Annotated in this window: 99 protein-coding genes and 1 riboswitch (2 of these 100 cut by a window edge); of the genes, 77 read left to right on the top strand and 22 right to left on the bottom strand. The window is 60.5% G+C overall.

What is annotated here, in order from left to right:
* The 4 genes from ACP26L_RS29530 to mmsB form a co-directional block, all read left to right on the top strand.
* On the top strand, positions 1–962 hold the 3' portion of the coding sequence (locus tag ACP26L_RS29530; RefSeq protein WP_426448868.1) for a response regulator transcription factor. Its footprint begins 262 nt before the window's first position; only the last 962 of its 1,224 coding nucleotides appear in the window; its start codon lies beyond the left edge, outside the window; its stop codon occupies positions 960–962.
* A gap of 147 nt (positions 963–1,109) precedes the next feature.
* Complete coding sequence (chvE, locus tag ACP26L_RS29525) at positions 1,110–2,237, top strand: multiple monosaccharide ABC transporter substrate-binding protein (protein WP_426448866.1); 1,128 nt, start codon at positions 1,110–1,112, stop codon at positions 2,235–2,237.
* 101 nt (positions 2,238–2,338) lie between these two features.
* Positions 2,339–3,868, top strand: a complete 1,530-nt coding sequence (gene mmsA, locus ACP26L_RS29520; protein ID WP_426455142.1) for a multiple monosaccharide ABC transporter ATP-binding protein — start codon at positions 2,339–2,341, stop codon at positions 3,866–3,868.
* Positions 3,869–3,871: 3 nt separating this feature from the next.
* Positions 3,872–5,035: a multiple monosaccharide ABC transporter permease gene (gene mmsB / locus ACP26L_RS29515; protein WP_013920245.1), complete on the top strand. Its 1,164-nt coding sequence runs from the start codon at positions 3,872–3,874 to the stop codon at positions 5,033–5,035.
* Positions 5,036–5,495: 460 nt separating this feature from the next.
* Here the strand turns inward: mmsB and ACP26L_RS29510 are convergent, their stop codons facing one another.
* Together ACP26L_RS29510 and glsA are read right to left on the bottom strand one after the other, a co-directional pair.
* Complete coding sequence (locus ACP26L_RS29510; RefSeq protein WP_426448864.1) at positions 5,496–6,629, bottom strand: amidohydrolase family protein; 1,134 nt, start codon at positions 6,627–6,629, stop codon at positions 5,496–5,498.
* Positions 6,630–6,831: 202 nt separating this feature from the next.
* Entirely contained in the window at positions 6,832–7,776 is a 945-nt protein-coding gene (gene glsA, locus ACP26L_RS29505; protein WP_426448862.1) for a glutaminase A, read from the bottom strand.
* 273 nt (positions 7,777–8,049) lie between these two features.
* On the opposite strand from glsA, the gene ACP26L_RS29500 reads away from it, so the two are divergent.
* The gene (locus ACP26L_RS29500) at positions 8,050–8,928 is read left to right on the top strand and encodes an AraC family transcriptional regulator (protein WP_426448860.1); all 879 of its coding nucleotides are present in this window, start codon (positions 8,050–8,052) and stop codon (positions 8,926–8,928) included.
* A 202-nt stretch (positions 8,929–9,130) separates the two neighbouring features.
* Here the strand turns inward: ACP26L_RS29500 and ACP26L_RS29495 are convergent, their stop codons facing one another.
* Together ACP26L_RS29495 and ACP26L_RS29490 are read right to left on the bottom strand one after the other, a co-directional pair.
* Entirely contained in the window at positions 9,131–9,745 is a 615-nt protein-coding gene (locus ACP26L_RS29495) for a pyridoxamine 5'-phosphate oxidase family protein (protein ID WP_426448858.1), read from the bottom strand.
* Positions 9,746–10,002: 257 nt separating this feature from the next.
* Entirely contained in the window at positions 10,003–10,458 is a 456-nt protein-coding gene (locus ACP26L_RS29490; RefSeq protein ID WP_426455140.1) for a GNAT family N-acetyltransferase, read from the bottom strand.
* 209 nt (positions 10,459–10,667) lie between these two features.
* On the opposite strand from ACP26L_RS29490, the gene ACP26L_RS29485 reads away from it, so the two are divergent.
* Both ACP26L_RS29485 and ACP26L_RS29480 read left to right on the top strand, forming a co-directional pair.
* Complete coding sequence (locus ACP26L_RS29485; protein ID WP_426448856.1) at positions 10,668–12,161, top strand: PLP-dependent aminotransferase family protein; 1,494 nt, start codon at positions 10,668–10,670, stop codon at positions 12,159–12,161.
* A gap of 174 nt (positions 12,162–12,335) precedes the next feature.
* A complete protein-coding gene (locus ACP26L_RS29480; protein WP_426448854.1) occupies positions 12,336–13,727 on the top strand; it encodes an HD-GYP domain-containing protein in 1,392 nt (463 codons plus the stop codon).
* 174 nt (positions 13,728–13,901) lie between these two features.
* Here the strand turns inward: ACP26L_RS29480 and ACP26L_RS29475 are convergent, their stop codons facing one another.
* The 3 genes from ACP26L_RS29475 to ACP26L_RS29465 form a co-directional block, all read right to left on the bottom strand.
* Entirely contained in the window at positions 13,902–15,164 is a 1,263-nt protein-coding gene (locus tag ACP26L_RS29475) for an MFS transporter (RefSeq protein WP_426448853.1), read from the bottom strand.
* Positions 15,165–15,316: 152 nt separating this feature from the next.
* On the bottom strand, positions 15,317–16,108 hold the full coding sequence (asd, locus tag ACP26L_RS29470) for an archaetidylserine decarboxylase (RefSeq protein ID WP_426448851.1): 792 nt from the start codon (positions 16,106–16,108) through the stop codon (positions 15,317–15,319).
* Between the two features lie 218 nt (positions 16,109–16,326).
* A complete protein-coding gene (locus tag ACP26L_RS29465) occupies positions 16,327–16,581 on the bottom strand; it encodes a hypothetical protein (RefSeq protein ID WP_426448849.1) in 255 nt (84 codons plus the stop codon).
* A 220-nt stretch (positions 16,582–16,801) separates the two neighbouring features.
* A riboswitch (TPP riboswitch) is annotated at positions 16,802–16,907 on the top strand.
* 142 nt (positions 16,908–17,049) lie between these two features.
* Here ACP26L_RS29465 and ACP26L_RS29460 point away from each other — a divergent pair.
* The 9 genes from ACP26L_RS29460 (at position 17,050) to ACP26L_RS29420 (ending at position 25,574) form a co-directional block, all read left to right on the top strand.
* Positions 17,050–17,643 (top strand): ECF transporter S component, encoded by a 594-nt coding sequence (locus ACP26L_RS29460; RefSeq protein WP_426448847.1) that lies wholly within the window; start codon positions 17,050–17,052, stop codon positions 17,641–17,643.
* Positions 17,643–19,211: an ABC transporter ATP-binding protein gene (locus ACP26L_RS29455; protein WP_426448845.1), complete on the top strand. Its 1,569-nt coding sequence runs from the start codon at positions 17,643–17,645 to the stop codon at positions 19,209–19,211. Before ACP26L_RS29460 ends, ACP26L_RS29455 begins: the two co-directional genes overlap by 1 nt.
* A complete protein-coding gene (locus ACP26L_RS29450; protein ID WP_426448844.1) occupies positions 19,202–19,996 on the top strand; it encodes an energy-coupling factor transporter transmembrane component T family protein in 795 nt (264 codons plus the stop codon). The genes ACP26L_RS29455 and ACP26L_RS29450 overlap by 10 nt, the downstream gene beginning before the upstream one ends.
* Before the next feature lie 153 nt (positions 19,997–20,149).
* Positions 20,150–20,812, top strand: a complete 663-nt coding sequence (tenA, locus tag ACP26L_RS29445) for a thiaminase II (RefSeq protein WP_426448843.1) — start codon at positions 20,150–20,152, stop codon at positions 20,810–20,812.
* A 173-nt stretch (positions 20,813–20,985) separates the two neighbouring features.
* Positions 20,986–21,288, top strand: coding sequence for a DUF485 domain-containing protein (locus tag ACP26L_RS29440; protein ID WP_426448841.1), 303 nt, complete (start codon positions 20,986–20,988; stop codon positions 21,286–21,288).
* A gap of 65 nt (positions 21,289–21,353) precedes the next feature.
* Entirely contained in the window at positions 21,354–22,991 is a 1,638-nt protein-coding gene (locus tag ACP26L_RS29435) for a solute symporter family protein (RefSeq protein WP_426448839.1), read from the top strand.
* 251 nt (positions 22,992–23,242) lie between these two features.
* Positions 23,243–23,398, top strand: a complete 156-nt coding sequence (locus ACP26L_RS29430) for a cytochrome c oxidase subunit 2A (protein ID WP_426448838.1) — start codon at positions 23,243–23,245, stop codon at positions 23,396–23,398.
* A 22-nt stretch (positions 23,399–23,420) separates the two neighbouring features.
* A complete protein-coding gene (locus tag ACP26L_RS29425; protein ID WP_426448836.1) occupies positions 23,421–23,891 on the top strand; it encodes a cytochrome c oxidase subunit II in 471 nt (156 codons plus the stop codon).
* 33 nt (positions 23,892–23,924) lie between these two features.
* Positions 23,925–25,574 carry a b(o/a)3-type cytochrome-c oxidase subunit 1 gene (locus ACP26L_RS29420; RefSeq protein ID WP_426448834.1) on the top strand — a complete coding sequence of 550 codons (1,650 nt, stop codon included), beginning with the start codon at positions 23,925–23,927 and terminating at the stop codon, positions 25,572–25,574.
* Between the two features lie 148 nt (positions 25,575–25,722).
* On the opposite strand, the gene ACP26L_RS29415 is transcribed toward ACP26L_RS29420, so the two are convergent.
* On the bottom strand, positions 25,723–26,196 hold the full coding sequence (locus ACP26L_RS29415) for a MarR family winged helix-turn-helix transcriptional regulator (protein ID WP_426448832.1): 474 nt from the start codon (positions 26,194–26,196) through the stop codon (positions 25,723–25,725).
* 350 nt (positions 26,197–26,546) lie between these two features.
* On the opposite strand from ACP26L_RS29415, the gene ACP26L_RS29410 reads away from it, so the two are divergent.
* Both ACP26L_RS29410 and ACP26L_RS29405 read left to right on the top strand, forming a co-directional pair.
* Positions 26,547–28,196 carry a stalk domain-containing protein gene (locus ACP26L_RS29410; protein ID WP_426448830.1) on the top strand — a complete coding sequence of 550 codons (1,650 nt, stop codon included), beginning with the start codon at positions 26,547–26,549 and terminating at the stop codon, positions 28,194–28,196.
* Between the two features lie 165 nt (positions 28,197–28,361).
* Positions 28,362–30,860 (top strand): O-antigen ligase family protein, encoded by a 2,499-nt coding sequence (locus ACP26L_RS29405; RefSeq protein WP_426448828.1) that lies wholly within the window; start codon positions 28,362–28,364, stop codon positions 30,858–30,860.
* A gap of 219 nt (positions 30,861–31,079) precedes the next feature.
* Here ACP26L_RS29405 and ACP26L_RS29400 read toward each other — a convergent pair whose 3' ends face one another.
* Positions 31,080–31,418, bottom strand: a complete 339-nt coding sequence (locus ACP26L_RS29400; RefSeq protein WP_426448826.1) for a cupin domain-containing protein — start codon at positions 31,416–31,418, stop codon at positions 31,080–31,082.
* Positions 31,399–32,298, bottom strand: a complete 900-nt coding sequence (locus tag ACP26L_RS29395; protein ID WP_426448824.1) for an EcsC family protein — start codon at positions 32,296–32,298, stop codon at positions 31,399–31,401. Before ACP26L_RS29395 ends, ACP26L_RS29400 begins: the two co-directional genes overlap by 20 nt.
* 222 nt (positions 32,299–32,520) lie before the next feature.
* Here ACP26L_RS29395 and ACP26L_RS29390 point away from each other — a divergent pair, with 222 nt between their 5' ends.
* The 8 genes from ACP26L_RS29390 (at position 32,521) to ACP26L_RS29355 (ending at position 45,827) form a co-directional block, all read left to right on the top strand.
* Complete coding sequence (locus ACP26L_RS29390) at positions 32,521–33,093, top strand: DNA-3-methyladenine glycosylase I (protein ID WP_426448822.1); 573 nt, start codon at positions 32,521–32,523, stop codon at positions 33,091–33,093.
* A gap of 213 nt (positions 33,094–33,306) precedes the next feature.
* Entirely contained in the window at positions 33,307–34,509 is a 1,203-nt protein-coding gene (locus ACP26L_RS29385) for a glycosyltransferase family 4 protein (protein WP_426448820.1), read from the top strand.
* A 392-nt stretch (positions 34,510–34,901) separates the two neighbouring features.
* A complete protein-coding gene (locus ACP26L_RS29380) occupies positions 34,902–40,436 on the top strand; it encodes a WIAG-tail domain (RefSeq protein WP_426448818.1) in 5,535 nt (1,844 codons plus the stop codon).
* 376 nt (positions 40,437–40,812) lie between these two features.
* Entirely contained in the window at positions 40,813–41,532 is a 720-nt protein-coding gene (locus tag ACP26L_RS29375) for a sugar phosphate nucleotidyltransferase (protein WP_426448816.1), read from the top strand.
* Positions 41,533–42,513 carry a dTDP-glucose 4,6-dehydratase gene (rfbB, locus tag ACP26L_RS29370; RefSeq protein ID WP_426448814.1) on the top strand — a complete coding sequence of 327 codons (981 nt, stop codon included), beginning with the start codon at positions 41,533–41,535 and terminating at the stop codon, positions 42,511–42,513. It begins immediately after the preceding gene.
* 19 nt (positions 42,514–42,532) lie between these two features.
* Positions 42,533–43,447: a dTDP-4-dehydrorhamnose reductase gene (gene rfbD / locus ACP26L_RS29365; protein WP_426448812.1), complete on the top strand. Its 915-nt coding sequence runs from the start codon at positions 42,533–42,535 to the stop codon at positions 43,445–43,447.
* Positions 43,407–43,862 carry a dTDP-4-dehydrorhamnose 3,5-epimerase family protein gene (locus ACP26L_RS29360; protein ID WP_426448810.1) on the top strand — a complete coding sequence of 152 codons (456 nt, stop codon included), beginning with the start codon at positions 43,407–43,409 and terminating at the stop codon, positions 43,860–43,862. The genes rfbD and ACP26L_RS29360 overlap by 41 nt, the downstream gene beginning before the upstream one ends.
* A gap of 489 nt (positions 43,863–44,351) precedes the next feature.
* Entirely contained in the window at positions 44,352–45,827 is a 1,476-nt protein-coding gene (locus ACP26L_RS29355) for a glycosyltransferase (RefSeq protein WP_426448808.1), read from the top strand.
* Between the two features lie 243 nt (positions 45,828–46,070).
* Here ACP26L_RS29355 and ACP26L_RS29350 read toward each other — a convergent pair whose 3' ends face one another.
* On the bottom strand, positions 46,071–47,237 hold the full coding sequence (locus ACP26L_RS29350) for a glycosyltransferase family 4 protein (protein ID WP_426448806.1): 1,167 nt from the start codon (positions 47,235–47,237) through the stop codon (positions 46,071–46,073).
* Between the two features lie 556 nt (positions 47,238–47,793).
* Between ACP26L_RS29350 and ACP26L_RS29345 the strand changes: the two genes are divergently transcribed.
* The 12 genes from ACP26L_RS29345 (at position 47,794) to ACP26L_RS29290 (ending at position 57,570) form a co-directional block, all read left to right on the top strand.
* Positions 47,794–48,573: a glycosyltransferase family 2 protein gene (locus tag ACP26L_RS29345; protein ID WP_426448804.1), complete on the top strand. Its 780-nt coding sequence runs from the start codon at positions 47,794–47,796 to the stop codon at positions 48,571–48,573.
* A 165-nt stretch (positions 48,574–48,738) separates the two neighbouring features.
* Complete coding sequence (locus tag ACP26L_RS29340; RefSeq protein WP_426448803.1) at positions 48,739–49,941, top strand: glycosyltransferase family 2 protein; 1,203 nt, start codon at positions 48,739–48,741, stop codon at positions 49,939–49,941.
* A 25-nt stretch (positions 49,942–49,966) separates the two neighbouring features.
* Positions 49,967–50,695, top strand: coding sequence for a glycosyltransferase family 2 protein (locus ACP26L_RS29335; RefSeq protein WP_426448801.1), 729 nt, complete (start codon positions 49,967–49,969; stop codon positions 50,693–50,695).
* Between the two features lie 40 nt (positions 50,696–50,735).
* Complete coding sequence (locus ACP26L_RS29330) at positions 50,736–51,872, top strand: CgeB family protein (protein ID WP_426448799.1); 1,137 nt, start codon at positions 50,736–50,738, stop codon at positions 51,870–51,872.
* Between the two features lie 47 nt (positions 51,873–51,919).
* Positions 51,920–53,053, top strand: a complete 1,134-nt coding sequence (locus ACP26L_RS29325) for a CgeB family protein (RefSeq protein WP_426448797.1) — start codon at positions 51,920–51,922, stop codon at positions 53,051–53,053.
* Positions 53,054–53,096: 43 nt separating this feature from the next.
* Entirely contained in the window at positions 53,097–54,152 is a 1,056-nt protein-coding gene (locus ACP26L_RS29320) for a GT-D fold domain-containing glycosyltransferase (protein ID WP_426448795.1), read from the top strand.
* Positions 54,149–55,546: a glycosyltransferase family 2 protein gene (locus tag ACP26L_RS29315; protein ID WP_426448794.1), complete on the top strand. Its 1,398-nt coding sequence runs from the start codon at positions 54,149–54,151 to the stop codon at positions 55,544–55,546. Before ACP26L_RS29320 ends, ACP26L_RS29315 begins: the two co-directional genes overlap by 4 nt.
* 111 nt (positions 55,547–55,657) lie before the next feature.
* Positions 55,658–55,948: a hypothetical protein gene (locus ACP26L_RS29310; protein WP_426448792.1), complete on the top strand. Its 291-nt coding sequence runs from the start codon at positions 55,658–55,660 to the stop codon at positions 55,946–55,948.
* Between the two features lie 60 nt (positions 55,949–56,008).
* The gene (locus tag ACP26L_RS29305; protein WP_426448790.1) at positions 56,009–56,356 is read left to right on the top strand and encodes a restriction endonuclease subunit S; all 348 of its coding nucleotides are present in this window, start codon (positions 56,009–56,011) and stop codon (positions 56,354–56,356) included.
* A 1-nt stretch (position 56,357) separates the two neighbouring features.
* Complete coding sequence (locus ACP26L_RS29300) at positions 56,358–56,720, top strand: hypothetical protein (protein ID WP_426448789.1); 363 nt, start codon at positions 56,358–56,360, stop codon at positions 56,718–56,720.
* Positions 56,721–56,797: 77 nt separating this feature from the next.
* Entirely contained in the window at positions 56,798–57,007 is a 210-nt protein-coding gene (locus ACP26L_RS29295; protein WP_426448788.1) for a hypothetical protein, read from the top strand.
* Positions 57,008–57,108: 101 nt separating this feature from the next.
* The gene (locus ACP26L_RS29290) at positions 57,109–57,570 is read left to right on the top strand and encodes a hypothetical protein (RefSeq protein ID WP_426448787.1); all 462 of its coding nucleotides are present in this window, start codon (positions 57,109–57,111) and stop codon (positions 57,568–57,570) included.
* A 200-nt stretch (positions 57,571–57,770) separates the two neighbouring features.
* Here ACP26L_RS29290 and ACP26L_RS29285 read toward each other — a convergent pair whose 3' ends face one another.
* The gene (locus ACP26L_RS29285) at positions 57,771–58,808 is read right to left on the bottom strand and encodes a ketoacyl-ACP synthase III (RefSeq protein ID WP_426448785.1); all 1,038 of its coding nucleotides are present in this window, start codon (positions 58,806–58,808) and stop codon (positions 57,771–57,773) included.
* A gap of 133 nt (positions 58,809–58,941) precedes the next feature.
* Complete coding sequence (locus tag ACP26L_RS29280) at positions 58,942–59,631, bottom strand: hypothetical protein (RefSeq protein ID WP_426448784.1); 690 nt, start codon at positions 59,629–59,631, stop codon at positions 58,942–58,944.
* 215 nt (positions 59,632–59,846) lie between these two features.
* Here ACP26L_RS29280 and ACP26L_RS29275 point away from each other — a divergent pair, with 215 nt between their 5' ends.
* From ACP26L_RS29275 to ACP26L_RS29230, 10 genes are all read left to right on the top strand, one after another.
* Positions 59,847–60,677 carry a sensor histidine kinase gene (locus ACP26L_RS29275; protein ID WP_426448782.1) on the top strand — a complete coding sequence of 277 codons (831 nt, stop codon included), beginning with the start codon at positions 59,847–59,849 and terminating at the stop codon, positions 60,675–60,677.
* The gene (locus ACP26L_RS29270) at positions 60,674–61,345 is read left to right on the top strand and encodes a response regulator (protein WP_426448780.1); all 672 of its coding nucleotides are present in this window, start codon (positions 60,674–60,676) and stop codon (positions 61,343–61,345) included. Before ACP26L_RS29275 ends, ACP26L_RS29270 begins: the two co-directional genes overlap by 4 nt.
* An 86-nt stretch (positions 61,346–61,431) precedes the next feature.
* On the top strand, positions 61,432–62,067 hold the full coding sequence (locus ACP26L_RS29265) for a YcnI family protein (protein ID WP_426448778.1): 636 nt from the start codon (positions 61,432–61,434) through the stop codon (positions 62,065–62,067).
* Between the two features lie 183 nt (positions 62,068–62,250).
* The gene (locus ACP26L_RS29260; protein ID WP_426448776.1) at positions 62,251–63,021 is read left to right on the top strand and encodes a CAP domain-containing protein; all 771 of its coding nucleotides are present in this window, start codon (positions 62,251–62,253) and stop codon (positions 63,019–63,021) included.
* 157 nt (positions 63,022–63,178) lie between these two features.
* Complete coding sequence (gene mscL / locus ACP26L_RS29255; protein ID WP_426448774.1) at positions 63,179–63,652, top strand: large-conductance mechanosensitive channel protein MscL; 474 nt, start codon at positions 63,179–63,181, stop codon at positions 63,650–63,652.
* Between the two features lie 193 nt (positions 63,653–63,845).
* Positions 63,846–64,421, top strand: a complete 576-nt coding sequence (locus tag ACP26L_RS29250; RefSeq protein ID WP_426448772.1) for a class I SAM-dependent methyltransferase — start codon at positions 63,846–63,848, stop codon at positions 64,419–64,421.
* Between the two features lie 185 nt (positions 64,422–64,606).
* Positions 64,607–65,761 (top strand): cation:proton antiporter, encoded by a 1,155-nt coding sequence (locus ACP26L_RS29245; protein ID WP_426448770.1) that lies wholly within the window; start codon positions 64,607–64,609, stop codon positions 65,759–65,761.
* A gap of 126 nt (positions 65,762–65,887) precedes the next feature.
* Positions 65,888–67,069, top strand: coding sequence for a cation:proton antiporter (locus ACP26L_RS29240; RefSeq protein ID WP_426448768.1), 1,182 nt, complete (start codon positions 65,888–65,890; stop codon positions 67,067–67,069).
* Between the two features lie 155 nt (positions 67,070–67,224).
* On the top strand, positions 67,225–68,505 hold the full coding sequence (locus ACP26L_RS29235; protein ID WP_426448766.1) for an ArsB/NhaD family transporter: 1,281 nt from the start codon (positions 67,225–67,227) through the stop codon (positions 68,503–68,505).
* A 308-nt stretch (positions 68,506–68,813) separates the two neighbouring features.
* The gene (locus ACP26L_RS29230; RefSeq protein ID WP_013920180.1) at positions 68,814–69,035 is read left to right on the top strand and encodes a helix-turn-helix domain-containing protein; all 222 of its coding nucleotides are present in this window, start codon (positions 68,814–68,816) and stop codon (positions 69,033–69,035) included.
* Positions 69,036–69,228: 193 nt separating this feature from the next.
* Here the strand turns inward: ACP26L_RS29230 and ACP26L_RS29225 are convergent, their stop codons facing one another.
* On the bottom strand, positions 69,229–69,441 hold the full coding sequence (locus ACP26L_RS29225; RefSeq protein ID WP_426448764.1) for a cold-inducible protein YdjO-related protein: 213 nt from the start codon (positions 69,439–69,441) through the stop codon (positions 69,229–69,231).
* 380 nt (positions 69,442–69,821) lie between these two features.
* Between ACP26L_RS29225 and ACP26L_RS29220 the strand changes: the two genes are divergently transcribed.
* Entirely contained in the window at positions 69,822–70,919 is a 1,098-nt protein-coding gene (locus tag ACP26L_RS29220) for a hypothetical protein (RefSeq protein ID WP_426448762.1), read from the top strand.
* A gap of 239 nt (positions 70,920–71,158) precedes the next feature.
* Here ACP26L_RS29220 and ACP26L_RS29215 read toward each other — a convergent pair whose 3' ends face one another.
* From ACP26L_RS29215 to ACP26L_RS29205, 3 genes are all read right to left on the bottom strand, one after another.
* Positions 71,159–72,418 carry a saccharopine dehydrogenase NADP-binding domain-containing protein gene (locus ACP26L_RS29215; RefSeq protein ID WP_426448760.1) on the bottom strand — a complete coding sequence of 420 codons (1,260 nt, stop codon included), beginning with the start codon at positions 72,416–72,418 and terminating at the stop codon, positions 71,159–71,161.
* A gap of 671 nt (positions 72,419–73,089) precedes the next feature.
* Positions 73,090–74,418, bottom strand: a complete 1,329-nt coding sequence (locus tag ACP26L_RS29210) for an MFS transporter (RefSeq protein WP_426448758.1) — start codon at positions 74,416–74,418, stop codon at positions 73,090–73,092.
* A 217-nt stretch (positions 74,419–74,635) separates the two neighbouring features.
* Positions 74,636–75,238: an SRPBCC domain-containing protein gene (locus ACP26L_RS29205; RefSeq protein ID WP_426448756.1), complete on the bottom strand. Its 603-nt coding sequence runs from the start codon at positions 75,236–75,238 to the stop codon at positions 74,636–74,638.
* An 812-nt stretch (positions 75,239–76,050) separates the two neighbouring features.
* Between ACP26L_RS29205 and ACP26L_RS29200 the strand changes: the two genes are divergently transcribed.
* The 4 genes from ACP26L_RS29200 (at position 76,051) to ACP26L_RS29185 (ending at position 81,067) form a co-directional block, all read left to right on the top strand.
* Complete coding sequence (locus tag ACP26L_RS29200) at positions 76,051–77,916, top strand: sensor histidine kinase (RefSeq protein WP_426448754.1); 1,866 nt, start codon at positions 76,051–76,053, stop codon at positions 77,914–77,916.
* Positions 77,913–78,551, top strand: a complete 639-nt coding sequence (locus ACP26L_RS29195; protein ID WP_426448752.1) for a response regulator — start codon at positions 77,913–77,915, stop codon at positions 78,549–78,551. The genes ACP26L_RS29200 and ACP26L_RS29195 overlap by 4 nt, the downstream gene beginning before the upstream one ends.
* Positions 78,552–78,722: 171 nt before the next feature.
* Complete coding sequence (locus ACP26L_RS29190) at positions 78,723–79,886, top strand: DGQHR domain-containing protein (protein ID WP_426448750.1); 1,164 nt, start codon at positions 78,723–78,725, stop codon at positions 79,884–79,886.
* On the top strand, positions 79,886–81,067 hold the full coding sequence (locus ACP26L_RS29185) for a DNA sulfur modification protein DndB (RefSeq protein ID WP_426448748.1): 1,182 nt from the start codon (positions 79,886–79,888) through the stop codon (positions 81,065–81,067). The genes ACP26L_RS29190 and ACP26L_RS29185 overlap by 1 nt, the downstream gene beginning before the upstream one ends.
* Before the next feature lie 108 nt (positions 81,068–81,175).
* Here the strand turns inward: ACP26L_RS29185 and ACP26L_RS29180 are convergent, their stop codons facing one another.
* A complete protein-coding gene (locus ACP26L_RS29180) occupies positions 81,176–82,396 on the bottom strand; it encodes an ROK family protein (protein WP_426448746.1) in 1,221 nt (406 codons plus the stop codon).
* A 210-nt stretch (positions 82,397–82,606) separates the two neighbouring features.
* Between ACP26L_RS29180 and ACP26L_RS29175 the strand changes: the two genes are divergently transcribed.
* From ACP26L_RS29175 to ACP26L_RS29160, 4 genes are all read left to right on the top strand, one after another.
* Positions 82,607–83,365, top strand: a complete 759-nt coding sequence (locus tag ACP26L_RS29175; RefSeq protein ID WP_426448744.1) for a class I SAM-dependent methyltransferase — start codon at positions 82,607–82,609, stop codon at positions 83,363–83,365.
* A 1-nt stretch (position 83,366) separates the two neighbouring features.
* Complete coding sequence (locus ACP26L_RS29170) at positions 83,367–84,371, top strand: MBL fold metallo-hydrolase (protein ID WP_426448742.1); 1,005 nt, start codon at positions 83,367–83,369, stop codon at positions 84,369–84,371.
* 346 nt (positions 84,372–84,717) lie between these two features.
* Positions 84,718–85,329, top strand: coding sequence for a hypothetical protein (locus tag ACP26L_RS29165; RefSeq protein ID WP_426448740.1), 612 nt, complete (start codon positions 84,718–84,720; stop codon positions 85,327–85,329).
* 215 nt (positions 85,330–85,544) lie between these two features.
* Positions 85,545–86,618: a copper amine oxidase N-terminal domain-containing protein gene (locus ACP26L_RS29160; protein ID WP_426448738.1), complete on the top strand. Its 1,074-nt coding sequence runs from the start codon at positions 85,545–85,547 to the stop codon at positions 86,616–86,618.
* Positions 86,619–86,716: 98 nt separating this feature from the next.
* On the opposite strand, the gene ACP26L_RS29155 is transcribed toward ACP26L_RS29160, so the two are convergent.
* Positions 86,717–87,244: a phosphatidylglycerophosphatase A family protein gene (locus ACP26L_RS29155; RefSeq protein WP_426448736.1), complete on the bottom strand. Its 528-nt coding sequence runs from the start codon at positions 87,242–87,244 to the stop codon at positions 86,717–86,719.
* A 15-nt stretch (positions 87,245–87,259) separates the two neighbouring features.
* On the bottom strand, positions 87,260–88,123 hold the full coding sequence (locus ACP26L_RS29150; protein WP_426448735.1) for a diguanylate cyclase domain-containing protein: 864 nt from the start codon (positions 88,121–88,123) through the stop codon (positions 87,260–87,262).
* A 193-nt stretch (positions 88,124–88,316) separates the two neighbouring features.
* Here ACP26L_RS29150 and ACP26L_RS29145 point away from each other — a divergent pair, with 193 nt between their 5' ends.
* The 3 genes from ACP26L_RS29145 to ACP26L_RS29135 all read left to right on the top strand — a co-directional run bounded on the left by ACP26L_RS29145 (position 88,317) and on the right by ACP26L_RS29135 (position 90,927).
* Entirely contained in the window at positions 88,317–89,360 is a 1,044-nt protein-coding gene (locus ACP26L_RS29145) for a GerMN domain-containing protein (protein WP_426448733.1), read from the top strand.
* Positions 89,361–89,537: 177 nt separating this feature from the next.
* A complete protein-coding gene (gene rph / locus ACP26L_RS29140) occupies positions 89,538–90,299 on the top strand; it encodes a ribonuclease PH (RefSeq protein ID WP_426448731.1) in 762 nt (253 codons plus the stop codon).
* Positions 90,280–90,927: an XTP/dITP diphosphatase gene (locus tag ACP26L_RS29135; protein ID WP_426448730.1), complete on the top strand. Its 648-nt coding sequence runs from the start codon at positions 90,280–90,282 to the stop codon at positions 90,925–90,927. Before rph ends, ACP26L_RS29135 begins: the two co-directional genes overlap by 20 nt.
* 208 nt (positions 90,928–91,135) lie before the next feature.
* Here the strand turns inward: ACP26L_RS29135 and asnB are convergent, their stop codons facing one another.
* The gene (gene asnB, locus ACP26L_RS29130; RefSeq protein WP_426455138.1) at positions 91,136–92,980 is read right to left on the bottom strand and encodes an asparagine synthase (glutamine-hydrolyzing); all 1,845 of its coding nucleotides are present in this window, start codon (positions 92,978–92,980) and stop codon (positions 91,136–91,138) included.
* Positions 92,981–93,194: 214 nt separating this feature from the next.
* Here asnB and ACP26L_RS29125 point away from each other — a divergent pair, with 214 nt between their 5' ends.
* The 10 genes from ACP26L_RS29125 (at position 93,195) to ACP26L_RS29080 (ending at position 105,091) form a co-directional block, all read left to right on the top strand.
* The gene (locus ACP26L_RS29125; RefSeq protein ID WP_013920157.1) at positions 93,195–93,536 is read left to right on the top strand and encodes a hypothetical protein; all 342 of its coding nucleotides are present in this window, start codon (positions 93,195–93,197) and stop codon (positions 93,534–93,536) included.
* Positions 93,537–93,771: 235 nt separating this feature from the next.
* On the top strand, positions 93,772–94,875 hold the full coding sequence (locus ACP26L_RS29120; protein ID WP_426448728.1) for an endospore germination permease: 1,104 nt from the start codon (positions 93,772–93,774) through the stop codon (positions 94,873–94,875).
* A complete protein-coding gene (locus tag ACP26L_RS29115; protein ID WP_426448726.1) occupies positions 94,853–96,286 on the top strand; it encodes a spore germination protein in 1,434 nt (477 codons plus the stop codon). The genes ACP26L_RS29120 and ACP26L_RS29115 overlap by 23 nt, the downstream gene beginning before the upstream one ends.
* The gene (locus ACP26L_RS29110; protein ID WP_426448724.1) at positions 96,283–97,470 is read left to right on the top strand and encodes a Ger(x)C family spore germination protein; all 1,188 of its coding nucleotides are present in this window, start codon (positions 96,283–96,285) and stop codon (positions 97,468–97,470) included. The genes ACP26L_RS29115 and ACP26L_RS29110 overlap by 4 nt, the downstream gene beginning before the upstream one ends.
* A gap of 343 nt (positions 97,471–97,813) precedes the next feature.
* Entirely contained in the window at positions 97,814–98,734 is a 921-nt protein-coding gene (locus tag ACP26L_RS29105) for a hypothetical protein (RefSeq protein ID WP_426448722.1), read from the top strand.
* 166 nt (positions 98,735–98,900) lie between these two features.
* Positions 98,901–100,190, top strand: coding sequence for a trigger factor (tig, locus tag ACP26L_RS29100; RefSeq protein WP_426448720.1), 1,290 nt, complete (start codon positions 98,901–98,903; stop codon positions 100,188–100,190).
* Positions 100,191–101,023: 833 nt separating this feature from the next.
* Positions 101,024–101,614, top strand: coding sequence for an ATP-dependent Clp endopeptidase proteolytic subunit ClpP (gene clpP / locus ACP26L_RS29095; RefSeq protein WP_013920148.1), 591 nt, complete (start codon positions 101,024–101,026; stop codon positions 101,612–101,614).
* Between the two features lie 15 nt (positions 101,615–101,629).
* A complete protein-coding gene (gene clpX, locus ACP26L_RS29090; protein ID WP_013920147.1) occupies positions 101,630–102,895 on the top strand; it encodes an ATP-dependent protease ATP-binding subunit ClpX in 1,266 nt (421 codons plus the stop codon).
* Between the two features lie 136 nt (positions 102,896–103,031).
* Positions 103,032–104,141, top strand: a complete 1,110-nt coding sequence (gene ispG, locus ACP26L_RS29085; protein WP_426448717.1) for a flavodoxin-dependent (E)-4-hydroxy-3-methylbut-2-enyl-diphosphate synthase — start codon at positions 103,032–103,034, stop codon at positions 104,139–104,141.
* A 185-nt stretch (positions 104,142–104,326) separates the two neighbouring features.
* Positions 104,327–105,091, top strand: coding sequence for a divergent polysaccharide deacetylase family protein (locus ACP26L_RS29080; protein WP_426448716.1), 765 nt, complete (start codon positions 104,327–104,329; stop codon positions 105,089–105,091).
* A 66-nt stretch (positions 105,092–105,157) separates the two neighbouring features.
* On the opposite strand, the gene ACP26L_RS29075 is transcribed toward ACP26L_RS29080, so the two are convergent.
* The gene (locus ACP26L_RS29075; RefSeq protein WP_426448714.1) at positions 105,158–105,919 is read right to left on the bottom strand and encodes an N-acetylmuramoyl-L-alanine amidase family protein; all 762 of its coding nucleotides are present in this window, start codon (positions 105,917–105,919) and stop codon (positions 105,158–105,160) included.
* Positions 105,920–106,108: 189 nt separating this feature from the next.
* Between ACP26L_RS29075 and lonB the strand changes: the two genes are divergently transcribed.
* From lonB to hemA, 7 genes are all read left to right on the top strand, one after another.
* A complete protein-coding gene (gene lonB, locus ACP26L_RS29070; RefSeq protein ID WP_426448712.1) occupies positions 106,109–107,815 on the top strand; it encodes an ATP-dependent protease LonB in 1,707 nt (568 codons plus the stop codon).
* Between the two features lie 124 nt (positions 107,816–107,939).
* On the top strand, positions 107,940–110,270 hold the full coding sequence (gene lon / locus ACP26L_RS29065) for an endopeptidase La (protein WP_426448710.1): 2,331 nt from the start codon (positions 107,940–107,942) through the stop codon (positions 110,268–110,270).
* A gap of 66 nt (positions 110,271–110,336) precedes the next feature.
* The gene (gene yihA / locus ACP26L_RS29060) at positions 110,337–111,020 is read left to right on the top strand and encodes a ribosome biogenesis GTP-binding protein YihA/YsxC (protein WP_426448708.1); all 684 of its coding nucleotides are present in this window, start codon (positions 110,337–110,339) and stop codon (positions 111,018–111,020) included.
* Positions 111,021–111,377: 357 nt separating this feature from the next.
* The gene (locus ACP26L_RS29055) at positions 111,378–111,965 is read left to right on the top strand and encodes a non-ribosomal peptide synthetase module (protein ID WP_426448706.1); all 588 of its coding nucleotides are present in this window, start codon (positions 111,378–111,380) and stop codon (positions 111,963–111,965) included.
* A gap of 411 nt (positions 111,966–112,376) precedes the next feature.
* Complete coding sequence (speD, locus tag ACP26L_RS29050) at positions 112,377–112,778, top strand: adenosylmethionine decarboxylase (RefSeq protein WP_426448705.1); 402 nt, start codon at positions 112,377–112,379, stop codon at positions 112,776–112,778.
* 106 nt (positions 112,779–112,884) lie between these two features.
* A complete protein-coding gene (locus tag ACP26L_RS29045) occupies positions 112,885–113,412 on the top strand; it encodes an S-adenosylmethionine decarboxylase (RefSeq protein ID WP_426448703.1) in 528 nt (175 codons plus the stop codon).
* A gap of 821 nt (positions 113,413–114,233) precedes the next feature.
* On the top strand, positions 114,234–115,343 hold the 5' portion of the coding sequence (gene hemA, locus ACP26L_RS29040) for a glutamyl-tRNA reductase (protein ID WP_426455136.1). The gene runs 288 nt beyond the window's last position; 1,110 of the gene's 1,398 nt are visible here — the first part of the coding sequence; it begins with the start codon at positions 114,234–114,236; its stop codon lies beyond the right edge, outside the window.

The raw sequence follows: 115,343 nt of genomic DNA, 5'->3' as shown, positions 1-115,343 counted from the left end.
ATGATGAATTTGTGTTTGCCCAGGAAGCGATCCGCCTGGAGGTGGACGATTACATCCTGAAGCCGGCCGACCCGAAGCAGCTGCACACGGTGCTTGGGAACGTGCGGCGCAAGCTGGAGCTGGCCGAGAAGCAGAACGGCTATCTCGCTATGGCTTCGAAGCAGATCTCGAAGAATTTTCCGCTGCTGCGAGAGCGCTTCTGTCTGGAGTGGGTGGAGGGCACGATGACCGAGGAGGAGATCCTGGAGCAGCTGCACTTCCTCGAGCTGCCGGCCTCAGCGCCGCTGCGCCTGGGCATCATCCGCTGGCCGGAGTCGTCCGCCCCCCAGCGGCTCATGAAGGAGAGCGACCGGCAGCTGCTGCTGTTTGCCATCGAGAATATAACCGCGGAGCTGCTTGAGCCTTACCGGCATGCGATGTTCCGCGACGCCATGGGGCTTCTGGTCGTATGTCTGTGGGAGGCGGTGCCGGAGAGCGTCTACGCGGAGATCGAGCGGGCGGTGCAGACGTACCTCAAGCTGACCGTGCACCTCTGCTTCGAGCAGGTGGAGGGCTCCGTGACCGAGGTCGCGTCCGTGTACCGTCACTGCCGGACGAAGGTGTACGAGGAGCTGCAGATCTCTCCGATCGTAAGACGGGCGAGGCAGTACATCCGCGACCGTTTCACGGACAGCAGCCTTACGCTGGAGTCGGCGGCGGCGGAGCTGCAGATGTCGCCGGTGTACCTGAGCCGGGTGCTGAAGCAGGAGCTTGGCATGCCGTTCGTCTCGCTGGTGACACAGATGCGCATCCAGCTGGCGGTTCAGCTGCTCGGAGGCACGGACCTGCCGGTCGGCGAGATCGCGGAGCGGGCGGGCTACGAGTCGCAGCATTATTTCAGCACCGCGTTCAAGAAGGTGATGGGCGTCTCGCCCAATCAGTATCGGCGCGGCGTGGTGTATACGGAGGGGCGGATCGAATGATCCGTCCTTTTTTTGCGTTGGGGCCAAAAGTAGGATTTGTGTAAAAAGTGTGCGGTTCTGTCAAAAGACCGCCGGCGGGGCCGGGTGGTAGAGTGAAGACATAGCAAATCACCACACAATGTAACGATAGAGAGGGGATTCGAAACGATGAAGAAAGCGGTCACAATGATGATGCTTCTCGTGCTGCTGTTCAGCCTGGCGGCGTGCGGAGGCGGGGGCGGCGCGGCGGAAACGACAGGCGGCGCAGCCAAGACAGAGGGCGGAAGCAGCGGCGGCGACGGCAAGGCGGGCAAGGTGGGCATCTCGATGCCGACGAAGTCGTCCGAGCGCTGGGTGAGCGACGGCGCCAACATGGTGAAGGAGTTCGAGAAGCTCGGCTACCAGACGGACCTGCAGTATGCGGAGGACGTGGTGGAGAACCAGGTATCCCAGATTGAGAACATGATCACCAAGGGCGTGAAGGTGCTCGTGATCGCCGCCGTAGACGGCGAAGCATTGACGGATGCGCTCGACAAAGCGAACGCGGCCGGCATCAAGGTCATCGCGTATGACCGCCTGATCAAGAAGAGCGAGCATGTCGCCTACTATGCGACCTTCGATAACTTCAAGGTCGGCGTGCAGCAGGCATCCTATATCGAGAAGAAGCTGGGCCTGAAGGAAGGCAAAGGGCCGTTCAACATCGAGCTGTTCGCAGGCTCGCCGGATGATAACAACGCGTACTTCTTCTTCGACGGCGCGATGTCCATCCTGAAGCCTTACATTGACTCCGGCAAGCTCGTGGTGCGCAGCAAGCAGACGGACATGAAGCAGGTGGCGACTCTCCGCTGGGACGGCGCAGCCGCACAAGCCCGTATGGATAACCTGCTGAGCGCGAACTATGCGACGGAGAAAGTGGACGCGGTCCTCTCCCCGTATGACGGCATCTCCATCGGCATCCTGTCCTCGCTGAAGGGCGTGGGCTACGGCTCCGGCAGCAAGCCGCTTCCGGTCATTACCGGCCAGGACGCGGAGCTCGCTTCCGTGAAGTCGATTATCGCCGGAGAGCAGACGCAGACGGTTTTCAAGGACACGAGAGAGCTGGCGAAGAAAGCCGTGGCCATGGCGGACGCGGTGCTGAAGGGCAAGGAAGCGGAAGTCAACGACACGAAGACGTATAACAACGGCGTGAAGGTCGTGCCTTCCTTCCTGCTCGAGCCGGTATCCGTAGACGCGGCGAACTACGAGCAGGTGCTCGTCGGCAGCGGCTACTACACGAAGGACCAGCTGGCCAAGTAAGGCAGCGAAGAGCAAGGGATGGAGTGACGGCGGCCTGTCCCTGTCGCCCATCCCTTTTTGACAGGTATTCAGAGAACTGACAAGAAGGCGTGGTGAGACGATTGACGGACATCATCCTGGAGATGAAGAACATAACGAAGGAATTCCCCGGCGTGAAGGCGCTCGAGCGGGTGAACCTGCAGGTGAAGGAAGGCGAGATCCACGCCCTGATGGGCGAGAACGGGGCCGGCAAGTCCACCCTGATGAAGGTGCTGAGCGGGGTCTATCCGCATGGCTCCTATACGGGCGACATCCTGTTCAAGGGCCAGGTATGCCAGTTCAAGGACATCAAGATGAGCGAGAGCCTCGGCATCGTCATCATTCACCAGGAGCTGGCGCTGATCCCGTACCTGTCGATTGCGGAGAATATTTTTCTGGGCAATGAACGGGCCAAAGGGGGCGTCGTCGACTGGAACGAGACGTTTGTGCGCACGAAGGAGCTGCTGGGCAAGGTGGGGCTGCACGAGTCCCCGAACACGCAGATCGGCCAGCTCGGCGTCGGTAAGCAGCAGCTCGTGGAGATCGCCAAGGCGCTGGCCAAGCGTGTGCAGCTGCTCATTCTTGACGAGCCGACGGCGGCTCTCAACGAGGACGACAGCGAGAATCTGCTGCAGCTGCTACTCGAGCTGAAGCGGCAGGGCATCTCGTCGATTCTCATCTCGCACAAGCTGAACGAAATCTCGAAGGTGGCCGACTCCATCACGATCCTGCGGGACGGCCGGACGATCGAGACGCTCGATATGCGCCGGGACAACATTACCGAGGACCGGATTATCAAAGGCATGGTCGGCCGCGACCTGACCCAGCGCTATCCGGAGCGCGAGCCGAAGATCGGGGAGACGATCTTCGAGATCAAGAACTGGAACGTGTTCCATCCGCAGCAGGCGGACCGGCAGGTGCTTCATGATATCAACCTCCAGATCCGGCGGGGCGAGATCGTAGGCATAGCGGGACTGATGGGGGCGGGCCGCACGGAGCTGGCGATGAGCATCTTCGGCCGGTCGTACGGGCAGAAGATCAGCGGCACCATGATCAAGGACGGCAGGCAGCTCGAGCTGCGCAGCATTCCAGAGGCGATCGGAAGCGGCATCGCTTACGTGACGGAGGACCGCAAGCACTACGGGCTCGTGCTCATGGACAATATCAAGCAGAACATCACGCTGGCCAATCTCGGCAAGATCTCGAAGCGCGGCGTCGTGGACGAGAACCGGGAAGTGGTCGAGGCGGAGAGCTACCGCAAGAAGATGAATATCAAGTCGCCGAGCATCTTGCAAAAGACGGGCAATCTCAGCGGGGGCAACCAGCAGAAGGTGGTGCTCAGCAAGTGGATGTTCGCGGAGCCGGATCTGCTGATCCTCGACGAGCCGACCCGCGGCATCGACGTCGGGGCCAAGTACGAGATCTATACGATCATTCACCAGTTAGCGGCTGAGGGCAAAGGCGTGCTCATCATCTCGTCGGAGCTGCCGGAGGTACTCGGCATGTGCGACCGGATCTATGTCATGAGCGAGGGCCGGATCACCGGCGAATTCCCGCGGGCTGAGGCGTCGCAGGAGAAGCTCATGAAATACATGACGAAGACCAGGGGGTAGGGCATGAATACGGTTAAGGAGCTTTTCCGGGGCAATATCCGGCAGTACGGCATGGTGATCGCGCTGCTGTTCATCATGGTGTTTTTTCAGATTCTAACGGACGGCATTCTGCTCAAGCCGCTTAACATTACGAATCTCATTCTTCAGAACTCATACATTCTCGTGCTGGCGATCGGCATGCTGCTTGTCATCATCACGGGGCACATCGATCTGTCGGTCGGCTCGGTGGCGGCTTTCGTGGGCGCAATCTCCGCCATTCTCATGGTGGATATGCAGATGCACTTCGTGCCTGCGATGCTGATCTCGCTGCTCATTGGCGCCCTCGTCGGCGCATGGCAGGGCTTCTGGGTCGCGTATGTGCGGATTCCGTCGTTCATCGTCACGCTGGCCGGCATGCTCCTGTTCCGCGGCCTGACGATGATCGTGCTCGACGGCAAATCCATTGCGCCGTTCCCGAAGACGTTCCAGAAGATCTCCTCGGGCTTCCTGCCCGATGCGTTCGGCGGCAAAATCCACATGCTGACGATCATCATCGGTATCGTCCTCTCACTGATCCTTGTATTCTCCGAGTGGAGAAAGCGCAGTACGCAGCAGAAATATGGCTTCGAAGTTGGTTCCGGGGCGCTGTTCGCATTGAAGCTGGCGGCGATGGTCGCCGTGCTCAACATCTTCACTTATGTGCTGGCGACCTACGAAGGGATTCCAAACATCCTCATTCTGCTGTTCGTACTCATCGTGATCTATACGTTCGTGATGAACCGTACGATTGTCGGGCGTCACATCTATGCGCTCGGCGGCAACGAGAAAGCGGCGAAGCTGTCCGGGGTCAAAACGCAGCGCATCACGTTCTGGGTATTCGTGAACATGGGCGTGCTCTCTGCTCTGTCGGGTCTGATCTTCGCAGCGCGTCTGAACTCGGCCACACCGAAGGCCGGTGTGAACTTCGAACTCGATGCGATCGCAGCGTGCTTCATCGGCGGCGCATCCGCCTCGGGCGGGATTGGGACGGTCATCGGCGCGATCGTCGGCGGCCTGGTCATGGGCGTCATGAACAACGGGATGTCGCTCGTCGGCCTCGGCATCGACTGGCAGCAGGGCATCAAGGGCCTGGTGCTGCTTCTCGCGGTAGGGTTCGACATCTATAATAAGAACAAAGGCGTAAGCTGATGGATTCATAAGGGTTGGAGGGTGAAAAAGGAAGGGAAGGCCAAAAAGGCTCCGGGGCGAGATGGCTCCGGAGCCTTTTTTGCATCGTGCGGCTGCGATGGCTGCGCGCCGCAGGGTGTTGTATGCGCAGCGGACGGTCCTGTTAGCCGGGCAGGGGGCTCGGCCGGCTGGCGTTTTTGCGCGCGAGCCGTACCGTCGGGCCGTCAGCTATTCCGACGCTGGAAGAGCGGCTGCGCTTCCGTTATAAATAAGGCAGGTTGCTCACGGACATAGCCTCCGGACCAGCGGGCGTGGATTGCCGCTTCGTGGGGCAAGGAGGCGAAGGGGAACGCCCCCCATCCGGCTGGAGGGTTGAACGCTGAAGCGATCTTCTTTTCACTTGGCGTCCGGGTTCCGGAAGAGGAGCCCTGTGGATCTGTACGCCGCTTTGTGGCGGTTGCAGGAACGGACGGTCTGCGCTTTATTCCTTCCCGGCCAAGATCAGGCCGGCTTCGGCCTTGGTCAATACGGCTGCATCATGACGATGCCCTGTGGACGCGTTGTGCTTCGCGATAGCTTCCCGCTGGGTCGCCGTTGCCGGCTGCCGGTGGATGAGCGTCTCCAGATTCCGATGGGCGATCTTCTCCTGCAGCCCGGGGTCGTCCAGCGCATCGAGCAGCCTGTACATGCTCTCGATTGCCGCTTCTTCCCCGCCCGGCAGGCCGAAGCCCGAGTCGGTGCTGAGCATGAAGCGGTCGGGGTACTCCCGCATGACCGGCACGAAGTCCGCCAAAGTATGGGAGCTCTCCGGATTCAGTGCCGTAAAGCCGGCGAAGAAATCCATATACAGGTTCGGGTGCCGCTCAAGCAGCTTCCGGAGGTTCTCGGGGGAGTTAAACGCATTGGCATGGGCAAATATGAACGTGGTTTTGGGGTAAGCTTCCAGCGCTTCTTCCAGCTTCTGACCGGCAGGGCCGTTCGGAGGATCGATGTGCAGGAGCAGCGGAGCCTGGTATTCGGCGCAAAGCTCATAGAGACGGGGCAGGATGCCGTCCATCGGATCTTTGGTCTTCCAGGCGACCTTGGCCAGCACGGGAGAGCGGGTGGAGGCGGCCGCCAGCTCGCCGAGGCCGAAGAAGCCTTTCTCCAGATTGGCGCGCGCCATCTTGAGACCGGATTCCTCCAGGAGATGGATTCCGGAGGAAAAAGGGATAACGGTCTGCGGAGCTTGCTGGTAGGCGTTCCAGGCCATCTCGTCCGTCCGGACCGCCGAAGGCTCCGATACGTCGCCGAAGAGCACGATGCGGTCCACGCCAAGGCGGGACCACGTATCGAGCTTGGAGGTATAGCTTTCGGCATCGTGATTATGGGCGTCGATCAGCGGGATCCCGCCGTACTGTCTCAGCAGCTCGGTCGTGCTTTTGGCCGTCACCCTCGCAGGCGCTTCGGCTGCGGCCGGATGGCTTGTATTGGCGGGAATCTGCTGAGGAGGTGAGATGCCTGCGGGGACGGGACCCGTGCCCGGGAAGAGACTGCGGTACAGCAGAGTGCCGCCGGCGAGCAGAACGAGCAGGCCGGCGGTGATCACAGGCGTGGTTTTCCATATGGGGGACAAGGGGCGCACCTCCTTTCGATTTGAAAGCGATTACCGATCTAGTTGCATCGTATCCGTTTTGGTAAAAAGATACAATATCCCCCCGGCAAAAAAAGATCTTTCAGCCCATCGGGAAGTCTGGAAAAAAGAGCATGCCAAAAAGGCGGTGCTCCCCGGCCTGCGGCCGGAAGGTCATCCGCCTGATCGCTGTAATCCGAGTGCTCTAGAATATACTCCACTCCATTGCCTCCGACATCGTCTGGAGCAGATGCACGCCTGCCGTGCTGTTGCCCTTATGGTTCAGCGCAGGGCCAATGACGCCGACGCCGTAGCGTCCGGGCACAAGGGCCAGGATGCCGCCGGCCACACCGCTCTTCGCCGGCATGCCGACCTTAATTGCGAACTCGCCGGAGGCGTTGTACATGCCGCAGGTGATCATGAACGTCTTCGCTATGGCGACATAGCGCCTTGGAATCAACTCGCGGCCGCTTACCGGGTCCTTGCCGTTCAGGGCGAGAACAAGGGCCATGCGGGCCAGATGCCGGCAGGTGACCTCGATGGAACAGTGCTTGAAGTACAGGTCGAGCACCTCCTCGACATCGCCGTCCAGCACGTGGTTGTCCTTCAGGAAGTAGGCCAGCGACCGGTTGCGGTGTGCGTGGGCCGACTCGGAGGCGTATACCGCTTCATTATAAGTGAGGTCGGGATCGCCCGACACCTCGCGGAAGAAGGCAAGAATCCGGCTGAGCTTGTCCGCTGGGGACACGCCGTGGATCAGTGAAGAGATGGCGATGGCTCCGGCGTTGATCAGCGGATTGAACGGGATGCCGGGCGGCACGAGCTCCAGCTTCAGCATCGAGTTGAAATCGTCACCGGTCGGCTCCATGCCCACCTTCTGGAAGACGCCGTCCTCGCCGTGGTCCATCAGGGCCAGCAGCAGGGTGAACACTTTGGAGATACTCTGCATGGTGAACGTCAGTCCGCAGTCCCCCGCGGTGATTTCCGTGCCATCGGCTGCCATCACCGTGACCCCCAAGGCATCCGCCGGAGCATACGCCAGCTCGGGAATATAGGAGGCGGGCCGGCCGAGGACGGTATATTTGCGGCTTTCTTCCAGCCATTCCGGCAGTTGTTCGGCAATGAGTTCCATATCGGTCTTCGGGCTCATCGGTCACCCTCCTCAGCAGATGGTTCGTTATATGTACTAGCATAGCCTTTTTTGGGGAGGAAGAAAAGCATAAGGCCGAGGCCGGCAGGCGGGCAGGCGGAAGATTGGAGAGCGGGCATGCACGGGTTACGAGAGAGAAGCGGTTGACCCGGTACCGCGCCGTGAACCTCGAATGAGGCCTCACGGCTGCTCCAGTTGACAAGCGGCTCCTTCCCGCGCATCATGGGATTATATTCCTTGTAAGGACGAAACGGAGCGTCTGTGGAGGGGCCAATGGAGCATGCCAGCCTGTATCATCCGAGATATCTGGAGGAAGAATGCCATCTCCGGACGGTAGCGTACTATTCCAAGCAGTGGAACGGGTTTCAGATGCCGTTTCATACCCACCGTGCCGCCGAGATTATGTATGTGATCTCCGGGGAGTGTGCGGTCGAGTTCGCGGAGGGCCGGGAGCAGCTCGGGAAAGGGGATCTCATCCTGATCGACGCGCTGGTGCCGCACCGGCTGATCGTGCAGGAGGATACCGTGTGCCGGATGCTGAACGTCGAGTTCGTGCCGGGGCCGAAGCAGGGGGTGTTTCCGTCGCTGCGGCAGCTGGCCGAGGAGAATGAAGTTCTGCGCGCGATGCTGGGCCGCGTGCGGCCTTATCTTGTGCTGAGCGACACGGGCGACGTCTATCATACCCTGAAGAGTCTGGTACTGGAGCTCAGCGACCAAAGCCGGGGCGGCTTCATGGTCCAGCTGCTGCTGTCCCAGCTGCTGCTCCGCGTGGCCCGGCTGGCGGCGGAGGCGGAGGAGCGGCAGGCGAATCCCGGAGATCTCTACGTCAAAAAGGTGATCTCCTACCTGCATCATCACTACGACTGTGATCTCCGGGTGAAGGAGCTGGCGGAGGCCGTGAATCTGCATCCGAGCTACCTGCACCGGATCTTCCGGATGCATACGGGAAGCTCGATAGTCGAATACCTCACGGCGCTGCGCATCGAGAAGGCCAAGATGCTCCTGGCCAAGACGGATATTCCCGTCATCGAGATTCCGGGCTATATCGGAATGAATTCCAGGCAGTACTTCAGCGCCGTGTTCAAAAAGCAGACCGGTCTCACGCCGCTGCAGTACCGCCTGGGGGTTGAGGCTTGGCAGCGGGACGAATAACCGGGGAGGAGGGCCGGCGGTCGCGTGGCCATGCAATCCGTGCGCGGACAGTGTCAAGCGGGCAGCTTGAAGGAACGGCTGCCTGGGCAACCGCCGTGCGGTTGGTAAGACCGGCTCACGTGATCCGCTGCAAGCCATCTGTCAGACTCAAAGAAGGCTGTTCCTGCGCAGAACCTCCTCTGCGCTGGAACAGCCTTCTTGATTACTGGTGATGGGGGCAGAAGCGGCGCATGAGCTCAGCGGTCTCCGCATCGTCCGGACGGCCGCGCTCCTTCAGGCTATCGGCGATATGGGTGCGGCGCTCCTCGTTCAGGTTCTGGCCGAATTTGAACTTCGCGGTCAGCTCGCTGACCGTGATCCGGACGACCGAGACGCCGCGAAGCTCTCCGCGGTATTCGGGGTCTTCGGCCGTGATGGGCGCATAGCCGCCTTCCGGCTGCAGCTTCTCCATCAGGGAGGAGAGAGCGCCGGCCTTCTCGTCCAGATCCTCCACGGGCTCGGCGACTCCGCGGATATGCACGGATTTGAAGAACGCCGTAGCGGGACAGGCCTGACGCGGGTCCGTGAAGTAAGATGGAACGATTGCGTACTCCTTCGAGACGGCGAAGCTCACCTTGTCCGATTGGGCGATCTCCTTCATTTTGCTGCCGGCGCGGGACCCGTGAAAGTAGATATTCCCGTTCCAGTAGGCGTAGTTCAGCGGCGTGAGATGCGGCCAGCCGTCCGCTCCCTCCGTCGCCAGGTAACCGTAAGACATCCCGCTTAGGAAGGCGTCGATTTCGTTTTGTTCCTCTACGGAAAATTCTTTTCTTCTCATGGGCTGTTCCTCCGTCGATGATTTTTATTCATCATAAGGGAACAAGTGGATGTTCAAAAGATCCAATTATGCGCTTTTCTATTGTACCAATCGCCCGGCAAGAGAGGCTGGTATCATCAGGCGGTGACCGCATGGCGCACCTTGTCCTTTACTGGCCGCCCTTGTTCCCGTTATACGGAAAGCGGCTCTCCAGTCCCCGAGCATGTCAAAAACGCCTATCCCGGTGATAGGCGTTCTCTTCACTAACTTTTCAATGCTTAATCCCCTATCGTGCTGCGGAAATAGTGGCAGTAGGCCTCGTCTCTTACATAGCCCATCCGCTCGTACAAGCGCTGTGCCGTAAGGTTGTCCGGCGCCGTTTCGAGCTGGAGCCCCTTGGCGCCGCTCTCACGGGCGAGCCGCTCGGCCGCCTCCAGCAGCAGGGCTGCGGCCCCGCGGCCCCGTGCTTCGGGCCGCACGTACAGGTCATTGAGCGTCCAGAGCCGCTTCATCGAGACGGAAGAGTAGCCGGGGTAGAGCTGGGTGAAACCCAGCGCTTCCGGCGGATCCTCCTGGCAGGCGAGGAGGATGACGGATTCTCCGCGGGCCATCAGGCCTTCGAGGAAGCGTGCCGCCCCTTCCGGGTCGGAAGGCTGCCCATAGAACCGGCGGTAAGCGTCGAAGAGCGGGACAACGGCCTCAAGTTCGGCGGGTCCGGCAGTGATGATGCGGATCGGTGAGGAAGGGATGGTCATATCCTGATGCTCCTTTGCATGGGTTCATACCGGAGTGATCTTATCTTGGGTATCATACCCTGCTTCATTGACAATCGAATAGATCCAATTATCATTAAAAAGATTAGTCCACTTGTCCGTCCGGGCCTGCCGCTTCAGCGGTCCGACCGCAGCAGCGGACTTACGCAGCATGGAGGAGAACGTCAGCTATGCATTTTCATATCCCATACCATTCGAATCTGGAACGCTACCCGACGAAGCTGCTGGCCCTGTACCACGCGCTGAGGGACAGCATGATCGGCGGCGTGCTCGAGCGCGGGACGCGCCTGCCCTCCACAAGGGAGCTGGCCGCCGCCTACGGGTTATCCCGGGGGACCGTGAACCAGGTCTACGAGATGCTGGCGGCCGAAGGCTACGTCGACTGCCGGACAGGCAGCGGCACGTACGTCGCTTTCCGGCGCAGCATGCTTACCGGGACCGGCGCTTTCCCTTCCCGGCCGGCGGATGAACCGGCTTACCCTCTCTCCCCGTGGAGCCGGCGGCTCGGTCCGCCGCCGGGGGAGCATGTGCACGGCGGCGGGGAGGCCCCCTCAAGCCGTCCCGTTTCCGGCGGCTTCATCGACTTCCACTACTTCTCGCCGGATCTCAGCGGGTTCCCGCGCGAAGAGTGGAACCGCTGCCTGCACGCGGCGGTGCGGGGAGAGCCGGCGGCCCGGCTGCAGGACGAGCCGGCCCAGGGCTGGGAGCCGCTGCGCGAGGCGATCGCACAGTACCTGCGCCGGGCCCGCGGCATGGCGGCCGAGCCTGGACAGATCGCCATCACCGGCGGCTCCGTCCAGGCGATCGCGCTGCTCGCGCAGCTGCTGATCGGCCCCGGAGAGACGGCCGTGGTGGAGACGCCGTCGTACGGCGGATTCCGCCGGGCGGTCTGCGCCGCAGGGGGGCGCTGCATCGACGCGCCGATCGACGGCGAGGGCATCATTCCCTCGCCGTGGGACGCGCGCGTGCTCTTCGTCACGCCGACGCGGCAGTTCCCGACCGGCGTGGTGCTCTCGCTGGAGCGGCGCCAGCGGCTGCTCGAGTGGGCCGAAGCGAGAGGCGCTGTCATCATTGAGGACGATTACGACAGCGAGTTCCGCCACCGCGGCAAGAGCCTCGAGCCGCTGCGCGTGCTGGGCGGCGAGGAGCGGGTCGTCTACGTCGGCTCGTTCACGAAGTCGCTGCTGCCCCCTACGCGGCTCGGGTACGCGGTGCTGCCGCCCCCGCTGGTCGAACCGTTCACACGCGCGCAGGCGCTCTTCGAGCCGTTCCCGGTCAACCTGCTCGAGCAGAAGGCGCTGGCCGCCTTCATGGCCGGCGGGGCGTACGAGCGGCATCTGCGCCGGATGAAGCGGACCTACGGGCGCAAGTTCCAGCTGCTCTCGGATGCGGTCAAGCGGGAGTTAGGCCCGCTCATCGAGTGGACCGAGAGCGATGCGGGGCTTCATCTGTTCGGCTGGTGGCGGGGTGGCGAAGCGTCGTACGCGGCCTTCCGGAGCGCCGGAGAGGCGGAAGGGGTCCGCTGGTCGGAAGCGGAGGCGGAGCTCGAAGGAGGGCGCCGCTTCGGGGTGTACTTGAACTTCCCGCATCTGACGGAGGAGCAGATCCGGGAAGGGGTGCGGCGGATGGCCCGGGCAGGGGAGTTGACCCTCCAAAGAAGTTAGGCTGCCGGCAGGAGATTCGGCCTGCGGGTCGAATAGTTTTATGTTGGACCCTGATTTCACCGGCCTATCCATCGTTCTCCACTTTGGCGGGTTTATGCGGTGTATTTTCAGTGTCATGACCATTAGGTTTGTGCCGGCGGCGCCGGCTTCAGATAACGGAACGGAGGAAAGGAAATGGGCAGCAGCACCTCCATCGCACTCTCGCCTTACCGGAGGTTTACGTTGACGCTGGGCTTGTCGGTCGGCTTCATTGGGGTTCTCCTCTCGGCCGTCACCTTATGGGCCTGCGGTACGTTTGTCGCCCGCGATACCGTGGAGCTGACAAGAGCAGCGGTAGTGAAACATTTTGCCAAGCTTCCGCAGCTGGCCTCGATATTCCCGGAGATATCCGGCGAGGCAGGCTCCGGCAGCCCCGGCGAGGCACCGGCGAATGCGGAGAAGATGACCCGGCCCACGCCGGCGGATCTGCTTCAGAGCTATGACCGGATGCTGCCGATGGTGCGGATGCATTTTGACCTCTATTCGATCCTCGACGCCAACTTCTATGACACGGACGGCCGCATCGTGTTCTCCTACGACAAGGAGGCGATCGGGCAGGTGGTGGATGCTTCCCTGCTCGGGTCCCTGGAGAAAGCGGCCACGAACGCCCAGGTGGTGTACCAGCGTCTTGGCGGCCATATTCTGCATCTCTGGCTGCCGGTGCAGCGGGAGGACGGGCAGGTGGCCGGCGTAGTCGAGGTGAAGCGGGATATCAGCGAGCAGGATCGGCAGATCGGCTGGCTGGAAGGCGTTCTGATGACGATCATCGTGCTCGGGATGCTTGGCCTGTTCCTTGCGCTTCATCACGTCTTCCGGAACTCGGCGGGTACCATCGACCGTCAGAACCGGGAGCTTGAGGCCATGGTCTCGCGGATCGAGCGGACCTACGACGAGTCGCTTCAAGCGCTCTCCTCCGCCCTCGATTCCCGGGACAATGAGACCCACGGCCATTCCTTCCGCGTCACCTCCTACGCGCTGCGTCTTGGGATGGAGATGAACCTGCCGGACAAGGAGCTCGGGTATCTGGCCCGCGGAGCGCTGCTGCACGACGTGGGGAAGATCGGGGTGCCGGATGCAATCCTGCTGAAGCCGGCGGAGCTGACGGAGGAAGAGTGGGTCGTGATGAAGAGCCACGTAGAGATCGGCTACCGGATGCTGAAGCATATCACCCTCCTCAGCCCCTCGCTCGATGTCGTCCGCTATCATCACGAACGGTGGGACGGAGGAGGCTATCCGTATGGGCTGCGTGGGGAGGAAATTCCGCTCTTCGCCCGCATCTTCGCCCTCTGCGACAGCTACGATGCCATGACCTCGGACAGGCCTTACCGCAAAGGCTGGGGCTATACCGAGGCAAGGGCGGAGATTGAGCGCTGTACCGGCACCCAGTTCTGCCCGGAGGTGGTGCAGGCGTTCCTGCGCATCCCGAAGGAGCGCTGGCTGGAGATCGAAGAGGCGAGCCGGGAGGGCGAGCCGCAGGAGCTTCTCGGCCGGATGCTGGAGGAGACGATGGGGGTGCGCGAGCCTTGAGCAGGACGCGGCTTTCCAGGGCTTGTACGCTTGTACGGCGGAGAAGATGATCCCGCAGCAAAAAGCCGCGAAAGGGCAGGCACTGAATGTGCCTAACGTTTCGCGGCTTTTTGGAGTTGACGCGTTGACGCTGCAGCGGGTCCTATCGCCGCGGCCATGATTCCATCCTGGCGGTTACACGCTGCCGGATTCGGAAGACCACTCCTTCAGCGTACGGTCCCGCGGCAGGAAGAAGGTCAGCAGCCCGATCAGCGGCAGGTAGCTGACCAGCTCCATGACAGGCCGCAGCTTGATCACGTCGATCAACCCGCCGAGGGCTACCGCGCCCAGCGCGCCGAGACCGAAGGCCAGGCCGGTGATCAAGCCGGATACCGTGCCCACCTTGCCGGGGATGAGTTCTTGGGCATAGACGACGGTCACCGAGAAGCTCGAGAGAATGATGAAGCCATTGATCAGCAGAATAACGTAGGTCCAGAACGCGTCCGCGTAAGGAAGCACCAGAGCCAGAGGCGCCGAGCCGAGCATCGAGAAGAAGATGACGTTGCGCCGGCCGATCTTGTCGGAGATCGGACCGCCGAGGAAGGTGCTCAGTACGCCTGCGGCCGTGAACAGGAAGATGTAAAGCTGGGCGCGCTCCAGCGTGATCCCGAACTTCTCCATGAGATAAAACGGATAATAGATCGTTATCCCCGCATGGTACCAGGATCTCGCGAAGACCAGGAAGATCAGCATCCCGACCGCAAAGGAGATCTGCCTGCGCCGCAGGGGATCGATCTGACGGGCGGCGGCCGGCTTGGCGGCTCTCGGATGAGCCTTGAGATACCCGGCATACCAGCGGGAGATGTACATCTGGACTACAATGGCCAGGCCCGCAACGGCCGTGAACCAGATCGCCCCGAACTGCCCTAGAGGCACGAAGACCAGGGCGGTCATAATGGAAGCGAGCGATTGGCCGGTATTGCCGCCGACCTGGAAGATCGACTGCGCAAGGCCACGCCGCGGACCTCCGGCCATGTAAGCCACGCGGGAGCCTTCCGGGTGGAAGACGGCCGAGCCGAGGCCGATGAGCAGGACGGATATGAGCACCAGCGGGTAGTTAGGGGCAAGGGCCAGCCCCAGCACGCCGAGGAACGTAAGGCCCATGCCCAGCGGCAGCATGTACGGCATGGGCTTGCGGTCCGAGTACAGACCGACGACCGGCTGCATTACCGAAGCGGTCATGTTGAGCGCGAAGACGATGATGCCCGACTGCATATAGGAGAGCTTCATGCTGTCCTTGATGATTGGCAGAATCGCGGGAATGACCGACTGGATCGTATCATTGAACAAATGAACCAGCGAGATCGCGAACAGGATACGGAATAAGGTCGGCCGCACATCCGGCTGTGGCGCCGGCTTCGCGGCAGGGCCCGCGGCGGCCCCAGGTTGAATCTGCATGGTCAGGGCTCCTCTCGGTCATGTGTGTACAGGAACACGGGCGGCGTCCGGTGGTTCTCAGGGCTTCTACCGGCGGCGGGGAGCCCGCAATAAATCACCGCAGGCGCAGCTCCTCAGCATGCGCCTGCGTGTATGGATATCGGGCGGACCGGTTAGCCGCGCCGTTGGAAAGTGCCGAGCTTCTCGCCCATCCGGACCTTGCTGCCCACCTGCAGATCGCTGCGGCTCTCGAATGTGCCCGTCTCCGTGAGCAGCACCACGGTAGAGCCGAATTCGAAATAGGCAAGCTCACCGCCGCGCTCGAGCAGATCCGGCAGCGGAGCGGCGTATTGAATCGAAGAGACGTTAAGCGCGCCGACCTTCACGACAGCCACCTCTCCGCCTTCGTGCTCCACATAGGTGATCAGCCGCTCGTTGCGGCTCAGCACGCGGCGCATATGCTTCAGCCCGAAGTCATTGACCGGGTATACCTTGCCCGGCACATGCTCCTTCTCAATAATCGTCCCGTCCACCGGCGAATGAATCCGGTGGTAATCGGTCGGGCTGAGATAGAGTACATAATAGAAGCCATTCTTATAATTGACCATCCGCGGACTGTGGTTGAGCAGCTCCTCGACCGTATAGTCCTGTCCCTTCACGTTCAGAATCAAGCCTTCCTTGATCGGGCCCATTCCAGTGATCAGTGCGTCCACAGGGGAGACCATGGTCTCCGGCGATGTATCGACGGGCCGCAGGCCGCTCTTCAGGCGCCGGGTGAAGAAGTCGTTGAGCGAAACGTATTCATGGACGGCCTTCTCCGCATCCTCCAGCGGAATGCCGTAGGTCTTGGCAAAGCGCGGGATCAGGGAGCGGGAGGCCCTGGACTTGGCAAAGGCGCCGGTGAGCTGCGACACCAATTTGCGGGACGATAGCTCGGTCAGCAGCCGAAAAAACGATATCTTCATGCTTCTGGGTTCACCTGTTTCTTTGGATGTAAGTATTCGGAATCTAACGCTTATCTTGACATAAGAGAGGCCACAAATCAACAAAGAAACACGGCCGGACAGCACGAAAAGCCTCCACCCGGAGGCTTTTCGTGCCGAAGCAGCCTATATGCAAGTGTCGTGAAAGACAAGCGTCAGTCCATATCGGATTCGTTGCTGCGGGTCCGTCCGCCGCTACCTCAGTAAGGGTCTGTTCCTCCAGAGGAGGCCTCATCCGCTTCGCACGCATTCTTATACTCGCCGCAGGTCAGGCAGGTAGCCAGATTGACCAGGATGGGGCAGCAGGAGCCCGACAGCTTGGTGCAGGAGACAGGGGTACGGTATCCGGGCTCGGAGGAGATCATTGTGCAGTAAGAGCAGTTTGCCACCATCTCGGCCGTGAGCCCAACCAGAAAAGGAGTAGATTCGATCGGTACGGTTACGGTTTCATTCATTCGACGCGTTCCTTCTTTCTCTTTAAAGATAGCGCTTCCAATGGAAGATGCCGCAGCACAAGATGAATACTCACTCTGACTCAAGCAGAATACGTAAATTGCGAGCAAGGACTAGTGTACCAGAAACCGGTAGAGAAGGCTAGGGGTTCCATCTAATTTTATTTACATATGCAGAAAGAGGAAATGGCATTGACAAACGGGCCTATCGTGATAAGATGGGAAATGTCACTAGGGGAGCCGCACAGGCTGAGATTGGACCAATAGGTCCTAAACCCTCTGAACCTGATCTGGATGATACCAGCGTAGGGAAGTGGAGAGCGTAGCACGCCGTTCATTTTTCATGTGCTTACAATGCCGCTTCCGAGCTACGGGGGCGGCTTTTTGGCGTATCTGCCGCTTCCTGCGCGTCTTGTCCGCTTCGGCATCGCCCCGGTTTCTTCCATATATTCTTTTAAGGAGTGGATTCAATTGTCCAAAGGTTTGAAACTGACGGATATTCTCGTTACCGTCGTGATCGCCGTCGTCTTCGCCGTGATCTACCGGTTGTGGAATGAGGTGTACAATGTCCTTAAGATTCCGGGCTTTCAGCTCGAACAGCTCGGTTACGGCATGTGGTTCATTGCCGGCACCGCGGCATTCCTGATTCTGAGAAAGCCCGGCGTAGCCTTCCTGGCGGAGGCTGCGGCCGCTTCGGGGGAAATGATCATGGGTTCCGCCTACGGCGTAGAGGCTTTCACGTACGGACTTGTGCAGGGCTTGCTGGCGGAGCTCGTATTCGCAGCCGCAGGCTACAAGCGGCATACGGCGCTGATTGCAGGACTCGCGGGTGCGGCATCCGGCGTCGGCTCGATTGTGTATGATTATTTCAAGCTGTATCTCTCGGAGCTCCAAAGCTGGAACCTGATGCTCTATATCGTCTTCCGGATCGTCGGGGCGTTCCTGATTACCGGCCCGCTGGCTTATGTCATCGTGAAGGCGCTGGAGAAAACGGGCGTGACCCAGCTCGTGCGTCCGGCCAGCCGCAGCGATTACCAAGCGCTTGACAGGAAGAATACGTTCTAATGAGCTCAGCGGATACGCAAGTGCTGCATGGCAGCGGTGCCCCCTCCGCCCGGCAGCAGGAGCTTGCCGTCTCGGTAACGGGACTGCGGCTGAAGTTCCCGGGCAGCGCCCCGCTGCTTTTCGACGATTTGACGCTGGCGGTGCCCCGCGGGCAAAAGGTGCTGCTGCTGGGTCCGAGCGGCTGCGGCAAGTCGACCCTGCTCCAGGTGTTCTCCGGCCTTATACCGGGGTCCATTGAGGTCCCGATGAAAGCGGACGCCCTCCAGCTTCCCGGGGCTTGGGGCTATCTGTTCCAGGATCCGGACACGCAGTTCTGCATGCCTTATGTGGATGAAGAGCTGGCCTTCGTGCTGGAGAATCTCCGGGTGCCCCGGGAGGAGATGGCGGAGAGAATCCGCTTGTGCCTGGAGCGGGTCGGCCTTCACCTGCAGGACATTCACGTGCCGATCGCCTCTCTCTCCGGGGGCATGAAGCAGCGGCTTGCGATCGCTTCGCTGCTCGCGCTGGACCCGGACGTGTGGTTCCTCGACGAACCGACTTCTCTGCTCGATCCCGAAGGAACGGGCGAGGTGTGGGAGACTGTTAAGGCGGTAACGGAGGGCCGGACAGTGCTGATCGTGGAGCACAAGATCGAAGAGATCGCCGGCTTCGTGGACCGGGTCGTGCTCTTCGGGCATGACGCCCGTATTCTGGCGGACGGGCCGCCCCAGCGCGTGTTCCGGGAGCACCGGCAGGAGCTGCAGGAATACGGCATCTGGTATCCGGGCGTGTGGGAGGACTACGACCGCCGTCCGGACCTGAGGCCGGAGCGCGGACAGTCAGCCGCCCGCAGCGCACAGGTGGCCCAGCCCCTGCTGCGGCTGGAGGCGTTCTGCGGCTTCCACGGCCGGGAGAAGAAGATCGAGGTGCCCTCGGCCGAGATCTTCGGCGATGACTGGATCACCGTCGTCGGTCCGAACGGGGCGGGGAAGAGCACCCTGCTGCAGGCGCTGATGCAGCTCATTCCGACGCAGGGCCGCTATATGCTGGGCACGCGCGCCGTGAAGGGCTTCGACGATGTGATCGGGGAAGCCTCGTACGTGTTCCAGAACCCCGAGCTGCAGTTCGTAACCCACTCTGTCTTCGAGGAGGTCGCCTGGGACTACCGCCAGGAGGGCCTCCCGGAGGAGGAGGTGCGCCTCCGCTCCGAGGAAGTGCTGGAGTGGTACGGGCTCGCCGGCCACCGGGAGCTGCACCCGTATCAGCTGTCCCTCGGGCAGAAGCGGCGGCTCAGCGTGGCCTCGGCCACCGGCAAAGCCCGGCGTCTGCTGCTCCTTGACGAGCCGACCTTCGGGCAGGATGCGGCCAATACCTTTGCCCTTCTCGAGAAGCTCGAGGAGTGGCGAAGAGGAGGCAGCGCGATCGTCATGGTCACCCATGACCCCGAGATCGTGGCGCGGTTCGCCACCCGGGTGTGGGAGGTACGCGGGGGCCGGCTGGCGGCGGATCTGCCGCCGGAGGCTTACCGGGAGCTCCGAGGTCCTGCGGAAGCCGCCCCAGGAAAGGAGTCTGAAGCGCCGTGCCGCTGACCTGGACGTACCGCGAGACCTGGCTGCACCGGGCGAACCCGGCCTTCAAGATCGGGCTGTCCGTGCTGATGTTCCTCGCGGTGCTTTTTACTCATAACATCAATGTGCTTCTTCACTTCACCTGGCTGCACCTGCTGCTGTTCTACACGGCGACGGGGCTGCCGGCACGCCGCCTGCTGCTGCTGTCCCTGCCGTTCGCACTCATGCTCGTCTCCTCCTCGACCTCCATGCTGTTCTTCGGCAAAGGGGAGACGACCTGGCTGCAGTGGGGGCTGATCCACATTACCGAGGAGAGCTTCTACCGCTCCCTTCATATCGGGCTCAAGACCGTCAACATGGCGGTGCTCGGCCTGCTCTTCGGTCTGACGACAAGCCCGGTGCGCCTGTTCTATTCGCTGATGCAGCAGACGCGCCTTCCGGCACGGTATGCCTACAGCTTCATGGCGGCGCTCCGGCTGATGCCGATGATCGTCACCGAATACCAGGCGCTGCAGATGGCGCTGAAGGTCAGGGGCGTGAAGCGGGCCCGGGGCATCCGGGGCTGGATCGAAACGGTCCAGCGGCATGCGATCCCGCTGCTCGCCCAGAGCATCCGGCGCGCGCAGCGGATTGCCGTCGCCATGGAGGCCAAGCGCTTCACCTCGGACGCAGGGCGAACGTACTACTATGCCGTCGGCTGGTCTTCCAGCGATATCGTGCTCGCTGCGGCAGCCCTTCTGATCTGGGCGGCGGGCCTGCTGCTCGGCGGACATCTGCCGCTGCTGTCCGTCACGGACGTCCGCTGACCGGGGCATTGGCACAGGAGGGCACAACGCACGAATGGCGCCTGACGCGTTGAGACGGCCCAGCGCCGCTCCCACGGATCCTGCCCAAGCTCCGTCCATGCCGGGGGGCCGGAACAACATATTCCTACATTCCCCTATAGGAGGGCTCCAATCATGAGATTCTCGCAAGAACTCCGGGAGGCCGCCGATGCCAGCTGGCAGGCGAGCTTCGACCACCCGTTCGTGAGGGGCATCGGCGACGGCACGCTGCCGCTTGACGCCTTTCGCCACTATGTGCTCAATGACGCGTATTATCTCTCCCAGTTTGCCCGCGTCCAGGCCCTTGGGGCCGCCAAGGCGAACGATCTCTTCACGGTGAACCGGATGGCGGTGCACGCCCAGGGCACGTACGGCGCGGAGCTCTCGCTTCACGAGAAGTTCGCCGGCCTGCTCGGCATTACCGAGGAAGAGCGGGCGGCCTTCGAGCCGGCGCCGACCTCGTACGCCTACACCTCGCATATGCTGCGGGCAGCCTATTCGGGAGGGCTCGGCGACATCGTCGCCGCCATCCTGCCGTGCTACTGGCTGTATTATGAGATCGGAGAGAGACTGGCCGGCTGCACGCCTGAAGAGCCGATCTACCGGGAGTGGATCGCCGCCTACGGGGGCGACTGGTTCCGGGAGCTCGTGGAGGAGCAGATCGTCCGTCTCGACGAGCTGGCGGAGACGGCTTCCGCCGGGGACCGCGAGCGGATGAAGCGCCACTTCGTGACGAGCAGCCGCTACGAGTACATGTTCTGGGACATGGCTTACCGGAAGGAAGCCTGGCCGGTATAAGAGCCGCCCGGCACTTCTGTCATGCGGCCGAGCCTATAGTCAGCGCACAGCCCGAGCGGGCTGTGCGCTTTTTTTACCCCTAGACGGGCAATGAGAAGAAGCGCTATAATGGGAACGATGATATTGGAAGCGCTTACTACCAATATTGCCCATTCGGAAACGGAGGAGATGTCATGAAAGCCCAAGCCAAGCGTTATGCCGACATAGCACACACCCCCAAGTTTCAGGCCCTGATGGCACGGAAGAAAAAGTTCCTGCTTCCGCTCAGCCTCTTTTTCCTGGCCTACTACTTCATGCTGCCGATCCTGACGTCATATTCGAAGGTGCTCAACCAGCCTGCGGTGGGTCCGGTTTCGTGGGCTTGGATATTCGCCTTCTCGCAGTTCATCATGACCTGGGCGCTCTGCATCCTGTACTCCCGCAAGTCGGCCGAGTACGACCGGATGATCGAAGAGATCCGCGAAGAGCACGCTTGAGCAGCGGGGGGCATGCCTGAGAAGACCACACGGATTAATATTTTCCTAGCTGACGGAGGGATTTCATGAACGCGACCGCATTCCTGCTGTTTCTCGGCATTGTAGGCTTGACCCTGATCATTACATACTTTGCATCCAAGAAAACCAAAACGGCCAGTGAATTCTATACCGGCGGCGGCAGTCTCACCGGCTGGCAGAACGGTCTCGCGATTGCAGGCGACTATATGTCGGCGGCTTCGTTTCTCGGGATTGCGGGGACGATCGCGCTGGCCGGCTTCGACGGCTTCTTCTACAGCATCGGCTTCCTCGTAGCCTATCTTGTCGTGCTGTACCTGGTGGCCGAGCCGCTGCGGAATCTCGGCAAGTACACAATGGCGGACATGATCGCCGCCCGATTCAATAACTCCCGGGTACGCGGGATTGCCGCGCTCAATACGATTGCCATCTCCATCTTCTATATGATCGCCCAGCTTGTCGGGGCCGGCTCGCTGATCAAGCTGCTGCTTAATCTCGACTATACGGTATCGGTCCTCATCGTAGGCGTGCTCATGACGGTCTATGTGGTGTTCGGCGGCATGACTGCGACTTCCTGGGTGCAGATCACGAAGGCGATCCTGCTCATGGCCGGCACCTTCGTCGTATCCCTGATCGTGTTCGCGAAGTTCGACTTCTCGATCTTCACGATGTTCGAAGCGATGAAGAATGCGACGCCCCTGAAGGAGAGCTTCCTGAATCCCGGCAACAAATACAAGGTGCCGCTCGACACGCTGTCCCTGAATCTGGCGCTGGTTCTCGGGACGGCGGGTCTGCCGCACATTCTGATCCGCTTCTTCACCGTGAAGGATGCCCCTACGGCGCGCAGCTCGGTCGTCTATGCCACCTGGCTGATCGGCGCCTTCTACATCATGACAATCTTCCTCGGCTTCGGCGCGGCCGCCTTCGTAGGATATGACGCGATCGTGGCCCAGGACAAGGGGGGCAACATGGCGGCTCCGCTGCTGGCCCGGGCTCTTGGCGGCGATTTCTTCTTCGCCTTCATCTCGGCGGTGGCCTTCGCCACCATCCTGGCGGTCGTGACGGGCCTTGTGCTCTCCGCGGCGTCGGCGTTCTCCCATGACTTCTACAGCAATATTCTCCGCAAGGGCAAGGTGACGGAGAAGGAGCAGGTGAAGGTAGCGCGCTATGCCTCCGTCGGGGTGGCCGTCCTGTCGATCCTCCTCTCCTTGTTCGCGCAGAAGCTCAACGTGGCGTTCCTGGTCAGCGTGGCCTTCGCCGTAGCGGCGAGCGCCAACCTGCCGGTCATCCTGTTCACGATCTTCTGGCGCCGATTCAACACGGCTGGAGCGGTGACGGGCATGCTGACCGGCCTCATCTCCGCGCTGCTGCTCGTGTTCTTCTCGCCGAGCGTCTGGTCGCCGGAGGCCGGCAAGGCGATTCTCGTCGGCACGCCGCTCTTCCCTTACGCCAACCCGGGCATCATCTCGATCCCGCTCGGCTTCCTCGGGGCGATCATCGGCACGCTGGTGACAACGAGCAGCAAGGTGCCGCAGGAGCACAGCGACAAGTTCGATGAGATTCTCGTGCAGGCCAACACCGGGATCAAGCCCGAGGAGACGGCGCTTCCGGCAGGAAGCGTGAAGTCCAAGGTCCGCAGGGACAAGGGCGTGAAGCCGGGCTCCGGCTCCCAAACGTTCGATCAGTAACTATGACGGGGCGGGCTCCGAGCTCTCTCCCTATGCAGCACCGCCGGCAGGTATATCTGCCGGCCAATGGCTGGGCCGACATCTGTTCCTACAGATGTCGGCCTTTTTGTGCTGCTGGCGCGGCTCCCCCGAGACCGCACGCTGTTCACGAATCGCACGGACCGCGTGTGATGCAGTTCACAGAGATGCGGTCCGCTTCCCCGCTACAATAAGTCATATTTAAGGAAGACAGAGAATAGGAGGAACGCACGATGAAGAAGGAACAGAGCCGTCCGGCAGCGGGGCCGTGGGAGGGAGAGCATCAAGAGCCGTCCCTGAAGGGGACCTTCGCGGCGGTCATGCTGCTCGGGTTGTTTTTGATCCTCACCTGGGCCGGGGTTTTTACACTGTTTATGGGCAGGAACTAGGAGAAGAGAGGGGGGAAGCATCATGCATATTCACCGTTTAGAGAAAATGTGGCTGGTCTTCGGGATTACGATGCTGGCCGTCTTCCTGACGATTGTGGGGGTTGGGGCGTTCGCCATGGGCATGGAGCCTCCGGGAGGGCATAGGCATACCGTGGACCCCGAGAAGCTCAGCACGACGGCGCCGTTCGATAAACCGGGGCTGCGCAGCATCGGCGAGGGGGAGTATGAAGCGAACCTCATCGCCTTCGCGTTCGGGTATAAGCCGGATGTGCTGGAGCTTCCGCTGGGCGCTAAAGTGAACTTCAATATTACAAGTTCCGATGTGGTGCACGGCTTTCAGGTCGTGGGAACCACCATCAATATGATGGTCGTGCCGGGTGAGGTCAACCACCTTACCTACACGTTTACGCAGCCGGGCGAGTATCTCGTGATCTGCAACGAATACTGCGGCGCAGCGCATGAAGTGATGATGATGAAGCTGATCGTGAAATAAAAAGTAAAGTCTGCAGGCAAAGGAGATGACAGCATGGATACCGTACAGAAACCGTTCGACCGCCGGGATAGCGCACTCATCCTGGCCCATATTCTCTTCGCCTTTTTCGCCCTGTTCCTGGGCGGTGTGGCGGGCCTCCTTCAAGGGCTCGTCCGCGGGGGAGCGCATGTCCTGCCTTTTGGCATCGGCTACTATCAGCTGCTTACCGCACACGGGGTTCTGATGGCCTTGGTGTTTACCACGTATTTTATCATCGGCTTCCTCTATGCGGGTGTGGCCCGTACGCTCGGCACCCTGCTCGGGCTGCCGCGCAGGCTCGGCTGGCTCGGCTTCGGCCTGATGACAGCGGGGACCCTCTGGGCTACAGTCCTCATCCTGCTGAACAAAGCGACGGTGCTCTATACGTTCTATGCGCCGCTCAAAGCTTCGCCCTGGTTCTACGTAGCGCTGGTCTTCGTCGTGGTCGGAAGCTGGATGAGCGGCTTCGGGATCTTCATGCAGTACCGCTATTGGAAGGTGCTTCACCCGGGCCGGACCACCCCGCTCTTCACCTTCATGGCCGTGGTGACGATGGCGATGTGGCTGGTCGCAACGCTGGGCGTCGCCGTGGAAGTGCTGTTCCAGCTCATTCCGTGGTCATTCGGCTGGGTGGAGACGGTCAACGTGGTCCTGAGCCGCACGCTCTTCTGGTATTTCGGCCACCCGCTCGTCTACTTCTGGCTGCTGCCGGCCTATATGTGCTGGTACGTGGTCATCCCGAAGGTGATCGGGGGCCGATTGTTCAGCGATGCGCTCGCCCGCCTCTCGTTCTTGATGTTCCTGCTGTTCTCCATCCCGGTCGGCTTCCACCACCAGCTGATGGAGCCGGGAATCCCGAACGTATGGAAGTACGTCCAGGTCGTGCTGACGTTCATGGTGGTCATTCCGTCTCTGATGACGGCCTTCTCGCTCTTCGCCACCTTCGAGATGCACGGCCGCTCCCTGGGAGCCAAGGGGCTGTTCGGCTGGCTGCGCAAGCTGCCCTGGAAGGATGTCCGCTTCTTTGCCCCGTTCATGGGCATGCTGGTCTTCATTCCGGCCGGTGCCGGCGGGCTGATCAATGCCAGTCATGAGCTCAATGCGGTCGTGCACAACACGCTGTGGGTAACGGGACACTTCCACCTGACGGTGGCCACCTCCGTCGCGCTGACCTTCTTCGGCATCACGTACTGGCTGATTCCGGCGCTTACGGGCCGGCAGCTGACGGCCCGCATGCACCGCCTGGGGATCACCCAGACGCTGATCTGGCTCGTCGGCATGCTGTTCATGTCCGGCTCCATGCATACGGTCGGGCTGCTCGGTTCACCTCGCCGCACGTCCTTCACGACCTACCAGGATCACCCGGATGCCGTGCTGTGGATGCCTTACCACGTGGCTATGGCCGTCGGCGGCACGATTCTGTTCGCAGGCATCCTGCTCATGCTCTTCAACATCGTGATGCTGCTCCAGTCACCGAAGGGCCGGCCGGAGGAGTTCCCAATCGCCGAAGTGAGCGACGCGGCGGAGAAAGCTCCGGCCCTCTTCGAGCGCTGGGGCGTATGGATCGGGGTCCTGGTCGTGCTGATTCTCACAGCATACACGATTCCAGTGATGGATATGCTGAACCATCCGGGGGTGGGGGCCAAGGGCTTCAAGACCTGGTAACGGGGAGCAAGACGTCAAAAAAAGAAAAGCGGTGCGGTCTTTGGGACTGCGCTGCTTTTCTTTTTGGATCATCTTAAAATTAAGATATGAATGCGGACGGGAGTCCGGGCTGATTCAAGAACTAAGCCTCAGCCAGATGGGGAAGGCCCTAAGGCTGCTTGGCGCCCGTCGCGGGAGCGCATTTGAAGTTATCCTTCGCGGCCAGTCCGAGCTTGCGCAGGAGCGAGATCGCCTGCTGCTTCTCCTCGGGGGAGAGGCCGGACACCGCGTGGGCAATGGCTTCTCTGTGCGCAGGGAATGCCTCGTCCAGAAATTGGCATCCTTCCTCGGTAATCTCCGCGTAGGAGACGCGCCGGTCTTCTTCGGAAGGGCGGCGTCGGACGAGCCCTTTGTCTTCGAGCTTGTCGACCACATACGTAATGTTGCCGCTGGTCATCAGAATCCTGCTTCCGATCTGCTGCAGCGGCTGAGGTCCCTTGTGATACAGCAGTTCCAGCACGCCGTATTCGGTAGGGTTGAGTCCGTGCCGGCGGATATCCCGGTGGGCATGGGCCATCACCCACTCGCTGGCGCGGGACAGTACGACGAACAAGTGCAGCGATTCGTCCAGATCTTCTTTCATTGAAGTGAGGCCTCCTGGCGTCCAGTACGGTAGAGCTGTAATCTATAAGTTCTGCATATCTTGAGTTAAAAGTAGTGGAGATCGGCCCATTTGTCAACCCTGCCGAAGGGACTTGATTATGGCTCCCGTCGGTGGTGTTCCATACAGGCTGAACGAGGCGGGCATCCATATATTACTGGCCTTGAGCCCTACTCATCCGGCAGGGAATTTTGTGTCCGTGCAGAACTTTTTGAGGGTGGGATTCGTACATGTATGTAGACAAGCCGCTGCGGCCTCCGCCGCTCCCTTGTCTGCTGTCCTTGCCTGCTTTCTATTCTCTAGATTCTTACCCTATGGAGGTACTGATTCATATGAAACGAATAAAGGACCACCGGCTGTGGAAGCTGCTGCTGACCATCACTTTGGCCACGACACTGCTGGTGCTGCCGGCCCCGCCTGCAGATGCGGCTTCCTTCTCCTATGCGGCCTACCCCAAGGGCACGGTGGGAGTGAAAAAGCCGACGATCGGCTTCGATATCGCCGAAACGGATGCTCCCCAGCGCTTCAGCTCGTTTCATATGAAGGTGGACGGCCAGGCCGTCTCCGGAACGCTCGACACAGCTGAGATGAGCTATATCTACACCCCGGCGGCAGAGCTGTCGCCCGGGACCCATACGGTCCTCGTCACCCTGCAGTTCGACGGCTACGAGGCCATCGAGAACACTTGGACCTTCGAGGTCGCCGAGAACGCGGTGGGTGAAGTCAAAGCGGACTACTCGAAGAATCAGCAGGACGGACTGAAGGCCATCAACGACTACCGTACGCTCTACGGCCTGCAGCCGCTGAAGCTCAATCCCAACCTGACGCTGGCCGCCAAGCTCCACGCTTCTTATCTGTCGGTCAATCAAGCCGCCAAGAGTGGGCTCTCGCTGCATAAGGAGCAGTCCGGCCTCCCCGGCTTCGTCGGTGAGGGCCCTGGTGACCGTGCTGTTTTTGCCGGATATTACAGAGGGCTCGGGGAGGACGTTTCGTTCTATACGGGGTCCCTGGTCGAATCGATTGATACCCTGTTCGATGCGCCGTATCACCGTTCGCCGTTCCTCAATCCGGAAGCAAACGAGCTCGGGATCGAGATGGTCGGCGATTATGTAGTCATTGAATTCGGATTCGCGGGTGAGTCCGATGAGCTGGGTCTGGTCGTGTCGCCGGCTCCCGGGGACCCGTATGTGCCTCTGCAATTCGAAGGCCACGAAGATCCGGACCCGATCCGGATGCATACCGGAGCGGACTACCCGGTAGGCTACCCGCTCATGGCTGTGGCCGAAGGAGCGAATATTACGGCAGTGGAGCTGGCCGATGCGAAGCTGACCGACAGCTCGGGGAACAAGGTGGAGCTGCTCAAGAATTCGCCGGCCAATGATGACCATCTGAAGAACGCGGCGATCCTGATTCCCGCAGCCCCGCTGCAGCCCGACACGGAGTACAAGGCCTATGTAAAGCTGAATGTCTCCCGCAACGGCGTGCCCGCGGTCCTGGAGAAGTCCTGGAGCTTCCGGACGGAGCCGGCGGACGGCATGGGCAAGACCAAGCTGCACACCGATGCTTCGGCGTATCTCAAGCTGGCGGCGGCGGCCCAGACTGCGCCTCTGAAGCATGTCGTCACGTTCAAGCTGGACAACGACCAGTACAGCCTCGACGGGCTGAGGTATCCGATGAAGCGGGCTCCGTTCCTGCTGGACGGTTCGTCCTACCTGTGGGTACGGGATCTCTCGGCCGCCCTGGGCGCATCGGTAACCTGGGATGACAGCCGGAAGGCCGCCGTCTATACGAAGAACGGCAGAACGATCACGTTCTTCACCGGCCGCGGTGCGTACGAGATCAACGGCAAGGAATACGCGACCGGCTCGCCTGCGCGCCTCGAGAACGAGCTTACGCTCATTCCGGTCCGCCTGTTGTCCGAGGTGCTGGGAGCGGAAGTCCAGTATAACGATGCCACGAGGATCGTTACAATCACTTATTAAGCTGTTCCAAGCAATGCAGGCTTGTTATGAAGGCAAGCTTTCAGAAACGTCCGTCTCCCGGGCGTTTCTTTTTTTGTTTTTATAAGGAAAAATTTAGAAACTTCTCTCTCCGGGAGGGCGTCTGGGAAAGGTAGGACCCTAGAGAGAAGGAGATGAAAATAGACCATGAACCCCAGGTACGTCCCGAATCATACGAACCGTTTGCCCCTTCAGGACAAGAAGGAGGACGGACATTCTTTGCTCTATCTGTTCCTGATGGGCTGCGTCCTTGTGTTTTTGGCGGCGGCTCCTTTTGGACGCGCTTTGTTCCTGCACGCCCGTTCCGAACACAAGCCGGAGGACAGTCTGGCCTTTAACAGCCCGCTGTTCAGCAGCTATATTCTTGTGTATCTTGCCCTTGGGGCCGCGGCCCTGCTGCTGTTCTTCAGAGGAGGACGTACAGGAGCACGTCAGAATGCGCCCCTTCTGCTGATATGGTGCACACCGCTCGCGTATTTGATTCCCGGTCTGCTTCGGGCCGGGGGGCCCGTATCCGACTATATGTTCTATCACACGTGGTACGCCCAGATGATGTTTGCGGCCTTCTTTGTTTTTGGCCTGCTTCTGTCGAGGAACGGCACGGGAAGCCGGATCCTGCAGCACGTCATTCTGCTCGGCGGCTATGCGGTGGTGCTGTACGGCCTGCTCGGCTGGTACGGTCTGGTGCAGGAGTACGGCCTGATCATCTCGGATGCGAACGGCATCAGGCTCACCTCCTCGTTCACGTATGCGAACTCCTACGCCGCTTATCTGATGGCTGTCATTCTCGGGAGCCTCTTCCTGTCCGTCATGGCATCTTCCGCTGCGGCGGCGGCCCTGCATTCCTTTTTCCTGGTGCCGGCGCTGTTGTCGCTCGCCATGACGCTCTCCCGTGGAGGCTTCGTTCTGCTGCCGCTGGTGCTGCTCCTCCTGCTGCCGCTGATCACCTTCTCCCGGCAGGTGGTGCTGCTGGCCCAGCTGGGGGCAGCCGTACTGCTGGCTGCGCTGCTGACCTCATCGAGTATGCGGACGGCTGCCGCGATACTGGCGGGTGCGGCCCCGGCGTCCGCTCTCTGGGACTGGCTGCTGCTGCTTGCGGCTTCGCTGGCCTGCACAGGCGCAGCCCTGCTCCTGAAGCGGGGGCTGGAGCCCCGGCTGGCCCGATTGGCGGAGCGCCGCGGCTGGAAGCATGCCCGGCTACAGTTCCCCGTGCTGCTGCTTCTGCTGGGCTGCGGAGCCGTGCTGCTGCTCACCTCGGCTCCCGTCCTGTTCGCCTTCCTGCCGGACGCGATCCGGGTGCGGGTGGAGAATATCAACTTCGCCCAGCACAGCGTACAGGAGAGGGGATATTTCTATGCGGACGCCCTGCGGATCTTCAAGGAGCATTGGCTCGCGGGCACGGGCGGAGGAGGCTGGGCCTCCCTGTATCCTGCTTATCAGAGCTACGGGTATTCCAGCAAGCAGGCGCATAATTTCATCCTGCAGACCCTGATCGATGCGGGCCTGATCGGCACCTTCATGATCTTCGGCTTCATCGCGTGGATCTTTGCCGCCTACGTGCGCCATTACATCCGAAGAGCACGGGCTTCCGGCGCAGACACAGGACAGGCTGACCCGCAAAGCGGGCTGCCCTTGGCGGTCATGGCGGCAGCGCTGCTCCTGCACAGCTTCATGGATTTCGATATGAGCTATGCTTTTCTGTCGGCGCTGTTCTATCTGTGTCTCGGCGGCATGGCCGGGGTGCTGCCCCAGCGTGCGGACTCCGGACGGTATCCGCGGCTCGGCTCTTTCCTCCGGTGGGGGTATCCTGCGGCCTTGGCGGTACTGTCGCTGAGTATGCTGTTCGTATCCTTCTCGCTCAAACGGGGCAATAACGAAGCCGCGCAGGCCATCCAGCTCTTATCGCAGCCTTCTCCAGAGCTTGCGCCAGTGATGGAAGCCATCGACTCGGCCATCGCCCTGCAGCCTTCCAATGCGGATTATGTGCTGATCAAGATTAAGATTCTTGACGCGCTCTACAGCCAGACGCAGCAGATGAGCTTCCTGAATGAAGCGGCCTCGCTTCTGGCCGCCCTGAAGGAACGGGAGCCTTACGCTGCTGAGATCTCTGAGTACGGTTACACCTGGGCCCGGTGGAAAGGGGAGGACGAGGAGGCGCTCTCCCTCGCCAGGGAAGCGATCGGCAGCCGTCCTTGGGCTATTCACTGGTACGAGCGCGCCGAAGAGCTGCATTATCTCCTTGGAGAGAAGGCCGGAGCGCAGGGGGACCTCCGGGAGCAGGACCGGCACTGGGACCAGGTGCAGCTGCTCGCCGGCACGATCGATGCGAAGCACAAGGAGCTTGACCTTATACCGAAAAGCATTGCGGTGCCGCCGTTCGAGCCAACGCCAGGGACAAGGCTGCAGCTGGCCCGTGTGGAGTACCGGCGGGGGGATTACGCGGGTGCGGCAGACCTTCTGAGGCCGGTGCTGCCTGAAGATTTGAAGACGCCCGGCAACCGGCTGCTTGTCCGGTGGTATACGGCTGCGGTACAGAAGCTCGGGAAGGAAGACGCGGCATGGAGAGACAGACTGCTTGCCGCCGACGGGAACGAGCAGGCGGAGCTCCAGCGGCTGCTGTCGATGGGGACACAGGCAGCGCAGTAGCACGGATGCAGGTAATTACAGGAAGCGTGTGGCAGGGGAAGGGGAAGCGGAAGGCCGGCGAAGAGCGCGAGGTACAGCGGAGATCAGGCGGCCGGAGCCATAGATATATCCAGGGAAGCGGGGAGAGTGCAGAGCCGGCAGGCCGTCTTTATTGCCGGCCCAGGCCCCTTCGGGGAGGAGCTCCCGTACTGGCCCTCTCCGCTGGCAGCGGCCGAGACCTCAGGCCTCGAACCGGTCGCCGCGTGTCTGCGGGTGGGAGATCACGAGGAACTCCACCGGGTTCCCCGAGGTGTTCTTCATCTGGTGGGGCACCAGCGGCGCGACTTCACAGCCTTCCTGCGGGTGCAGGCGGTGCACCGTGCCGTCCACCTCCAGCTCCGCCCAGCCGGAGAGCACGAAGAAGAACTGGCGCGCCTGTCCATGGTAATGCCGCACCTCCTCCGTGCCGGGGGGCATCCGCTCATGGATCACGCTGAGCTCGGGCTGCTTGACAAGATGCCAGCCGTCGCAGGTGCCGCCCCACAGGTAATGTTCCGCGTTAGTCTTGCTGATCTTCAAGAGATTCGCCTTCTTTCACGATGTTTTTCCCGGAGGAGGAAGCGTCTTGGAGGGGAGGAAGGGTGAAGGTGTTCCCGCCTCCGCGTTCCTTGTCCCCAAGCCATCCGCGGGAGCGGGGGAGCGGGCCGCGCTCCCGGGCTTCCGCCAGCCAGCGCAGCCGGTAGCAGTTCATGCCCGTCTCGCCCAGCTCCTCGAGCAGGCCGTAATTGGCCCAGGCTCCGACCACCGCGCCGATGCCCGGGACCAGCTGGAGCATTTTGCGAAAATCGATCGTATCCCGGTACTCCTGCTGGAACTTCCGCCAGTCGATATGCTCTGCGTAAGTGTTCGTCAGGGGCAGGGACTGCATGGTCTGAGGCCATGCGGCGATCGCTTCATAGAGCGGCGGCCGTGCCGTCTGCCCCGAGAAGGCGAGCTGGAAGATATGGAGGATGAACAGCCGCTCCCGGTAATCGTACGTGGAATGCCCGTAGACATGAGCCAGCTCAAACAGGAACTTCATCTTGATGCCGATGAGGATCGGAAAGTCGGCCATGCCGAGGAGGAACCCGCCCGCCCCGGCTCCGGCGCCTTCGGCGGCCGCCAGCTTTTTGTAGAAGGCCAGCTTGTCTTCGGCTTCCTTGTCGCGCAGGGCCAGGGACAACCCGGCCGCCGGCTCGCTCTTCGGGATATAATCCATCGAGAACAAGGCGGTCTGGACGATCCCTTTGACCGCGGAGGTGATCGCCGCATGCACCTTCTCCGGAATCGCCTGGTTGATGCGCGACTGCACCGCCTTCGAGGTCCGCTCGATCATGCCCGGGGGCTTCAGCAGGCCGGCGCGCCAATGGTCCAGCTTCCGCTGCACCTGCTGTTCATATACGCTTAATTCTTCGTTCATGGTCTTCGGCTCCTTTGTAAGAATGACCGCCGAGGAGGTTCTTGGTAGTATTATACGATATACGGGAAGAGACCCCCAAATGATTCGAAGCTGTGGCGGGGGCGGCAGGACTATGACAGAAACCGTCATAGATGAAGTGTATCCTGGAGACGGAGTAAGCAGAGCCGGTCAGGGAACGGATTCGGAATTCCGATCCAATCATAGAGGAGGCGTAAGAAAAACATGACATGCCGCTGCGCATGGGTTAATGATGACCCGCTGTATCAGGAATATCATGACAAGGAGTGGGGCGTTCCGGTGCATGACGACCGGAAGCTCTTCGAAATGCTGGTGCTCGAGGGGGCCCAGGCAGGTCTCAGCTGGTACACCGTGCTGAAGAAAAGGGAGCGGTACCGCGAGGTCTTCGACGGCTTCGATCCGGAGAAGGTGGCCGCTTTCGGCGAAGCGAAGATCAGGGAGCTTCTGGCGGACCCGGGCATTATCCGCAACCGGCTGAAGATCCGGGGCGCCGTGTCTTCCGCGGAGGCCTTCCTGCGGGTGCAGGAGGAGTTCGGCAGCTTTGACCGCTACATCTGGCGGTTCACGGACGGACAGCCCATCCGCAGCGCCTGGCGTTCGCTGAGCGAAGTGCCGGCGCAGACCGCGCAGTCCGATGCCATGAGCAAGGATCTCAAGAAGCGGGGCTTCACCTTCGTCGGCTCGACGATCTGCTATGCGTTCATGCAGGCGACCGGCATGGTTATGGACCACACAGTGGACTGCTTCCGCTTCAAGGAGCTCGGCGGAGAGGCGTGAAGGAGAGAGGCCGATAACTTGGACGGCCTGAGAGAGATGAAGGCCTGAGAGATTTGAACGCCTAGGGCGAGGCATCGAAAAAACGTGGCTCGTCTCGGGCAGACCGAGCCTCCCGAATAATTGGGCCTGCCGGGGATGGACGAACAGCCCATCCACCTTCGTCCTTCTCTGAATATAATGCAGAAGTGAATGCATCAGGAGGAGGGGCTGCGCATGAAACCGCGAATCGTTGTGGCTGTCGTAACACCGGGTTCCTTCGTCATCCCGTCCGGCAAGAGCAGCTCGGTCGAGCTCGTTGTGGAGGAGGTTGCCGCCAGAGTGGGCCGCAGGGTCAAGGTGGCGGTGCTCGGCCGCCGCAGCCGTGTTCTTCCGCCGGAGGAGTTCCGGGGCGGTGTGAAGTATGCGCGCGTTCCGGCGCCCACTCCCGGCAGCTATATCCGGAACGTCTCCCGACGGCTCGAGAAGCTGAAGCCGGACATCATCCAGGTCGAGAACCGCCCCCGATTCGTAAGCTATCTGCGCCGCCGCCATCCCCGTGCGAAGATTGTTCTCTCGCTCCACTCGGTCACCTTCGTCTCCCGCCCGCATATCCGAAAGTCGGAGCTGAGGCGCTGCCTGGCCGCGGCCGACCGGATCGTGGTGAACTCCGAGTTCATCCGGGAAGAGATGGAGCGCAGGGACCCGCGATCCCGGGGCAAGCTGGTCGTCAACCATCTCGGTGTGGACCCGGCCGGCTTTGCCAGCCGCTGGCACGGGGAGGGCGCCCTGCGCAGGGAAGCGATGATCGCCCGGCTGGGACTTCAGGGCAGGCGGATTCTGCTCTACGTCGGCAGGCTGATTCCGATCAAGGGCGTGCATCACGTATTGGAGGCGATGCCCCGGATTGTACAGGAGGTGCCGAATGCGGTACTGCTTGTCGTCGGCAGCGCCTTTTACGGCTCGAAGCGGACAACGCCGTATGTCAGACGGCTGCACAGCATGGCGCGGAGGATGAAGGAGCACGTGCGCTTCATCCCCTACGTTCCCCACGGCGAGGTCGCGGACTGGTTCCGTCTTGCTGACGTGCTTGTAGTGCCTTCCGGGCGCCGGGAAGCGTTCGGGCTGGTGAACGTCGAGGCGATGGCGGCCGGTGTGCCGGTAGTGGCCACCCATGCGGGCGGCATCCCCGAGATCATCGAGGAAGGGATAACGGGCTTGACGGTCCCGCTGCCCACGATCGGTGAGGAGCTTCCGGAGCGGCTGGCCTGGCTGCTCCGCGACGAAGCTGCCGCCTGCCGCATGGGGATGCGCAGCGTGGAGCGGGTGCTCGAGCATTTTACGTGGGAGCGGACTTCGGAACGCTGGCTTGCGTTATATACGGATCTCCGGCCCGCGAGGCTGGGGCTGGAGCCTCCACCGGCTCCGCATCCCGGCTGAGGACGGCCGGCTTGAATGGAACTTCAAAGCCGGAAGCCAGTTTTGCAGGATTACACCGGCATGCCGGTTAAAGGAGCCCCTGTTCTTCTTTTGGGAGAACGGGGGTTTTTCTTATGCATCCCTGATCCTGCTGCCGCGCGGGGCGTAATGGACCAGATGATCTTCCAGTGACAGGCAGGGGGGCGAAACTGCGGGGACCGGGCGCGGTCGATTGTACAGGGTGTCATGAAAGGAACAGGCAGTCCGGGCGGGATGGCAGCCTATTTTTTACCCGGGCGGATGACCACCTTCTGGGTATCTGCATATGTTATCAGTGACTGCATGATTTTGAGACATCGATGCCTTCACATTCATTCGTTAGGCAGCCATGATTTTACATTAGGAGGATCCTCATGAAAAAGGACAGCCGCCGCCCTGCCGGTAAGTCAAAACCCCGGAAGCAGCGTATCGCTTCTTATATCAACGAACTGAGCTGGCTGGATGAGAAGCCAGGCAAACATGCGATCCGGGAAGAAGCTTCTGTCTCCCAGATTCGCGCCCCCGAGGAGCCCCTGACGGATTCGGATCCTCTTCTTGAAGAGGAGGAGTGGGAAGCACTTCCGAAGGCCGCCCCTTCCTTGAAGCGGTACACGGTATCAAGGCCGCTTGCGGCGGAGCCAAAGCCCCATACCCCCGCACCCCCGGCCTATACGCCGGCACCTCAGACTTATACACCGGCTCCCCAGCCGGACATCCAAAGGAGCTTTCAAGGTGCGACGGTGTATACCGATGACCTCGGTGAAGAGTCCGTCACTACCGAGAAAATCGCACGCTATGCCGTGGACAGCACGCGGATCCGGCGAGGTGGGGTAGGCCGGGAGAACCTGGCGGATTATGCGGTGGACAGCGCCAAGCTGGCCGACCGTTCCGTTACCGTCCAGAAGCTCGCCCCGCGTTCGGTAACGGAGGATATCCTGGCGCCCGGCGCCGTCACCTCGGAGAAGGTACGCGACCGCTCGATCTCGGGGGATAAGCTGCTAGATAACAGTATCACCGCGGAGAAGCTGGCGGATAAGTCGATCGACGCGATGAAGATCGCCGACGGCTCGATCCACGCCAAGCATCTTGCAGACGAGGCGATTTCGGGCGAGATGATCCAGCACCAGTCGATCACTTCGGACAAAATCCGAAGCGGCGCCATCCAGGCCTCGCAGCTCGCTAACGGAAGTGTGAACACGGCGAAGCTGGCGGACGGGGCGGTCGGTACCGAGAAGCTGCGCGACGGGGCGGTGACGGCATCGAAGATCGTCGACGGAGAGATCACGACCGAGAAGCTGGCGGACGGGTCGGTGACCGAGGAGAAGCTGGGGCACTGGAGCGTCGCATCGGGTCACCTCAAGCCGAACTCCATCAGTCATGATCATCTGGTTCCCGGGAGTGTCCGCGCCGCGAATATCGGATCGAAGCAGATCGAATCCATCCATCTGGCAGAGGAAGCCGTGCAGTCGCTTCATCTCAGGGATGGTTCGGTGACCTCCGGCAAGCTGGCCAAAAACGTAGTTCAAAGTACGCACTTAAGTGAATCCATTATCGAAGGCAAGCACGTGCAGGCCGGAGGAATCGACAGCCGTCACCTTACCCCCCATGCCGTGACCGGTGAGAAGATCGCACCCGCCAGTGTCGGCACTTCCCAGCTCGCGGACGGCGCGGTCTCATCGGAGAAGCTCGGTCATGGGGTGGTAACCGAAGAGAAGCTGGCGCCATGGAGCATCGCTTCCGAGCATCTCAAGCTGAATTCGATTGTCCATGATCACCTCGCCCCCGGCAGTGTCCGCGGTACCAATATTGCATCGAAGCAGATCGAATCTGCTCACCTGGCGGATGAAGCGGTGCAGTCGGAGCAGATCAAGGATGGCTCGGTCACCTCAAGCAAACTGGCCAAGAATGTGATTCAGAGCATTCACCTGTCTGAATCCAGCGTTGAGGGCAGGCATGTGCAGGCTGGGGGCATCGAGGGAAGCCACCTGGCGCCTCACTCCGTGTCCGCGGAGAAAATTGTATCCGGCAGCATCGGCGCATCCCAGCTGTCGGACGGCTCAGTGACGATGGAGAAGCTGGCGAATGGGGCCGTGACTTCACTGAAGCTCGCTCCCAAGTCCGTGCATGCGGGGCATCTGGCGCCGGGAGCGGTGCTCTCCGTTCACTTGGAACCGAAGGCCGTGCAGGCCGTCCATCTGGGGCCGATGGCCGTAGGCACCGAACATCTTCAGGACCGCAGTGTCACCGTCGATAAGCTGCAGGAGCGTTCGGTCACGGCGAGCCATCTGGCGCCCGGAGCCGTACAGTCCCAGCATCTGATGGAGAATATCGTGCAATCAATGCATCTTGGCAATCAAAGTGTAACGACATCGAAGCTCTCCGTCGAATCTGTGTCGACCGACAAACTGACGAACCTGGCGGTGACTTCCGCCAAGCTGGCCCATGTCAGCGTCACTTCGGAGAAGCTGGCCCGGGAAGCGGTGCAGTCCGAGCACTTGTCCCCTGGAGCGGTCGGCAGCAGTCATCTGGCCAAATCGGCCGTGAAATCCCAGCAGCTGGCCACAGGGGCAGTCACCCGCGACAAGCTTGAGAACGCGTCGGTATCGGGGGAGAAACTTGCCGAAGGGGCGGTCACCTCGCTGCATCTGACAACCGGTGCCGTGCGGACCCAGCACCTGGCTGAGGGCGCTGTGGAAGGCAGCCGCATTGCGTCCAGTACGATCACGGGGACTCATATGGCGTCTGGAGCTGTTAGCGGCGAACAGCTGGCGATCGCAGCAGTTACCGTAGAGAAGCTTGCAGCGAACGCCGTCACGGCGGAGAAGCTCGGAGCGGAGTCGGTCACGGCCGAGAAGCTGGCGGCAGAATCGGTGACGGCGGAGAAGCTGGCGGCGCGGTCGGTGACGGCGGAGAAGCTGGGAGCGGAATCGGTGACGGCCGAGAAGCTGGGTGCGGAGTCGGTCACGACGCAGAAGCTGGCGGCGGAAGCGGTGACGGCGAGGAAGCTGGCGGCGGAGTCGGTGACGGCGGAGAAGCTGGCGGCGGAGTCAGTCACGGCGGAGAAGCTGGGAGCGGAGTCGGTGACGACGGAGAAGCTGGCGGCAGCGTCGGTGACGGCGGAGAAGCTGGCGGCAGCGTCGGTGACGGCGGAGAAGCTGACGGCAGTGTCGGTGACGACAGAGAAGCTGGCGGTGGAGTCCGTGACGGCACAGAAGCTGGCAGCGGAGTCGGTGACGGCGGAGAAGCTGGCGGCGGAGTCGGTGACGGCGGAGAAACTGGCGGCGGAATCGGTGACGGTGGAGAAGCTGGCGGCAGAGTCGGTGACGGCGGAGAAGCTGGCGCCGGAGTCGGTGACGGCAGCGAAGCTGGCGGCGGAGTCGGTGACGGCGGAGAAGCTGGCGGCAGAGTCGGTAACCGCGGAGAAGCTGGCGGCAGAGTCGGTGACGGCGGAGAAGCTGGCGTCGGAGTCGGTGACGGAAGGGAAGCTGGCGGCGGAGTCGGTGACGGCGTCGAAGCTGGCAGCGGAGTCGGTGACGGCGTCAAAGCTGGCGGCGGAGTCGGTGACGGCGGAGAAGCTGGCGTCGGAGTCGGTGACGGCAGGGAAGCTGGCGGCGGAATCGGTGACGGCGGAGAAGCTGGCGGTGGAGTCGGTGACGGCGGAGAAGCTGGCGGCGGAATCGGTGACGGCGGAGAAGCTGGCGGCGGAATCGGTGACGGCAGGGAAGCTGGCGGTGGAGTCGGTGACGGCGGAGAAGCTGGCGGCCGAGTCGGTGACGGCGGAGAAGCTGGGACCGGAGTCGGTGACGGCGGAGAAGCTGGGACCGGAGTCGGTGACGGCGGAGAAGCTGGCGTCGGAATCGGTGACGGCGGAGAAGCTGGCGGCAGAGTCGGTGGTGACGGAGAAGCTGGCCGTGGAGTCGGTAACCGCTGAGAAGCTGGCATCGGAGGCTGTAACGGCGGAGAAGCTGGCGCCGGGGGCGGTGGCGACGGAGAAGCTGGCGGCGAACGCGGTAACGGTGGAGAAGCTGGCACCGGAATCGGTGACGGCGGAGAAGCTGACGGCGGAGTCAGTGACGGCAGCGAAGCTGGCGTCGGAATCGGTGACGGCGGAGAAGCTGGCGTCGGGGTCGGTGGTGACGGAGAAGCTGTCGGAGGAGTCGGTGACGGCGGAGAAGCTGGCGTCGGCGTCGGTGGTGACAGAGAAGCTGGCATCGGAATCGGTGACGGCGGAGAAGCTGGCTGCGGAGTCGGTGGTGACGGAGAAGCTGGCGGCGGAGTCGGTGACGACAGCGAAGCTCGCTGCGGAGTCGGTGACGGCCGAGAAGCTGGCATCGGAATCGGTGGTGACGGAGAAGCTGTCGGCGGAGTCGGTGACGGCGGAGAAGCTGGCGGCGGAGTCGGTGACGGAGGAGAAGCTGTCGGCGGAGTCCGTGACGGCGGAGAAGCTGGCGGCCGAATCGGTGACGGCGGAGAAGCTGGCTGCGGAGTCGGTGGTGACGGAGAAGCTGTCGGCGGAGTCGGTGACGACAGCGAAGCTCGCTGCGGAGTCGGTGACGGCGGAGAAGCTCGCCGCGGAATCGGTGACGGCCGAGAAGCTGGGAGCGGAATCGGTGACGGCGGAGAAGCTGGCGTCGGAGTCGGTGACAGCGGAGAAGCTGGCGGCGGAGACGGTGACGGCGGAGAAGCTCGCTCCAGGGTCGGTGACCACAGAGAGGCTCGCGCCGGAGTCTGTGACGACGGAGAAGCTGGCGTCCAAATCGGTGACGGCCGAGAAGCTGGGGGTCCGGTCGGTGACAGCGGAGAAGCTGGCGTCCGGCGCCGTCACCGGCGATAAGATCGCTTCGAAGTCCATTACGGCCGAGAAGCTGTCGACGGAGTCGGTAACCACGGAGAAGCTGGGTGCCGATTCGGTTACAGGGGAGAAGCTAGCTCCCGCCTCGGTTGACAGCAGGCACATTGCCGACGATTCCATCGATGGCCTGCACATCAAGATGGAGTCCGTATCGGGCTACCACCTGCTGCCGGGGAGCATCTCCCTGCTGCATCTGGAACCCTCGCTGCAGGCTCTCCTCAATGCCGCTGCGGCCGTGTCTCCGGCGTCGCAGCCGGCCAGCAAAGCCTATGCACTGCTGCAGGAGCCGGAAGCCGTAGAGAACGGCGGGGCCGAAGCAACTGCCCAGGAAGCTTCAGTGGAACCGGTTGTCCTGACGGCAGGGATCAGCGGAGGAGAGCAGGAAGTCCCCGTGACGGTGGAGGGTGAGTTTGCTGCAGCCGCGGATGCGGTTGTAACGGAAGGGCTCATCACGGACCTCGCAGCGGAAGAGTCCCTTGCGGAAGCTGATTTCGGCGCGGATTCGGCCGCAACGGAGGGGGACATCACGGAGCCTGCCGCAGCGGAGGATTTCCTTGCGGAAGCCGATTTCGGCGCGGTCGCTCCCGGGACGGATACGGAGCCGGAAGCTGTGGTCAACGTGGAGCCGGCTTCCGAAGCGGTGACGGAAGAGGAGACGCCTTCAGCAGCCATCGGGCAGCAGGAGCAGACGGACCTCGAAGGTGAACCGGTGTCGCTGCCCGTGTCGGATGCGCCGGATGAGCGGGCGGCAGTTAAGCTCCGGGTAACGGAGGCCGCTCCGTCGCCGGCGACGGTCACAGCCCCCCTGCAGCAGTTCGGACTCAGCCTGTTCGAGCTGCCGGTAGAGGTGGTCACGATCGAAGTCGGTGTGACGTTCGACCGGCCGTTTGCCGACGAGAATTACGCGCTTGTCGCTACAACAGGCCACCAGGACTGCTACGCGGTCATCAAGTCGAAGGGACGCGAGAGCGCCGTCCTGGAGATCGTCCGCAGCCGGTTCTCGCCGGAGTGCCAGAGCTTCGTGAACTGGATCGCGATGGGCCGTTCCGCAGAATAATACAGCCGGACCGAGGAAGATGCCGCCGTACGCCATGCGGGAGAACGGCGGCATCTCTCTTCTATGGTCCTCCAGCCAGGCCGCCGGGCTCAGTCCGGCGGCCTGTTTCTGCTGTTCCGGTGACTTCGGTGCATTCGGGGCGGGCGGCGCATGTTGTTTTCGTCCGGGCTTTTGCCTTATGCTTGACCCATTGGCAAGCTCGGCTTCTTATGCGATGCGGGGCGCGGGACCATAGACATCCGCCAAATTGCTGAGCCTCATGGTATTCGTCCATGTACTTGCAGCCCTGCGGGCATATCCTTTAATGATGTTGCAGCAGAACGACTCTGTACAGAAGGCCCATTCGCGGCCCCTCGTCAGAGAAAGGAGCAAGCCGATGAAAGGAGTCATTGTGGCCGGCGGAAGCGGGACGCGGCTGCGGCCGCTGACGGATCTGGTGAATAAGCACCTTCTGCCGGTCGGAGGCTACCCCATGATCCACTATGCCATCGCCAAGATGGCTGAAGCCGGTATTCGGGAAGTGCTGTTGATCACCGGCAAGGCGTCGGCCGGCCTGTTCACGCAGTATATCGGCAGCGGGGAGGCGTGGAAGATCCAGGTCACATACCGGATCCAGGAGCGGCCCGGCGGGATTGCCGAAGCGGTCTCCCTGGCCGAAGGGTTTATTCGTCCCGGAGACAAGTTCGTGGTTCTTCTCGGGGATAATCTGTTCGAGGACTCGCTCGCGGAGGCGGTAGACGAATTCAGGGAGCTGCCCGCAGGAGCCCGGGTGTTCCTGAAGGAAGTGCAGGACCCCCGCCGCTACGGTGTCGCGGTCATTCGGGACGGGAGGATCGTTTCCATTGAAGAAAAGCCGGAGGATCCCCCTTCGTCTTACTGCGTAACGGGCATTTATATGTATGATGCCGGCGTGTTCGGGGAGATCCGTCAGGTGACGCGCTCCGCACGGGGAGAGCTTGAGATTACGGACGTCAACAACCGCTATGCCGCCGCCGGCCTGCTGCAGTACGGCATGCTCGAAGGCTGGTGGACGGATGCGGGCACCCCGCGTTCCCTGCTGGAGGCGGGACTCAGGTTAATGAAAGGTGAATCGTAAATGAGACGAATGATGGTAACCGGAGGTATGGGCTTTATCGGCAGCAACTTCATCCGGTACTGGCTGCAGCGCCATCCGCAGGATACGCTGCTCAATCTGGACCTGCTGACGTATGCGGGACGCGAGGAGAACTTGGCTGACGTCTCCCGTGATCCCCGGTATGCCCTGAGTGTCGGGGACATTGCGGATCCGATGGTGATCCGCCTGCTCGAAGAAGAGAAGATCGATACCATCGTTCATTTTGCGGCGGAATCGCATGTGGATCAGAGCATCCTCGATCCGCAGCGGTTCGTGCGTACGAATGTGCTTGGCACCCAGAACCTGCTGGAGGCTGCCCGCCGGAGCGGCGTCAGGAAATTCGTTCACATCTCGACAGACGAGGTCTACGGCACGCTCGGAAGCACAGGCAAATTCACTGAAGATACGCCCCTGGCCCCGAACAGCCCTTACTCGGCGAGCAAGGCGGGCTCGGACCTTCTGGTGCGGGCGTACTGCGAGACCTACGGGTTTCCTGCCGTCATTACGCGCTGCTCGAATAACTACGGACCTTACCAGTTCCCGGAGAAGCTGATCCCGACGATTATTACCCGGGCGCTTCGGGGGGAGGACATTCCTGTTTACGGAGACGGGCTCTATGTCCGTGACTGGCTTCATGTCGAGGATCACTGCTCCGGTATCGAGCGGGTTCTATTGCAGGGAAGGCAGGGGGAGGTTTACAACATCGGCGGAGGGAACGAACGGACGAATATGAGCATGGTTCGTTTCATCCTGGAAGAGCTGGGGCGGCCCCTGTCGCTGATCCGCCATGTCGAGGACCGGCTCGGACACGACCGCCGCTATGCCATTGATTCCTCCAAGATCCGCAGGGAGCTTGGATGGGCGCCGGTAAGGAGCCTTGAGGAAGGGCTGAAAACGACAGTGCAGTGGTATGTGGAGCATCGGGATTGGTGGGAGCCTCTCCTGGCCGGAGGGGGACGATAAGAATAGGGAGGCGGGGCAGGTGAAGATTGGCATTACCGGTGCAGGAGGACAGCTCGGTCGGGATCTCATCCGGGTGCTGCAGTCCCGGCACGAGCTTGTGGCCTGGACGCATCAGGACCTGAGCATCACCGATGAGAAGGCGGTGGAACAGGCCTTTGCTCTTCACCGGCCGGACGCAGTGATTCATGCGGCCGCCTACACGGGAGTCGATGCGGCGGAGAAGGACCTAGATACGGCCTATATGGTGAATGCCTTCGGCACGCGCCATGTGGCTTGGGCCGCACATGGCATCGGCGCCAAGATGGTCTATATCAGCACGGACTATGTCTTCGACGGACGGAAGGGCGTGCCTTATACGGAAGGGGACCGGACGGCTCCGCTCGGCATCTACGGCAATTCCAAGCTGCTCGGGGAGAAGTTCACGGAGTTTCTTTGCGACCGCCATTTTATCGTACGCACTTCTTGGCTGTACGGCCTCTCGGGCTCCAACTTCGTCACGAAAGTGCTGCAGCAGGCGAAGGAAGTGGGAACCCTCCGCATGGTGTCCGACCAATACGGCTCTCCGACCTACACGCTGGATCTCGCCTCCCAGATTGCGGAGCTGATCGAAACCGAGGAGTACGGGGTCTACCACGTGTCCAACCGCGGGTTCTGCAGCCGGTTCCGGTTCGCGGAAGCGATCCTGGAGATCGCAGGCCTTGACGGCGTAAAGCTCGAAGCGGTGGAGGCGGGGGAGCTGTCTCTTCCGGCGGAACGGCCGGCGCATTCCGGCCTGTCCGATCAAGCCCTGCGCCGGCGGGGATTCGGCCGGATGCGCCACTGGAAAAGCGCGCTGGAGGCTTTCATCCGGGAAGATCTGCAGCGCAGTGACAAAGGGGAGGGAGGACCCGAGGATGATTCGGAACGTGCTTACCAAGACACTGATCCGGCATAGCGACGACCGGGGCTTTTTCATGGAGCTGCTGCGGGCGGACGATGAGATCTTCGGCGGCTTCGGGCAGGCTTCTCTGTCCCTCAGCTATCCGGGCGTAATCAAGGCTTTTCATTACCACGCGCAGCAGGATGATATCTGGTACTTCCCGTCGGGGCAGGCTCAGGTGGTGCTGCATGATCTGAGGCCAGATTCCCCGACTTACAAGCAGACGGATGTGTATTACATGGGGGAACTCAGTCCGTACCTGCTCTTCATTCCACGGGGCGTGGCCCACGGCTACCGGGTGCTGGGGCATCTGCCTGCGACGATCGTCTACTTCACGAACAAGGCTTATGATCCGGCCGATCCGGATGAATTCCGCCTGGCTTACGACGATCCGGATATCGGGTTTAACTGGCAGACCCAATTTCGCTGAGGGGCAGGGGCGACGGCGGGTATCGTGAAAAAGGTGATGTTGGCGGGAGCCAGGGGGACTTTGTTCCGGCCGCGCACGTGGAGGCGAAGCCGAAGCAGCTTCAGGGGCTGACCTCCGAGAAGACGATGCCGCAGATCACCTGCGAGCGGCTGCTCCGCCTGCTGCCGTGGGGCTGTGCACGTCTGCCATGCGCTGGGGCGAAAAGCGCGCGGGCTGTCAGGGTCCGTTATAGCATGGAGAAAAGAGGAGGGGGCTTTCGGCTGCCCAGCCTCTTTTTTTGCGTGCGCGGGTGGGGCATGCGCCCGTAGACGGGAGCCAATTTTTGGGAGGGCGAGGTAGGTGTCCATATGCTCTATTGTCCCGGCGCATACCCTTTTAGCAGGGCATAGACCATTGCGGCATAGGGGGAATGCGCACCGTGAAAACGTTGATTACCGGGACTTTCCGTTTTGTCGACAGCCATGGGCTGCGGCAGGGGGAGAACGGAGGATGGTGCTGATCACTGCCGTCAAGAACGCGAAGAAGAGAAATCGGCCGGAGAAGGCAGCGTCGTGGAAGCTGAAGCGGGGGAAGGGGAGCACGGCCCGGCGGAAAAAGAAAAAGCGCCCCGGCCTTCCCGCTGAAGCGAAGAAGCGCCGCAGGAAGCGCGGCCTGCATGCCGGGGGCCGGGAGGGTGCAGGCAAGCGGGCAAGCAAGCGTTTGAAGAAGCGTTTGAAGAAGCGTGTGAAAAAGCGCCGGGCAAAACGGGTAGAGCAGCGAATAGAGCACGGAATAGAGTCTGCTCCGGTGCAGGCTGCCGTTCAGGAGGAGCACCCGCCTGCAGAGGCACAGACGGAGGAAAAGGCGCAGACGGCGGAAGAAGCACCGGAGCTGCTGCCGGGAGTTTCACTTATCGGATACGCGCGAGGAGAATTCGGACTCGGCGAATCGCTGAGGCTGGCGGCAGGTGCGCTGGAGACGGCGGGGGTCCCTTTCGGCATCATCAACTATCCTCACTCGGGCCCCGGCGGGGATACTTCCTGGGTCCATAAGGAAAGCACCGCGATGTACCGGACCCATATCTTTCACGTCAATGCCGATTCCATGGGTCCCGTAAGGCAGTTCGTATCCGGCCGGACAAAAGGGAGGTACAATATCGGTTACTGGCACTGGGAGCTGCCGGATCTGAGGGAAGCGGACCTCAAGGCCTTCGATTATGTGGATGAGGTATGGACCCCGACGGCGTTCGTGCAGGAGAGCGTGAAGAAGCGGTCGCCGGTTCCGGTCCTGCGGATCCCGCATGGCATTCATGTTCCCGTGCGGCCGGAGTGGGGCCGGGCTGCCTTCGCGCTGCCGGCGGACCGGTTCCTGTTCATGTCGATGTTCGACGTGCACAGCAGCACCCGGAGGAAGAATCCGCATGCGGTGATCTCCGCCTTCAAGGAGGCCTTCGGTCCGAACGACCGGACTGTCGGCCTGGTGCTCAAGGTGAAGGGGAAGGCTTCGGGAATCGACGACCTGCACACCCTTTATCCGCTGCTGGAGGGCTACCGCAATATTTATTTGATCGAACGGGTCCTCTCCCGTCTCCAAGTGAACTCCCTGCTGAACAGCGTGGACTGTTTTGTTTCTCTTCACCGCTCGGAAGGCTTCGGGCTCGGTCTCGCGGAGGCCATGTACCTCGGCAAGCCGGTCATCGGGACGAATTGGTCGGGGAACACCGATTTCATGCGGCCGGACAATGCTTGTCCCGTCGATTACCGGCTGGTCCCGGTGGGGGAGAGCTGGGGGCCATATGATGCGGAACAAATCTGGGCGGAGCCGGATATCCGGCATGCGGCGGCGTATATGCGCGATCTCGTGAACCATCCCGACTACCGCGCGAGAATTGCAGCGGGCGGGCAGATGACCATACGCAGCGAGTATTCGCCCCGGAGCGTCGGCGAGCAGATCCGGGCGAGACTGAGCGAGCTGGGCCTGCTATAGGGGGAAAAGAGGCCGGACGTACCAACAGCCGGCCCCCCGCACATGCAGTGTGCGAATTTCCGTGCGAGGGGAGCCATCCCGAATCGATCCGTCTCCGCGGAAGCGAAAGCATCTTACATAAAGGGGAAGCCGGCTCCCGGTAAGGGGAAGACGGCTGGGAAATATCCGGTACAGTCCGGCCGGTCATCCAAACGGACATGCCCGGGCTGGGGGACAGGCGAGGCCTGTGTGCTCCTTCACTGTTCAGAGTAGACGGAGCTCCTGAAGCCGCTGCCGGACCGCCAGCCCGGACGCTTCCGGCGAGAAGCGTGTGCGAATGGTCATCTGTCCCCGGAGGGCGAGCGCCGTGCTCCAGGCCCTATCGGCTGCCGCCCTGCGCATGCAATCGGCGGCGTGCTCCAGGTCCGGGTCCGCCCAGACCTGAGCGGAAGTATAGGGTCCTGCGTCTTGGCCGACCGGCCGCAGCTCGCAGCGCACGGGGAGGCTGTTTTCCCCGTTCATGAAGTCGGTATTGCCCGACCAGTCCGTCGCGATCACCGGTTTGCCCAGGTACATCGCCTCCGTCAGGACGAGGCCGAAGCCCTCCGAACGATGAAGGGAGACGAAGCTGTCGCACGCGGCAAGAAGCCCGTATACCTCCTGACGCGTAAGCCGCTCAGGCAGGAGGAAGATATTCGTGCAGCCTTCGACGGCGGCCCGGAGCTTCTCAAGCTCTTCGGGCTTCGCCTGCGCGTTGTTGATCTTGACGACAAGGGCGGCTTCGGAGCTTCCGGATGGGAAGGCGCGCCGGAACGCTTCGATGGCTCCCGACGGATTCTTGCGCAGCGACGTGCTGAAGACATCGAACATGCACAGGAACAGGAAAGCTTGAGACGGCAGTCCGAACCGTGCGCGCAGCGCGGAGCCGTCGAAGGCGCCGGGGATCCGGATGCCGTAAGGCACCGCGTGGACCGGAAGAGCCGTATGGCGGGCAAGCACATCGCGCACGAAGGTGGTCGGCGTCCAGATTTCCTGCAGGCCCGTGAAGCCGTCCCGCCAGGAGCCAGGCAGTTCGGAGAGCTCCCATGCCCAGTAGCCGATGTTATAGCGGTCTTTCATGAATGCGTCTCCGAACTCTTCCCTTACATATCTCATGTTGTCCCCGTTGACATGAACCAGGTTCACGCGGTACGGATAGCCCTCCTGCTCGCGGTGGGCCCAGCTGAGATCGCCCATCCGCGAAGGATTGCCCCGCTCGAAGTTGTTGATGCCGTACGGCATGCCGCAGCTTTCCAGGGCCTGTGCGAGCAGGCGGCAGCCCTCGCCGAGTCCCATTTCGGCACGGTTATAGCCAATGAGATTGACACCGGGAACTCCGGTATACGGCATGCGTTCGGCTGCGGCTGCGGCTGCGGATGTGGTGGTACGCACCGCTGAACGCACAGCCGGCCGCCGAAGGAGCCTGGGTTTTGCCGGGGAGCGGCCGCTTTCCGGCTTTTTGGCGCGTCGTTTTTTGGACGCTGCCCGCCGTATGCGGCTGTTCTTCCTGACGGTTAGGCGGCGGGATGTGGATGACGCCGGGAGCCTGCGAAGCCGGCGCTTGCGGCGTCGGGTGCGTTTCGGACGCTTGACGGCTTGGTGGAGGAGGGGCCTCCGGAGTGTTTTCACGCTGCTGCCTCCTTTCCTGCTTATGAGCCTGTAGGGCTTCATCTTCCTTTCAGCCTATGCAGCTCCTGCGGCCGGCTCATGGACGGCTGTCCCGAAACGGAACAGAAATGGGTGAGGGCGGAGGGGGCAGGATTGGGGCGGCTGCGGCGCCCTTTTTGCCGGGATGGCACGAATGCCCTGTCTCCACGGGCAGAACTACATAAGATGAAGAAGTGACACTTACCCCTTGGCGTCTGCCGGGGAGCGGTACAGAGGCTGATGTCTGCCGGCATGACCGCAGACGGATGCCCTGATTTCTTGGGACAGGAGTTGAGCGTGGATGAAGAAGCGGCAGCGGCAGCGAAGGCACGCGGCGCATCGAAATCCCGTAAGCCCGCAAGTGTCCGTTATCATTCCTGTGTTGAACGAACGCCGAACGTTAGCCCGTGTGATCCGGCAGGCCTACAGGGTGCATCCCCGGACGGAAGTGATTGTGGTGAGCAACGGTACTCTGGACGGATCGGACCGGATGGCCGCCCGCCTCGGAGCCCGGGTGATCTCCTATAAGCAGGCGCTCGGCCACGATGTCGGCCGGAGCATCGGCGCCAAGGCGGCCCAGGGAAGCGTGATGCTCTTCCTTGACGGCGACATGGTCATTCCGGCAGCGAAGCTGCGGCCTTTCGTTCAAGCGGTTCAGCAGGGGGTGGATGTGGCGCTTAACCGGTATTCGGGACCTGCCAAGAGTAAGCGGACCCACCGCGTGGTGCTGGCCAAGTATGCTTTGAACGTTATGCTCAACAAAGGTGAGCTCGAGGGCGCATCCATGACGACCGTGCCCCATGCGATCAGCCGGAAGGCGCTGGAGACGATGGGGACTGAGGCTTTGGCGGTACCGCCTAAGGCACAGGCTATCGCCTCGGCACGGGGGCTGCGGATCAAGGGAGTGCACCTGATTCCCGTGGGCAGGCTCAACCCGATCCGCCGCGGCCGTAGGGGCGGTGATCCCGTAGGCGATCTGATCATAGGCGATCATCTGGAGGCGGTGGAATGGCTGGCCCGGGAGACCGGGGCACGCGGACTTCGGACCGACCTCGGACGCAAGCGCGAATTCGTGAGGTGAGAACGTGAGGTGATCCGCATGAGAAAGCCGGGCAGCCGCAGCCGGTACGCACGGACAGCCCAAGCTGCCTGTACGGTACGGGCAGCACGGAAAGCAAGGAAAGCACGTAGAGCACGAACGCTAAGAACAGCACGGGCACTTCGGATTAGGAAAGCATTCTCGGGTATGCGGGTCCGCAAGCACCCGCCGGGCGCTATCCCGGGCGGGGAGGTAACCGAGCTGCAGGTATCGGCCGTGCGGGAGAGCAAGGGCCGCCGCAAACGGGCAGGGGGCCCGAAACGGGGCGCGGCCCGCAAGCCGGCTTCCCGGCGGGCCGCCCCTCCCAAGCGGGGCCCTGCCAGGCGGAGACGGGTGCAGCCGCGCGGGGCATCCCGCTCCATGCCGACCGCGGGACGCGGCGAAGCATCCTGGTACCGCTGGGGCCTGCAGGCCGGAGTCCAGGCCGCCGGCGGTCTGGATCCGACGGCGGCTGCGGACCCGGCCCAAGCGCTCCAGGAGCACTGGGTGCCGCAGATGCGGCGGTTCGGTCTGGCCCGGGGCTCCTGGAAGCACTACTGGGCGGCGGCCCGGGGCTTTGCCGAGGGCTTCGGCCGCCAGTCCGGGCTGGAGCTCGGCAGGCTCCTGCCGCTGCCAACCGACCGAACCGTTGCTGCGGTGCTCTCCGTCATGAACGAGGAGGCCTCCATCGGCGGCATTCTGAGGGAGCTGCAGCGCCTGCACCTTCACGAGCTGATCGTGGTCGTCAACGGGTCGGACGACGGTACGTTCGCCCGGGTACGGGCGGAATCGGGTGCGCTCGTCGTTCATTACCCCGAAGCGCTCGGCTATGACGTCGGCCGGGGCATCGGAGCCAAGCTGGCCCGGGCGGACATCGTCCTGTTCCTGGACGGCGATATACCCGTTACTGCCGAGCAGCTTCTGCCTTTCCTGGCGGCCGTGGACCAGGGAACGGATGTGGCGCTCAATGATATCACGCCTTACCTCGGGCCCTTTGGGCGCTGGGACGGGGTGAGCATCGTCAAGCGCTTCCTGAACCGCACGCTGGGCCGGGATGATCTGCAGGCCAATTCCCTTACGGCCGTGCCGCACGCCCTGTCCCGCAAAGCGCTGGAGACGATCGGGTTCGGGCACCTCGCCGTACCGCCGGTGGCACAGGCGGTGGGCCTGCTGAAGGGGCTGAGCATCAAGGCGCCCTGGAGCGTCGATGTCGTCACGAAGAACAGGGTGAACCTGCGCAACACGGGAGGCGGCAACCCGGTCGCCGAACTGATTATCGGAGACCATATGGAGGCGCTGCACAAAGCCCGGCAGCTGGCCGGAAGCCGGCTCGGCTATAAGGATAAGATGAGACGCAGAGAGGTTCTGTAGACAGGAGGGGGAGGAGGAGATCCACTTGCAAAAAACCAGTATCGTCATTCCCCACCGGGAAGGTCTTCCGCTGCTGGTCCGGTGCATCGATTCGATCCGCCGGCATACGGATACGCCTTATGAAATCATTGTGGTCGATAACGGGTCCCGCGACGGCTCGGTAGAGTACTGTCTGCAGGCGGGGGTGCGGCTGATCTCCGCGCCGTCGAACCGGGGGTTTCCGGCCGCCTGCAACCTCGGGATGCAGCTTGCCTGCGGGGATGCGGTTCTTCTGCTGAACAATGACGTGGTTGTCACCCCCCGCTGGCTGACAAACCTGATGCGCTGCCTGTACGCCGGCGAGGATACGGGGCTGGTCGGCCCTGTCACGAACTATGCGAGCGGACTGCAAATGGTGGATACGCCCTACAATACCCCGGAGCAGGCGGACACCGTGCCGAATGAGCCGGATCCAGCCAAGTGGGAGGAGGTACGCCGGCTGATCGGCTTCTGCCTTCTGTTCAAGCGGGAGACCATGGAGAAGATCGGCCTGCTCGACGAAGTCTTTTCACCCGGACACTTCGAAGACGACGACTACTGCTACCGTGCCCGGGCCGCCGGATACCGGCTGATGGTCGCCGGCGACGCATTCGTCTACCATCAGGGCAGCGCGAGCTTCGGCCAGGAGCCGCAGGAAGGCGTCAAGGAGCTGATCCGCCGCAACCGCGAGTTCTTCATGGCCAAGTGGGGCGTCGATCCGCACCAATTCATATAGGAAGAGTATGGGGCGTAGAGCGCCCCCGGGAGGTGTGAAAGTGAGACGCAGCAGTAGACGGGGGAGCATCCCCGCGCCCCGCGGGAGGGGAAGTAGGCCTGCGGTCTCCGGCTGGAGTGAGGGCCATGCGGCCGGCTTCGCGGAGGGCAGCCGTTACGGATGGCATACGGGCGCGTGCGAAGCCGTAGTCGGCCGGACACCGCTGGGAGCCGGTCTGCTGAGGGAGGCCAAGGTATTCTTCATCAAGGAGGGCTTCGATTCGCTCGACAACGGAATACTGGATGCCCTGCAGGGCCTCGTCAGCGAAGCGGCCGGCCTGCACGAATCGGAGGATGCCGCCGGCCGTGCCGCAGTGGAGACGCCCGATCTCGTGATCGTGCTGAACGGCACCCGCTTTCCGGTATCCCAAGTGGAATCGCTCCGGAGCCAGGGCGTTCCGACGGCGCTGTGGCTTGTGGATGATCCCTACCACACGGACCGGAGCAGTCAGATCGCTCCGCTCTATGACTATGTGTTCACCCATGAGGTGAACGCGGTTTCGCGGTACCGGGAGCTCGGCTGTCCCAATGTGCATTATCTGCCGCTCGCGGCCGGTCCGCACATCTACTATCCGCGCAAGGTCGACAGGGGGTTTCATACCGATATTTGCTTTATCGCCAACGCCTTTCCGAACCGGGTGGAGTTCATTGACCGGATTGCCCCTTTTCTCGAGAAGCACAGGGTGCTCATCGCGGGGTGGTGGTGGGAGCGGCTGCAGAGCTTCGGACGGCTGCAGGGAAAGATCCGGCAGAATGTGAGCTGGATGCCGCCGGAGGAGGTCTGTTCCTTTTATAACGGAGCGAAAATCGTGGTGAACCTCCACCGGGCGGATAATGACCCCGGCGATCAGAACAGCGGGGGCCTGCAGGGGCATTCGATCAATCCGCGGACCTACGAGATCTGCGCGGCCGGGGCCTTTCAGCTGACCGATGTCCGTCCGGAGCTGCCGGCGATGTACCGGCCGGGGATCGAGGTGGCCACCTACCAATCGCCGGAGGAATTCATGGAGAAGGCGGCCTATTATCTGGAGCATGACGCGGAGCGGGAAGCCATGGCCCTGCGGGGACTGCGCCGGACCCGGGAAGAGCATACGTACCGGCACCGGGTGGAAGCTCTGCTCCGGACGCTCTGGACGTAGAAGCAGAGGCTTGGCAGCTCAGCCCATGAGGAAAGGAGGGTGAAGGCATGGCCTTACCCCAACGAAAACGGCCTGTCCGGCGGGGAAGCGGCGCCTATGGGGCGGGCTGGAATGCCGGCTATCGGACCGGTACGGAAGCAGGCTACCACGCCGGGAGATGCGAGGCGGTCATTCGGCGCTTTCCTGAGCGGCTTCCGCCCGCCAGGCCGGTTCGCCTGATGTTTGTCGTGTCCGGGCAGGGAGATCCCTACAAGACGATCGAGCTCGGGCTGCTGGAGAGTCTGCGGCCGCTTGTGGCGGAGCTGCACGTGATGACGCCCTTCGAGAACCTGGAGGAGGCGGCGCTGCGGCTGAGGCCCGATCTGGTGCTGGTGTTTAACGGGCTGAACTATGTGTCCGGGGAGACGATCCGTACCATCCGCGAAGGGGGCATCCGGACGGCGGTCTGGTTTACCGACGATCCCTACTACACCGATGTGTCGGAAGCGGTCGCCCGGAGCTACGATGTGGTGTTCACCATAGAACGCACCTGCGTGGACTGGTACCGGGAGCGGGGCTGCGCCGAAGTGCATTTCATCCCGCTGGCGGTGTCCCCGGGCATCTATCGGCCCGGCAAGGCGCCGACCTCCCATCATACCGACATCCTGTTCCTGGGCAGCGGCTACACCAATCGGGTGGCCCTGTTCGATGCGATTGCACCGGAACTGTCCAGCCGCAGGACCCTGATCGCCGGCAGGTGGTGGGAGCGGCTCTCGAACTATGAGCTCTTGAAGCCGAGCCTGAGGGAGGGCGAGGCCTGGCTGTCGCCGGAGGAGACGGTGCAGTATTACAGCGGGGCGAAGCTTGTGATCAACCTGCACCGGGCGCATGACGACGGGGAGATCAATGCGAACGGGCAGGGGGTGCCCGCCGTGTCGCCTAATCCCCGGACGTTCGAAATCTCCGCCTGCGGCACGCTGCAGCTCGTGGACGCCCGCGAGGGGCTCTCGGACTTCTATGTCCCGGGGCAGGAGATCGAGACGTTCGCTTCTCCGGAGGAGCTCGTCGACAAGATCAGGTATTATCTCGGGCATGAGGCGGAGCGGAGCCGGATCGCCCGGAACGCACTGGCCCGTACCCTGCGGGACCATACGTATACGGTCAGGCTGGGAGAACTGCTGCATGCGGCGTTTGGGCCCTGATTCGGGGCTTAGGCCCTACTCTAGCGGAGGCGGTGACGAAGACATGCTGAAATTCAAAGTAAAAAGGAAGCGTCAGCCGGCCCGGGCGCAGGGGCGGAAGCGGCGGTTGATCCTGAAGCGGCTGGGACGCAGGGCCGGGGGCCGGTTCACCACGGCGTCTGTCAACCGGATGATCGACGAGGCCCATACGCGGGGCTATAAGGCGGGCTACGAGGAAGGCCGGATGAAACCGGAGGCACCGGAAGGCGGCAAGAGCCCTTATGACCAGGGATTCGATAAAGGCTATGATGAAGGCTACGGCAAGGGACTCTACGCGGGGGGAGATGCGATCGTCGATCTGACGCTTCCCTTCGATGCCATCCTTCCCGAGGTTTCCATTGTCGAGATCGTCGAAGCGGGTGTCGAGCAGCTGCGCTCCCGGCAGTTCCTGCTGCAGAGTACGGAGCAGATCGCCGAGCGGATCCAGGGAGCGCTGGACCGCCGCGAGCCGTTCTCGCTTGTGCGGGTCGGCGACGGAGAGGTGCTCACGCTGGCCCAGGAGCTCGCGCTGCCTATAGACGAGGTGCGGAGCAAGGGGGCCTTCCTTGGCTATGCCGGGGTAGATGTGCCGGACCTGGCCGCGAGAGACCAGCTGGCCGCTTCGCTGCGGGCCGCCACGGTTGTGGGGATTCCGAAGCTCCGCAACTTTACGTACCAGCCGCTGGCCTTCAAGGCGCTGCAGGCCCATGGGATCGACTACCGGCAGCTCAGCCTGACCCATTCGCTGGTGAACTACTACCTGCACCAGCAGGGATACCTCGGCGGGCTGCTGCGCGGGCGCCGCGTCCTGCTGGCGGGCAACGTGATGAAGCCGCTGGCGGAGGTGCTCACCGAGAACGGCATCTTGGTCAGCGCCGTAGTGACGCCGGTGAACGGTGTCAAGGATATCCCACGGGTCATGGAGGAGATCCGGGGCTGCTCGTTCGATATCGCCCTCGTTTCCTCGGGCATTGCGGCGGTGACGATTGCCGAGCGGATTGCCTCGGAGATGGGCCTGGTCGCCTTGGACTTCGGCCACCTCGCCGACGAGCTCGGGAAGCGGCAGGAGCCCTTCCGATGAGGAGGCGGGGAGGTCCGTCCGTGAAGGCGGGCGCCCGGCCGGGCACCGTCCGCGGGAAGAAGCGCCGGGTCCGGCACCTGTATGCCGCGTCCCAGGATGCCGTCTTCCACCGGGGCTACACCGCAGGGTATCATGCCGCCTACCCGGCCGGCCTGGAAGAGGGAAGGGCGGCCGGCCTCGTCTCTTACCGGCAGCCTTGGGAAGGATGCAGCATTATTATTCCCACCTATAACCAGGTGAAGCTGCTCAAGGACTGTATTGAGAGCATCCGGCAGTTCACGCCGGAGCTTCATGAGATTATTGTGATCGATAATGCGTCGACGGACGGAACGGCCGAATACCTTCATGCCATGAGGGGACAGCTGCGGTATCGGATCAATGCCGAGAATATCGGCTTTGCCGGCGGGGTGAATCAGGGGCTGCGGATGGCGAGAGGATCGACGCTGCTCCTGCTCAACAACGATACGGTGGTGACCCGGGGGTGGCTCGGCAATCTGCTTCGCTGCCTCCACAGTGACGAGCGGATCGGGCTCGTCGGACCGATGACCAATTATATCAGCGGGGAACAGCTGGAGCCGGTTTCCTACACTTCGGTGGAGGAGATGCACCGGTTCGCGAAAGGATACAATGTTCCGGATGAATCCCGCTGGAAGCGTACCACCCGGATTACGGGATTCTGCCTTCTGCTGCGGCGGCAGGTATTCGACCGTCTCGGCTACTTTGATGAGGGCTTCGAGAAGGGCAACTGTGAGGATGACGACTTCTGTCTGCGGGTGCGGCTGCTCGGCCATGAGCTGGTTATTGCCGGGGACACGTTCATTCATCACGTCGGGAGCGTGAGTGTAAAGGCGCTCGGGGACGAGCAGGGTGAGGTGTACGGCCGCAATCAGGATTATTATGGGCGCAAATGGGGCAATCCCCACGAACTGCCGGGCGAGGTGGTTTCCTTCTCGGAAGGCTTCCGCGATATGTCCCTGCTGTATCCCAGGGAGGCGCTGGTGCAGAGCTATACCGGCCGCTTGTTCTGGGTTCGCGATGGGGTAAGGCATCCGGTCGACGGCCCGGGCGATCCGATCCTCCCGGCGGTGCGGCTCTCTCACATCGAACTGCGGCATTTGCCGGTTGGGGCGGCCGTTACTGCGGCGGAGATCCACAGCGCCTGGAGCGATGGAGGTGCCGGCCTGCCGCCGGAAGGGGCGCTGCTGCGCGGGGAGGGTGATCACTTGTATCTGCACGAGCAGGGGACCCTGCGCCGCTTCACCTCCCCGTATGCCGCCGAGGTGTGGGGAGCCGGACGTCCGGGGCCCCTGGCGCTTGATCCGCAGCTGGGCTCCCAGCTGCCCCGGGGGCTTCCCGTCATCCCCCCCGTTACCCTGAAGGCGGATAACTTATAGCGGCACAGCCGCCGGCCCCCTCCCGCCCCGAATTGGGCGGGAGGGCCAGTGGCTGTGCCCGGCTGTGCGGCATAGCATAGAGGGAAGAGAAGGGAAGAGGAGGAGAACCGGGTGCAGGAGCAGATCGATGAAATCATTCTTCATATGGCCAAAACGCAGGAGGAGCTGGCGAGCATCATGGAGGCCAAACGGCATGTCGTGTGCCATCTCTCGGTCTTGAACCAGTACATTCCGCATGTACACCCTGAATTTGACGGGCTGGACGCATTGATGGAGCACTCCCTCCTGGTCACCAAGAGCGTGACGTCGTATCTCAACGTGCTGTCCGACCTCGAAGAAGCCATGTCGGGAAGCCTCGAGTGCATCGTCAGGGAGCTTGGGGATGGGCCCGGAGAGGAGTAAACGCGGGGGACGGGTCCGACGGGACGCCGCAGCCGCGCAGCAGGAGAGGGGGACAACCGCATGAGCAGAGCCGAATCGCTAACGCGCATCATGAAGGCGTCCGCCAAGATTCAGCTCAATATCGCATTGATGCTGGAAGCCAAGACGGCGGAGGCCGAGAAGTCGCGCCACTGGATATGCAATCACCTGTCGGCCGGGGCCTATGAAGGGCATGCCGTGCAGGTGAAGGAAACGATGGATATTCACGACCAGCTGATCGAATTGATCGAGGGCTTGACGAAGATGGAGAATGCCTTGACCCGCAATCTGCAGATTCTGCTCAACCAGAAGGACGAAGGCGGCGGGCTCGGCGAAGGCGGGATGCAGGGCGGCGGATTCGGAGATATGTTCGGCTTAGGTGGGAACTGACATGAACCGTTGGGAGTTCGAGCAGGAGATCAAGCTCGATATGCTGCATTCCTTGGCCCGCAGCCAGCGGGCCCTGGCCCGTATGCTCGAAGCGGTCGCCGAGGTCGGCGTCTCCACGGAGGCGGCGGCCCGGCACCTCGCCGACAATCTGCAGGCGATCAGCGCCTACCAGAGGGCGATGACCGTGAAGATCACAGGCCTAACGGTCGGCCGCCGCCGCAGACGTGGGGTGCCCGGCCGGCCCTGGCTGAGCCGGAGAGTGACGGCGGCCGGTCCGGCAGTGCGGCGCAGGGCACGGGCGGGGGCAGCAGGTTCCAAGGCCCCTGGAGAGTGGAAGCCGGAAGAAGGGAGGTTCCGCGCATGAAGGGAAAGCGAGTGAAACGGCGCCCGCTTGGGAGGAAGAGGCGGAAGGCCGTGAGGGCCAAACGGCCGGTGAGAGCGGTGAAAGCCCGCAAACGCAAGAAGGCCGTTTCGGGGACAGGGGCAGCTTCCTCCGGACGCAGGCGCAGACGCAAGAAAGCGGTCCGCCGGGGGCCGGGCGACGCGGTCCGTTACAACCACGGCTATGACGCCGGCTATGACAAAGGCTTCGCCCACGGGTACGGCAAAGGGCTGGAGGAAGGCCTTGATGCAGCTTACGCCGAGCTGTAATACAGCGCCTGAAGTTTCCTCCTGCGGTCAGTCGCAAATCTGGGCTTAGGCGAATACAATGATGGCGTAAGGATTCTCGGATGTGACGGGAGGAAAACGTCATGAGCATGTATTCGCTGGAAGCCTCGAGCCGCCTCGCCACCGCCATGAAGCTGCAGTACCGGGATGTTCTCCGCTTCCTGGAAGGACTGCAGTGGAGCCTCAACCATATCGCCGGCTCGATCCGCAATTATGCCGCCCTGGCAAAGCTGGCGCCCGGAGAGGCGGAGGCCGAGGAGCTCGACAGGCTGCTGATGCAGGCCAAGGGCCACTTTACGCTGGTCCGTGAGCTGTATGTGGAGCTCAAGGGGATGGAGCCGAGGATCGAACCGGCCGGCGAACCCGCGGTGACGTACCGGGAGGGGCTGCGGGAGGCGATCGGCATGGAGCGGGAGGCGATCCGGCAGTTTCGCGATACGTATCTCCTGACGCCGAGCCCTCGGGTCAGGGATGTGTTCTTCCTGGCGATGAGCGACGGGGTGGACCGGCTTGCGGCGCTGTTCCTGCTGAAGCAGGAGGCCTGAGAAGCTGCGCCCAAGTCCCGCATCGGAGGCTTATAGAAAACCAGGGTACTTAGAAGAAGCCCACGAAGGACCCCTCCTCCCTGCGAGGAGTCCTTCGTGGGCTTGTTGAAGTTCACTTCGTCTCGTGTTCCTGCTGCAAACCATGTCCGTTCGGCCCCTTCCGGGCTCCGGCCTTCTGGTGCAGCTTCAGGCCCCGTCTCTTACTGCGGCAGGGCTTGAAGCTCCTTCCACTTCAGAAGCAGCCCGCCGTAGACGAGGCCGCCGCCGAAGCCGAAGAGCAGAAGCTTGTCGCCTTCCTTGAGCAGACCGGCACGGACGGCCTCATCGAGAGCCAGGGGAATGGTGGCGGCGGAGGTATTGCCGTAATCCTCGATGGTGTGGAGGGTCTTCTCCAGCGGGATCCCGAGCTTCTCACAGGCCGACTCGATAATCCGCAGGTTCGCCGAGTGCGGAATGAACCAGTCCACGTCCTCAGCGGACAGGCCTGCAGCTTCGAGCAGCTCCGCGGAAGCGCGGGGCACGGTCTGCACGGCGAAGCGGTACACCTCTCGGCCGTTCTGCATGAGCTTGCCGCCGGCGGGGACGGGCTCGCCGTCGGTCCAGCTCACCGCGGTGACGGCGCGGTACAGGTGCGGGCCGCCGCGGCCGTCGGTGCCTGCGGTGTAGGCGAGCAGGGAGCTCTCCGCGCCAGGGGCCGGATCCCGCTCGAGCAGGACGGCTCCAGCGGCGTCGCCGAAGAGGATGCACGTGGTCCGGTCGGTGTAGTCTGTGATTTTGGAGAGTGCGTCCGCCCCGATGACCAGCGCTTTGCGGTGCAGCCCGGAGGCAATCATGCCGGAGGCGGTATGCAGCCCGTGCACGAAGCCGGCGCAGGCGGCGCTGAGATCGTATGCCAGCGTGTGCGGAATGCCGAAGTGGGCCTGAACCAGGCACGCGGTGGCAGGGAAAGCGAAGTCCGGTGTGCTTGTGGCGACGATCAGCAGGTCGACGTCTTCAAGGACCGCGTGGTAGCGGTCGACGAGGTTCTGCACCGCTCGGATCGCCAGGGTACCTGTGGACTCTTCGGGTGCACAGATCCGGCGTTCCCGGATGCCGGTGCGCTGCACGATCCATTCGTCATTCGTCTCAACCAGACGCTCCAGCTCGGCATTCGTGAGCCGGCGCTCGGGCGTATAGCTGCCAATCGCTGTAATCCGCGGCCGGTAAGGCGCGGAGGAGGGGAACATTCCGGTGGACATAAGATCACCTCGGGTTTTATTTTAATGACCTGAATATAGTACCTGGTACTAAAATAACGCATAACAGTCTTCCTGTCAATCCATATTTCACCAGCCTGTTTCCGGAGGGCGAATGGGAGGGCATTGCGAACGGTCAATGCGGCCGCCCTTTCTCTCTTCTTCGTCCGATCCCCTTCAGCAAAAAAGAAAAGGAACCGCCGCTCCTCCGGAGTATCCTGCCCCGTACGCGATGTCCTGCGGTTTCGGAGGGCTCCGCTTCGGCGGACATGCCTACCGCCGACCGGGAAGATGCTCTGGAGCTTCGGATAAAGCTCAGGTGCCAGGGCAGGAAGAGGAGGAAAAACGGCAGGTAGAAGGGCGGCGAGTACCAGACCTTCCAGCCCTTCTCGATCAGGAACCCGGAGCGGACCAGGGCATATTCCATCGCGAGGGAAGCTCCAGTGAACAGAATGGAGAGGAGCAGACGCCGGCCGAAGCGCTGGAGCGCATTCAGGTACAGAATGGCGATCGACGAAGGGGCGACCGAGAACATGATGATATCGGGAATGCCGCCGATGGCGGGATCTCCGGAATCGAGCAGATCGAGCAGGAAAAAGAAGGCGATGTCCCCCATCCAGGCGAGAAAGCTGATGACTCCGAAGGTTACATACCACTCGCTGCGCGAAAGTGTCCGATTCCCGGCCGCCGCGCCCAGGAGCAGCAGTGCTCCCAGCGTGTACACCAGCCAGGCCCCCTGCGGATTCAAATCCAGACGCTGCAGCACGCCGGTCCAGTAGTCCATGTTCTCTGCCCCTTCCACATTCTTCATGTCCGTAGTATGCACTTGGGGCCTTGGGAGATATGCAGGAGAAACTGCTGCTTGGGCTGACCTGGGCGGTCCAGGAGCCTGACGGAAAGGACCGAAATTTAACTTGACCACGGATCGGACCCCACGCTACTCTCGTAGGAGCAGGATCCGCAGGTGTATAATGGAGGGACATGGAGGGACATACCCTCCATGCATGACCGATGACCACAGAAATGAAAGTGGGATTCCCGATGTCAATGAAAACGCTGAAGCTGCTCACGATCCTCGTGCCGCCGCTCATTATCGGCGGCTTCGAGTATGTGCGGCACGAATTTCTGCTGGACAGCCTGTCAATGGAGACCGGCAACTTTTATATGCTTGTGCTGACGTTTCTGCTCTCCTATCTTTTCGCCGCCTGGATGTTCCGCCGGATTGAGGCCGTGAACCGGCATCTTGCCCGGGAGCAGGCCCGGCATGCCGTCTACGAGGAGCGGGAGCGGCTGGCGGGCGAGCTGCACGACAACATAGCCCAGATTCTCTTCTTCTTGAACGTGCAGTTGAAGAAAGGTCAGCTTGAAGAGGCCCGCTCGGCCGTCTCGGAGATCGACCACCACCTGCGGCAGGCGATCTTCAACCTGCGGACGCTCCCGGAGGAGAGCGCCACCTTCGCCGCCCGCCTGCAGACGTGGCTGGAGGAGTGGAGTGTGCTGAGCGGCATCCCGGTCGAGCACCGCATCGATATGGAGAGGGGGGCGCTGCCGCCGTCCGCCGAGGTGCCGCTCTTCTCGATCATCCGCGAGGCCTTCACCAATATCCGCAAGCATTCGATGGCCGACCGGGCTTGGCTTGAGCTCGTTATCGGCGATGAAGACGGTGCCTCCTGGCGGCTGCGGATAGCCGACAACGGGCTGGGCCTCGCTCCCGGGGCTGCCGGCCGGGCGGGGCGCTACGGGCTGCAGCTCATGCGCAAGCAGGCCCGTGAGCTCGGAGCGGAACTCGTCCTCGGCGGAGCGGAGGGCGAGGGACTGACAATTACACTGGCCGGGCACCGAAGCGGGCCCGGGGAAGGAGGAAGCCCATGAGCTACCGCGTGCTTGTGGCCGATGACCATCCGCTGTCCCGGCGGGCCATCCGGCAGCTGCTGGAGGGGGAGCCGGGGTTCGAATGGGCGGGAGAAGCCGAAGGAGGGGAGGCGGCCGTGGAGGCGGCCGGCCGGCTGCTGCCGGATCTCGTGCTGATGGACCTGCAGATGCCCGGCATGAACGGCCTGGAGGCGACCAAACGGATCAAGGCCCTCTACCCGCAGATCCGGGTGGTGATGCTGACCGTCTCCGACGATGTGGCCGATCTCTTCACTGCTGTGCGCTTCGGGGCGCAGGGGTATCTTCTCAAGAATATGGATCCCGACGAGTGGATGACCTACCTCCGGGGACTCCTTGATGAAGACAGCGAGATCTCGCGCGGACTCGCCGACCGGCTGTTCCATTCGTTCCGCTCGGCACAGCAGCCGCTGCAGGAGGATCCGGCGTCTTCGGTACTCTCCGCCCGGGAGTGCGAGATTCTGAGCTGTGTCGCCAGCGGGCAGAGCAACCGGCAGATTGCGGAGAGGCTGGTGATCAGCGAGCATACGGTCAAGAATCATATCAAGAATATTCTGGCGAAGCTGGCGCTCGACAACCGGGTGCAGCTGACCGCCTATGCCGTCAGGCACGGATTGACACAGTTCGGTCATAGTTCGGAGGACAAATAGCCCGGTTGAGTCATTTTCATCCACTCCCCTTTTACAGTACAGTAACTAAGGACAGAATGAGCGTATAGAGGAAGGGGACCCGAGCTATGAACCCGAAAAAATGCCTGCTTGCGGCAGGCCTGATGATGTCACTGCTGGGAGGAAGCATTGCCAGCGCCCACGTGACCGTATATCCCAAAGAAACGACCCAGGGCACTTATGAGAAGTTTGCAGTACGCGTGCCTACCGAAAAGGACGTGCCGACCGTGAAGGTGGAGGTTCGCTTCCCGCTGGATGCGGTTACGGTCTCCCGTTTCGAGCCGAAGCCGGGATGGACTTACGAGATCAAGAAGGACGCAGAGAACAAGATCACCGGCGTCGTCTGGACCGCCAGCGGCGAAGGTCTCTCGCCGACCGAATTCGGCGAATTCTATATGTCCGGCAAGGTGGCGGACAACGCCACGGCGATCTCATGGAAAGCGTACCAGACGTACAAGGACGGCAGTGTGGTCGAGTGGACCGGGGCCGAAGGCGCCGATAAGCCGGCGTCGGTCACCAAGGTGAACGCCAAGCCGGCCGGCGCGGCGGCCGACAGCCACGGCCACACCGCCGCCGCAGCAGCGGGCGCCGAGCCGGCAGCCGCAGCGGCGGCGCCTTCGCAGACGCCGCTCTACCTGTCGGTCGCGGCCCTGATCCTGGGCGCCGCCTCGCTGGCGGTGTCCCTACTGCGCCGCCGGGGATAGGAAGCACCCGCCGGCCGGGAACCCAAGAGCCCTCCAGGGGATGCACGCCAAGTGCTCCCCGGGGGGCTTTTTTTGCCGTGACCGCCGAGTAAGGCAGAGCAGCCGGTGATCTGGATAAAAAGGAAAAGAGCGGGGGATGCTTCAAAGTAGCTTCGACTTAAGAGTCAAGGAGGATTACGAATCATGATGCAGAAACTGCGCCAAAAGAAAACGGCGATGCTGCTTGCCTTGTGCCTCATCGTCTCTGTGGCGGCTTCCGGCACGGTATTCGCCTTCGGCCGGGGCTCCCAGGGGCCGGACGTATATGCCGTACAGGGCATGCTGAAGTCGCTCGGTTACTTCTCCGGCACGATTACGGGAACCTACGGGCCGGTCACCGAGAACGGGGTGAAGCTGTTCCAGAAGGCTTACGGGCTTCCGGTGACGGGTGCCGTCGACAATGACACCCTGCAGTCCATCCTGTGGGCTTACGGAAATCTCAAAATTCCGAAAAAGCCCGCTCCGACCCCGGCACCAACTCCAGCACCGGCCCCGGCACCAACGCCGGCACCGCAGCCGTCCGGGTATCAGCTTACGAGCGAGGAGCAGCAGATGGTGACGCTGGTGAACCAGGCGAGAGCACAGGCGGGGCTGCCTGCCCTGTCCATTGACCTGTCCCTCTCGAAGGTGGCCCGTCTGAAGAGCCAGGATATGGTGAGCGGCAATTATTTCTCTCACCAGTCCCCGACCTATGGGTCGCCCTTCGATATGATGAAGCAGTTCGGCATCACTTACCGGACAGCCGGCGAGAATATCGCGTGCAACCAAGGCGTAGAGGCCGCGCATACGGCGCTGATGAATTCGCCGGGCCACCGTGCGAACATCCTCAGCAAGGATTTCACGCACATCGGCATCGGCATTGTGAACGGCGGCCCGTGCGGCAAGATGTTCACCCAGCAGTTTATCGGCAAATAACGGAAAGCAGCAGGCAGGTCCATCCCCGGAGCGGAGGCTTCGGGGATTTCATTTGAGATCTTGCGGCAGGGGAAACGTTTACCCTCGTCCCTCCATGTTGTACAATAGGAGAACATCTTAGGGAATCTTTGGGAAAAGTGAAGGGAGTATACGTTGTATGGCGTCTAAGTTTATAAAGGAGTTCAAAGAGTTTGCCATTAAAGGGAATATGATCGAGCTGGCTATCGGGGTAATTATCGGCGGCGCCTTCGGCAAGGTCGTGACTTCGATCGTCAATGATCTGGTCATGCCGCCGATCGGGCTGCTGCTCGGAAGAGTGAACTTTAAGGACCTCTATATCGCATTGAACGGCACGCACTATCCTACCTTGGCCCAGGCACAAGAAAACAAAGTAGTAACGCTCAATTACGGTTTATTTGTCAGCACGCTGCTCGATTTCCTCATTGTTGCTTTCGTCATCTTCATTGCGGTGAAGCAGCTCAACCGGCTGCGGCGCAAGGAAGAGGCGAAGCCCGATCCCAAAGCCAATATCCAGGAGTGCCCGGAATGCCTGTCGGAGATCCCGCGCAAGGCGTCCCGCTGCAAATATTGTACAGCCCAGCTCCATTCGCTGGATGTAGAGAGAGGCTGACCGGTCTCACCGGGACACCAAGAGCTCCTTTCCGCCGACAATCCATACGAGACAGCAGGACCCTCGCCCGAAGCGGTTCTGCGTGATTCCGGACCAGTTTTCCTCGCTTAAGAAAATATTCAGGAATTTCCCGCTTTGATCTAAAGAAAGTTTGGGTACCCTAGTAATAACTGAGTGAGGAGGAAAGGTTCGTATGAATTTGAGTGCCATCGTACAGGAGAAGCTCGTCTTCTTACATAAATTCATCCAATCTCCCAAGGAAGTCGGCAGTGTCATGCCGAGCTCCAAGTATTTGGCTCAGGCGATGACCCGCTGCCTGGACTGGGACCGCACCCGCCATGTGGCGGAGCTCGGCGCGGGTACGGGGGCGTTGACGAAGTATATAGCCCAGGAGGCCGGCAAGGACGCGCGGGTGATGCTCTTCGAGCGCGAGCCCGCCCTGCGCAGCCAGCTCAAGGAGCGCTTCCCGTCCTTCTCGTGCCACCCGGACGCCTGCCTGATCCGGGACGCCATGTTCCGGGAAGGCGTGGAGGGACTCGATGCGGTGATCAGCGGCCTGCCGTTCTTCAACTTCCCGCCTCCGCTGAGGGCCCGCCTGCTGCGGGAGATTGTGGATTCGCTGAAGCCGGGAGGCAGCTTCGTCGCATTTCAGTATTCGCTGCAGATGCGCTCGCTGCTCAGCCGTTCGTTCGACATTGAGGCGATCCGCTTCGTGCCGTTGAACGTGCCTCCCGCCTTTGTCTATGTGTGCCGCAAAAAAATAAAATGATCTTTTGAAACCTGCGGCGGACTTTCGCGTAGTACCGCCTATCATAGGATGATTTTTCGGAGGAGCCTGTCACCCCGGGTTTGCTGTGCCTTTTTGCAGCAGATCGGGGGCGGCGGCTCTTTTTTGTGTTGTTTTGCCGTAAATTCCACATCCTAACTCCAAATGGAAAGAAAGGTGAAACCCTCATGCTCGTATTTCAGCTCGCCATCATCCTTATCGCCTCGAAGGTTGCCGGAGACATCAGTGTCAAGCTGGGGCAGCCTTCGGTGCTCGGGAAGCTCTTGATCGGCATTCTGCTCGGACCGAGCGTCCTCGGCATCGTCAGCAATACGGACATCCTACAGGAAATCAGCCAGATCGGCGTCATTCTTCTCATGTTCATCGCAGGTCTGGAGACGGATATCGAGGAGTTCAAACGAACCGGCAAGCCTTCCTTGTTCGTCGGCGTTGCAGGGATCATTGTCCCCTTCTCCCTGGGATACCTGGCCGGCGTCATGCTGAACCTGCCCGTGTTCGAAGCGGTATTCCTCGGTCTGCTGCTGTCCGCAACATCGGTAAGCATTTCCGTGCAGGCGCTTAAGGAAATGGGGAATCTCAAGACACGGGAGGGTGCTACGATACTGGGGGCTGCCGTTATCGATGACGTGCTGGTAATCATCGCTTTGGCCTTCGTCATGAGCTTCGCGGGAGGCGATGTGAATCTCGGCATGGTGGTGCTCAAGAAGTTCGTCTTCTTTGCCGGGGCCATCCTGTTCGGCTGGAAGCTCGTGCCCTGGTTCCTGAAGCGCTTCGCGCATCTTCGGGTATCCGAGACAGTGATCTCGGCCGGGCTGATCATCTGCTTCCTCTATGCGTATCTCGCCGAGTATGCGGGGGTAGCCGCCATTATCGGAGCTTACATTGCCGGGGTGGCGATTTCGGTCACGCCCTATAAGCACGAAGTATTCGAGAAGGTCGAGACGCTGGGCTATTCGATCTTCGTGCCGGTCTTCTTCACCTCGATCGGGGTAACGGCGGAGTTCATCGGCATCATGCAGAACCTCGGTCTGATTGCCGCACTCAGCGTGCTGGCCATCGCAACCAAGCTCGTGGGAGCGGCACTGGGAGCGAAGCTGTCAGGCTTTGCCTGGAGAAGCTCCTGGGGGATCGGTGCCGCCATGGTATCGCGTGGGGAGGTGGCCCTGATTATTTCGGCGATCGGTCTGGAGAACGGGCTCCTGAACAAGGAAATGTTCGCAGTTATAGTCGTCGTCGTCCTTGTGACAACGATCGTGACGCCTCCGATGATGAAGCTGTTCTTCGGGGATGCGCCGAGACTGGAGCCTGCCGAGACACACTGAAGCGGGGAGGTGCTCAGCCTCCCGGGGGTTCCGTGTTTCACTCCGCCAGGAACCCACTTAATACATAGGAACGAAGGCTTGGTGATTCCTATCCGGGCAAGTTCCGGTCCGAAACGGAGGAAAAACATGCTTCATCACTGGCTCATCCTGCTTGCGATTGCCGTAGCGGTTGCCTATTTGGCGGATAAACTGAAGCAGCCTTATCCGACGCTGCTTGTCGTGACCGGCCTGGTGCTCGGCATCGCGCCGCTGCCTCTGTTGGAAGAGGTCAAGGCTTACGTGGTCTCTGATACGATATTCCGGACGACCGTGATTCTGATTTTCCTCTCCGCCCTCATCGGAGATGCTGCGCTTAAACTGCCGTTCCATGAGCTGAGAGAGAACAAACGGCCGATTCTGTGGCTCGCCTTGGCGGGGACACTTCTTACCTTTGTCCTCATTGCGGCGTTATCTTACCTTCTGCTCGGTCTCTCCCTGCAGACCAGTCTCGTCTTCGGCGCGTTGATGGCCGCTACGGACCCTGTGTCGGTCTTCAGCATCTTCAAGTCGATGGGGCTGAATCAGCGGCTGTCGATCATTGTGGAGGGAGAGAGTCTGGCCAATGACGGGGTTGCGGTGGTTCTTTTCAAAATCGCGCTGGTCACCACCGTTCTGACCTGGTCCAGTGTGCTCGGAGGATCGTTCGAATTCATGAAGGTCATTCTCGGCGGGATGGCGATAGGGGGCGTGTGCGGCTATGCGGCCTCCAGAATTACCGCGGGCATCGATAACTATCTCGTCGAGATCGGCCTGTCGATCGTTCTGTTCTACAGCGCCTTCGAGATCGCGGAGCTGTTCCACTTCTCGGGCGTCATTGCCGTGGTGCTCGCAGGCCTTATCCTCGGGTCGTACGGCAAGCGGATCGGCATGAGCAAGCTTACGCACGAGAAAATGGACTCCTTCTGGGAAACGATCGCCTTCATGGCCAATGCGCTGATCTTCCTTATGGTCGGTCTTGAAGTGGCCAACATCTCGTTCACCGTCAAATCGCTGCCGATCGTTGTAAGCATCGTCATCGTCCTGGCGGCAAGGTTCATCGCCGTCTATGCCAGCTTGACGCCGTGCCCGGATGTGCCCGCCGCCTGGAAGCCCATTATCGCGTGGGGAGGCTTGAAGGGCTCCCTGTTGATCGCGCTGCTCCTGGGCGTGGCGCCGGACCTTGAAGGAAGAGAGCTGCTGCTCGCGATGACGTTCAGCAACGTCGTCTTCTCCCTCCTCGTTCAGGGAACGACGCTCAAGAAGCTCTTCTCGAAGCTGAAGGTGTCCTGAGCGGGGGCTTTACTTTCGAGGGAGGCTCTTTTATAATCATAGGAATGTTTGATGAACCGAATAGGCAGTAAACCGGAGGAGTCTGTCAAGTACAGGCTCCTTTTTGCCTTTTTTTGGTCTGGCCGTGCCCATATCATCTGGAAGCTGGAGGAATTATGGAACAACAAGCTTACTATGCGATCACTCTCTTTTTGCTGATTTACGCCCTCATGATCACCGAGAAAATTCACCGGACCATCCTCGCCATGCTGGGGGCCGTCCTGATGGTGCTCCTCGGCATCGTCTCCCAGGAGACGGCGCTGCATCACATTGATTTCAACACGCTGGGTCTGCTCATCGGGATGATGATTATGGTCGGCATCACCGCGGAGACCGGATTGTTCGCCTGGATCGCCGTCGTTGCCGCCAAGAAGGCCGGGGGCAGCCCGGTCCGGATCATGATCTACCTGGCGCTGCTTACGGCGGTCTGCTCCGCCTTCCTCGACAACGTAACGACCGTCCTACTGATGGTGCCTGTCACCTTCAGCATTGCGCGGCAGCTGGAGGTGAACCCGGTGCCCTTCCTGATCACCCAGATTATCGCTTCGAACGTCGGAGGAACGGCGACGCTGATCGGCGACCCGCCGAACATCATGATCGGCAGCGCCGTGGAAGAGCTGAGCTTCATGGACTTCATCTACAATCTCGCGCCGATCTCGGCACTGATCATGCTGGTGTACCTCCCCATCTTCGTGCTGATCTTCCGTAAGTCGCTGGTAAGCACACCGGAGCGGATGAAGAAGATCATGGAGATGGAGGCGGCGCCTCTGATCACCGATGAGAAGCTGCTGAAGCTGTCTCTAACCGTTCTGGGGCTGACGATCCTCGGCTTCTTCCTGCACCAGCTGCTGCACCTCGAGTCGGCTACCGTAGCGCTGGCCGGCGCCTTCCTGCTTCTGCTCTTCACGGGCGAGCACAAGATGGAGCGTGCGCTCGAGAAGGTGGAGTGGGCGACGATCTTCTTCTTCGTCGGCCTGTTCGTGCTGGTCTCGGGTCTGGTCGAGACCGGCGTCGTGGCCGGCTTGGCCGAGCGGGCGGTGGAGCTGACCGGCGGCGACGTGGTCGCCGCATCCCTGCTCATCCTGTGGCTGAGCGCCATCGCCTCCGCCTTCCTCGACAATATCCCGTTCGTGGCGACGATGATCCCGCTGATTCAGGAGATGGGCGTGCGGGGGATCGGTGACCTGGAGCCGCTGTGGTGGAGCCTGGCTCTCGGCGCCTGCCTCGGAGGCAACGGTTCCCTGATCGGGGCCAGTGCCAATCTGATCGTCGCCGGACTGGCCGGCAAGGAAGGGCACCCGATCCGCTTCGTGACCTACCTGAAGTACGGCTTTCCGCTTATGCTGCTGTCCATCGTGCTCAGTACAGGGTATATTTATGTGCGTTATCTGCTGTAAATCGAAGACCGGCCTGCGTCATTCTCCAAGGGGATTACGCGCGGAATTCGAAATGGGCGTGTCCCCCGGGACGCGCCCTTCTTTTTTGTTCAAATCTAAGAATTTATATCTCGCCGGAGCTCGAACCCGTCATCTTATATTTCTTATACACGCGCATTGTCCTTAAAGGACAGCGAAGCCGTTTATCTTGTGGGAGCGCCTATTTTATGCAGTGGACGCACCACTCAGTACTCCCATTCATAAACTGAATTTGACTGTATCCCTAGACCTTGTAATGATACAAAAACCCGGGCAAGGAGGGGTGACACTTGGGCAGCGATCACAAGAGCAAGTTCTTACTCACAAGCCGCGAGCGGGAAGTTTTTGAACTGCTGGTGCAGGACAAAACGACCAAAGATATCGCGCAGCAGCTCTTCATCAGCGAGAAAACCGTGCGGAACCATATCTCCAACGTGATGCAAAAGCTGAACGTAAAGGGCCGTTCGCAGGCGGTAGTCGAGCTGATCAAGCTTGGGGAACTGCAGATCTGACCTACGCACCGCATAAACCACAACAAGCCTTTTTCGGAGCATTTCCTTCAACAGGAAGTGTACGCGAAAAAGGCTCTTTGGTGTAGTGGGGCCGCAGCGAAAAGCCCCCGGCGCCCTCTCTCCTCTCGGAGAGCAGGCGCCGGGGGCTTCCGTATGGGCTAATGCGACCCCGCTTCAGCCTTTACGGATGGGACTACTTCGCTGCTTTCTTTCTTGCTTTCTTGGCCTTGGCCACCGCGGGCAGATGCTTGTAGCTGCGGATCGTCGGTCCCTTGCAGATCGGACACTCCGGATATTCCGCCGCCGCGAATTCCTCACGGACCCAGGCCTTGCAGTCCGCGTTCTTGCATTTCCAGATGACGGTCGGCTTGAGTTCAGGCTTGGTCTCTTCCTGCTGCACGTCCATAAGGCACACCTCCTTGCAAAGCGGTCTTTATTGTAACCATTTTGGGCTCCCGCATGCAAGAGGATAACGGCTGAAATTCCGCCGAAAAGCCGCTCCCCGGCAGAAAAATAGCAGGCCCGGAGAACTGGAGCCTGTCTCCTGCTTTCAGGCGGAGAGTAGCAGCCGTCGGTCGGTGCCTTTGCCCGCATTCTTCGCGATCTCGGCGCCCTCCTGGGCGGCGGAGCCGAATCCATTTTTGCTGAAGGAAGGGAAATGATGCATCTGAAGTTCGGAGGGGAAGAAGGCGGAGAAGCGGAATGGTCGGGTTGATGGAATGCTCCAGTTGGTTTATACTGGAAATGGTTACTTCCAATTATTACTATATATTGAAGGAGAAAACCATGAAAAAAACCGGAGCTTTCGCCGCCTTCCTGTCCCTTCAGCTGCTGCTCGGATCCAGTGCGCTGGCCGGGACTGCGGAATTTACCAATGCGGATGCGGCGAACTGGGATCTTCCCGCTCAAGGGAAGCTGGAGTCGAAGCGGATGGACGACAACATGCTGACGGTAGAGACATCGCTGCAGTGGAGCAAGGAGAAGCTGGGCGAACGGGAGAAGAACAGGGCGGTCTATTCGTACGTGCCTGCGCTGAGATGGACGGCGAATGTGGAGAACGAGCTGAAGGGCGCCGTGATGGCGACTACGCTGCCCGGGGCCAAGTTCGACCTGATCCCGGCAGGAGATAAGCAGGGGGAAACCGTCCGGGTCACGGTGGCCGGGGCGGCGGACCTGCAGGGGGGCAAGCCTTATCGGCTGTACTCCTCCTGGTACAAGACGGGAACCGAAGACCCGGCACTGACCCTCCGATCGCAGGTCCGGTATACCACCTATATGCCTGGCGCGAAGGTGACCGACCTGCCGGGGTCGGACGACCGGATCGGCACGATGAGCTGGAACGGGGCGGAGAGTGCGTCGTGGCGTACGAAGCTGATTCGCGATCCGGATGTGCTGCCGTTCTTCCCGGTCTGGTACGAGTCGGCGGACGAGGAGATCCTCCCGGTGAAGGGGGCGTACCTGCGGATTACCTCCCGGGAGGCGCTGGATCTGTACAAGACAGAGCAGACGAAGAAGCTCATGGAGGCGTCCGATACGCAGACGTACCGTTTTGCGATTACGGCGAGTTCCTCCCTGCTGGACGCGGAGCTGAAATCGAAGCGGCTGGAGGAGCTTGGCGTCAAGATCTCCCAGTATTATGCCTACAGCTACGACGAGAAGAAAAACGAGCGGACGACCTACAGCTGGTTCCAGACCGACAAGGATCTGCTCACGAAGGTTCTTGGGGAAGACAAGACGAAGAGCTATTCGGTAATGGAGATTGAGGGGAAGGCCACAGGCGAGGCGCTGAAGCAGATCAGTGAATGGGACTGGGTCGATTTTGTGGAGATTGAAGAGAGCGGACACCGGCCGACCGGCGTCTACTGGCTCAATCAGAAGCTTTGAGAAGCTGTCCCATGGCCTTAAGGTCAAAGAAAACGCCATAAAACAGCAGCCTTCCCGCTTCAGAGGGAAGGCTGTTCCCGTTTTGACCCGGAGGAAGGAGCAGGATACGCGGTGGGTTCCTGCCCGGTCCAAGTGAACGATGCAGGTCCCCGCAGAACGCTGCTCGCGTAAGTTTCTTGAGAACAGCGCTTCCGTCGGATCGGTGGGAAGGACGAATGGGAGTATCCGGATACGGGAAATTACCCTTCCCGCATGCGGTGGAAGAGTAGACCGCCGCTTCTCGGATTTTCCCCCGTTACAAAATAGGGCATATGCTGCCTTACATAGGCTCCATAGCGTGTGAGAAGCTCCGGCGAAAGCTCATCGACGTAATGGACGCCCTGCGGCGGGTTGTCTCTGAGCAGGACGGCGAGCGCCGCATAGACGCCGCAGGCCACCTGATAATAGGTGGCATTCGTGGGGAAGGAGGGATACACCTCCGAATGCCTCATGATATTGTACATATAGCGCTCGCGGTCCTTGTACACGAGCAGTACGCCGACCAGATCCTCGCCCGCAAGCTCGGCCTCCGCGGGGTCGAGCACCTTCTCCTCCCAATCCCACAGCTCGGAGAGCCGGTCCAGATGATCGCGGATGGCCGCGGTCGTTACCTCGTTGACACGGTACAGGAAGCCGATCTCTCCTTTGAACCTGCGTCCCAGCGTAAGGACCTCTTCGTGGGGCATGAGGCGGCCGTAGAAGCTCACGTCCCCCAGCTCTACCCGGAATTCCTGCTCGTAGACCCTGCTCAGCAGAATATGAGGAATCCCCCGGCTCATATACAGGGGGTGGTTGAATATGGCCTCGTCCAGGAAGCATTCGGGCGACCAGGTAGAGTAGAGCGTTCCCGGCTTCGCCAGGGAAGGATCACGGTAGAACGAGGTATCCCGTTCCACGATATAGCAGGCCTCCGGCTCCTCTTCCGGCGCCTGGGCTTTGAGCTCGAGCGCCATCCACTGCACAATGCCGGGGTTCATGCCCGAGCCGATGAGCGCCTGCAGCCCCTTCAGGGAGGAGCGGACGGCTTCGACCCGGCGGTATCTCTCGATCAGCGTGAAGCCTTCGAGGGACTCGTCCTCATCCACGGCGGTATTCTCCAGCGCCGTGTTCACATAGGCGATGCCAAGCTGGTCGCAGCACTGCAGCATCTGCAGCGTATCCGCCCAGGAGACGTCGATGACAAGCCGGGTCCCGGTGGCGCGCAGATGCTGCTGCAGGCGTGCGGTGTCCATCGCGTCGAACTCATGCAGCTTCAGGCGCGGATAAAGGTCCGGGAACTGGGTACGGTAGTAGGCCGGCTCCTTCTGCTGGAGATCGACCAGATGCACTCTGCTCCGGGAGAGGAGGCTGTACAGCGGATCCCCGGGTGTCTGTGCAGCCGCTTGAAGCAGGGACAATACCGCCTTGGCCACACCCCCTCCACTCCCCAGCAGGGTAAGATGAAGCTCACTGGCTCTCATGGCTTGTTCACCTCCCTTCGCTATCAGCATATGCATGCGCCAGGGGAAGGAGTGGGGAAGTGGCGGGAGCGATTCGCGTAATTTGCTAGATTCGAGAGAGCTGGTAGATTGCAGGGGCGGGAGCGGGATTAGCGAAAAACGCGTTCCAGGCAGAGGGGAGGAACGGAGGTGTGTGTGTCTGGGGAGAGGGAGGAAGTGCCGAGAGGATCGGGGGCGGGAGCGGATGCCGGGCTGCTGATCACCGGACTTCTACCTGCGTCTGCACCACACCATGAGTGGCCTACTCTGCTTGTTTGCAAATAAAGGAACTCAGATGCCTTATGAGCTGTTTCTCCTGCTGAATTGCCGCCTTACGGGCAAATAGCGAATCGGAGTTCCTCTATTACCGTTTGGGAGCGGTTAATGAGTCAAATAGCGAATCTGTGTTCCGCTATTTTGGGGACATGGTTCGAGCCGGTACCCATGGGTCCCAGCCGCTTGAAATAACCAAGAGGACTCCCGGCGTAATGGGGGTCCTCTTGGTAAGTGCTGCCCTGTACGGTCAGCTGCAGTGCCGCAGTGCCCGCTTGCCAGCGGCAGCGCGGCATAGGCCGCTTGCCGGCGCCGCGCCGCCTGCCAAGCCGCTTGAAGTGCACTTACTGCTTCGGCGTGGCCGGCCTGGCATTCGGCCTTCAGGCACCGCGTTCCCGTTCATACGGGACCCGCAGGTGGAACAGCAGGCCGATGAGCACCAGGACCAGCAGGGAGCCGAGGGCGATCCGGCTGGCAATGTTGCCGTAATCGGCCAGGGCCCATGTGATCGAGCCGTAGAGCAGAGGGCCCACGATGGAGGACACCTTGCCCGAGAAGGCGAACAGGCCGAAGAACTGGCCGCGCCGTTCCGGCGGGGTGAGCTCCACGATCATCGTGCGGGAGGTAACCCACATCGCTCCCATAGCTACACCGTAGAGGCTGCCGGCGGCCCAGAAGACCGCTTCGCTGAAGGCGAGCGAGGCCAGGGCGATGGAGGCGGTCATGACCAGCGCTACGAGGCTGACCGAGCGTTTGGCCCCGAGGCTGCGGGTCACATAGCCGAAGAAGAACGAGCCGATAATGCTCGATACGGTGGACACCAGGTAGAGCAGGATGAACTTCGACGTGCTGAATCCTATGACGCTCGTGGCATAGACACCCATGACGGTGATGGCGGTCGCCACCGCATCATTGAAGAAGAAGTAGGCGATCATGAACTGGAACACCGCACGGTAGCTTCGGGCCTCCCGGAAGGTCGCCGCGATCTCCCGGTAGCCGCTGAAGAAGGAGGGCTTCGGTCCGGCCGCCGGCTTCGCCGGGGGCTCCTTGTACCCCAGGAAGAGAGGCAGCGAGAAGAGCAGGAACAGCAGGGCGCTCGGGATGAAGGAGCGATGGAAGCCGCCGTCGCCGACAAGCGGATAGACGCCGAGACCGACCAGGGTGCCGATATAGCCGACAGCGACGCCGAAGCCCGAGATCAGGGGGATTTCTTTGTCCCGCCCGAGGTCCGATATCATGGCATCGTAGAAGACGAGGCAGGAATTATACGTGAATTTGGCGATCATGAAAAGCAGCAGCACGGCGGCCAGGGAAAGCGGCAGACCGGCCAGCGTGCGGTCCGTCTGCCAATACCCTGCTGCCGCTCCCATCAAGACTGTGCTGGCCACACAGACGAGCGTGAAGGGCACGAGATACATTTTCTTCCGTCCGGTCCGGTCGATCCATACACCATACAGCGGGGAGAGCAGCACCAGGAACAGGCTTGAAAGCGCATTCGTATACGTGATGAAGGTGCCCGCGATCTGATTCGCCGTTTCACTGCCCCCGACGGCTTCCTTCAGATAGAACGGAAAGAAGATCGTAACAATATTACTCGTGAAGATGGTGTTGGCAAAGTCGTACAGCGCCCAGGCCAGGATGGGCAGCGACAGGAACAACGCGGCTCCACGACGGGACGTATCGGCGGCAGAGGCCGGAGGAGGGAGCATGAGCGGCATCTTCCTTTCAGCGGCTGCAGGCATGGAGCTCTCCGTGCGAAGTCCGCGCAGATGGGATGCGGAGTACAGAAATCATCGGTTCATCCGCTATTGTATTCGCATATTCGATAGGAGCATCCCAAATCCTGCCGCTTTACCGTATTTTCATCAAAAAGTAAAAGCCGCTCCACCCGCCGGGGAAACGCTGGCCGGCCCCGCCGTCCCTTGCTCAGAGCAGCGCGGTCAGCCCGCCCGCTGCCTGATCCCAGTGCAGGCGCATCTCTTCCCGCAAAAACAGATCCGGCAGGTTTTCCTGATGGAAGCTGAGGGTCGTCCTTCCTCCGGCTGCGGCGAGCAGACGGACCTGAAGGGTCGAAGGCTGCGGCCAGTCCGCCCGGCAATAGGTCATGCGCAGCTGCGAAGGCGGATGGACGACGCGGATTTCCCCGCCGATCCCTTCGCGGGTTGTGTAGGGGGCCCGCGGGGTGAGAGGCAGAACATCCACCGTACCCAGCCACAAAGGCAAAGCGCGGGAGGAAGTGAGCAGCTCCCACAGCACCTGCGGGGAAGCCGCTGCGGTTCGCCGCACACCGATCTGGAATCCCGTTTTGGCCGTCAGGCCTACCGGAGGAATGCCTTTATGCTGATGCAGGTAGGCGGCGGCTGTGACCTCGCTCCAGGCTGGGGAGAGGCCATGTTCCCTGTGCAGCCAGTCAGCGATGCTGTCCGCGGTGCCGCCGCCTGCTCCGGAGTCATGCACCAGGGTGATCCATTCCGCAGGCGGGCGGCCGGAAACCGCCTCCAGCCGGGTATAGGGAATTGTCGGCTTCATCAGTTCATCCTCCTTGACAAGTTGACTGCAAGTTTTCGAACGTATGTTTGTGATGGGTCTCTAATTCATAGTAGAACGGCATTCTTTCATTGTCAATTGCTGGATACAGGTGCCCCCTCAAGGCCGGAGACGAAAAGGCGGCGGCAGGGGAAGGAACAGCAGCAGCCTGCAGTCTCGTTCCGGCTGTCCGTCCACCGGAGGGCCGGCCGGTGCGAGGCTGTCCTGCTGCTGCCACGAACCCGGGTGGCGCTGCCTCCGGCGGGCTGAAGCGGTTCCGCTGAGGGCTCCATCCGGGCGGACCTATTGCGGGCCTTTCCTGCGAATGATTTGACGAAGAGGAAAATGGGGAATGGTTGGGGGGAAGAGCGGAGACACTTTGCTTTTCCAAGCAGGACATGGGATAAAGGATGTTGAATACAAATATGAAATATAGCTTCGCGAGCAGGGATGGGTGTCCAGTAACACTTTGATCTGTAAGTAATTCCAATATGTGGAAACGCTTACTTGGATGCTGAATGGAGAGCCTGCAGAAGTGAAACGAGTGGGTGAACGGATAGGAAAAAGCGCTTTAGCTCGGACGGGGAGGATCATCTCGAAGCCCGTGCAGTACCGTACAGCGTCTCTGATCTAAGAGCTTCATCCCCAGGCAGAGCTGTCGAGTTTCTTATATTAAAGGTTATCGTATCATGCTATAATTAAAACGAAATGCTTCTTGTGCGAATGAACATCCTAGAAGTGCATCTATGCGCAAGAACGCAGGGTCATCCGGAGGTCGAATGAGAATAAACCAGGGAAGCACATGGTGTACTGCCATGCTGTTAGTCCTATACCCGGGAGCCGCTTCGGCTCTGCTTCTGTCTCCGGAGTCCACGCTGTCGGCCGGGCTGGCGGGGCTGTTCTGTTACGGGGCTGCGGCTGCCGTAAGGGCGCCCGGGGCCGGCGGAGCCGTACTGTCCGGCCTGTTCGCCGCCGCCGGGACCGTTTACCTCCACGGCGGTTTCCTGCAGAAGGAAGCCGCGCCGGGCCCCGCCGGCTGGACCGCCGTTTTCATCACCCTTTCGCTGCTGGGCGCTCTGGCGGCGGCAGTCCTCCGGCAGCAGCCGGGTGAGAAGGAGGCCTTGCCTTCGGCTCCCGTCTTTACCGCATTTCTGGCCGCCTTATTCCTGCTCGGCACTGGCCGCCTGCTGGCGTTGCCTTCCGGTTCCGCTGCCGGCGTCTATGCCGGCGCGGGGGCGGCGGTGCTTCTGCTCGGCGGGGCGGCTCCGCTGCTGCTTGCGCTGCTGCGCCTCCTCTTTTCGTCCGCTGCGAAGCGCACTCTTATAAGAGCAGCGGTTCCCTCTGCCGCCTGGACGGCCGCCGCCCTTCTGGCTCCTCCCGTGCTGCTCAGCCTGCTGCCTCCGCTCTTGACCGGCGCATACGGGATTCACCCGCTGCTGTCGGGCTGGTGCTCGCTTACGCTTCTGCTGATCCTGCATCTGCGGAGAAGGCCGGGAGCCCCGGCAGCGGACCGGCAGGCCGCGATGACGCCGTCCGGCGGAACGCTGGAGGAAGCCCTGCAGGCTTATGACTCAGCCGGCTTCTTCCGAGAGGAGGCCGGCGGGCTGAGCGTGCTTAAGCCTCTTCTGAGGCAGATTGCAGGACTTCTTGGGGGAGGAGCCGCCGTGGTGCTCCGCTACGCCGACGATGCGGAGCATCGTGCAGATGCGCCGGTCGAGAGCATGGAAGAAGGAATGGATCCGGAGGAGGCGAGACAGGCCGCAGAAGAAGAGCGGGCCGGTTATCTCCGGCAGGTCATCCTGATGGATGAGCCGGTCACCGGCTACCTGATCCTGAAGGGGCCGGTGAAGGAGCAGACGCTCGGCAGGGAAGAGGGGGAACGGCTCGCCCTACTGCTCTCTTCCCTGCGGTTTGCGATGGAGAACGTCATTCTGGCGCGGGGCTTGTCGCTCCGGCTCCACGAGCTGGCGGCAAGGATGCCGCATGAGCTGAAGTTCGGCTGGCTGCGCCGGGCCCTGATCGACGGACAGGAGCGGGAGCGTCTGCGATTCGCGTCCGATCTGCACGATACGACCGCACAGGATCTGATCTATGTGCGGAGCCGGCTGCTGCCTCTGCTGGAGCGGCTGCCCGCAGACTCGGAGGAGTTCCGGCTGGCTGCCGGCGCTGCAGGCCATCTCGAGCTCATGAACGAGAACCTGCGGCAGACGCTCTTCGAGCTGAACCCGCTGCAGCTGCAGCATCTCGGCCTGACCGGGGCGCTGCAGAAGCTGGCCGGTCTCGAGCGGGGCATGCAGGAGGCGGAGATCGAGTTCCACGCGGTGGAGGCCGTGAGGCTGGAGCAGCTTCCGCCGGAGACGAAGCGGCAGCTGTTCCGCCTCGTGCAGGAGCTCCTGAATAATGCCCGCAAGCACGCGGACGCTTCCCGGATCACCATTGAATTGTCGGCGGCGGAGCAGGGGAAGGTCCACCTTCATTATACCGATGACGGCGCGGGCTTCGACCCGGACGCCGCAGCGGAGCGGGCCGGCCGGGGAGGCATCTCCTCCCCGGGCCTCGGTCTGCTGCAGATGCGAAGCCGTGTTCTGGTTCTGGAAGGTACCTTCGAGCTGGTATCCTCCCCGGGACGCGGTGTGCAGGTTACGATACAGATTCCCGTGAAAGAGGTACATGCCGTATGAACTACACGAAAAAAGTCCTGATTGTGGACGATCATCCGCTGATAGCGCAGGCCACCGCCGATCTCGTGCGGGGGCTGGAGAATGTACAGGTCATCGGCATTGCAGGCACCGGCGCCGGATGTCTGGAGCTCATCGGAAGCGAACTGCCCGATGTCGTGCTCCTCGACTTCCATCTTCCGGACCGGCTCGGTGACGAGCTCGCCTCCGAAATCAAGGAGAAGCATCCGTCCGTGCACATTATTATTTTTACCGGCGTCGATATCTCGGAGCTCTACACGCACTTCATCCGGATCGGCGTGAGCGGCATCCTCAGCAAGGAGTCCAGCCCTGAGGTCATCAAGCTGATGGTCAGCGCCGTGCTTCACGGGCAGACCCTGCTCCCGCAGGATTATTTCCGCCGGATCCGCTTCTCGCAAGACCCGGAGGAAGCCCAGCCGCTGACCGAGGATGAAGTGCATCTCATGACGATGGTGATAGCCGGTGCGACCAATGAGCAGATCGCCCGGGACATCCAGATGAGCAAGCGTTCGGTGGATAACTACCTGAGGCGCATCTATGATAAATTCGGCGTCCGCTCCCGTGCACAGGCGGTGGACCGCTTCCTGCAGCTCCAGCAGAAGACGAAGCTGCGGTGAGACGCCACGGAGAGGACGGATTTCCTATGTATTTCAGGAAAAAATCGGCATTTCCCCGTTTCCTCCTGAATGTTTCGGCTCCAATCGGTGTATAATGGAACTATATGAACCTATTATAGTAGAATAGATCAATATTGCCTCAATGTGAGATGAGACAAGGAGGAACCGGTTATGGATCAAATTTCATCTCTGTCGGAACTGCTGGCAGAGCAGAAAGCGTCATCTTATATAGAAATTCCCGGCGTGAAATCACGGACGTTCGGACAGACGACGCTTTCCACGACGCTTCCGATGAGCAAGCTGTTTGCAATTTACGAAGTGGACCTGGAAGTGCAGCGGGCCATCGTCCCCCAGAACCTCTCGAAGATGATGGACTACATCATGCTCTATCTGGATCATGGCCAGGGAATCTACTTCCCGGGAATCATTCTGTCCGCGCGCGGGGCCGGCGAGTATGACAGCTCCGCCAAGGTGTACCGCCTGCAGGCGATCGAGAAGCTCTATGTCGTCGACGGACAGCACCGTCTGGCCGCCTTCCGCCGCCTGATGGAAACGCTGCAGAGCGCCATGGCGCGGGCCAAGGATCGGCGAGAATACGACCGGATGGAAGAGATCAGCGCGAAGCTCAGCAAGCTGTACTCCTTCCCGATGTCGACGATGATCTATCTCGACATCAACGCCCGCCAGGAGCGGCAGCTGTTCTCCGACATCAATAAGCTTCCGCGCAAGATCGGCGGCAACCTGGCCGTACTCCGCGAGCAGCGCCGGTTCTACCATGTGCTGGCATCGCGCCTGGCGGAAGACGCGCCGGTCATGAAGCGGATTCCGGTCGACATGTTCACCGAGCGGGGCAAGGGTCCGGAGTATCTGTTCTCCTACCATCTTCTGATCGAGGTGCTTATCGGCCTATTCGAAGGGCGCCTGAAGTCTGCAGCACGCAACAACGGCTATTATTTCGAGGAGAAAGAGATCGAGGAGCACTTGAAGCTCGCTTCCCTGTACTTCGAGAGCCTGCTGAAATACCTGCCGGAGCCGGAGAAAGGCGAACTGTGCTGGTCCGAGAACCTGCAGATCGCCCTTGCCATGTTCTTCCACGACGAAGTGACGAAGACAGGCACGTTCAACAAATATGCGCTGGATCATGCGCTCAAAATTCTGCCGCATATCGATTGGAACGCGATCTATACCGGCGATGAGAAGGACCGTCTCCCAAGACGCTCCCGGATCATGAAGGCGTACCAGTTCGTCCGTGACTTCTATGACGAGCATCATCTGTTCCTGATCCGCTCCGACAATGATCCTTACGAATCCGGTTCCGAGGAGGATGCCAGCTAATGGACGGCTTAAACCTGCAAATGACCATCCACCCGTTCTGTGACCGCTATGGTCTCGCGACGGTGCCCGTGGAAGTCAAGGATCTGCTCAACTATACGTCGATCGACCCCATGGTGCAGCGAAAGCTCAGCGGGGGACAGCGCCGCAAGATCGCCAACTACCTGCAGGAGCGCGAGCTCGACCGGGTCTTCTTCGGCCCCGTCACCCTGAGCCTGCGCGACGTCAGCTCGCTGGCGAAGACCGAAGAGGGCCTCTTCCTGCGTCCGGGCTCGAAGCTAAGCATCCTCGACGGGCAGCACCGTATTCTGGCGCTCGGTTATGTCAATGAGCAGATGCTCAAGGAATCGCGCTCCCTGGAGCGGAAGGTGGCGGCGATGAAGGTCAAAGCCCGCCGTTCGCCCGAGGATACCGAGATTGCTGCGGAGCTGGAGCTTCTGGAGGGCCAGGTGGAGCAGCTCGAACGCCGCCGCCTGGAGCTGATGGAGAGCGAGCTTGCCGTGCAGATCTACATCGGGCTGAGCGAAGAGGAGGAGAAGCAGCTCTTCGGCGATATCAACTCGAAGGTACAGCTGGTGAGCAAGGAGCTGGGCCACTCGTTCGATTCCATCGATCCGCTGAATCTCGTGATCCAGCAGGCGGTGGACCACAACGTGTTCCTGAAGGGGGCCGGCGTGGAGCGCCGTGCAAACCTGACGGCCTACAACAAGAACTTCACGTCGTTCTCGTGGCTCTACTCGACGGCGACGATGCTGTTCACGGGCAAAATGCAGCCTTCTTACGAGCTGGCCCGCCGGATCAAGCAGGATCCGTCGCAGTATATCGAGATCCTGCACCAGTTCTATTCGACACTCATTCCGCTGATGCCGGAGCAGCCGGGGCTGCCCCAGTACAGCTCCTCCTCCCGGGCCATGCAGGAGAGCATCGCACTGTATGCACACCGCTACCTCTTCACGGACGGCAAGTACACGAAGAACTGGACCTCGTGTCTCAGCATCTTCGAGGGCTTCGACTGGTCGCATGAGAATGAGCTGCTCGTCGAGCGGTTCGGCGTGCTGGATAACGGCAAGCTGAATCTCATTCACGAGAAGTCGCTGCGCAAGCACGGCAAACTCGTCCAGCTGTTCCAGGAGCTGAAGGGGGAGCCTACGCCGGAAGACGAGGCGGACGAAGCTTCGGCGTAGTGTCTCCAGGCGGATTCAGGCCCTTACCTCGTATGAAAAAAAGCTCCGCTCTTTCTCCCTGCAGCAGGGAGAAGGGGCGGAGCTTTTGGCTTTGGCCGGCCGGCCGGCTTAAGAAGCCGTCAGCCGGTTCACGACAAGCAGGGCCGATCCGGTCACGATCGCTTCCTCGCCGAGCGAGCCGTGGCTGAACACCACCTGGTAGGTAGGATAGTAGTAAGTGCGCTGAACGGCCACCCGGGTCGCCGTGTGGAAGAAGCCCGGATAGCTGCTGATCAGGGGCCCGCCGAGAATGACCTTCTCGGGGTGCAGGATGTTGAGCAGGTTCGCGAGGCCGATCCCGAAGAAGGTCGCCGCCTGTGTGAACAGCTCCACGGTCAAGGGGTCGTTCTCCTGGAGCGCCGTCTGCAGATGGGCGAAGGTGATCCGCTCGGGGTCTGGCTCGAGTCGTGCAAGCAGGCTGTCGCGTCCCCGCTTTAGCAAGGACTGGGCCTGATGCTCCAGGGCGGGGATGGAGGCGTAGGATTCCAGCGCCCCGTAGTTGCCCTGGCCCCACAGCCGGGGACCGTCGCTCTGGACGATCATCTGCCCGATCGACCCTTCCATATCGACGGCGCCGTAGACAACCTGGCCGTTGGTCATCATCGCCGAGCGCAGGCCCACCCCGGCATGGATATACAGCATATGCCGGTAGTCGCGCTCGCGGTCGGACCACGATTCGCCGATGAGGGCGGCATTGGCACCGTTCTCGAGCAGCACCGGGAAGCCGAGCCGGTGCTCGAGATACGGCGCGATGCTGAGATTCGCCCAACCTGCCGTCGGGAAGTGCAGCGGATCGATCAGCGTGCCGGACTTGCGGTCGAGGGGGCCGACGGCGCCGATCCCGAGGCCGAGCACCTTGTCGTGCGGGATGCCGTGCCGCTCCAGCATCTCGAGCGCCGCCTCGGCGATACGGTCCAGAAGCAGGGCCGGCGTGAGCTCCTCTGTCATGGCCCAGCGCCTGTTCTCCAGCTTGTTCATCTGCAGGTCGAAGAGGATGAGCCTCGAATGGATGCGGGAGAGATCGAGCCCGAAGACATAGCCGTAATGCGGGTTGATCTCATAGAGAATCGGTCTCCGGCCGCCTGTGGACTCGCCGAAGCCGGCTTCGAGGATCAGCCCCTGGGCGGTCAGTTCCTCAAGCGTGCGGGTCAGGGTGCTTCCGGTAAGCCCGCTTTTGTCGAGAAGCTCGATCTTCGATACCGTTCCCCGGCGCCGGATGTTCTCGAAGATATCTTTATGCTTGCGGCCGGCGATCCGCCCTTCAATCGTCATTTGTTCCGTGTGTGCCATAATAGTCCTCCAAATCCGGGTGCCTTAGTCAGTTAATCCTATAGTAACTGATTCCGGCCAGCCGTGCATCATGGAATTGCTCCGGACGTGGGCGAGGAGGAGGGCTTCCCGGGAGGGCTATTCGTGCCATACACGACGACAAGTTCTTTATGGAGACGAAATCTGGTAAAATAGGGCTTAGTTTGCCGGGAGAGGGGAATCCTACACGCAATGGTACAGGAACAAATGGAGCAGGAACCATGGTATGAAAAAAGCTTCGGGCGGGACTATCTGCTCGTTTACAAGCATCGGGATATGCAGGGGGCGTACGAAGAGGTGCGCCGGATGATGGAATGGCTGGAGCTTCCGGAAGGCTCCGAAGTGCTCGATCTCTGCTGCGGGATGGGACGTCACTCCATGGCGCTTCACTCGTTCGGCTTCCGGGTGACGGGCGTCGACCTGTCCGAGGTGCTTCTGGAGGAAGCGGTCAAGGGGGATCCGACGGGCGAGGTGCGCTGGCTCCGGGGCGATATGCGAGACGTGCCGCTCGAGGGTCCCTTCGATGCCGTCGTCAACCTGTTCACCTCGTTCGGATACTTCGACGACGAGCGGGACAATAGCCGGGTGCTCCGCGAAATTCACCGGCTGCTCGCGCCGGGTGGACGCTTCATTATCGATTATCTGAACCCGTCCTTCGTACAGGAGCATCTGGTGCCCGCATCGGCCCGTGAGGAAGAAGGCATTCGCATCGAAGAGAAGCGGCGGATCGAGGACGGCTTCGTCAAAAAAACGATTGTGCTGCGGGACCTCCAGGGTGGCGGCGAACGGGAATACCGCGAGCAGGTGCGGTTGATTCCGCAGGAACGGTTCCTGGCTATGCTGCAGGAGGCCGGCCTCAAGGTGGATGCGGTCTATGGAGGCTACGATGCGGAGACTTACCGGGAAGCCGGCTCGAAGCGGATGATCTTTGTCGGCCGGAGGAGTGCTTAGCATGGCGGAAGAACGCAAAACAAACACCGCTGCACCGTCTCCTGTTACCTCCCATGAGGGAATCCTGCAGGTGAAGGTGCCGCTGCCGTTCCCGCTGCGCTGGGTGAACGCGTATCTCGTGCCGGGGGAGGCCGGGTGGACCCTGATCGATCCGGGCCTGCGCACCGAAGCGGCCGAGGGGCTGTGGGAGGCCGTGCTGGCGGAGCAGGGCATCCCCTGGAGCGGCATCGAACGGATCGTGCTGACACATCACCACCCGGATCATTACGGCCTCGCAGGCTGGTTCCAGGAGCGGACCGGCGCGCCGGTCTTCCTCTCGGAGAGAGGTCTCCGGCAGGTGCGCCTGCTCTGGGGCGAAGATCAGCCGATGACCGAGGGGCTCATGGGGCTGTTCCGCCGGCACGGCCTGCCCGAAGAGCTGGATGGGCCGATGCGCGGGCATATGGATGGCTTCGTGCTGTCCGTCTCGCCCCAGCCGCAGGTGACCTTGATCCGGGCGGGGGAGCTCTTCCGCCTCGGCGACGGGCTCTACGAGACGATCGAGACGCCGGGGCATGCCGCGGGACATCTCTGTTTTTATCGGCCGGAGACCGGCATCTTGTTCTGCGGCGATCATGTGCTGCCGCAGATCTCGCCGAACGTGAGCTACCTGCCGGGCGGCATCGACGAGAACCCGCTGGCGAGCTATCTGGCCAGCCTTGCGGATATCGCCCGCTGCGAGGTCCGGCTGGCGTTTCCGGGCCACCGGGAGCCGTTCGCGCACGTGGCACGCCGGGCGCAGGAGCTCATCGCGCATCATGAGGAGCGGCTGAATGCCATGTGCGGCCTGGTCGGTGCGGGGAGCACGGCGTATGAGGTGTGCCGCGCCGCCTTCGGCGACCGGCTAACGCTGCATCAGCTGAGGTTCGCCCTGTCGGAGACCCTGGCGCATCTGATCTGGCTGCGCGAAGCGGGCCGGCTGCGGGAGACGGAGGCGGACGGCCGGGTACGGTACGAGCCGGTATAGTCCGGCCAGGGTACGTCGCGATTTTGATAGGGAACATGTCATGGATGAAGCGGGCCGCAGGGCTCCTGCTGCTTCGGGTGGTACAGCCCGGGGCGGAGGGAGCGGCGGCCCGCATTATTTTTATGTGCTTCAGGCGTCAGGCGCGGTTCTAACGGACGGACGCGGATTCTGGGGCCGTTCTGCTTTCATAGAATGCCCCATTCGAAGAATCGCCCGGGCTTCGTCTCCTTCCTGAATCTGCCTGGGGCGCGGGAGCCTGAGCAGGGTAAGGGAGAAGGATGGATAATTTGCTCCCCCGCGGGAAAAATAAACCATCACGATTTCAACTTTACCGGAGGTGTCACCTATGACAACCAGCACAACACTATACACCGGCCGGCGTAAGGCGGCCTGGCTGGCTGCGGCCGTCCTGACCCTGTCCCTGATCACGGGCTGCGGCAAGGATGAGGCGGCGCCGGCGCCGGGGACCGATAACACCGGACAGCAGGCAGGGACGGCCCAGGGAGGTACGGCCGAAGGATCGAAGGGGGGTCAGACGGGAGACGCAGCCGCCGAGAAGCCGGCCGAGAAGGTCAGCCTGGCGCAAATCACTTACAGCGACGCGGACCGTAAGGGGATTGCCGATGTGGCGAAGATCCAGGAGCTTGGCAAGGTGTACGTGCCCCAGCAGGGAACGGCCGATGAGAAATTCGATCAGGTCGGGGGAGGACAAAAACAGGTAACGCTCAAGTATGCGAAGATGAGCATTATCGAATCCGCCAGCGAGATCAAGCCTGCCGGAACGGCAGAGAAGGAAGAGAATGTGACGCTGAAGCAGGGTTCCGGCAAGTTCGTCACCGTAGGCGGACAGGATACGCTCTATTTGAAGATGGATGATACGTTCATCGCGCTGCAGTCGGCCAAAGGACTGACGCGGGCTGAGCTGCAGGCGATCGCAGAGACCCTGGCTCCGCTCTGATAAAGGAATATGACGGCTGGACAGGCTTGGCCGGCAGCCGGGTTCAAGCAGACTAAGAACAGGAATGCCTTCCCCAGGAGGGGGCATTTCTGTTCTTTTACTTTTTTCGATATTTTTCGACTATCTAGGTAATTGAACCCACCCAATCGACAAATGGATGTCGAATGATATAATAGAACCACATCAAGGCACTCATACATCCTAGGAGGAATATTGTGAAAAAGCTGACTTTTACCGTTCTGACATCCGTTGTTGCCGCCTCTCTGATTGCTTCTGCCGCTGTAGCAGCGCCAAAAGAAGGCAAAGGCTCCTCTAAGGGTGCCGGCAGCGAGAAAGCCCAAAGCAGCACCAAAGCAGCGGCTACGAGCAGCAAAAGCGAGAAGCAGTTGAAAGTGAAAGTGAAGGAAGAAGAGGCTGTAACTGTAACCGGGGATACGTACGGCAAGGGTAAAGGCAAAGGCAAAGTGCCTCCTGGTCTGCAGCGTGCGTATGAGAACAACAAGAACAAGCCGTCCGGCGCGGTTCTGGGCGCACTGCTTCAGAAGTACGGCGTAGAAGTACAGACTCCGGAAGAGCTGTCCACGCTTGCCGAGGAGCTTGTAGTCCAAGGAGATCCGGAAACGGCTGTAGAGGTGCAGAAGGAAGCGGTGAAAGCCGACCTGAAGAACCTCAAGCTGTACAAAAAGCTCGCGCAGCTTCAGAAGAAGCTTGGCAAGGCTGAAGGCATCAAAGCTTTCGTCAATGGTGAAGAGCCGAAGTTCGAGGTTGCTCCGTTCATTAAAGACGGCAGCACGCTGGTACCGTTCCGCGCCATCGCGGAATCCCTGCAGGCGGAAGTGGCCTGGAATGCCGAAGAGCGTTCCGTTACCGTCACGCGCGGTGACACGGTAGTGAAGCTGTTCATCGGCAGCACGACAGCCATCGTGAACGGCGAAGAAGTCACGCTGGAAGTGGCGGCTCAGATCGAGAACGGTTCGACTGTGATTCCGGTTCGCTTCGTGAGCGAATCCCTGAACGCCGACGTACAGTGGGAGCCTGAATCCCAAAGCGTGGTTATCGTAGACGAGACGATTGCAGCGGATGAAACGGCTGCTGCAGAAGATGCGGCTGCGACGACGGAAGATGCAGCGGCAACGACAGAAACTACGACAGAAACAACGACAGAAACGACGGCTGATGCAACGGCGGAAGCTTCTTCCGATGCGTCCGCTGATGCGGCAGCGTCGACGGATACAAGCTCCGATGCTGCAGCTGCGGATGCGTCTGCTGACACGGCCATTCAATTCTAATCGAGTCTCTTTATACCAAAAGACGTCTGAGCCGGAAGGCTCAAGACGTCTTTTTTTCAAGCTGCCTATGAACATAAGGTCAGGCCGCTTCTTGTCCGTCAGGTGACCGGCTCCAGAGCGGCTTCCTTCTGGGCCTGCTTGCGGTGGGCGATCCGGGATGCGGCCGCGGCGGCGATGGCTCCGACGATATCGTCGAGGAACGTATGCTTGTGCTCGCCCCTTTTGTCATTCAGCCTTCCGATAATGCCCGGCTTCGACTTGTCGATATACCCGAAGTTCGTAAAGCCGATGCTTCCGTACACATTGACGATCGAGAGGGCCAGCACCTCGTCGCAGCCGTACAGGCTCTCGTCATTCTCGACCATCTCTTGAAGCGGGGAGAGGAGCTTGCCTTCCTCCGACAGCTTATCGAGCTGAATGCCGGTCAGAATGGCATTCTGCACTTCGCGCTTGGAGAGCACCTGCTCGACACTCTCGCGGCACTCCTCCTGCGTCAGGGAGTCGTAATAGCCGTTCTGCAAAAAATACGTCAGCTCCGTAATATCTTCCACCGTAACGCCCCGCTCTTCGAGCCAGGCTCTGGAGGCTTCGGCAACCTTCTTGCTGTTCAAGCTGTAGGGATTCATGGACGGGTAGCCTCCTTACGGTTCTGAGAAGAGCTGCAGTCGGTTTTTGCCGTGCTGCTTGGATACGTACATGGCCGCATCCGCGTACTTCAGGAGCGTTTCCAGATCGGGGCCGTCCTCCGGGTAGACGGATGCACCGATGGAGCAGGAGATCCGGACACTGAGTCCTCCGATGTCGAAGGGCTGGGTCAGCGTGTCTAGGATCCGCCTGCCGATCTTCAGAATATCCTCTTTGATCTCGAACTGCTGCAGCAGCAGCACGAATTCATCGCCGCCGAGGCGGCATACGGTATCGGGCTCCCGGATCGAGTGGGAGAGCCGCGAGGCCGCCAGGATCAGCAGCTCGTCCCCGGCGGCATGCCCGTACAAGTCGTTCACCTGCTTGAAGTCATCCATATCCAGATAGAGCACGGCAAGCTTATGGTGGTAGCGCCTGGCCATGTAGAAGGCCTGCATGAAACGGTCCTGGAACAGCCTGCGATTGGGCAGACCTGTCAGCGCATCATAGTAAGCCAGGCGGCTCAGGCGTTCCTCCTGCTGCTTGAACGCCGTGATATCCCGGGCGGCAATGACCGCATGCCCGTCGTCCAGCGGGTAGCCCCTGCCTTCAAGCCAGATCAGTCTGCCTCCGGGGAGCATCACACGGAAGGCCCGTGTGAAGGCCGTCCGGTGCTTCGCTAGCTCTAGACAGGCGTCTTCAAGCTCAGCCAGATCGGCGGCATAAACCGAGCCGGAGAGTAGGGAGCCGGCATTCCCGGCGGGCGCGACCCCAAGCGGCTCGCTCCCGTCCTGATCCACGAACCACAGCCAGTCCGGTGACTGTTGAAGCGCTCCGGCATACCAATTGTCCGGAATTTGTCCATGCAGACGGTTTTCCATGGCGGTTCACCTCTTTTTGGAAAAACACATCTATCATTATAGGGCGGGGGTTTGAGCCAAATCAAGAATGCCCCCGATGCCGGGAGGGAGCGGCAGGCGGGGCTTGGCACAAGTTTTAGTCATAAACTTGTCTCTTCCCCGTATACATGAAGTAAAACGGACAAACACCCCGTAAACCCAAGGAGGAAACGCCATGAAACCCTACCGCTGGACCCGGATCGCCGCCGCCGCCGGCCTTGTCGCCCTGCTGACTTCCGGCTGTTCGCTGCTTGAATCCAAAGACCAATCCCTGCAGATCGATCCTCCCCAGACGACCGGAACGGACGCAGTGCCGACAAGCGCGAAGGCGGCTTCGACGGCGATAGCCAATCCGATGCAGATCACGATTTATGCCAAGGATGAGAAAGGCTTCGTCGCACCGATCGCCATGCAGATCGAGAAGACCGAGAGTGCGGCCCGCAAGGCGCTGGAATACATGGTGGACGGGGGAGCGGTGCAGGGGCAGCTGCCGGCCGGCTTCACGAGCCTGCTCCCGAAGGGGACTGAGATCCGCGGTATCGACATCAACAAGGAACAAAAACTTGCTACTGTTGATTTCTCCAAAATGTTCACGGATTATAACCTGGCAGATGAACGGAAAATCCTGGAGGGCCTCACCTGGACCCTTACGAATTTCCCTTCGGTCGAGAAGGTGCAGATCCGCGTGGAGGGCAAAGCGCTGACCGAGATGCCGGTCGGTGAGACGCCGCTCGACGAACCCTTGACCCGAGCGATCGGCATCAACCTCGAGAAACCGGATCAGGTGGAGTACGGACAGACGACGCCGGTGACCCTGTACTTCCTGAACCAGAACCAGGAGGAGTTCACGTATTACGTGCCGGTCACCCGCCTGGTCAAACGGACGGATGAGATCGATGAGGCGGTCATCGAGCAGCTGATTGCCGGGCCCGATCAGAAGAAAGGCCTGACGGCCGTCATGCCGGGGGCGCAGCTGCTCAAGGTCAGCCGGGCGGATGGCGTCATTACCGTCAACTTCACGGAGACCATGCTCGGAGCGGACAAGAAGGCTCCGGCGGAAGCGCTCAAAGCTGTGGTGCTCTCGCTGACGGAGAATGCGGGTGCCGGAGCGAAGGTGCAGATCCTGGTCAACGGCGAGGCGAAGGTCGCCGCTACGGACAACCAGAGCTACGCGAAGCCGGTGGCCCGTCCTGCGGCCGTCAACCCGCTGAAGCTTTAAGACGCGGCTGTTTCGCATCGATCGTCCTGCCTGCCTTCCAGCGCCTTTCCCCCGGAGAAACCCGGAGGAAGGCGCTGTGTGTTTTTATGGAGCTGATAGTGCGGACCGGGGTTTGGATTTCCAGGGGGCCTCTGTTACAATGGGAGTCGTCAAGCCAAAGGAGGATTCAGGAAGCACATGAGAAACGATGGCAGAAAAGCGGATGAAACGAGACCTTTAACGATTACAGCTCATTATAATAAACATGCCGAAGGCTCGGTTCTGATCGAAATGGGAGATACCAAAGTCATCTGTACGGCAACCGTGGAGGAGCGGGTTCCCCCGTTCATGAAAGGCCAGGGCAAAGGCTGGGTCACGGCGGAATACTCGATGCTGCCGCGGGCGACCAATGTCCGGAACCAGCGCGAGGCGGCGAAGGGCAAGCTCGGCGGCCGGACGATGGAGATTCAGCGGCTGATCGGCCGGGCGCTTCGGAGCGTCGTCAGCCTGGAGGCGCTCGGAGAGCGCTCGGTGACGCTGGACTGCGACGTCATTCAAGCCGACGGGGGGACGCGGACCACATCGATCACCGGAGCCTTCGTGGCGATGGTCTTCGCGATGGACAAGATCGCCCGCGAGAAGAACCTGAGCCGGTTCCCGGTGAACGATTTCCTGGCATCCGTCTCGGTCGGTGTCATTGGAGAGACCCCTTATCTCGACCTCAACTATGAGGAGGATTCGAAAGCCAAAGTCGATATGAACGTCGTCATGACGGGCGGCGGGGCCTTCGTGGAAGTGCAGGGCACGGGCGAAGAAGCGCCGTTCACCCGCAGGGAGCTCGACGAGCTGCTGGGGCTCGCCGAAGGCGGCATCCTCAGCCTGATCGAGGAGCAGAAGCGGGTGCTCGGCCCGATCGCAGACAAGATCAAGGGAGCTTCCCATGCGGCAGCTCGGAGCTGAGGTCGTCATCGCGACCCGGAATGCCGGCAAGGTCCGTGAGTTCGCAGCCCTCTTCGGACAGCAGGGGATCGCGGTGAAGAGCCTGCTCGATTATCCGTCGATCCCGGACATTCCGGAGGACGGGGAGACCTTCGCGGCCAATGCGCTGATCAAGGCGAGAGCGGTGGCGCGGCATCTCGGCGTATCGGCGCTGGCCGATGACTCCGGGCTGTGCGTCGACCGGCTCGGCGGGGCGCCGGGCGTGTACTCGGCCCGCTATGCCGGCGAGCCCTCGAACGATGCGGCGAACAACCGCAAGCTGCTCGAAGAGCTGCGCCGCCTTAGCCCCGCTGGGGAGCCTGCGGACGGGGCACCGGCGCTGCTGAGCACCGCCCGCTTCGTCTGCGCGATGGCGCTCGTCGACGCCGAAGGGCGGACGGCCGCCGAGGTCGAAGGCACCTGCGAAGGCGCGATCATCGGCGAGCCGCGCGGCGAGGGCGGCTTCGGGTACGATCCGCTCTTCTATGTGCCGCAGCTCGGCCGCACGCTCTCGGAGCTGCCGATGGAAGAGAAGAATAAGCTGAGCCACAGGGGAGCGGCCATGCGCAGGCTGATGGATCTCCTCTCTGGCGGCGCTCCTTCCTTGTAAGCCCAAGGTGCGCTGCGGGCTTGTCAGCCGGGTATGGAGATATGGGCGTGGCAGGAAGACTGCCTGCCTAGACCTCCATTCGAGAAGACGCAGAGCCCAAAATAACCTGCGGCGGGGTGCCGCAGGCTGGATAGGAAAAGGCCCGCAGCGGGCAGTCCGGCTGCGGGCCTTCTCTCTGTTGTATGCACCGTCCGGAGTCCGCGCCGGCTTACCGGATGGAGACTTTGTACTGCCGCAGCCAGGTATCGACCTGCGCCAGATAGGCGAAGAGCTGGGGGCCGGTCATCAGCTGGCCGAACCACGGAAGATCGAATTTGCCGCCGTCGTCCTCGGCCAGGGCCCGGATTTTGGCCACGTCGATGAACTGCAGCAGCGGAGAGGACGAATCGTCCAGAATCTCCAGCACCCACGAACGGACCGCCGCCAGATAGTTCGGGTTGTGCGTTTTCGGGTAGGGGCTTTTTTTGCGCGTCAGCACATCCTCGGGAAGCACGCCGCGCAGCGCTTTGCGGAGAATGCCCTTCTCCCGGTCGCCGCTCGTCTTGATCTCCCACGGGATGTTCCACACGTACTCGACCAGCCGGTGGTCGCAGAACGGGACGCGGACTTCGAGTCCTACGGCCATGCTCATGCGGTCCTTGCGGTCGAGCAGCGTCGGCATGAAGCGGGTGATGTTGAGGTAGGACATCTCGCGCATCCGGTTCTGCTGACCGTTCTCGCCGGCCAGACGGGGTACCTCGGAGAGCGCCTGCCTATAGCGTTCCTTGACGTACTGCTCGGGCTTCACCCAATCGACGAAGTCCTTGGAGAGCAGGTTCACGCGGTCCGGGGTAGCGAGCGACCAAGGGAACGTGTCGGCGTTCAGGGCCTCCTCGCGGTGGAACCACGGGTAGCCTCCGAAGATCTCGTCGGCGGCTTCGCCCGAGATCGCTACAGTCGCATGCTTTTTGATCTCCCGGCAGAACAGGTAGAGCGAGCCGTCGACGTCGGCCATGCCCGGCAGGTCGCGTGCGCTGACCACCTGGCGCAGCGCATCGACGAGCTCGGGCGTATCGAATTCGATCGGGTGGTGCACGGTGCCGAGATGATCGGTCATCCGCTGGATCCAGGGGGCGTCGGCGTTCGGCTGGAAGGCGTTCGCCTTGAAATGCTTATCGTTGTCGACGTAATCGACGGAGAACGTATGCAGGGTGCCGAGCCCCTGCTCCTTATAGTAGGATGCGGCCAGGGAGGTCAGCGCGCTGGAATCGAGGCCCCCCGAGAGCAGGGTGCAGACCGGCACGTCGGAGGCGAGCTGGCGGATCACCGTATCCCGCAGAAGCTCCTGGACTCTGGCCGCTGTCGCCTCCACGTCGTCTTCATGCGGTCTGCTCTCGAGCTTCCAGTAAGCGCGGACACGCAGGCCGTTCGCGTCAAGTGTCAGGCAGTGACCGGGCTTCAGCTCGGTCAGATTCTTATAAACTCCATGCCCCGGCGTGCGTGCGGGTCCTACCGCGAAGATCTCCGCCAGGCCTTCCCCGTTGATCTGGGCCGGAAAGTCCGGATGCGCCAAAATCGCCTTCGGCTCCGAACCGAACAGCAGCCGGCCTTCCGTATACGCATAAAAGAACGGCTTAACCCCAAGCCGGTCCCGGGCTGCGAACAGCGATTGCTCTTCGTTGTTCCAAGCGGCAAAAGCAAAGATGCCGTTGAACCGGTCAACGCAGCCGGGCCCCCATTCGACATAGGCGGCCAGCAGCACTTCCGTATCGCAGGTCGTCCGGAACCGGTGGCCGCGTTCTTCGAGTTCCTTCTTGAGCTCCGGTGCGTTATAAAGCTCCCCGTTGTACACTACGGCGAACGTGTTCTCGCCGACTTTACGCGTCATCGGCTGGGCACCGTTCGCGGGGTCCATGACGCTGAGGCGCCGGTGGCCAAGCGCGCAGCGGGGCACGATCCAGGTTCCGGCCGCATCCGGTCCGCGCGGTGCCAGCGTATCCGTCATATTCTCGAGAACGGACGGATGCTGGGTCAAATCCTTGTTCCAATCGATCCATCCCGTGATTCCACACATAGCCTTCATCCTCTCTGCTCTCTAGAATGTCTCGGCCCTACGGCTGCATGCGACAGCAAGATGATAAAGGTTATGCGGCCCAAAAGCGGAACATGTCTGTCCGGCCCCGCCTTCCGTCCCAAAAACTTGCCGAAGAAATGGACAAACCGTCGAAGAAAAGTTACACTATCTGAAGAGCGCAATGGATCATCAAACACGCAAAGGTGGATTACGTATGAAAAAAGCGTTATCACAGCAACAAAAAGAATATAAAGAAGCCAAGGAACACTTCGAGCAAACCAACAAGGACTTCGAGCAGAAGCTCGCGGCTACCAAGCTGCTGGGTACGGTGAACCAGGAGACCATGGAGCGTTTGGTCGAAGATACGGGCCTGCATACGGCGCTCAACCGTCTCGGTGCCGCCGAATCCGCTTTGCTCAAGTGGTCCAAAGAGATGATCAAGAAGGAAAAGGACTATCTTCAGAACAAGGAAGCGGTAGATCGCATGTATGCCTTCATTGATAAGAACCCGCACATTAAGGCCCAGCTCATTCAAGCGGCCATGAATATGAACTAATTCAACCTACTTATGAACAAGCCTTCCTAAGGCTTGACCGATCCCCCGCAGCCGGGATGCTGAGAACTTAACCAGCATCCCGGCTGTTTTTTTCTGCCCTGGCAGGGAATGCGGGGAGGCGCGGCCGGCCTGGAGACGGTACCGGAACGTTTTGCGCATAGGAACTTCACGATTCCGGCATCCTACAAGGAAGAAGCTGGGAACATTAGGGATGAGGACGGGGAGGAGGGGACGAATGGCTGCCGGGATTTCCATGCTGCAGATGGCGATGATTCTTATGGCGTCGGTAGGACTGATGAACCATGTGCTTGTCATTCCGGTCATACTGGATACGGCAGGCCGCGATGCCTGGGTTTCGGCCCTGCTCTGCCTGCCCGTTCTTCTGCTGTGGAGCGTCTGCCTCATCGTGATCGTGAAGCGCAGCGGAGGACGTCCGCTGCTGGAATGGATCCGGGAGCGGACGGGGCGGGTGGTCTCGGGCCTGATCCGCCTGCTGCTTCTCCTGTATCTGCTGCTGGAGGTTTTTATCACGGTCAAGGACACGGTAATCTGGGCGGCATCCTCCTACCTCCCCGAGACCCCTGTTCTTTCGCTGGCTGTCCTCCTGCTGCTGCTGTGCTTCGTGGCGGCCCGCTCGGGAGTAATGTGCATTGCGATCATGACGGGCATTCTTCTGCCCCTGATCGTCATTCTGGGCTGGTTCGTGGCGTTCGGCAATATCCCGAACAAGGATTATTCGCTGCTCTTCCCCCTGATGGAGGAGGGGACGGCGCCGCTGCTGCACGGGATGGCCCTGTCGTTGGGGGCTCAAGCGGAGATCGTTCTCCTCGTCTTCCTGCAGCATCACATCCGCAGCTCCGTCCGGTGGTGGCACCTGGCTCTGCTTGTCGTTATCCTCGTGGGCCTTACCGCCGGGCCTGTCACAGGTTCGATCGCCGAATTCGGCCCGGTGGAGGCCGCCAAGCAGCGCTATCCCGCTTTTGAGCAGTGGAAGCTGGTCATCTTCCGGGACAACGTCGAACGGCTGGATTTTCTGTCGATCTACCAGTGGTTCGCGGGTGCCTTCATCCGTGTGTCCATGTACTACACGATGCTGGCCGAGCTCCTGCCGGTGAAGCGGCAGCGGACGGAGGATCTGCTGCTGCTGGGGGTAACGGCCGGCATCCTGGCGCTCTGCGCGGTGCCTTGGCCGGATGTGCTGTTCTACGATTGGCTCAAAGCTTACTATCTTCCGGGCTCGCTTGCCGGCTGGGGACTGATGACCCTCCTGCTGCTCGGCATAGCGCTTGTCGCGAAGAGAAAGGAGGGGCGTACCCGTGATCACGCAAGGCTGGACTAAGGAGCGGCTGGAGGCACTGTTCCTACGCTGCCAGGACGTCAAGACGCATGGACTGCCCGGGGAAGAAGGTGTGCTGCTGTACTGCGAGGGGCTGTCCGGCACCGAACGGCTCGTCGAGAACTTGTCGGAGGGCCTGGAGGAGAGGATCCAGGAGGCTCGTCTGTGGCTTCCGCTGCCTGTGGAACGGCTGCCGCCAGGAATTACGGGGGAGGCGCTGGCGGAGCAGCTCTTCTCCGGCAAAGCGCTGCTGTATTTTGACGATTCGGGGGCCCTGTACAGTGTGGACTGCGCCGCAAGGCCGGAGCGGACACCGGAGGAGTCGACGACCGAGCCGACCAACTACGGGCCGAAGGACGGCTTCATCGAGCAGCTGACGGTGAATGTGGCGCTGATCCGCAAGCGGCTCAAGACGGAGAAGCTGGCGTGCGAGCAGATGGTGATCGGAAGCCGGAGCAGGACCCGCGTCGCCCTGCTCTACATGGAAGATCTCCTCGAGGAGAGCACGCTGCTGCAGGTGCGGGAACGTCTGCATGCCATCGACACCGGGGCGCTCATGACCAACGAGCAGCTCAAGGTGATGCTGCAGCGGCCGGGGTTCGGCTTCCTGCCGATGATGTACAATTCGACCCGGCCGGACATGGCGGTCGAAAGCCTGATGAACGGCCGGTTCGTCCTGCTCATGGACGGGATTCCGAACGTGCTGATCGCCCCCGTGAATCTCTCGTATCTGCTGACCGGCGCCGAAGATGCCCACATGCCGCTGGCCTTCAATTATGTAAGTATGCTTATGCGCAGATTCGGCTTCGTGGTGACGCTGCTGCTCCCGGGCTTCTGGACGGCGCTGACGACTTATCATCAGGATCAGATTCCGTTTCCCCTGCTGGCGACGATCTCCGTCCAGAACATGGGGACGCCGATAGCGGGGCCGCTGGAGCTGCTGCTCATGCTGTTTATGTTCCAGCTGTTCTTCGAAGCCGGCATCCGCCTGCCGAGCACGCTCGGTCCTTCGATCTCCGTTGTAGGGGGGCTGATCATCGGCGATGCGATCATCGATGCGGGCCTTTCCTCCCCGGCGTCACTTGTGGTGGCGGCTGTAACCTCGATCTCCCAGTTTGTGCTGTCGGGAGGCTTGTTCGGCGTCGGGGTGGGCCTCATCCGCGTGTACGTCTTCCTGCTGTCGGCGGTCTTCGGGTTGTTCGGCTTCTTCACGGGAGCCTTCTCGGTACTCGTCTACATGGCGAATCTCCGCTCCTTCGGCGTCCCATTCCTGTCTCCGTTCTCTCCTCCGGTCTGGAAGGATCTGCGCTTCGTATTCTCCCGGATGCCAAGGGGCGAGGAGCGCCGGCGGCCGGCGGCCCTGAAGCTCCGTCTGCCGAGCAAGAAGGATGGGGTGGGGGAGGGAGAGGCGTGACCGCGTTCCGTAAAAGAGGGCTGTCCCTTCTGCAGCTGCCTGCGCTTCTTCTGTCCTTCCTTCTCCTCTCCGGGTGCTGGAACGCCAACGATGTCGACGAGCTGGACTACGTCAATGCCGTTGGGATCGACTATCTTCCGGACGAGAAGCAGTTTGTGGTGTATGCGCAGCTCATTTCTTTCTCCAAGGTCGCCAAGGGGGAGGGAAATCAGGACGTGAAGCCCATACCGACCTGGATTGCCGAAGGACGGGGCAAGAGCTACATTGAAGCCGTCGGCCGGATCATGGCCAATTCCGAGCACAAGCTGTACTGGGGGCATGTAACCTCACTGCTGCTTGGGGATACGCTGCTGCGGACAACCAATGTCTCCGAAGTGCTTGAATCCTTTTTCCGCTATTATGAGATGCGATATACGATGTGGGTGTTCGGGACACGTGACAGCATACCGGCGATGTTCGTCGCCTCTCCGAATTTCGAGCGCACCCGCCTCGGCATGATTCTGCATACGCCGGAAGACAATTACTTCGCCTCGTCGAGCATCCGGCCGATCCGGCTGAGCCGCTTCATGGCCGGCTTTTATGAGCCGTACCGCTGCATCCTGCTGCCCTCGATATCGCTTTCGAAGGAGCACTGGAGGAAGAACCTGGAGCCGATCCCCTCCCAGCGCATCAGCGGAGCTTATCTTATCCAGGGGCAGAAAACCTTGGGGGCCCTTTCGATGGAGCAGCTTCAAGGGCTGCACTGGCTGGAGCCGACAACCCACAGGGCCTGGCTGGATATTGAAGAAGGGGGAGAAGAGACCGCGATCCTGCGGATGCGCAAGCCCCGGTACACGATCATCGAGGCCGAGGAAAAGGGAGCGCCGGTCTACGACCTGGAGGTATCCGTGCAGGGCACGGTGTCCGAGCTGAAGCGCCCCATGACGGAGGAGGAGCTGGCGGACAAGGCCGCGCGCCTCATTGAGGAAGAGATCCGCCGGACCTATGCGGCGGGCCAGAAGCTGAAGGGGGATCTGTACGGGCTGCAGCAGCACCGGTACCGGACCGCCGTCATCCTGCCGCCCCGGCAGAGTGGGGAGCTGGCGGCAGAGAAGCTGAAGGAGAGCTCGCTGCGGAATGTCCGCGTCAAGCCCTATATTGTCTCCGGAGGCAAGTATACCCTGGAGAGATATAAACCGCGGTAGGAGGAGTGCGGCGGCGGGCGGGGAGACCCTTAGGCTTCTGGTTTATCCTCACCCATGCGGATAGCGGCCCGGATAGCGCAAGTCTGACCCGGAAGGTTACGGAGCTCAGCGGCAGCAGTGGATTCACCGCCTATGGAGGCCCTTTCGTCAGCCGGTCTATCAGCCGGGCTCTTCGGCTTCGCAAGCGGGGGCTTTACCCCGCCGGCGTTTGTCTCTTTGGCCCGGCGATTGCGCTTGATGACCGGTGGGGCGGCCGCCGCAGCACAAGGGCCGTCTTTGCTTTCACGGGCTATTTCGGGTACACTGGCTTTCATAGATGCCCTAGCGGGAAGGACGGTGCAAGATGAGCGGGCAGCCAAGCGACAACGTCATTCTTTTTCCGAAGACGGTTGAATATTACCAATTCGAGCTGACCCGGCTGCTCGAATCCGAGCGGTACGGGGAGACGACCCGGCTGCTGCAGTTTCTCCTCTCCTGCCGGACAGTCGATGAGAAGGCCCGGGAAGAATGGCAGTCGCTCCTCGACTGGCTTCAGATGATGTTTCCGGATGTCATGTTTCACGGGGAAGGGCACGAGGGAACGGACGAGGATGAAGAGTGGAACGAGGAGGAGCTGCTGCGGCAGCACTTGAACGGCAAGCACGAAGACAGTGCGGAGTATGCGGAGAAGCTGCTTGAGCACCTGATGCACCAAGAGGCGGTGGATAAGCAGCTGCTGGCCCTCGACCAGCTGGCCTTCCTGGATCATCCGGCCATAGATGATGCGCTGCTGGAATGGGTGGCGGAGCGTCCGATGCATCCCCTGATCCAGTTCAAAACCCTGCAGACGCTGCGCAAAAGGGGCGTGAGCGGAACCCTGACCCTGACGAAAAACGGGGAAACGACGGAGATCGAGATCGAGGAGACGCCGGCGGGCTTCGACCAGTTCCCGGCGCAGATCCAGGAAATTATTGCAAGAGTGCAGGAAATCAGTGAAATGCAGTATCCGGCCTTATCTTATTTTGCTGCGGAGACGTGGAATGAATTTCTGGCCTTCGTATACGGAACCTCGGCCTACCGGCAGATGCTGAAGCAGGATCCCGCCTGTGTGGATTTATGGGCCGCCGCACTCCACCTGACCCTTCTCGAGAAGGTATTCGACGGGGGAGACCGGGAGGAGATTTTTGAATTGTACGGGATTACAAGCGATCTTATGTTCCAGTGGGAGCAGGCCTACCGGACGATGCAGCTCTTCGCCCACACGATGTTTACCCGGAGGCCTTGAGGCTCCCGGGCCCTTGGCCTGAAAGCGCCTCAAGGACAAGCCTTGAAAAGGCGTTATAATATGGTTATAATGGAATGGTTATATTGGCAGGCTCGTCCGTGGCAGTTTCATGGCACTGCCGCGTGACAAAATTGCGATGGATAATTTTTGGAGGGGAAAGCATAAAATGAAAGCAAGCTGGGAAAAGATAGAGAAGAACGTTGGAGTTCTTGATATTGAAGTCGAAGCGGAACAGGTGGCCGCCGCTCTGGACAAGGCATTCAAGAAAGTCGTACAAAAAGTGAACGTCCCGGGTTTCCGCAAGGGCAAAGTGCCCCGCGCTATTTTTGAATCCAAATTCGGCGTGGAGAGCCTGTATCAAGACGCACTGGATTTCATCGTTCCCGATGCTTATGTAGCCGCTGTGAACGAGACGGGCATCGAGCCTGTAGACCGTCCTGAAGTAGACGTTGAGCAGTTCGCGAAGGGCCAGACGCTGAAATTCAAAGCGAAGGTTGTCGTGAAGCCAGAAGTGGAGCTCGGCGAGTACAAAGGCCTCGAACTCGAGTCCGTATCTTTCGAAGTTTCGGCTGAAGAAGTGCAAGAGGAACTCCAAAAATTGCAAAACCGTCACGCCGAGCTGGTTCCAGTTGAAGAAGGCGCTGCACAAAACGGCGATGTCGTTGTCATCGACTTCGAAGGTTTTGTTGACGGCGTAGCATTCGAAGGCGGCAAAGCCGAGAGATATTCCCTCGAGCTTGGCTCCGGCAGCTTTATCCCTGGCTTCGAAGAGCAGGTAGTCGGCCTTGACAAGGGCGGCGAGAAGGATATCACGGTAACCTTCCCGGAGAACTACCACTCCGAAGAGCTGAAGGGCAAAGAAGCGGTATTCAAGATCGTACTGCACGACATCAAGCGCAAGAACCTGCCTGAGCTCGACGATGAGTTCGCGAAGGACGTAAGCGAGTTCGAAACGCTGGACGAGTACAAAGCCGATCTCCAGAAGAAGCTTCAAGAGCGCAAGGAGAACGAAGGGAAGTCCAAGAAGGAAGCTGACGTGGTTGAAAAGGTCGCTGCTTCCGCTACAGTGGACATTCCGGAAGTCATGATCAATGACGAAACCGAGCAAATGCTGAAGGAATTCGAAAACCGTCTGCGTACGCAAGGCATGAACATTGACATGTACTACCAGTTCACCGGTCAAAGCGCCGATGACCTCAAAGGTCAAATGCGCGGCGACGCTGAGAAGCGCGTTCGCAACAACCTGGTTCTGGAAGCCATCGCGAAGAAGGAAGGCATCGAGGTAACCGAGGAAGAGATCAACGCCGAGTTCGAGAACCTGGCCGGCATGTACGGCCGTTCCGCAGCCGAGATCCGCAGTATCTTCACTTCCAACGGCAACCTGTCCACGCTTCTGTCGGACATCATCACCCGCAAGACCGTGGCATTCCTGGTTGACAACAGCAAATCGGCTTAAGCTTAGGCGCGCCTAACGCTTACCGCGTACTATAGAGATAGAGCAAAGGCACGTGTGATCCACAAGCGTGCCTTTGTTTTACCCTAAAAACGCGGATTACCCCAAGCGATAAGTTTGGAAGCACTAAGCTTGCAGCCAACCGTTTCAAAAAGCCCCAAAAGTGGTACATAGAACATAAGCACTTGAGCCATACTGATCCATACATATGAAGATTTCGTAAGTACATAGGAAGACATAAGGTTTTGCCGCTGTCTGCTGTTCGTCCGCTCCCGATAGGGATGTGCCGCCCAGCAGCCATTTTCGTCTCTAAGCCACTGCTGTTTCGGCTTCACTCCGTTCGGCTTTTCGGCCTACGGCTTCGCGCTCTTGGGCTTTACGCTCTTGGGCTTCGCTTCTTTCGGCTTCGCGCCCGGAGGAATCGACGGGCCATGAAGCCGCTGGTTTATCGCCCTTCGGCTTTACGTCCTTCGGCTTTACGTCCTTCGGGTTCGCTTCTTTCGGCTTCGCGCCCGGAGGAATCGACGGGCTATGAAGCCGCCGGTTTTCCCGTTACCCGCCCACCGAGAAGCGTGTCCTTTGTGCCGGCTTGGCCCGAGGGAGGGCAAGCCGGCACAAAGGACGGACGCGATCCCCCGCCGCACCTGCATCGAAGCACCTCTCCTGTCCACGCCGACGTTCCTTGAACTTAGCGGGGTCCAGGGGCGGCAGCCCATGGGGTCCCCCTTGGAAGGGGGATTTAGGGGGATGATGGGCTTTTGCCGAAGATTTATGCTACAATACCAAAGTAAGGCACATAACGCACTGCATTTCATGGAGTAAAGGGGTTGGAATAGATGACTCTGGTACCAATGGTTGTGGAACAAGAAGGCCGCGGCGAGCGCTCTTATGATATTTATTCGCGCTTGCTCAAGGACCGCATTATCTTTTTGGGCAGCGCAATTGACGATGACGTCGCAAACCTGGTCATTGCCCAACTGCTCTTCCTAGCGGCAACGGATCCGGATAAGGACATCCATCTGTACATTAACTCGCCGGGTGGTTCGGTAACCGCCGGGATGGGTATTTATGATACAATGCAATTTATTAAACCGGACGTTTCGACCATCTGCGTAGGCCTCGCGGCCAGCATGGGCTCGCTTCTGCTGACGGCCGGCGCACCGGGCAAACGCTTTGCCCTGCCGAACAGCGAAGTGATGATCCACCAGCCGCTCGGCGGCGTGCGCGGCCAGGCGTCGGATATCAAGATCCACGCCGACTGGATCATCAAGACGAAGCGCAAGCTCAATGAAATTTATGTGGCGCGTACGGGACAGCCTTACGACAAAATCGAACGCGACACCGACCGAGACAACTTCATGAGCGCGGCGGAAGCCAAGGAGTACGGGCTCATTGATGCGGTCATCACTCGCAGTGACCTGACCTAGAAAAGGAGTGATCCCATGTTTAAATTTAACGATGAAAAAGGTCAGCTGAAATGCTCCTTCTGCGGCAAATCGCAGGAACAGGTGCGTAAGCTGGTAGCCGGTCCCGGCGTTTATATATGCGACGAGTGCATCGAGCTCTGCACTGAAATCGTAGAAGAGGAACTGGGCCACGAGGAAGAGCTGGACCTCAAGGACGTTCCGAAGCCGATGGAGATTCGGGCGATCCTGGATTCCTACGTCATCGGCCAGGAGCAGGCGAAGAAATCCCTCTCCGTAGCCGTATACAACCACTACAAGCGGATCAACTCCCAGCAGGGCAAGGTGGAGGACGTCGAGCTGCAGAAGTCGAACATCGTGCTCGTCGGTCCTACAGGAAGCGGGAAGACGCTCCTGGCCCAGACGCTGGCGAAGATTCTCAACGTACCGTTTGCCATCGCTGACGCCACTTCCTTGACGGAAGCCGGCTACGTAGGCGAGGACGTCGAGAACATCCTGCTGAAGCTGATCCAGGCGGCGGACTACGACGTGGAGAAGGCCGAGCGCGGCATCATCTATATCGACGAAATCGATAAAGTGGCCCGCAAGTCGGAGAACCCGTCCATTACCCGCGACGTCTCGGGTGAAGGCGTGCAGCAGGCGCTCCTGAAAATCCTCGAAGGTACGGTAGCTTCCGTTCCTCCGCAGGGCGGGCGCAAGCATCCGCATCAGGAGTTTATCCAGATCGATACGACGAACATCCTGTTTATCTGCGGCGGTGCCTTCGACGGCCTCGAGCAGATCATCAAGCGCCGGATCGGCAAGAAAGTCATCGGCTTCGGCACGGACGGCTTCAAAGCCGACCTGAAGCCAGGCGAGTACCTTTCTTTGGTGCTGCCTGAGGACCTTCTGAAGTTCGGTCTCATTCCGGAATTCGTCGGCCGTCTCCCGGTCATCTCGACCCTCGAGCCGCTTGATGAAGCAGCACTGGTCCGCATCCTGACCGAGCCGAAGAACGCCCTGGTGAAGCAGTATCAGAAGCTGCTTGACATGGATAACCTGACGCTCGAATTCGATGCGGAAGCGCTGGAGGAGATCGCGAAAGAAGCGATCAAGCGCAACACCGGCGCACGGGGCCTGCGTGCCATCATTGAGGGCATCATGCTCGACGTGATGTACGAAGCGCCTTCCCGCGGCGAGAATTCGAAATGCATCGTGACGAAAGAAGCGGTGCAGGCGAAGATCGCTCCGCAGATTACGGCAGTCGATGCCCAGTCTGTGAAGAAGAAAGAAGAAAGCGCGTAAGCGGCCAGCCTCGTGAGCGCGTAATACTATAAGACCAAACACCTCCAATCCGAAGCTGTTCGGTGCCCAGGAAGATCTTTCCGGGGCATGTCTTCGGAGCGGAGGATGTTTGGTATCATGGGAGAGAAAATAATTCATGTTCCATAGAACAGAGACGGTACCGGTCCGGGTCGGGAACCTGACGATCGGCGGCAGCAACGACGTGATCATCCAGAGCATGTGCACCACGAAGACAGCCGATGTGAAGGCAACGGTCGCCGAGATCCACCGGCTCGAAGAGGCAGGCTGCCAGATTGTCCGCGTCACCGTGAACAACAAGGAAGCGGCGGAAGCGATCAAGGAGATCAAGAAGCAAATCTCGATTCCCCTGGTAGCGGACATTCACTTCGATCACCGTCTGGCCCTGATGGCCATTGAGAACGGCATCGATAAGGTCCGGATCAACCCGGGCAATATCGGACGCCGCGAGAAGGTGGAAGCCGTCGTGAAGGCCTGCAAGGAGAGAGGGATTCCAATCCGGATCGGCGTCAACGCCGGTTCCCTGGAGAACCATCTGCTGGAGAAGTACGGCTACCCTACGCCCGAAGCGATGGTAGAGAGTGCGCTCTACCATATCGGGATCCTCGAGGAGCTCGACTTCCGGGACATCATCGTATCGCTCAAGGCTTCTGACGTGCCGATGGCCATTGCGGCCTACACCAAAGCGGCTTCGGCCTTCAAGTACCCGCTGCATCTCGGCATTACAGAAGCGGGTACGCTCTTCTCCGGTACGGTCAAGAGCGCGGCGGGCCTTGGCGCCCTGCTCAGCATGGGCATCGGTTCGACGATCCGCATCTCCCTCAGTGCCGACCCGGTCGAAGAAGTGAAGGTGTGCCGCGAGCTGCTGAAGAGCTTCGGCCTCATCACGAATGCGGCGACGCTCGTCTCCTGCCCGACCTGCGGCCGTCTCGACATCGACCTCTTCTCCATCGCCAACGAAGTGGAAGCCTACATCTCGAAGCTTAAGGTGCCGATCAAGGTATCGGTACTGGGCTGCGCGGTGAACGGGCCGGGCGAAGCGCGGGAAGCCGATATCGGGATCGCAGGCGCCCGTGGAGAGGGGATGCTGTTCCGGTACGGGGAAATGATCCGCAAGGTACCGGAAGCCGAGCTGCTGAATGAGCTGAAGAAAGAAATCGATGTGATCGTCGAGCACTTTGAGCGTACGGGAGAGATTCCGGGGCGCAAGCATCACGCGGGCGTGTAACCGCACCAAGCCAGTTAGATCTTCAAGAAAATGAAGTCCTGTACGACAGAGCCGCATGACGGAACTGCGCATACAGGGCTTTTTCTTTTTTTCGCTGCCCCTCCTTGCTGTTCGTCTGGCGACGCATAAAAGGAGCGAGGGTAGGAAATAACAGGGAGAGCAGTGAGGACAAGAGGAGGGATGACATGAAAAAACAGTGGATCGCTTTAACGCTTGGAGCTGTCATGGCAGCAGCCGCCATCAGCCCGGTCGGCCATGCCGAGGAACCGGTCCAGAAGCGCGTGGCTGTCGTGATCGATGACTTCGGGAACGCCATGACGGGGACGGAGCAGATGTTCGAGCTGTCCATTCCCTTCGCAGCAGCCGTGATGCCGTTTCTGCCCACCACCAAAGCGGATGCGGAGAAAGCACATTCGCTCGGGAAGGAAGTGCTCGTGCATCTGCCGATGGAGCCGCGTAAAGGGAAGGCCAGCTGGCTGGGCCCGGGGGCGATTACAACCCGGCTGACGGACGAAGAGATCCGCGGGCGCGTGATCTCCGCCATTGAGGATGTGCCGCATGCCATCGGCCTCAACAATCACATGGGCTCCAGGGCTACGGCCGATGAGCGGGTCATGCGTGTGATTCTCCAAGTATGCGCCGAACGGGGGTTGTTTTTCCTGGACAGCCGCACAACGGACAAGAGTGTGGTGCGCAAATTATCCAAGGAGATCGGCGTGAAAACAGCGGAAAACCATATATTCATGGATGATATCTATACGCGAAGTCACATCTTGAAGCAGGCACTAAAGGTGCAGAAGCACGTCAAAAGTCATGAGGTGACCGTACTGATCGGTCACGTGGGACCGCCGGGCAAACACACCGCCTCCGTATTAAAGGAGTCGATCCCGGTTCTGCAGGGGCAGGGTGCGGTCTTTGTCCCCATCTCGGAGACAATGCGCATTCCCTAGACCGGGGAGCGGCCGGAGCCGGATACCGTAGAGGGTCCGGCTCTTTCCCGTACTGGGAGAGCGGACTCAGCGGGCATGAACGTCCAGGTACGTTCGTACGCCGGCGGCGATGTGTTCGGCGATCTTCTGCTGTGAAGCGGGATCGGTCAGCAGAAGCCGGTCCTCGGCGTTGGTCAGATATCCCATTTCCACAATCACGGAGGGGGCTTTCACATGCTTCAGTAGGTAATAGGAACGGCCGTAGATGGGCTCGGTAGTGGTGCCGTAGATCGGGTTCAGCGCCTCCTGCAGGCAGAGGGCCAGCTTCCCGCTTTCCTTGCTTTTCTGGTGGATGAGCAGGGCGCCGCGTTTGGACGGATGCTTCGCCGAATTCACATGCAGGGAGATCATAACCTGCGGACTCACTTCCTGGGCCAGGTGGCTGCGCTGGGCCAAGTCCTTGAGGTGACGCGAACGGCTGTTCAGCCAGTGGTTGTCGCTGCTCAGGGCGTAGTCCTCCGAACGGTTGAGCAGCACCGTATAGCCGCTGCTCCGCAGCGCTTCATAGGTCCGCCGGGCGACAGCCAGATTGATATGCTTCTCGAGGATGTCCCCATACACGGTTCCTCCGTCTATACCTCCGTGACCGACGTCAATCAGGATATCGGTTTGGGACAGGGCCGGATGATCCGTCCGGATCTCGGGCAGCAGCAGCTGATCGACCGAAGGCCAAGGGGAAGCCTCGTGCGGAAGCTCCATAGGTTTAGGCTCGAAGCCGGGAAGGATGCCGGATGCCAGCCCGGCCAGCAGCAGAGGAATCCAGATTCTTGCGGGTCTGCGTGGTTTCACCTTGTTCTTCCTCCTTCGCAGGCTTATCTCAGGATGGAACTCTGGTTATTCAGCCTGATTAGCATCCCCCAAAAAGTTTCTCTCCGCACCGGGATTAACGCTTCCATGACAGGGCAATACTACCAAATATATAATTGAATGGTTGCGGCTGTCCGGAATGCCGGGTAGGCTGCGACGATGGGAGGCCTGATGTCCTTGAGTATCACTGTTGTAATGATGGTCGTTCAGCTGTTTTTTGCCATTGTTATCGGGATGTATTTCTGGAATTTGCTGCGCAACCAACAGACGAACCGCACCGCCGTGGATAAAGAGTCGAAGAAAGAGCTCGAGAAGCTGCGCAAGCTCCGCTCCATTTCCCTGAACAAGCCGCTCGCGGAGAAAACGAGGCCTTCTGCCATGGAAGATATCGTGGGCCAGAAGGAAGGCCTGCGGGCTCTGAAGGCAGCCTTGTGCGGAGCCAATCCGCAGCACGTGATCGTCTACGGTCCGCCGGGGGTGGGGAAAACCGCGGCAGCCCGGGTCATTCTCGAAGAAGCGAAGAAAAACCCGGAGTCCCCTTTCCGGCCGGATGCGAAGTTCCACGAGATCGATGCCACCACCGCCCGGTTTGACGAGCGCGGGATTGCCGATCCGCTGATCGGGTCCGTCCACGATCCGATCTATCAAGGGGCCGGCGCCATGGGCGTCGCCGGCATTCCCCAGCCGAAGCCGGGGGCTGTGACCAAGGCGCACGGCGGCATTTTGTTTATTGACGAGATCGGTGAATTGCATCCGCATCAGATGAATAAATTATTAAAGGTACTGGAGGACCGCAAGGTCTTCCTGGAGAGCGCCTATTACAATTCCGAGGATTCCAATGTCCCCGGTTACATTCATGATGTGTTTCAGAACGGGCTTCCCGCGGACTTCCGTCTGGTCGGGGCGACGACCCGCAATCCCCAGGAGCTGCCGCCGGCGATCCGCTCGCGCTGCATGGAGATCTACTTCCGTCCGCTCCTGCCGGGTGAGATTGGGGATATCGCGACGAAGGCGCTGCAAAAAATCGGTTTTCCGGTCAGCGAATCTGCGATTGAAGTCGTGAAGAAGTATGCGACGAACGGCCGTGAAGCCGTCAATGTGATTCAGCTGGCAGCCGGCATGGCGCTGACGGACCAGCGGCGCGAAGTCACGGCGGCCGACATCGAGTGGGTTGTGAACTCCTCCCAGATTCCACCTCGCCCCGAGAAGAAAATCTCCGGGCAGCCGGAGGTGGGATTGGTTAATGGGCTTGCCGTCTACGGACCGAATCTTGGAACGCTGATGGATATCGAGGTGACGGCCATTCCAGCGGCAGAGCCGGGTGCCGGCCAGTTCACGATTACGGGTGTTGTGGATGAAGAGGAGATGGGGGGCGGCTCCCGGACGCTGCGCCGCAAGAGCATGGCACGCGGCTCTGTGGAGAACGTGCTGACCGTACTCCGCCGGTTGAATATTAAGCCGCAGAATTACGATCTACACATCAATTTCCCGGGAGGGACGCCGATCGACGGTCCTTCCGCCGGTGTCTCGATGGCCGTGGCCATTACCTCGGCGATCCGCGGGGTGGCGGTCGACAACCATCTGGCGATGACCGGTGAAATCTCCATTCACGGACGGATCAAGCCGGTAGGCGGCGTCATCGCCAAGGTCGAGGCGGCCTTCCAGGCGGGCGCAACGAAGGTCATCATTCCCAAGGAGAACTGGCAGGAGATCTTCGCCGGGCTGAACGGGCTTCAGGTCATCCCCGTCGAGTCCATTGAAGAGGCGCTGCATCATGCCCTGGGTCAGGAGTTTGTGCTGACAGAGGAGACGGTCACGCTGCCGCAGGATGGGCTGTCTCCCGCTTCCGTTACGATTTTGCACGCCGATGCGCCCTGAGGGGGCGTACGGCGTCTCTCTTTTTCTCCGGGCGGAACACACAAGGGCTCATTGGTGTTTTGAAAGGGATTTTGTTAAAATGAGAGTTACAGCATTGTACCCTTAGTCTGGAGGTGCTCGCGGGATGGGACCGAGTAAACATAAAACGCGGCGTTTGCCGCTGCTGCCGCTTCGGGGGCTGCTCGTATATCCGAGTATGGTGCTTCACTTGGACGTTGGCAGAGAGAAGTCGGTTCGCGCCCTGGAGAAGGCCATGGTCGACGACAGCATGATCCTGCTCTGCTCGCAGTCGGAAGTGAACATCGAAGAACCGAAGACCGAGGACATCTACCGGGTCGGCACCATCGCCAAAGTGAGGCAGATGCTGAAGCTGCCCAACGGGACAATCCGGGTGCTCGTCGAGGGTGTCGTACGGGCCGAAATTACCGAATTTTTGAACAACGAAGAATACTACGAAGTGACCGTGAAGGAACTGCCTGAGCTGGAGACATCCGATCCCGAGATCGATGCGCTCATGCGGACGGTTCTGAACCAGTTCGAGCATTATATCAACCTTTCGAAGAAAGTGACGCCGGAGACACTTGCGGCGGTTTCCGATATTGATGAACCGGGCCGTCTGGCCGATGTCATCTGCAGTCATCTCTCCCTTAAGATCAAAGATAAGCAGGAAATTCTCGAGACCGTGAATGTGAAGGACCGCCTGGAGAAGCTGCTGTCGATTCTGAACAACGAGCGGGAAGTGCTCGAGCTCGAGCGCAAGATCTCCCAGCGCGTGAAGAAGCAAATGGAGAAGACGCAGAAGGAATACTATCTCCGCGAGCAGATGAAGGCGATCCAGAAGGAGCTTGGCGACAAGGAAGGCCGTGCGGGCGAAGTGGAGGATCTGCGCAGCCAGCTGGCCGAAAGCGGCGTTCCGGAGAAGGTGCGCGAGAAGATCGAGAAGGAGATCGACCGGCTCGAGAAGATGCCGGCGACCTCGGCAGAGGGCTCCGTCATCCGCAACTATATCGACTGGCTGCTCGGCCTGCCGTGGAATAACGAGACCGAGGACGATCTCGATATCCAGAAGGCGGAAGAGATCCTTAACGAGGACCACTATGGGCTAGAGAAGCCCAAGGAGCGTGTCCTGGAATACTTGGCGGTGCAGAAGCTCGTCAAGAAGCTTAAGGGACCGATTCTGTGCCTTGCAGGTCCTCCGGGGGTAGGTAAAACGTCTATCGCGCGTTCCATCGCCAGATCGCTCGGCCGTGAATTCGTGCGCATCTCGCTCGGCGGCGTCCGGGACGAGGCGGAGATCCGGGGACACCGGCGCACCTATGTCGGTGCGATGCCGGGCCGGATTATCCAGGGGATGAAGACGGCGGGCACGAATAACCCGGTCTTCCTCCTTGACGAGATTGATAAGATGGCGATGGATTTCCGCGGCGACCCGGCTTCAGCCCTCCTTGAGGTACTCGATCCGGAGCAGAACGGCACGTTCAGTGACCATTACATCGAAGTGCCGTTCGATCTCTCGAACGTCATGTTCATTACGACGGCGAACGTCATCCAGAACATTCCGCGTCCGCTGCTCGACCGGATGGAAGTGCTCTATATCCCGGGCTATACCGAGGTGGAGAAGCTGCATATCGGCAAAAAGTACCTGCTGCCGAAGCAGCAGCGCGACCATGGTCTGGAGGATGGGCAGCTCGTCGTGGATGAAGCCGCTCTGATGCGTACGGTACGCGAGTACACCCGCGAAGCGGGAGTGCGGAACCTGGAGCAGCAGATCTCTTCGATCTGCCGCAAAGGGGCCAAACAGATCGTCGGCGGCGCATCGACCGTGCATGTGACGGCGGAGAACCTCAAGGATTTCCTGGGCAATCCGAAATTCCGTTTCGGCATGGCTGAGGAGCGGGATCAGGTCGGCGCCGTTACGGGCCTTGCCTGGACGGAGGTCGGCGGCGATACGCTGGTCATCGAGGTTACCGTCATGCCGGGCAACGGCAAGCTGACCTTGACCGGTAAGCTTGGCGACGTCATGAAGGAATCCGCGCAGGCGGCATTCAGCTATACCCGTTCGCGGGTGGAGCAGTTCCATATCCAGCCGGACTTCCATGAGAAGTTCGATATTCATATCCATATTCCGGAGGGCGCCATTCCGAAGGACGGCCCGTCTGCAGGCATCACGATGGGCACCGCGCTGATCTCCGCGCTGACCAATATTCCGGTCTCCCGCCATGTGGCGATGACCGGCGAGATCACGCTGCGCGGACGGGTGCTTCCGATCGGCGGGCTTAAGGAGAAGTGCATGGCTGCGCACCGTGCCGGGATCCGTACGATCATCCTGCCGAAGGACAACGCCAAGGATATCGACGACATTCCGGAGAGTGTGCGTAACGAGCTCACCTTCTATCCTGTATCCCATATGGATGAAGTACTGGAACACGCCCTGGTCAAACCGGCCAGAGTCTAGCATAGTTACTGCCGCCGGACCGGGCTGTACATTACAGCCAGCCGGCGGCTGCAGAGAGGATACGCCATGAAAGTCAATCAAGCTGAATTCGTTATCAGTGCGGTTGGTCCGAGCCAGTATCCTGCCGATGCCTTGCCGGAGATTGCTCTGGCAGGGCGTTCTAATGTCGGCAAGTCTTCGCTCATCAACCGCATGATTCAAAGGAAGAATCTCGCCCGCACCTCCTCCAAGCCGGGCAAGACCCAGCAGCTCAACTACTACCGGATTAATCAGGACTTATTCTTCGTGGATCTGCCGGGGTACGGGTATGCACAGGTCTCCAAGACCGAGAGGGAGAAGTGGGGCAAATTCATCGAGCAGTACCTGACGCAGCGTGAGCCGCTCAAGCTGGTGCTGCAGGTGATTGACGTCCGCCACCCGCCGTCCAAGGACGACCAGGCGATGTATGCGTGGCTGAAGCACAACGGCGTGCCGCTGTGCATTGTCGTCACGAAAGCGGACAAGATCCCCCGCGGCAAGTGGCAGAAGCACCTCAAGATCGTTCGTGAGACGCTCGGAGCGGACAAGGACGATCCGATGATTCTGTTTTCGTCGGAGCTTGGAATCGGCAAGGACGAGCTGTGGAGCCTCATTGAGGACCGGATCGGCTATGTACCGCCGGGTACGGTTTCAGGGGATGCTCTGCCCTTGGAAGCGGAAGCGCCGCTGGCTGTCCCTGCAGAGGCTTCCGAAGTCGACAGGGAGCAATAAAGTTTCGAAGAACGTACAAACCGTTTCTGCGGCCGATCGGGCCGGGGGACGGTTTTTTTGTATAGGGAAGAGTTTCAGGTGGTTCAGGGACAGGCTTCCGGGGTAATCGAAAGTACGAGAACCAAGCTGCGCGTTTCGTCTGAATGCACAAGGGAACCGTACAAACTCGTGTGGGAAAGCGAGGGATTTGGAAGTTACCAAGCGCTCCTTCAGCGAGAAAGCGAAATTTTCTGAATTCCGGCGAAAATCAATGATTCACCAGCAGGAATATTAAATAATTATGTAGTATAATGTATATAGAACAACTGAAAAGTGTTGAGGCTGCAAGGTTCGAAAAAAATGAATCGAGGGATTTTTATGGCAAATAGGTTAGCGACCGAATACGTCAAAACCTGCCTACAGTTAACGGAAGCCGAGATGGTAAGTTTTATTCAGATGTTTGTGGATCAAGGAGCCTCCCTGCAAGTCAAAGTATTAGAAAACGGAAACCAAGAGGTGGTACTGCCGGACGATTCGGAAGAAGAAATCAACCTGTCGTTCGAGCGCAAAAACAACTTGTACATCTGCCAGGGCACATGCCGCATCCGGAATAAGGACCTCGTGAATTTGATGCGTAAAGCCGTATCGACATACAAGGGTGATGCCGTAGTCAACCGGATTTATCCGGCCTATACGATGGAGTACACGTACAAGCAAGGTGCAGTAGTCAAAATTGTGGAAAAAACCAGCCAATCCGATAAACTGATTTATGAATATAAAGATACCCTTGGGGAACTGCGGATGCTGTTCCTGAAGAATGAAGTGGAGCAGGAGATCGTTTCCCTCAAAGCCCAGGTGAATTCGCTCCTCGATTTGAGAAACGAGCTGCAGGACGCTTCCCTTCGCGAACATATCGACGAGCGGCTTCAGAAGCTGACTCACCGGCTGTTCGTCCTTGAAGCTTAACCGGTACTTCCTAATATGATCATTCTGCCCCGCAGCGTCCGCGCTGCGGGGTTTACTGTTCTTCCGAGCCGGTTTGGGGATTATGCCTAAAAACAGGCTCGTTCACTGCGTTCTTCATTCACACCGGACAGGTATCGGACATAATTTGTTCATATGCCCTGAATCTCTCGACAAATCATTACAGCTTATTCAAAAAAAAGTATTGCATTTCTGGGCAAGAGATGTTATTTTTAGTTTCGTTGATTGCAAACGAGAGTCACAAGGTTGCAAGGTTGAAAACAAAATAGGAACCAGGATTCACTCAGGACATGTTATGTTGCGAGAGATTTATCCCTCGGGAAGTGAATGACGTAGGTCCTAGCGGATGAAATTTTTACAACATTTTATTCCTAGGAAGGGGGAACCGGAAGGATGGAATACTCAACTTTCGGAAGACACGTAGCTGTAGACACTTGGGGAGTAGATTTTGATCTACTGAATAATGCAGAGTGGCTGCAGGCACAAATGGTAGAAGCTGCTGAGGTTTGTGGTGCAACTGTATTGTCCGTTCAGTCCAAGCAATTTGAACCCCAAGGGGCAACTGTACTGGTACTGCTGTCGGAAAGTCATCTCTCCATTCACACGTATCCTGAGAGAGGTTTTGCTGCTCTTGACTGCTACACTTGCGGCGAGACGGTAGATCCTCAGGTAGCTATCGAACACATGCTGTCCGTGTTGAAGCCGGAAACGATTCACGCGAAGAAACTGATTCGCGGTATCGGTGAACTGCAAGTCGAAACACCGGTACTGAAGCAAGAACAATTGGTAAAATAATAACGATGATATACAGTAACCACGGAGCAATCCGTGGTTATTTCTTTTATCCCTGTCCCATACAATGCTCTCAAGGACTACTCCAGGAGAGTGGGAGGGGCAGGACATGAGGCGGAGCCGAGGCAAATGGTTTAAATATGCGATTGCAGCCATCCTGATTCTGTGGCCGCTGCTGCAGATCGGCGAGCTGCTGGGAGGCCGGGCTCCCCAAGAGCGGGCGGAGAAGCTGCTCTATCAGGTGTCGCTGTTTCAGATGGAACGGCTGAACAGCTACCTGCTCGAGAGCGCCAAGATAGGAGATACGGCCGAGCTTGACGCCCTGCGCCAAGCCGTCTATTCCGCGCAGTTCACCCACGAGCATCTGACGCAGGCTTACCGGGAAGGAGAAGTCTCGCAGCTGCCTTCCTTGCAGACCTTGATGCAGTACCTGCTCCGTCTGCAGGCCGGCGGAAGCCGTCCTCTTAAGGCGGAAGAACAGGAGACACTTGCTGACGCAGGTCGCCTCTATAACGGCATCTATACCGCCTACAGCGACCTGGTGTCGGGGAGCGGCAGCGTGTCAGGCTCGCGGAACGGTGAACTGGTGGAGGCCGATGAGGAGCTTGACCGCCTTTTGAAGAAAAAACTGCCTTAGCCTGTATACCTTGAGTCTAATGGGAAAAAACTAACAGCGGAGGCCCTTACGTCTTATGGCTGTCGTGATCTAAATCACAGATCTATCAAATATTCCATGATAGTGTGTAGAGTATCTGGCAGTTGGACGGACGATCCTTCATGTTTTTTTCATAAGACGTTCATGATAAAAGCTTCTGTATGCTGTATCCTAGGAATATAAGATTTGAACTAGATCTAATTCTTGTTTATGCCCTTGGGGCCGCTGCCCGTAGGGCGGCCGGCTGGTCTTGATCTTCATGTTTTGATCGGTCTTGATCTTCATGTTTTGATGCTTTTGCCCTCCGTGTGGGTGTTCGGCCGCTGGCGACCGGAGGAGCCAGTCGGCCGTCCCCGCGGCCCCCGAGCCCTGCGAGGCGCCACCGCCCTGCACCCGCGTGAAGCGTGTTCCTGTGTGATGGCCTGCTTCCGAAGGGAAGCGGACCATCACACAGGAACAGACGCGATCCCCGCACGCACCACCGCTATAGAGCGCCTCTGCCGGGGTTATCGTTCCTGCGATGTTACCGCACGACGTGAAGCGTATCCTTGCCTCCGGGGCAGAATGAGGCGGCGCGGAAGCGAGACGCCGAGTTCCGCTCCGTGCAAGGAGGAAAAGCGATCCCCGCACCCAACCCCTCTTCGAAGCCGACGGGGGTCCAGGGGGCAAAGCCCCATGGGGTCCCCCTTGGGGGATTTAGGGGGAAACAACCGCTCAAAAAAAATTCATAAATGTTGTCGAAGCAGGTCGGACAAGTATGTTATAATTGATTACATCTTCAAAGGAGGAGGCAGGTGAACCACATGCATATCGTCGTGGCGGGTCTGAATTACCGGACAGCACCAGTAGCCATCAGAGAGAAATTTGCATTCGCCGAAGGAGATTTGCCGCGAGCGCTCGAGGAGCTGAAGGCAACGAAGAGTATCATGGAGTGCGTGATTGTGGGCACCTGCAACCGGACGGAACTGTATGTAGCAGTAGACACCCAACAGCTGTGCGGCCACCACTTGCGGAGCTTTATGGAGAAATGGTTCGGTGTGCCGAAGGAGCAGTTCAACAAGCACTTGTACGTTTACGAGAACGAGAAGGCGATCAACCACCTGTTCCGCGTGACCAGCGGTCTCGATTCGATGGTGATCGGGGAAACCCAGATTCTCGGCCAGGTGCGCGACGCATTCCTGCTCGCCCAGACACAGAAGACGACCGGCGTGCTCTTCAATACGCTTTTCAAACAAGCGATCACGATGGCCAAGCGGGCCCATACCGAAACGGGGATCGGCGAGAATCCGGTCTCGGTCAGCTATGCGGCCGTCGAGCTCGGCAAGCGGATCTTTGGGACATATAAAGGCAAGAAAGTGCTGATCATCGGCGCGGGCAAAATGAGCGAGCTGACGGTGAAGCATCTGTACGCGAACGGTTCGGAGAAGGTAACGGTAGTCAACCGCACGCTCAGTCGGGCGAAGGAGCTTGCGGACAAGTTCAATGGGGCGGCCAGCACGATGGACCGGCTGCTCGATCATCTGGAGGAAGCCGATATCGTGATATCGTCGACCGGGGCTGCCGGGTACGTCCTCACCGCAGAGCAGGTATCCTGTATTCTGCAGCGGCGTCGCTCGAGGCCGCTGTTCATGATTGATATTGCCGTACCGCGGGATCTGGATCCGCGTCTTGGAGATATGCCGAACGTGTTCCTGTATGACATCGACAATCTCCAATCCCTTGTTAACTCACATTTGGAAGAGCGGCACAAAGCCGCCGCACAGATCGAAGAGATGATCAAAGCCGAGATGGCCGCATTCGAGCAGTGGACGAGGACGCTGGGCGTTACCCCAGTGATCCAGGCGCTGCAGACCAAGGCTTCGGCCATTCATGAAGAAACGATGGACAGTCTCATGAAGAAGCTGCCGGACCTC

It is taken from the genome of Paenibacillus sp. S-38 (assembly GCF_049942825.1).
Classification (GTDB): Bacteria; Bacillota; Bacilli; order Paenibacillales; family NBRC-103111; genus Paenibacillus_G.
The sequence above is the reverse complement of the archived record's forward strand: the minus strand, read 5'-3'. Positions and strand labels throughout refer to the sequence as shown.

Bases quoted from the DNA above. Each gene is read 5' to 3' on its own strand.
- ACP26L_RS29200 (WP_426448754.1), top strand. From the start codon at position 76,051: ATGCTGTTAGTCCTATACCCGGGAGCCGCTTCGGCTCTGCTTCTGTCT.
- ACP26L_RS29340 (WP_426448803.1), top strand. From the start codon at position 48,739: ATGCGGGTCCGCAAGCACCCGCCGGGCGCTATCCCGGGCGGGGAGGTA.
- speD (WP_426448705.1), top strand. From the start codon at position 112,377: ATGGAATACTCAACTTTCGGAAGACACGTAGCTGTAGACACTTGGGGA.
- ACP26L_RS29275 (WP_426448782.1), top strand. From the start codon at position 59,847: ATGTCAATGAAAACGCTGAAGCTGCTCACGATCCTCGTGCCGCCGCTC.
- rfbB (WP_426448814.1), top strand. From the start codon at position 41,533: ATGAGACGAATGATGGTAACCGGAGGTATGGGCTTTATCGGCAGCAAC.
- ACP26L_RS29415 (WP_426448832.1), bottom strand. From the start codon at position 26,196: ATGAAAGAAGATCTGGACGAATCGCTGCACTTGTTCGTCGTACTGTCC.
- ACP26L_RS29225 (WP_426448764.1), bottom strand. From the start codon at position 69,441: ATGGACGTGCAGCAGGAAGAGACCAAGCCTGAACTCAAGCCGACCGTC.
- ACP26L_RS29055 (WP_426448706.1), top strand. From the start codon at position 111,378: ATGGCAAATAGGTTAGCGACCGAATACGTCAAAACCTGCCTACAGTTA.
- ACP26L_RS29315 (WP_426448794.1), top strand. From the start codon at position 54,149: ATGAGGAGGCGGGGAGGTCCGTCCGTGAAGGCGGGCGCCCGGCCGGGC.
- ACP26L_RS29390 (WP_426448822.1), top strand. From the start codon at position 32,521: ATGACATGCCGCTGCGCATGGGTTAATGATGACCCGCTGTATCAGGAA.
- ACP26L_RS29375 (WP_426448816.1), top strand. From the start codon at position 40,813: ATGAAAGGAGTCATTGTGGCCGGCGGAAGCGGGACGCGGCTGCGGCCG.
- tig (WP_426448720.1), top strand. From the start codon at position 98,901: ATGAAAGCAAGCTGGGAAAAGATAGAGAAGAACGTTGGAGTTCTTGAT.
- ACP26L_RS29135 (WP_426448730.1), top strand. From the start codon at position 90,280: ATGCGGCAGCTCGGAGCTGAGGTCGTCATCGCGACCCGGAATGCCGGC.
- mmsB (WP_013920245.1), top strand. From the start codon at position 3,872: ATGAATACGGTTAAGGAGCTTTTCCGGGGCAATATCCGGCAGTACGGC.
- ACP26L_RS29250 (WP_426448772.1), top strand. From the start codon at position 63,846: ATGAATTTGAGTGCCATCGTACAGGAGAAGCTCGTCTTCTTACATAAA.
- lon (WP_426448710.1), top strand. From the start codon at position 107,940: ATGGGACCGAGTAAACATAAAACGCGGCGTTTGCCGCTGCTGCCGCTT.
- ACP26L_RS29260 (WP_426448776.1), top strand. From the start codon at position 62,251: ATGATGCAGAAACTGCGCCAAAAGAAAACGGCGATGCTGCTTGCCTTG.
- chvE (WP_426448866.1), top strand. From the start codon at position 1,110: ATGAAGAAAGCGGTCACAATGATGATGCTTCTCGTGCTGCTGTTCAGC.
- ACP26L_RS29285 (WP_426448785.1), bottom strand. From the start codon at position 58,808: ATGTCCACCGGAATGTTCCCCTCCTCCGCGCCTTACCGGCCGCGGATT.
- ACP26L_RS29360 (WP_426448810.1), top strand. From the start codon at position 43,407: ATGATTCGGAACGTGCTTACCAAGACACTGATCCGGCATAGCGACGAC.
- ACP26L_RS29190 (WP_426448750.1), top strand. From the start codon at position 78,723: ATGGATCAAATTTCATCTCTGTCGGAACTGCTGGCAGAGCAGAAAGCG.
- clpX (WP_013920147.1), top strand. From the start codon at position 101,630: ATGTTTAAATTTAACGATGAAAAAGGTCAGCTGAAATGCTCCTTCTGC.
- ACP26L_RS29395 (WP_426448824.1), bottom strand. From the start codon at position 32,298: ATGAACGAAGAATTAAGCGTATATGAACAGCAGGTGCAGCGGAAGCTG.
- ACP26L_RS29380 (WP_426448818.1), top strand. From the start codon at position 34,902: ATGAAAAAGGACAGCCGCCGCCCTGCCGGTAAGTCAAAACCCCGGAAG.
- ACP26L_RS29495 (WP_426448858.1), bottom strand. From the start codon at position 9,745: ATGAGAAGAAAAGAATTTTCCGTAGAGGAACAAAACGAAATCGACGCC.
- ACP26L_RS29205 (WP_426448756.1), bottom strand. From the start codon at position 75,238: ATGAAGCCGACAATTCCCTATACCCGGCTGGAGGCGGTTTCCGGCCGC.
- ACP26L_RS29235 (WP_426448766.1), top strand. From the start codon at position 67,225: ATGGAACAACAAGCTTACTATGCGATCACTCTCTTTTTGCTGATTTAC.
- ACP26L_RS29180 (WP_426448746.1), bottom strand. From the start codon at position 82,396: ATGGCACACACGGAACAAATGACGATTGAAGGGCGGATCGCCGGCCGC.
- ACP26L_RS29355 (WP_426448808.1), top strand. From the start codon at position 44,352: ATGGTGCTGATCACTGCCGTCAAGAACGCGAAGAAGAGAAATCGGCCG.
- ACP26L_RS29465 (WP_426448849.1), bottom strand. From the start codon at position 16,581: ATGAATGAAACCGTAACCGTACCGATCGAATCTACTCCTTTTCTGGTT.
- ACP26L_RS29145 (WP_426448733.1), top strand. From the start codon at position 88,317: ATGAAACCCTACCGCTGGACCCGGATCGCCGCCGCCGCCGGCCTTGTC.
- ACP26L_RS29195 (WP_426448752.1), top strand. From the start codon at position 77,913: ATGAACTACACGAAAAAAGTCCTGATTGTGGACGATCATCCGCTGATA.
- ACP26L_RS29080 (WP_426448716.1), top strand. From the start codon at position 104,327: ATGAAAAAACAGTGGATCGCTTTAACGCTTGGAGCTGTCATGGCAGCA.
- ACP26L_RS29175 (WP_426448744.1), top strand. From the start codon at position 82,607: ATGGTACAGGAACAAATGGAGCAGGAACCATGGTATGAAAAAAGCTTC.
- ACP26L_RS29500 (WP_426448860.1), top strand. From the start codon at position 8,050: ATGGAGCATGCCAGCCTGTATCATCCGAGATATCTGGAGGAAGAATGC.
- ACP26L_RS29125 (WP_013920157.1), top strand. From the start codon at position 93,195: ATGAAAAAAGCGTTATCACAGCAACAAAAAGAATATAAAGAAGCCAAG.
- ACP26L_RS29430 (WP_426448838.1), top strand. From the start codon at position 23,243: ATGAAGAAGGAACAGAGCCGTCCGGCAGCGGGGCCGTGGGAGGGAGAG.
- ACP26L_RS29120 (WP_426448728.1), top strand. From the start codon at position 93,772: ATGGCTGCCGGGATTTCCATGCTGCAGATGGCGATGATTCTTATGGCG.
- asnB (WP_426455138.1), bottom strand. From the start codon at position 92,980: ATGTGTGGAATCACGGGATGGATCGATTGGAACAAGGATTTGACCCAG.
- yihA (WP_426448708.1), top strand. From the start codon at position 110,337: ATGAAAGTCAATCAAGCTGAATTCGTTATCAGTGCGGTTGGTCCGAGC.
- ACP26L_RS29170 (WP_426448742.1), top strand. From the start codon at position 83,367: ATGGCGGAAGAACGCAAAACAAACACCGCTGCACCGTCTCCTGTTACC.
- clpP (WP_013920148.1), top strand. From the start codon at position 101,024: ATGACTCTGGTACCAATGGTTGTGGAACAAGAAGGCCGCGGCGAGCGC.
- ACP26L_RS29425 (WP_426448836.1), top strand. From the start codon at position 23,421: ATGCATATTCACCGTTTAGAGAAAATGTGGCTGGTCTTCGGGATTACG.
- ACP26L_RS29045 (WP_426448703.1), top strand. From the start codon at position 112,885: ATGAGGCGGAGCCGAGGCAAATGGTTTAAATATGCGATTGCAGCCATC.
- lonB (WP_426448712.1), top strand. From the start codon at position 106,109: ATGTCCTTGAGTATCACTGTTGTAATGATGGTCGTTCAGCTGTTTTTT.
- ACP26L_RS29325 (WP_426448797.1), top strand. From the start codon at position 51,920: ATGGCCTTACCCCAACGAAAACGGCCTGTCCGGCGGGGAAGCGGCGCC.
- rph (WP_426448731.1), top strand. From the start codon at position 89,538: ATGAGAAACGATGGCAGAAAAGCGGATGAAACGAGACCTTTAACGATT.
- ACP26L_RS29290 (WP_426448787.1), top strand. From the start codon at position 57,109: ATGAGCATGTATTCGCTGGAAGCCTCGAGCCGCCTCGCCACCGCCATG.
- ACP26L_RS29215 (WP_426448760.1), bottom strand. From the start codon at position 72,418: ATGAGAGCCAGTGAGCTTCATCTTACCCTGCTGGGGAGTGGAGGGGGT.
- ACP26L_RS29165 (WP_426448740.1), top strand. From the start codon at position 84,718: ATGACAACCAGCACAACACTATACACCGGCCGGCGTAAGGCGGCCTGG.
- ACP26L_RS29420 (WP_426448834.1), top strand. From the start codon at position 23,925: ATGGATACCGTACAGAAACCGTTCGACCGCCGGGATAGCGCACTCATC.
- ACP26L_RS29480 (WP_426448854.1), top strand. From the start codon at position 12,336: ATGGGCAGCAGCACCTCCATCGCACTCTCGCCTTACCGGAGGTTTACG.
- ACP26L_RS29405 (WP_426448828.1), top strand. From the start codon at position 28,362: ATGAACCCCAGGTACGTCCCGAATCATACGAACCGTTTGCCCCTTCAG.
- ACP26L_RS29300 (WP_426448789.1), top strand. From the start codon at position 56,358: ATGAACCGTTGGGAGTTCGAGCAGGAGATCAAGCTCGATATGCTGCAT.
- ACP26L_RS29265 (WP_426448778.1), top strand. From the start codon at position 61,432: ATGAACCCGAAAAAATGCCTGCTTGCGGCAGGCCTGATGATGTCACTG.
- ACP26L_RS29210 (WP_426448758.1), bottom strand. From the start codon at position 74,418: ATGCTCCCTCCTCCGGCCTCTGCCGCCGATACGTCCCGTCGTGGAGCC.
- ACP26L_RS29435 (WP_426448839.1), top strand. From the start codon at position 21,354: ATGAACGCGACCGCATTCCTGCTGTTTCTCGGCATTGTAGGCTTGACC.
- ACP26L_RS29245 (WP_426448770.1), top strand. From the start codon at position 64,607: ATGCTCGTATTTCAGCTCGCCATCATCCTTATCGCCTCGAAGGTTGCC.
- ACP26L_RS29485 (WP_426448856.1), top strand. From the start codon at position 10,668: ATGCATTTTCATATCCCATACCATTCGAATCTGGAACGCTACCCGACG.
- glsA (WP_426448862.1), bottom strand. From the start codon at position 7,776: ATGAGCCCGAAGACCGATATGGAACTCATTGCCGAACAACTGCCGGAA.
- ACP26L_RS29385 (WP_426448820.1), top strand. From the start codon at position 33,307: ATGAAACCGCGAATCGTTGTGGCTGTCGTAACACCGGGTTCCTTCGTC.
- ACP26L_RS29185 (WP_426448748.1), top strand. From the start codon at position 79,886: ATGGACGGCTTAAACCTGCAAATGACCATCCACCCGTTCTGTGACCGC.
- ACP26L_RS29270 (WP_426448780.1), top strand. From the start codon at position 60,674: ATGAGCTACCGCGTGCTTGTGGCCGATGACCATCCGCTGTCCCGGCGG.
- ispG (WP_426448717.1), top strand. From the start codon at position 103,032: ATGTTCCATAGAACAGAGACGGTACCGGTCCGGGTCGGGAACCTGACG.
- ACP26L_RS29240 (WP_426448768.1), top strand. From the start codon at position 65,888: ATGCTTCATCACTGGCTCATCCTGCTTGCGATTGCCGTAGCGGTTGCC.
- ACP26L_RS29345 (WP_426448804.1), top strand. From the start codon at position 47,794: ATGAAGAAGCGGCAGCGGCAGCGAAGGCACGCGGCGCATCGAAATCCC.
- mscL (WP_426448774.1), top strand. From the start codon at position 63,179: ATGGCGTCTAAGTTTATAAAGGAGTTCAAAGAGTTTGCCATTAAAGGG.
- ACP26L_RS29410 (WP_426448830.1), top strand. From the start codon at position 26,547: ATGAAACGAATAAAGGACCACCGGCTGTGGAAGCTGCTGCTGACCATC.
- ACP26L_RS29475 (WP_426448853.1), bottom strand. From the start codon at position 15,164: ATGCAGATTCAACCTGGGGCCGCCGCGGGCCCTGCCGCGAAGCCGGCG.
- ACP26L_RS29150 (WP_426448735.1), bottom strand. From the start codon at position 88,123: ATGGAAAACCGTCTGCATGGACAAATTCCGGACAATTGGTATGCCGGA.
- tenA (WP_426448843.1), top strand. From the start codon at position 20,150: ATGAGATTCTCGCAAGAACTCCGGGAGGCCGCCGATGCCAGCTGGCAG.
- ACP26L_RS29455 (WP_426448845.1), top strand. From the start codon at position 17,643: ATGAGCTCAGCGGATACGCAAGTGCTGCATGGCAGCGGTGCCCCCTCC.
- asd (WP_426448851.1), bottom strand. From the start codon at position 16,108: ATGAAGATATCGTTTTTTCGGCTGCTGACCGAGCTATCGTCCCGCAAA.
- ACP26L_RS29105 (WP_426448722.1), top strand. From the start codon at position 97,814: ATGAGCGGGCAGCCAAGCGACAACGTCATTCTTTTTCCGAAGACGGTT.
- ACP26L_RS29220 (WP_426448762.1), top strand. From the start codon at position 69,822: ATGAAAAAAACCGGAGCTTTCGCCGCCTTCCTGTCCCTTCAGCTGCTG.
- ACP26L_RS29305 (WP_426448790.1), top strand. From the start codon at position 56,009: ATGAGCAGAGCCGAATCGCTAACGCGCATCATGAAGGCGTCCGCCAAG.
- ACP26L_RS29320 (WP_426448795.1), top strand. From the start codon at position 53,097: ATGCTGAAATTCAAAGTAAAAAGGAAGCGTCAGCCGGCCCGGGCGCAG.
- ACP26L_RS29440 (WP_426448841.1), top strand. From the start codon at position 20,986: ATGAAAGCCCAAGCCAAGCGTTATGCCGACATAGCACACACCCCCAAG.
- ACP26L_RS29155 (WP_426448736.1), bottom strand. From the start codon at position 87,244: ATGAATCCCTACAGCTTGAACAGCAAGAAGGTTGCCGAAGCCTCCAGA.